The 115,343-nt window shown below is 39.7% G+C and carries 104 protein-coding genes, 11 tRNA genes, 1 other RNA gene and 1 riboswitch (1 of these 117 running past the window's edge); of the genes, 35 read left to right on the top strand and 81 right to left on the bottom strand.

Features of this window, described 5'->3' with window-relative positions; genetic code table 11:
• Positions 1-217 precede the first annotated feature (217 nt).
• From rplI to rpsF, 4 genes are read right to left on the bottom strand one after another with little or no spacing between them, the layout of a single operon-like run.
• Entirely contained in the window at positions 218-670 is a 453-nt protein-coding gene (gene rplI, locus H5090_RS07485; protein WP_002962755.1) for a 50S ribosomal protein L9, read from the bottom strand.
• 35 nt (positions 671-705) lie between these two features.
• A complete protein-coding gene (gene rpsR / locus H5090_RS07490; protein WP_002962753.1) occupies positions 706-933 on the bottom strand; it encodes a 30S ribosomal protein S18 in 228 nt (75 codons plus the stop codon).
• A gap of 12 nt (positions 934-945) precedes the next feature.
• Positions 946-1,263: a primosomal replication protein N gene (priB, locus tag H5090_RS07495; RefSeq protein WP_004588456.1), complete on the bottom strand. Its 318-nt coding sequence runs from the start codon at positions 1,261-1,263 to the stop codon at positions 946-948.
• Between the two features lie 43 nt (positions 1,264-1,306).
• On the bottom strand, positions 1,307-1,648 hold the full coding sequence (gene rpsF, locus H5090_RS07500) for a 30S ribosomal protein S6 (RefSeq protein ID WP_002962750.1): 342 nt from the start codon (positions 1,646-1,648) through the stop codon (positions 1,307-1,309).
• 375 nt (positions 1,649-2,023) lie between these two features.
• On the opposite strand from rpsF, the gene H5090_RS07505 reads away from it, so the two are divergent.
• Positions 2,024-3,223 carry an alpha/beta hydrolase-fold protein gene (locus H5090_RS07505; protein ID WP_182695408.1) on the top strand — a complete coding sequence of 400 codons (1,200 nt, stop codon included), beginning with the start codon at positions 2,024-2,026 and terminating at the stop codon, positions 3,221-3,223.
• A 269-nt stretch (positions 3,224-3,492) separates the two neighbouring features.
• On the opposite strand, the gene H5090_RS07510 is transcribed toward H5090_RS07505, so the two are convergent.
• The 4 genes from H5090_RS07510 to H5090_RS07525 are packed head-to-tail and all read right to left on the bottom strand — an operon-like array spanning position 3,493 to position 7,773.
• Entirely contained in the window at positions 3,493-4,659 is a 1,167-nt protein-coding gene (locus tag H5090_RS07510; RefSeq protein ID WP_182695409.1) for an FAD-dependent monooxygenase, read from the bottom strand.
• Positions 4,656-5,843: a 2-octaprenyl-6-methoxyphenyl hydroxylase gene (gene ubiH / locus H5090_RS07515; protein ID WP_182695410.1), complete on the bottom strand. Its 1,188-nt coding sequence runs from the start codon at positions 5,841-5,843 to the stop codon at positions 4,656-4,658. The genes H5090_RS07510 and ubiH overlap by 4 nt, the downstream gene beginning before the upstream one ends.
• 15 nt (positions 5,844-5,858) lie before the next feature.
• A complete protein-coding gene (pepP, locus tag H5090_RS07520) occupies positions 5,859-7,181 on the bottom strand; it encodes a Xaa-Pro aminopeptidase (RefSeq protein WP_182692801.1) in 1,323 nt (440 codons plus the stop codon).
• A 28-nt stretch (positions 7,182-7,209) separates the two neighbouring features.
• Positions 7,210-7,773 carry a UPF0149 family protein gene (locus H5090_RS07525; protein ID WP_002962745.1) on the bottom strand — a complete coding sequence of 188 codons (564 nt, stop codon included), beginning with the start codon at positions 7,771-7,773 and terminating at the stop codon, positions 7,210-7,212.
• A 193-nt stretch (positions 7,774-7,966) separates the two neighbouring features.
• On the opposite strand from H5090_RS07525, the gene ssrS reads away from it, so the two are divergent.
• Positions 7,967-8,149, top strand: a non-coding RNA gene (ssrS, locus tag H5090_RS07530) — 6S RNA.
• A gap of 137 nt (positions 8,150-8,286) precedes the next feature.
• On the opposite strand, the gene H5090_RS07535 is transcribed toward ssrS, so the two are convergent.
• The 9 genes from H5090_RS07535 to H5090_RS07575 form a co-directional block, all read right to left on the bottom strand.
• Positions 8,287-11,370, bottom strand: a complete 3,084-nt coding sequence (locus H5090_RS07535; RefSeq protein ID WP_182695411.1) for an efflux RND transporter permease subunit — start codon at positions 11,368-11,370, stop codon at positions 8,287-8,289.
• Positions 11,367-12,683 (bottom strand): efflux RND transporter periplasmic adaptor subunit, encoded by a 1,317-nt coding sequence (locus H5090_RS07540; protein ID WP_182695412.1) that lies wholly within the window; start codon positions 12,681-12,683, stop codon positions 11,367-11,369. The genes H5090_RS07535 and H5090_RS07540 overlap by 4 nt, the downstream gene beginning before the upstream one ends.
• Complete coding sequence (locus tag H5090_RS07545; protein ID WP_182695413.1) at positions 12,673-14,088, bottom strand: TolC family protein; 1,416 nt, start codon at positions 14,086-14,088, stop codon at positions 12,673-12,675. Before H5090_RS07545 ends, H5090_RS07540 begins: the two co-directional genes overlap by 11 nt.
• Positions 14,089-14,571: 483 nt before the next feature.
• Positions 14,572-14,647, bottom strand: a tRNA-Thr gene (locus H5090_RS07550).
• Positions 14,648-14,749: 102 nt separating this feature from the next.
• Positions 14,750-14,825: transfer RNA gene (locus tag H5090_RS07555), tRNA-Phe, on the bottom strand.
• A 132-nt stretch (positions 14,826-14,957) separates the two neighbouring features.
• Positions 14,958-15,033, bottom strand: a tRNA-Thr gene (locus H5090_RS07560).
• Between the two features lie 57 nt (positions 15,034-15,090).
• Positions 15,091-15,166, bottom strand: a tRNA-Phe gene (locus H5090_RS07565).
• A 52-nt stretch (positions 15,167-15,218) separates the two neighbouring features.
• A tRNA-Thr gene (locus H5090_RS07570) sits at positions 15,219-15,294 on the bottom strand.
• A 71-nt stretch (positions 15,295-15,365) separates the two neighbouring features.
• Positions 15,366-15,441, bottom strand: a tRNA-Phe gene (locus tag H5090_RS07575).
• A 330-nt stretch (positions 15,442-15,771) separates the two neighbouring features.
• Between H5090_RS07575 and H5090_RS07580 the strand changes: the two genes are divergently transcribed.
• The gene (locus H5090_RS07580; RefSeq protein ID WP_182695414.1) at positions 15,772-18,549 is read left to right on the top strand and encodes a hybrid sensor histidine kinase/response regulator; all 2,778 of its coding nucleotides are present in this window, start codon (positions 15,772-15,774) and stop codon (positions 18,547-18,549) included.
• 47 nt (positions 18,550-18,596) lie between these two features.
• Here H5090_RS07580 and H5090_RS07585 read toward each other — a convergent pair whose 3' ends face one another.
• Together H5090_RS07585 and mutY are read right to left on the bottom strand one after the other, a co-directional pair.
• The gene (locus H5090_RS07585; RefSeq protein ID WP_002962543.1) at positions 18,597-18,869 is read right to left on the bottom strand and encodes an oxidative damage protection protein; all 273 of its coding nucleotides are present in this window, start codon (positions 18,867-18,869) and stop codon (positions 18,597-18,599) included.
• A 35-nt stretch (positions 18,870-18,904) separates the two neighbouring features.
• Positions 18,905-19,966 carry an A/G-specific adenine glycosylase gene (gene mutY / locus H5090_RS07590; RefSeq protein ID WP_182695415.1) on the bottom strand — a complete coding sequence of 354 codons (1,062 nt, stop codon included), beginning with the start codon at positions 19,964-19,966 and terminating at the stop codon, positions 18,905-18,907.
• Between the two features lie 161 nt (positions 19,967-20,127).
• Here mutY and trmB point away from each other — a divergent pair, with 161 nt between their 5' ends.
• From trmB to arcA, 4 genes are all read left to right on the top strand, one after another.
• Complete coding sequence (gene trmB, locus H5090_RS07595; protein WP_007582957.1) at positions 20,128-20,853, top strand: tRNA (guanosine(46)-N7)-methyltransferase TrmB; 726 nt, start codon at positions 20,128-20,130, stop codon at positions 20,851-20,853.
• A 62-nt stretch (positions 20,854-20,915) separates the two neighbouring features.
• Positions 20,916-21,941, top strand: a complete 1,026-nt coding sequence (locus tag H5090_RS07600; protein ID WP_024597691.1) for a methyltransferase — start codon at positions 20,916-20,918, stop codon at positions 21,939-21,941.
• 151 nt (positions 21,942-22,092) lie between these two features.
• Positions 22,093-23,697, top strand: a complete 1,605-nt coding sequence (locus tag H5090_RS07605; RefSeq protein ID WP_182671521.1) for a sensor histidine kinase — start codon at positions 22,093-22,095, stop codon at positions 23,695-23,697.
• Positions 23,698-24,196: 499 nt separating this feature from the next.
• Positions 24,197-24,913 carry a two-component system response regulator ArcA gene (arcA, locus tag H5090_RS07610; RefSeq protein ID WP_002962549.1) on the top strand — a complete coding sequence of 239 codons (717 nt, stop codon included), beginning with the start codon at positions 24,197-24,199 and terminating at the stop codon, positions 24,911-24,913.
• A gap of 16 nt (positions 24,914-24,929) precedes the next feature.
• Here the strand turns inward: arcA and arcB are convergent, their stop codons facing one another.
• Positions 24,930-27,248: an aerobic respiration two-component sensor histidine kinase ArcB gene (arcB, locus tag H5090_RS07615; RefSeq protein WP_165744108.1), complete on the bottom strand. Its 2,319-nt coding sequence runs from the start codon at positions 27,246-27,248 to the stop codon at positions 24,930-24,932.
• A 231-nt stretch (positions 27,249-27,479) separates the two neighbouring features.
• Between arcB and folE2 the strand changes: the two genes are divergently transcribed.
• The 4 genes from folE2 (at position 27,480) to H5090_RS07635 (ending at position 30,887) form a co-directional block, all read left to right on the top strand.
• The gene (folE2, locus tag H5090_RS07620; RefSeq protein WP_024597688.1) at positions 27,480-28,400 is read left to right on the top strand and encodes a GTP cyclohydrolase FolE2; all 921 of its coding nucleotides are present in this window, start codon (positions 27,480-27,482) and stop codon (positions 28,398-28,400) included.
• A 115-nt stretch (positions 28,401-28,515) separates the two neighbouring features.
• Positions 28,516-29,112, top strand: a complete 597-nt coding sequence (locus tag H5090_RS07625) for a DUF2726 domain-containing protein (RefSeq protein ID WP_002962552.1) — start codon at positions 28,516-28,518, stop codon at positions 29,110-29,112.
• A gap of 122 nt (positions 29,113-29,234) precedes the next feature.
• Positions 29,235-29,942, top strand: coding sequence for a 5'-methylthioadenosine/S-adenosylhomocysteine nucleosidase (mtnN, locus tag H5090_RS07630; protein ID WP_024597687.1), 708 nt, complete (start codon positions 29,235-29,237; stop codon positions 29,940-29,942).
• Positions 29,943-30,887, top strand: a complete 945-nt coding sequence (locus tag H5090_RS07635) for a regulatory signaling modulator protein AmpE (RefSeq protein WP_182695416.1) — start codon at positions 29,943-29,945, stop codon at positions 30,885-30,887.
• 63 nt (positions 30,888-30,950) lie between these two features.
• Here H5090_RS07635 and tyrS read toward each other — a convergent pair whose 3' ends face one another.
• Complete coding sequence (gene tyrS / locus H5090_RS07640) at positions 30,951-32,150, bottom strand: tyrosine--tRNA ligase (protein WP_007585427.1); 1,200 nt, start codon at positions 32,148-32,150, stop codon at positions 30,951-30,953.
• A gap of 323 nt (positions 32,151-32,473) precedes the next feature.
• Between tyrS and H5090_RS07645 the strand changes: the two genes are divergently transcribed.
• Positions 32,474-33,787 carry a peptidoglycan DD-metalloendopeptidase family protein gene (locus H5090_RS07645; protein ID WP_024597684.1) on the top strand — a complete coding sequence of 438 codons (1,314 nt, stop codon included), beginning with the start codon at positions 32,474-32,476 and terminating at the stop codon, positions 33,785-33,787.
• A gap of 90 nt (positions 33,788-33,877) precedes the next feature.
• Here the strand turns inward: H5090_RS07645 and H5090_RS07650 are convergent, their stop codons facing one another.
• From H5090_RS07650 to H5090_RS07670, 5 genes are all read right to left on the bottom strand, one after another.
• A complete protein-coding gene (locus tag H5090_RS07650; protein ID WP_182695417.1) occupies positions 33,878-34,054 on the bottom strand; it encodes a hypothetical protein in 177 nt (58 codons plus the stop codon).
• Between the two features lie 13 nt (positions 34,055-34,067).
• Entirely contained in the window at positions 34,068-35,039 is a 972-nt protein-coding gene (locus H5090_RS07655) for an aldo/keto reductase family oxidoreductase (protein WP_024604017.1), read from the bottom strand.
• Between the two features lie 142 nt (positions 35,040-35,181).
• A complete protein-coding gene (locus tag H5090_RS07660) occupies positions 35,182-36,312 on the bottom strand; it encodes a sodium ion-translocating decarboxylase subunit beta (protein ID WP_002961942.1) in 1,131 nt (376 codons plus the stop codon).
• A 13-nt stretch (positions 36,313-36,325) separates the two neighbouring features.
• The gene (gene oadA / locus H5090_RS07665) at positions 36,326-38,107 is read right to left on the bottom strand and encodes a sodium-extruding oxaloacetate decarboxylase subunit alpha (RefSeq protein ID WP_138489620.1); all 1,782 of its coding nucleotides are present in this window, start codon (positions 38,105-38,107) and stop codon (positions 36,326-36,328) included.
• 11 nt (positions 38,108-38,118) lie between these two features.
• Positions 38,119-38,364: an OadG family protein gene (locus tag H5090_RS07670; protein ID WP_002961940.1), complete on the bottom strand. Its 246-nt coding sequence runs from the start codon at positions 38,362-38,364 to the stop codon at positions 38,119-38,121.
• A gap of 519 nt (positions 38,365-38,883) precedes the next feature.
• Here H5090_RS07670 and H5090_RS07675 point away from each other — a divergent pair.
• From H5090_RS07675 to H5090_RS07685, 3 genes are all read left to right on the top strand, one after another.
• Positions 38,884-39,057, top strand: coding sequence for a DUF1328 domain-containing protein (locus H5090_RS07675; RefSeq protein ID WP_002961939.1), 174 nt, complete (start codon positions 38,884-38,886; stop codon positions 39,055-39,057).
• A gap of 58 nt (positions 39,058-39,115) precedes the next feature.
• Complete coding sequence (locus tag H5090_RS07680) at positions 39,116-39,307, top strand: hypothetical protein (protein WP_002961938.1); 192 nt, start codon at positions 39,116-39,118, stop codon at positions 39,305-39,307.
• 133 nt (positions 39,308-39,440) lie between these two features.
• On the top strand, positions 39,441-39,908 hold the full coding sequence (locus tag H5090_RS07685; RefSeq protein WP_182695418.1) for a YcxB family protein: 468 nt from the start codon (positions 39,441-39,443) through the stop codon (positions 39,906-39,908).
• Between the two features lie 50 nt (positions 39,909-39,958).
• On the opposite strand, the gene csrA is transcribed toward H5090_RS07685, so the two are convergent.
• The 6 genes from csrA to ribA form a co-directional block, all read right to left on the bottom strand.
• Complete coding sequence (gene csrA, locus H5090_RS07690; protein WP_004587515.1) at positions 39,959-40,150, bottom strand: carbon storage regulator CsrA; 192 nt, start codon at positions 40,148-40,150, stop codon at positions 39,959-39,961.
• 91 nt (positions 40,151-40,241) lie between these two features.
• Positions 40,242-41,459: an aspartate kinase gene (locus H5090_RS07695; protein ID WP_182695419.1), complete on the bottom strand. Its 1,218-nt coding sequence runs from the start codon at positions 41,457-41,459 to the stop codon at positions 40,242-40,244.
• 6 nt (positions 41,460-41,465) lie between these two features.
• The gene (gene alaS, locus H5090_RS07700; RefSeq protein ID WP_182695420.1) at positions 41,466-44,066 is read right to left on the bottom strand and encodes an alanine--tRNA ligase; all 2,601 of its coding nucleotides are present in this window, start codon (positions 44,064-44,066) and stop codon (positions 41,466-41,468) included.
• A gap of 19 nt (positions 44,067-44,085) precedes the next feature.
• Positions 44,086-44,538 (bottom strand): regulatory protein RecX, encoded by a 453-nt coding sequence (locus H5090_RS07705; protein WP_002961933.1) that lies wholly within the window; start codon positions 44,536-44,538, stop codon positions 44,086-44,088.
• Entirely contained in the window at positions 44,538-45,326 is a 789-nt protein-coding gene (locus H5090_RS07710) for a BPSS1780 family membrane protein (RefSeq protein WP_024595741.1), read from the bottom strand. The genes H5090_RS07705 and H5090_RS07710 overlap by 1 nt, the downstream gene beginning before the upstream one ends.
• A gap of 81 nt (positions 45,327-45,407) precedes the next feature.
• Entirely contained in the window at positions 45,408-46,031 is a 624-nt protein-coding gene (gene ribA / locus H5090_RS07715) for a GTP cyclohydrolase II (protein WP_002961931.1), read from the bottom strand.
• 249 nt (positions 46,032-46,280) lie between these two features.
• On the opposite strand from ribA, the gene H5090_RS07720 reads away from it, so the two are divergent.
• Positions 46,281-47,396, top strand: coding sequence for an energy transducer TonB (locus H5090_RS07720; protein WP_182695421.1), 1,116 nt, complete (start codon positions 46,281-46,283; stop codon positions 47,394-47,396).
• A gap of 67 nt (positions 47,397-47,463) precedes the next feature.
• Here H5090_RS07720 and H5090_RS07725 read toward each other — a convergent pair whose 3' ends face one another.
• The 3 genes from H5090_RS07725 to H5090_RS07735 form a co-directional block, all read right to left on the bottom strand.
• Positions 47,464-47,973 (bottom strand): hypothetical protein, encoded by a 510-nt coding sequence (locus H5090_RS07725; RefSeq protein WP_182695422.1) that lies wholly within the window; start codon positions 47,971-47,973, stop codon positions 47,464-47,466.
• A gap of 99 nt (positions 47,974-48,072) precedes the next feature.
• Positions 48,073-48,522 carry a low molecular weight protein-tyrosine-phosphatase gene (locus H5090_RS07730; protein WP_002961928.1) on the bottom strand — a complete coding sequence of 150 codons (450 nt, stop codon included), beginning with the start codon at positions 48,520-48,522 and terminating at the stop codon, positions 48,073-48,075.
• 34 nt (positions 48,523-48,556) lie between these two features.
• Positions 48,557-49,063: a DUF3087 domain-containing protein gene (locus tag H5090_RS07735; RefSeq protein WP_024606258.1), complete on the bottom strand. Its 507-nt coding sequence runs from the start codon at positions 49,061-49,063 to the stop codon at positions 48,557-48,559.
• Positions 49,064-49,219: 156 nt separating this feature from the next.
• Here H5090_RS07735 and H5090_RS07740 point away from each other — a divergent pair, with 156 nt between their 5' ends.
• From H5090_RS07740 to H5090_RS07750, 3 genes are read left to right on the top strand one after another with little or no spacing between them, the layout of a single operon-like run.
• Positions 49,220-49,855: an energy transducer TonB gene (locus H5090_RS07740; RefSeq protein ID WP_182695423.1), complete on the top strand. Its 636-nt coding sequence runs from the start codon at positions 49,220-49,222 to the stop codon at positions 49,853-49,855.
• A gap of 14 nt (positions 49,856-49,869) precedes the next feature.
• A complete protein-coding gene (locus tag H5090_RS07745; protein ID WP_259395070.1) occupies positions 49,870-50,448 on the top strand; it encodes a sigma-70 family RNA polymerase sigma factor in 579 nt (192 codons plus the stop codon).
• Positions 50,435-51,067, top strand: a complete 633-nt coding sequence (locus H5090_RS07750) for a hypothetical protein (RefSeq protein WP_182695424.1) — start codon at positions 50,435-50,437, stop codon at positions 51,065-51,067. Before H5090_RS07745 ends, H5090_RS07750 begins: the two co-directional genes overlap by 14 nt.
• A 163-nt stretch (positions 51,068-51,230) precedes the next feature.
• Here the strand turns inward: H5090_RS07750 and H5090_RS07755 are convergent, their stop codons facing one another.
• The 16 genes from H5090_RS07755 to xerD all read right to left on the bottom strand — a co-directional run bounded on the left by H5090_RS07755 (position 51,231) and on the right by xerD (position 66,902).
• Positions 51,231-51,998, bottom strand: a complete 768-nt coding sequence (locus H5090_RS07755; RefSeq protein ID WP_182695425.1) for a hypothetical protein — start codon at positions 51,996-51,998, stop codon at positions 51,231-51,233.
• 368 nt (positions 51,999-52,366) lie between these two features.
• On the bottom strand, positions 52,367-54,109 hold the full coding sequence (locus tag H5090_RS07760) for a potassium/proton antiporter (RefSeq protein WP_182695426.1): 1,743 nt from the start codon (positions 54,107-54,109) through the stop codon (positions 52,367-52,369).
• Between the two features lie 237 nt (positions 54,110-54,346).
• The gene (locus tag H5090_RS07765) at positions 54,347-55,723 is read right to left on the bottom strand and encodes a Na+/H+ antiporter NhaC family protein (RefSeq protein ID WP_039488351.1); all 1,377 of its coding nucleotides are present in this window, start codon (positions 55,721-55,723) and stop codon (positions 54,347-54,349) included.
• Between the two features lie 191 nt (positions 55,724-55,914).
• Positions 55,915-57,573, bottom strand: coding sequence for a penicillin binding protein PBP4B (gene pbp4b, locus H5090_RS07770; RefSeq protein ID WP_182695427.1), 1,659 nt, complete (start codon positions 57,571-57,573; stop codon positions 55,915-55,917).
• A 9-nt stretch (positions 57,574-57,582) separates the two neighbouring features.
• The gene (locus H5090_RS07775) at positions 57,583-58,758 is read right to left on the bottom strand and encodes an exo-beta-N-acetylmuramidase NamZ domain-containing protein (protein WP_182695428.1); all 1,176 of its coding nucleotides are present in this window, start codon (positions 58,756-58,758) and stop codon (positions 57,583-57,585) included.
• Positions 58,759-59,274: 516 nt separating this feature from the next.
• Positions 59,275-59,351: transfer RNA gene (locus H5090_RS07780), tRNA-Arg, on the bottom strand.
• 115 nt (positions 59,352-59,466) lie between these two features.
• Positions 59,467-59,543 (bottom strand) — tRNA-Arg (locus H5090_RS07785).
• Positions 59,544-59,616: 73 nt separating this feature from the next.
• Positions 59,617-59,693, bottom strand: a tRNA-Arg gene (locus H5090_RS07790).
• A gap of 45 nt (positions 59,694-59,738) precedes the next feature.
• Positions 59,739-59,815 (bottom strand) — tRNA-Arg (locus tag H5090_RS07795).
• Between the two features lie 38 nt (positions 59,816-59,853).
• Positions 59,854-59,946 (bottom strand) — tRNA-Ser (locus tag H5090_RS07800).
• 128 nt (positions 59,947-60,074) lie between these two features.
• Positions 60,075-60,257: a hypothetical protein gene (locus H5090_RS07805; protein ID WP_010553261.1), complete on the bottom strand. Its 183-nt coding sequence runs from the start codon at positions 60,255-60,257 to the stop codon at positions 60,075-60,077.
• A gap of 321 nt (positions 60,258-60,578) precedes the next feature.
• Positions 60,579-62,114, bottom strand: a complete 1,536-nt coding sequence (lysS, locus tag H5090_RS07810; RefSeq protein ID WP_182695429.1) for a lysine--tRNA ligase — start codon at positions 62,112-62,114, stop codon at positions 60,579-60,581.
• A gap of 26 nt (positions 62,115-62,140) precedes the next feature.
• A protein-coding gene (gene prfB / locus H5090_RS07815) for a peptide chain release factor 2 (protein ID WP_100218355.1) occupies positions 62,141-63,239 on the bottom strand; the annotation gives its coding sequence in 2 pieces (ribosomal slippage) (positions 62,141-63,163 and positions 63,165-63,239; 1,098 coding nt in all).
• Positions 63,240-63,383: 144 nt separating this feature from the next.
• The gene (gene recJ / locus H5090_RS07820; RefSeq protein ID WP_182695430.1) at positions 63,384-65,105 is read right to left on the bottom strand and encodes a single-stranded-DNA-specific exonuclease RecJ; all 1,722 of its coding nucleotides are present in this window, start codon (positions 65,103-65,105) and stop codon (positions 63,384-63,386) included.
• A 78-nt stretch (positions 65,106-65,183) separates the two neighbouring features.
• Positions 65,184-65,912: a bifunctional protein-disulfide isomerase/oxidoreductase DsbC gene (dsbC, locus tag H5090_RS07825; protein ID WP_182695431.1), complete on the bottom strand. Its 729-nt coding sequence runs from the start codon at positions 65,910-65,912 to the stop codon at positions 65,184-65,186.
• Positions 65,913-65,975: 63 nt separating this feature from the next.
• A complete protein-coding gene (gene xerD / locus H5090_RS07830; protein WP_002961416.1) occupies positions 65,976-66,902 on the bottom strand; it encodes a site-specific tyrosine recombinase XerD in 927 nt (308 codons plus the stop codon).
• Between the two features lie 94 nt (positions 66,903-66,996).
• On the opposite strand from xerD, the gene fldB reads away from it, so the two are divergent.
• Complete coding sequence (gene fldB, locus H5090_RS07835) at positions 66,997-67,518, top strand: flavodoxin FldB (RefSeq protein WP_086999384.1); 522 nt, start codon at positions 66,997-66,999, stop codon at positions 67,516-67,518.
• A 384-nt stretch (positions 67,519-67,902) separates the two neighbouring features.
• On the opposite strand, the gene H5090_RS07840 is transcribed toward fldB, so the two are convergent.
• The 4 genes from H5090_RS07840 to H5090_RS07855 all read right to left on the bottom strand — a co-directional run bounded on the left by H5090_RS07840 (position 67,903) and on the right by H5090_RS07855 (position 71,963).
• Complete coding sequence (locus tag H5090_RS07840) at positions 67,903-68,370, bottom strand: YHS domain-containing (seleno)protein (RefSeq protein WP_182695432.1); 468 nt, start codon at positions 68,368-68,370, stop codon at positions 67,903-67,905.
• Between the two features lie 137 nt (positions 68,371-68,507).
• On the bottom strand, positions 68,508-68,954 hold the full coding sequence (locus H5090_RS07845; protein ID WP_182695433.1) for a DUF2147 domain-containing protein: 447 nt from the start codon (positions 68,952-68,954) through the stop codon (positions 68,508-68,510).
• Between the two features lie 144 nt (positions 68,955-69,098).
• Entirely contained in the window at positions 69,099-71,108 is a 2,010-nt protein-coding gene (locus H5090_RS07850; protein WP_182695434.1) for an alpha-amylase family protein, read from the bottom strand.
• Between the two features lie 156 nt (positions 71,109-71,264).
• Positions 71,265-71,963 (bottom strand): tRNA1(Val) (adenine(37)-N6)-methyltransferase, encoded by a 699-nt coding sequence (locus H5090_RS07855; protein ID WP_182695435.1) that lies wholly within the window; start codon positions 71,961-71,963, stop codon positions 71,265-71,267.
• Positions 71,964-72,038: 75 nt separating this feature from the next.
• Here H5090_RS07855 and srmB point away from each other — a divergent pair, with 75 nt between their 5' ends.
• Both srmB and H5090_RS07865 read left to right on the top strand, forming a co-directional pair.
• The gene (gene srmB / locus H5090_RS07860) at positions 72,039-73,265 is read left to right on the top strand and encodes an ATP-dependent RNA helicase SrmB (protein WP_002961405.1); all 1,227 of its coding nucleotides are present in this window, start codon (positions 72,039-72,041) and stop codon (positions 73,263-73,265) included.
• 273 nt (positions 73,266-73,538) lie between these two features.
• Positions 73,539-73,859 carry a BON domain-containing protein gene (locus H5090_RS07865; RefSeq protein WP_002961403.1) on the top strand — a complete coding sequence of 107 codons (321 nt, stop codon included), beginning with the start codon at positions 73,539-73,541 and terminating at the stop codon, positions 73,857-73,859.
• A gap of 575 nt (positions 73,860-74,434) precedes the next feature.
• Here the strand turns inward: H5090_RS07865 and H5090_RS07870 are convergent.
• The gene (locus tag H5090_RS07870; protein WP_024596180.1) at positions 74,435-75,391 is read right to left on the bottom strand and encodes a mechanosensitive ion channel family protein; all 957 of its coding nucleotides are present in this window, start codon (positions 75,389-75,391) and stop codon (positions 74,435-74,437) included.
• A 120-nt stretch (positions 75,392-75,511) separates the two neighbouring features.
• Complete coding sequence (yaaA, locus tag H5090_RS07875) at positions 75,512-76,291, bottom strand: peroxide stress protein YaaA (RefSeq protein ID WP_002961399.1); 780 nt, start codon at positions 76,289-76,291, stop codon at positions 75,512-75,514.
• Positions 76,292-76,516: 225 nt separating this feature from the next.
• Here yaaA and tal point away from each other — a divergent pair, with 225 nt between their 5' ends.
• Both tal and H5090_RS07885 read left to right on the top strand, forming a co-directional pair.
• Positions 76,517-77,467 (top strand): transaldolase, encoded by a 951-nt coding sequence (tal, locus tag H5090_RS07880; RefSeq protein ID WP_002961397.1) that lies wholly within the window; start codon positions 76,517-76,519, stop codon positions 77,465-77,467.
• Between the two features lie 213 nt (positions 77,468-77,680).
• The gene (locus H5090_RS07885) at positions 77,681-77,869 is read left to right on the top strand and encodes a DUF3545 family protein (RefSeq protein WP_002961395.1); all 189 of its coding nucleotides are present in this window, start codon (positions 77,681-77,683) and stop codon (positions 77,867-77,869) included.
• Positions 77,870-77,956: 87 nt separating this feature from the next.
• On the opposite strand, the gene ung is transcribed toward H5090_RS07885, so the two are convergent.
• The 8 genes from ung to H5090_RS07925 form a co-directional block, all read right to left on the bottom strand.
• A complete protein-coding gene (gene ung, locus H5090_RS07890; protein ID WP_182695436.1) occupies positions 77,957-78,619 on the bottom strand; it encodes a uracil-DNA glycosylase in 663 nt (220 codons plus the stop codon).
• Positions 78,616-79,476 (bottom strand): cobalamin-binding protein, encoded by an 861-nt coding sequence (locus H5090_RS07895; RefSeq protein WP_182695437.1) that lies wholly within the window; start codon positions 79,474-79,476, stop codon positions 78,616-78,618. The genes ung and H5090_RS07895 overlap by 4 nt, the downstream gene beginning before the upstream one ends.
• Positions 79,476-80,075: a cob(I)yrinic acid a,c-diamide adenosyltransferase gene (gene cobO, locus H5090_RS07900; protein WP_007376484.1), complete on the bottom strand. Its 600-nt coding sequence runs from the start codon at positions 80,073-80,075 to the stop codon at positions 79,476-79,478. The genes H5090_RS07895 and cobO overlap by 1 nt, the downstream gene beginning before the upstream one ends.
• Complete coding sequence (locus H5090_RS07905) at positions 80,068-81,552, bottom strand: cobyric acid synthase (protein WP_182695438.1); 1,485 nt, start codon at positions 81,550-81,552, stop codon at positions 80,068-80,070. The genes cobO and H5090_RS07905 overlap by 8 nt, the downstream gene beginning before the upstream one ends.
• A gap of 4 nt (positions 81,553-81,556) precedes the next feature.
• Positions 81,557-82,561 carry an iron ABC transporter permease gene (locus H5090_RS07910; RefSeq protein ID WP_182695439.1) on the bottom strand — a complete coding sequence of 335 codons (1,005 nt, stop codon included), beginning with the start codon at positions 82,559-82,561 and terminating at the stop codon, positions 81,557-81,559.
• 1 nt (position 82,562) lies between these two features.
• Positions 82,563-83,375, bottom strand: a complete 813-nt coding sequence (locus H5090_RS07915) for an ABC transporter ATP-binding protein (protein ID WP_182695440.1) — start codon at positions 83,373-83,375, stop codon at positions 82,563-82,565.
• 245 nt (positions 83,376-83,620) lie between these two features.
• A riboswitch (cobalamin riboswitch) is annotated at positions 83,621-83,755 on the bottom strand.
• Between the two features lie 62 nt (positions 83,756-83,817).
• Positions 83,818-84,750: a porin gene (locus H5090_RS07920; RefSeq protein WP_002961381.1), complete on the bottom strand. Its 933-nt coding sequence runs from the start codon at positions 84,748-84,750 to the stop codon at positions 83,818-83,820.
• Positions 84,751-84,916: 166 nt separating this feature from the next.
• A complete protein-coding gene (locus H5090_RS07925; protein WP_024596245.1) occupies positions 84,917-85,789 on the bottom strand; it encodes a LysR family transcriptional regulator in 873 nt (290 codons plus the stop codon).
• A gap of 91 nt (positions 85,790-85,880) precedes the next feature.
• On the opposite strand from H5090_RS07925, the gene H5090_RS07930 reads away from it, so the two are divergent.
• A complete protein-coding gene (locus tag H5090_RS07930; RefSeq protein ID WP_024596244.1) occupies positions 85,881-86,255 on the top strand; it encodes a DUF413 domain-containing protein in 375 nt (124 codons plus the stop codon).
• 86 nt (positions 86,256-86,341) lie between these two features.
• On the top strand, positions 86,342-87,577 hold the full coding sequence (locus tag H5090_RS07935; RefSeq protein WP_024605056.1) for a response regulator: 1,236 nt from the start codon (positions 86,342-86,344) through the stop codon (positions 87,575-87,577).
• Positions 87,578-87,593: 16 nt separating this feature from the next.
• On the opposite strand, the gene rarD is transcribed toward H5090_RS07935, so the two are convergent.
• Entirely contained in the window at positions 87,594-88,511 is a 918-nt protein-coding gene (gene rarD / locus H5090_RS07940) for an EamA family transporter RarD (RefSeq protein WP_039488332.1), read from the bottom strand.
• 51 nt (positions 88,512-88,562) lie between these two features.
• A complete protein-coding gene (locus H5090_RS07945) occupies positions 88,563-89,018 on the bottom strand; it encodes a thioesterase family protein (protein ID WP_002961375.1) in 456 nt (151 codons plus the stop codon).
• 133 nt (positions 89,019-89,151) lie between these two features.
• On the opposite strand from H5090_RS07945, the gene recQ reads away from it, so the two are divergent.
• The 4 genes from recQ to H5090_RS07965 all read left to right on the top strand — a co-directional run bounded on the left by recQ (position 89,152) and on the right by H5090_RS07965 (position 93,783).
• A complete protein-coding gene (recQ, locus tag H5090_RS07950) occupies positions 89,152-90,975 on the top strand; it encodes a DNA helicase RecQ (RefSeq protein WP_024605058.1) in 1,824 nt (607 codons plus the stop codon).
• Positions 90,976-90,982: 7 nt separating this feature from the next.
• Positions 90,983-91,267 carry a DUF3630 family protein gene (locus tag H5090_RS07955; RefSeq protein ID WP_002961372.1) on the top strand — a complete coding sequence of 95 codons (285 nt, stop codon included), beginning with the start codon at positions 90,983-90,985 and terminating at the stop codon, positions 91,265-91,267.
• Positions 91,268-91,436: 169 nt separating this feature from the next.
• Positions 91,437-93,146, top strand: a complete 1,710-nt coding sequence (locus H5090_RS07960; RefSeq protein WP_182695441.1) for a BamA/TamA family outer membrane protein — start codon at positions 91,437-91,439, stop codon at positions 93,144-93,146.
• 64 nt (positions 93,147-93,210) lie between these two features.
• Entirely contained in the window at positions 93,211-93,783 is a 573-nt protein-coding gene (locus H5090_RS07965) for a mechanosensitive ion channel domain-containing protein (protein ID WP_138489650.1), read from the top strand.
• A 104-nt stretch (positions 93,784-93,887) separates the two neighbouring features.
• On the opposite strand, the gene H5090_RS07970 is transcribed toward H5090_RS07965, so the two are convergent.
• The 3 genes from H5090_RS07970 to H5090_RS07980 are packed head-to-tail and all read right to left on the bottom strand — an operon-like array spanning position 93,888 to position 96,275.
• The gene (locus H5090_RS07970; RefSeq protein WP_002961978.1) at positions 93,888-94,946 is read right to left on the bottom strand and encodes a succinylglutamate desuccinylase/aspartoacylase family protein; all 1,059 of its coding nucleotides are present in this window, start codon (positions 94,944-94,946) and stop codon (positions 93,888-93,890) included.
• The gene (gene rimK, locus H5090_RS07975) at positions 94,933-95,838 is read right to left on the bottom strand and encodes a 30S ribosomal protein S6--L-glutamate ligase (RefSeq protein WP_002961977.1); all 906 of its coding nucleotides are present in this window, start codon (positions 95,836-95,838) and stop codon (positions 94,933-94,935) included. Before rimK ends, H5090_RS07970 begins: the two co-directional genes overlap by 14 nt.
• A gap of 2 nt (positions 95,839-95,840) precedes the next feature.
• Complete coding sequence (locus tag H5090_RS07980) at positions 95,841-96,275, bottom strand: ATP-dependent zinc protease (RefSeq protein ID WP_002961974.1); 435 nt, start codon at positions 96,273-96,275, stop codon at positions 95,841-95,843.
• Between the two features lie 288 nt (positions 96,276-96,563).
• Here H5090_RS07980 and H5090_RS07985 point away from each other — a divergent pair, with 288 nt between their 5' ends.
• Positions 96,564-97,535, top strand: coding sequence for a zinc transporter ZntB (locus tag H5090_RS07985; protein WP_024605062.1), 972 nt, complete (start codon positions 96,564-96,566; stop codon positions 97,533-97,535).
• A 57-nt stretch (positions 97,536-97,592) separates the two neighbouring features.
• Here the strand turns inward: H5090_RS07985 and H5090_RS07990 are convergent, their stop codons facing one another.
• The 10 genes from H5090_RS07990 to H5090_RS08035 all read right to left on the bottom strand — a co-directional run bounded on the left by H5090_RS07990 (position 97,593) and on the right by H5090_RS08035 (position 108,441).
• Positions 97,593-98,765 carry a polysaccharide lyase family 7 protein gene (locus H5090_RS07990; RefSeq protein ID WP_182695442.1) on the bottom strand — a complete coding sequence of 391 codons (1,173 nt, stop codon included), beginning with the start codon at positions 98,763-98,765 and terminating at the stop codon, positions 97,593-97,595.
• Between the two features lie 610 nt (positions 98,766-99,375).
• On the bottom strand, positions 99,376-99,711 hold the full coding sequence (gene rraB / locus H5090_RS07995; protein WP_002961968.1) for a ribonuclease E inhibitor RraB: 336 nt from the start codon (positions 99,709-99,711) through the stop codon (positions 99,376-99,378).
• Complete coding sequence (locus H5090_RS08000) at positions 99,711-100,424, bottom strand: 1-acylglycerol-3-phosphate O-acyltransferase (protein WP_182692807.1); 714 nt, start codon at positions 100,422-100,424, stop codon at positions 99,711-99,713. Before H5090_RS08000 ends, rraB begins: the two co-directional genes overlap by 1 nt.
• Positions 100,425-100,586: 162 nt before the next feature.
• Entirely contained in the window at positions 100,587-102,881 is a 2,295-nt protein-coding gene (gene parC, locus H5090_RS08005) for a DNA topoisomerase IV subunit A (RefSeq protein WP_002961963.1), read from the bottom strand.
• A gap of 10 nt (positions 102,882-102,891) precedes the next feature.
• Entirely contained in the window at positions 102,892-103,986 is a 1,095-nt protein-coding gene (locus H5090_RS08010) for a sorbosone dehydrogenase family protein (protein WP_024605067.1), read from the bottom strand.
• A 29-nt stretch (positions 103,987-104,015) separates the two neighbouring features.
• Positions 104,016-105,905: a DNA topoisomerase IV subunit B gene (gene parE, locus H5090_RS08015; protein ID WP_002961961.1), complete on the bottom strand. Its 1,890-nt coding sequence runs from the start codon at positions 105,903-105,905 to the stop codon at positions 104,016-104,018.
• A 107-nt stretch (positions 105,906-106,012) separates the two neighbouring features.
• Positions 106,013-106,573, bottom strand: coding sequence for a YqiA/YcfP family alpha/beta fold hydrolase (locus tag H5090_RS08020; protein WP_002961960.1), 561 nt, complete (start codon positions 106,571-106,573; stop codon positions 106,013-106,015).
• Positions 106,558-107,343 (bottom strand): metallophosphoesterase, encoded by a 786-nt coding sequence (locus H5090_RS08025; RefSeq protein ID WP_002961959.1) that lies wholly within the window; start codon positions 107,341-107,343, stop codon positions 106,558-106,560. The genes H5090_RS08020 and H5090_RS08025 overlap by 16 nt, the downstream gene beginning before the upstream one ends.
• Positions 107,330-107,788: a DUF1249 domain-containing protein gene (locus H5090_RS08030; protein WP_002961958.1), complete on the bottom strand. Its 459-nt coding sequence runs from the start codon at positions 107,786-107,788 to the stop codon at positions 107,330-107,332. The genes H5090_RS08025 and H5090_RS08030 overlap by 14 nt, the downstream gene beginning before the upstream one ends.
• A 26-nt stretch (positions 107,789-107,814) precedes the next feature.
• A complete protein-coding gene (locus H5090_RS08035; protein WP_002961957.1) occupies positions 107,815-108,441 on the bottom strand; it encodes an NUDIX domain-containing protein in 627 nt (208 codons plus the stop codon).
• A 151-nt stretch (positions 108,442-108,592) separates the two neighbouring features.
• On the opposite strand from H5090_RS08035, the gene tolC reads away from it, so the two are divergent.
• The 3 genes from tolC (at position 108,593) to H5090_RS08050 (ending at position 111,603) form a co-directional block, all read left to right on the top strand.
• On the top strand, positions 108,593-109,948 hold the full coding sequence (gene tolC, locus H5090_RS08040) for an outer membrane channel protein TolC (protein ID WP_002961956.1): 1,356 nt from the start codon (positions 108,593-108,595) through the stop codon (positions 109,946-109,948).
• A 111-nt stretch (positions 109,949-110,059) separates the two neighbouring features.
• Positions 110,060-110,989, top strand: a complete 930-nt coding sequence (gene lpxL, locus H5090_RS08045) for an LpxL/LpxP family Kdo(2)-lipid IV(A) lauroyl/palmitoleoyl acyltransferase (RefSeq protein WP_002961955.1) — start codon at positions 110,060-110,062, stop codon at positions 110,987-110,989.
• 41 nt (positions 110,990-111,030) lie between these two features.
• Positions 111,031-111,603, top strand: a complete 573-nt coding sequence (locus H5090_RS08050; protein ID WP_002961954.1) for a toxin co-regulated pilus biosynthesis Q family protein — start codon at positions 111,031-111,033, stop codon at positions 111,601-111,603.
• 58 nt (positions 111,604-111,661) lie between these two features.
• On the opposite strand, the gene glnE is transcribed toward H5090_RS08050, so the two are convergent.
• On the bottom strand, positions 111,662-114,457 hold the full coding sequence (glnE, locus tag H5090_RS08055; protein ID WP_182695443.1) for a bifunctional [glutamate--ammonia ligase]-adenylyl-L-tyrosine phosphorylase/[glutamate--ammonia-ligase] adenylyltransferase: 2,796 nt from the start codon (positions 114,455-114,457) through the stop codon (positions 111,662-111,664).
• A gap of 77 nt (positions 114,458-114,534) precedes the next feature.
• Here glnE and H5090_RS08060 point away from each other — a divergent pair, with 77 nt between their 5' ends.
• A protein-coding gene (locus H5090_RS08060) for a hypothetical protein (RefSeq protein WP_182695444.1) crosses the window boundary here: on the top strand, positions 114,535-115,343 show its 5' portion. Its footprint extends 85 nt past the window's final position; only the first 809 of its 894 coding nucleotides appear in the window; the start codon lies at positions 114,535-114,537; its stop codon lies off the right edge, out of view.

Consider the following 115,343-nt stretch of genomic DNA (forward strand, 5'->3'; position numbering starts at 1 on the left):
TCTCGGCAATTGCTCCTGCATTGCTCTACCTTCTGCATCCATGCAGTCGTAAATGAGAATTTTTTAACACAGGTAGCGACACGTTTAGCCCCGCAAAATGATTAAGTATTATTGCGGATTGGTATTATTTAACTGTGCCCTCAACTAATGAAGTTAGCCAAATTATAGGCACAAAAAAGCCGTGCTAATAGCACGGCTTTTTTAGCTTAATTAAAAATTAAGCTTCAGCGATTACGATTACTTTGATAGTAGCCGTTACGTCTGAGTGAACTGAAATTGATACGTCAAATTCACCAGTCTCACGGATAGTACCTAGAGGCAAACGAACTTCTGACTTAGCAACTTCAACACCAACAGCTGAGATAGCGTCAGCGATGTCACGAGTACCGATTGAACCGAATAACTTACCTTCGTCACCAGCTTTAGATACTAATGTAACTTCTGCTAATGCTTCTAGTTTTTCAGCGCGTGCTTGTGCAGCAACTAACTGTTCAGCGATTTTCGCTTCAAGTTCTGCACGACGAGCGTCAAACGTTTCAATGTTAGCTTTAGTCGCAGGAACTGCCTTACCTTGCGGGAAAAGGAAGTTACGTGCGAAACCAGATTTAACTACAACCTGTTCACCTAGGCTACCTAGGTTAGCGATCTTATCTAGTAGAATAACTTGCATGTTTCTACACCTTTTAAAAACTGTTAATCCGCTGCTTACTTATGTAAGTCAGTGTATGGAAGAAGGGCTAAGTAGCGAGCACGCTTAATAGCAGTTGCTAGCTGGCGCTGGTATTTAGCGCTAGTACCTGTGATACGGCTAGGTACGATTTTGCCACTTTCTGTAACATAGTTTCTAAGAGTAGCTAGATCTTTGTAATCGATTTGTTGTACGCCTTCCGCTTTAAAGCGGCAGAACTTACGACGTCTGAAATAACGTGCCATGAGATTAATTCCTCAAATAATTCTTTCTATATGCTGAGCATGCAAAACCAATTGGCTAAGGCCGTTACGACCTTCGTGGCGATTTAAAAAACCACTCACTTGCAATGCCTGCCCAACGTGCAAATGTTGAGTCTGTTGTTGCATTTGCTTTCCACTGGCAACTACCTGAAGCCTCACATAACTATTACGGTTAAGGTCTGCTTCGGTTTGCATTGATTTATGTTCTACAACAAAAATACAATGCGGGATGCCAGCAGGGCTTTGGCTAAACTTGGGAGTTTTACAAACTACCCCAGATATAACCAGCTGATTCATATATGGGCTAACCATTATAATAACTGCTGACTACATGCCATGCTAGGACTCAAAACAATTAAGCAGCTGGTGCTTCTTTCTTCTCTTCTCTTGCAAGAGGAGACGCTTCAGTTACAGCATTTTTAGTACGCATAACTAAGTTACGAAGCACTGCATCGTTGTAGCGGAAAGTAGTTTCTAGCTCGCTGATTACTTCAGTAGGTGCTTCAACGTTCATAAGAACATAATGAGCTTTATGAAGCTTGTTGATTGGGTAAGCCAGTTGACGGCGGCCCCAGTCTTCAAGACGGTGGATAGTACCACCAGCTTCAGTGATAGAACCAGTATAACGTTCGATCATACCAGTTACTTGCTCACTCTGATCAGGGTGAACCATGAATACGATTTCGTAATGACGCATGGATATTCCTTACGGTTAATAGAGCCTTCTACCGTTTCGGCCGGTCGGTTTAAGGCAAGGAATTAATAGTTTAAAAGCCGAAATGAGCGCGCATTTTACGCTTAGACGGATAATTAAGCAAGCAGGTTTTTTAAGCTTTTATAGATAAGAGTTTAAAGGCAATTATTGCGAGCTTCGCTCATCCCGTTAGCAAGCCGTAGACCTAAAGGAAAAGCTAAACTCGCAGTTTAATATTTATCATATAGGCCAAGCTTGCGCGCGTAAAAAGCGCAGCTTTGAATTACTTAAGTCTAACACCTGCCTTAAAATATAAGTATTTACTCAAACTTAAAGCCGTGCAATTATTAAACAATACATTATTAAATAAGGATATTTATGAAGCTCTTACTATCGCTCGTATTAATACTTACTTTTAGTACACCATTTTTAAGCCACGCAAAAACCAATACAACCGACATAACCGTTGGTAAAAAAGTCATTTTACAATCAAAAATACTTAACGAAGACAGACCCATTAAAATTTTCATACCTGACACTGTAAAAGACGATCAGCCGCTTTATGTTATTTATTTACTTGATGGTGTTGAGCACTTTCATACGGCGTCTGGGGTTATAAAATCCTTAGTTGATTACGAGCAAATACCTAACGCAATGCTCGTTGGTATTGATACAACTAACCGTGTTCGCGATTATTTACCAAAAGTACAAGGTGAACCTAAAACTGAGTTTCAAACCTTTGTAAAAAATAAATGGCCTGAAGCGGGGCAAACCGACAAGTTTTTAAAGTTTGTGTCTGATGAACTCATGCCTTATATAAACAGTAATTACTCAACTAACGGCTACAACACCTTAATTGGCCACTCTAATGCAGGTACTTTAGCGCTTTATACTTTAGTTAATCAGCCTGAGTTATTTAATAACTATATAGCTATAAGCCCAAACAGTTGGTGGAGTGATGAAGAATTAAAAAATAATATTATAAAATACACTAAAAGCCCTAAAGGCGGTCAATCGTTATTTATTAGTGTAGCAAGTGAAGGGTCACGCTTTTATACAGGTGTATTAAATACTTTAGTAAATTTAGAACAACAAATGCCAACACAGCTAAAATGGGAATATAAGCATTACCCTACTTTTAGTCATATGGGCACCATACTACAAGCCCTTAGCGATAGCCTAATTCACTTATTTGGCGACCTAATTTTTAGCGTTACTGACGAGCACGGAAGATTTGCTGATGTATCACTTATTACAGGTTACTACCAAGCACTGAGTGATAAATATGGGTTTGAGCTTAAAATTCCACAAGATGTATATGTAGAATTTGCTCATAGCCAGCAAAAATTTGGTAACACAGCCAAAGCTATTACCACGCTTAAACACTTTACTACCCATTACCCAAATGCAGCCTATTCTCACATGCGTTTATCGCAAGGCTATACTGCAAATAAGCAGTTCAAAGAAGCCGTCACTAGTATGAAACACGCATTAGAACTTGCTAAGCAAAACTCACGCGACCCGCAGTTAATTGATGCTCTCAAGGATATGGTGAATGAAGCACAAAAGAATTTGTAACTGATTTAACGCAAAGCGCTTTTTAGCTAACGATAGTAATTACGAGCTAGGCTCGTCGCGTCAGCAAGCTAAACGCCTACAGGTAAAATTAAGCTCAGTGTTAAACTTTGCATATAGACGCTGAGCTTGCTCGCGTGAAAAGCGCAGCTTTTAATATATTTAAAACCGTCATAAAAAAAACCGATGTTTAAATTAAACATCGGTTTTTTTAATCAAGCTCATCGCTTTACTTTATCCGTTGGGTTTCGCTTCGCTCAACCCAACCTACGTTACTTTCCTATCGCTTCTTTAGCGAACAGGTGTTTTATTGGGCCTAAATTATCAACTAATGATAGCCCTACTCCGCGGATAAGTTTTTTAACCGGGTTTGCACCTTCAAATAACTCTTTTAACCCTTGCATCATGGCTATGTGCTTTTGCGCATCGAGCTTACGGGTACGTTCGTAATCGCGAAGTGTGCGCGTGCTTGCAAATTCTTTATTATTACTTGTTAAAAGCTCAATTAAATAAGCGGCATCTTTTAGGCCTAGATTCATACCAAGCCCTGCAAGTGGATGGATTGTATGTGCAGCATCGCCAATGAGTACCACTTTGCCTGAAACCCATTGCTGGGCGTAGCGCATTTTAAGTGGAAAAGCAGCGCGATTGCTTTGCACTTCACACAGCCCGCATTGGCCATCTATGGCTGCCATTACGGCTTTATTAAAGCTGCTGTCGTCCATTGCAAGCAGCTCATCGCAGTGGTTTGGGCTAGTAGACCATACTATTGAATGGGTATTTGCATCGCTCAGAGGTAAAAATGCCAGCGGCCCGGTTGGTAAAAACACTTGGCGTGCGGTGTTTTCGTGCGGCTCTTTGGTTTTTACGGTTGCGACTAGCGCATGGTGATCGTAATCTTTAAAGCTAAGTGCCATATTAAATTGTTTGCGAATAGCTGAGTTTGCCCCATCAGCGGCCACCAGCAGTTTTGCAATAATTGGCTCGCCGCTTTTAAGCGTTATAAATACATCTGATTCGCTTTGATGTATTTGCTGATACTGCGTATCAAACATTAGCGTGGCACTTGGTTGTTGCTCTAGCTCTTTTATAAGCGCGTAGCGGATAATGTCGTTTTCAACAATATGGCCTAAATGCTCAAGCTCAAGTTGTTTGTTATCAAACGCTATTTTGCCAAAACTGTCGGCATCACGTACATCCATATGCGTATAAGCGCACGCTCGCTGTGCGATAATTTCTGGCCATACATTTAATTGCTCAAGCAAGGTTTGACTTGCAATGCTTAGCGCACTTACGCGCAAACCATATTCGTCAGTTGGCAACGCTTGTGTTGGTGCGCCGTCGAGTACAACGACGCTTATATCGGCTTTTGCCAATCCAAGTGCTAGTGTTAGCCCTACGCAGCCACCACCTACAATACAAACCTGTGCTTGCTTCATAAACGCCTACCTTGTTTAACTTGCCCCATTAACTGTTTGGCTAATGGCGCTTTTAATGCGGGAAATAAATCCATCGAAAACAACCCAATACTGCGCCCCAATGCGAGCACTCGCGATGAGTTTGAAAAAAGCCTAACAAGTGCATCGGTTAAGCTCATTACGGTTTTTATATCATCACTGCGCTTTTTAGAATATTCACGTGTAAACGCATAGCTGCCTAAACCGTGTTGGCTGTTTGCTATTAAATTACTTAGTACTTGCACGTCGCGAAGGCCTAAATTAAAACCTTGCCCTGCAATAGGATGAATAGCATGTGCGGCATTACCAATAACCACTGTACGGTGCGCAGTCAAAGACTCGACTTGCCCGTAAACGAGCGGGTAACTCGTGCGCATGCCTACTTTAGTAAATTGACCACCGCGATAACCAAACGCACTTTGTAGGGCACTTATAAAGTCTTGTTCATTAAGTGCCATGTGCTGTTCAACCTGATCTTGGCTCATACACCACACCAACGAATAACGGTTATTGCTCATGGGTAATAACGCCATAGGCCCGCTTTGTGTAAAACGCTCAAAGGCATGATTATTATGCCCACCAGCTACTTCTACATTGGCAATAATTGCGCCTTGTTCATAAGGCTGGGTATTAAAGCCAAGCTCAAGTAAATTACGTGTGGGTGATTGTGTACCATCAGCAATAACCAATAGCGCTGCGCTTAATTGCTCGCCGCTTTGCAGGGTAAGTGTATTGCTGTGCAGGGTTTGCTCAATGGCAATTACGCTATCGGGGCACAAAAGCGTAATATTTGATTGCGTTAAACGCAGGTGGAGCGCTCGGCCAAAAGGGTTAACTTCTACTACGTAACCAAGTGAAGGTTTAGCAAATTCGTCGCAATTAATGTGCGCTTTGCCAAAGTGGCCTCTATCAGACACGCTCACTTTTTTGATTACGGCGGTGTAAGGGGCATTTTGTTCAAATAAATTGAGGCTTTGTAAATACTCTACCGATTGCTGAGCAAGTGCAATGCTTCTGTCGTCAAAGCTTGGGTGGTAGTCGCCGGTAACTTGATTAGCTTCTACAACGGCAATATTTAACGCGGGATTAGTTTTAGCCACACTTAACGCGCAGCTTGCTCCCGCTAAACCACCGCCAATAACAACTACATCAAACTGCTTAGCCACTTTACTCTCCGAGCTTTATACGTTTTTAGCACTTTGCATAAGTGCTTCTATATCGCTAATTTTTTTAGGCACGCTTAGGGTCAAGTTTTCATGGCCTGTTTCGGTAACTAGCAAGTTATCTTCAATACGAATACCAATGCCTTTGTATTTTTGCGGTGCGCTTGAGTCTTCGCTGATATAAAGCCCAGGCTCTATGGTGAGTACCATACCGGGCTCAAATGCACGCTCAACGTTATTTACTTTGTAATCGCCAACATCATGTACATCTAAACCAAGCCAATGCCCAAGCCCGTGCATGTAATATTCTTTACATGCCCCTTTTGCCATTAGCTCATCAAAGTCGCCGGTTAAAATACCTAAATCAAGTAAACCTTGGGTCATTACTTCCATTGCTAGTTTATTAGCATGCGACATGTAACCACCTGGTTTTACTTCATCAAAAGCAACTTCTTGCGCTTTAAGTACAATATTGTAAAGCGCGGCTTGCTCTTCGCTAAATTGTCCATTTACTGGAAAAGTACGGGTAATATCGGCGGCGTAACCTTGTAGTTCACAACCGGAATCTATAAGTACCAGGTCGCCATTTTTTAATACGTCGCTATTTTGCGTGTAATGTAAAATATTGGCGTTGTCGCCACTACCAACAATTGTGCCGTACGCCGGGTGCGGCGCACCATTCATAGCATAATGATGATGCAGCTCAGCCTCTAGCTGAAATTCAGTAGCTCCGGGGTGTGAAAAACGCATAGCGCGCATATGCCCTCGCGCACTAATTTCACAGCCTTCTCGCATAACATTTACTTCGCTTGGCGATTTAAACAAACGCATTTCATGAATAAGGCCGCGTATTTCTTTTAAAGTACTCGGTGCTTTGAGGCCTTTTCGCGCACCACTTCTAAGTGTGCCTAGTAACGTAAACACTTTGGTATCAAATGAAGGATAAGCACCTTGTGCAAAATAAATCGCATCTTTTTCATTTAGTATATCGAGTAGCTTATCGTTTAATTCACTTAACGGGTAAGCTTCATCAAACAAGTAGTCACTTTTAGCTTTATCAAAGCCAACTCTGCGGCCATGCCAAATTTCTGCAAGCTTGTCTTTATCTAGGCAAAATAAAGTACTGGGTGCATCGCTGTTGTTACATAGTACAAGTACAGCGTCGGGTTCGTTAAAGCCTGTTAAATAGAAAAAGTCGCTATCTTGTCTAAATGCATATTCGGTATCGCGGCTACGCGTCACTTCGCTCGCAGCGGGAATAATAGCAACGCTATTTTTATCCATTTGCGCAAGTAAACGCTCACGGCGTGCTTTAAATTCTGACTTTTGTACTTCAACCATTATTAACCAACCCGTTTAACTTTTTAAACTAATGAAGTGTTTTTTTAGTACTTTGCGTGTTTTGCTCTTTACCAAGCTCTGCAAAACAAAGTAGTGCTGATACGCGCACATATTCAATCACTTCGTGCAGCGCTTGGCTGTCTTCTTCGGTTTCTTCAAAAGTGGTATCTAGGCGAGTGATTTCGCTAAAGTCAGTAATAACCTCTTTAACATCGCTTGATAACTTACCGTAATCTTTTTGCTTTAAGCCAAAACCAAGCATAAACCCTGCTACCCATGATACGAGGCCATTAGCCTGATCGATGAGTGTTTCGTCATCGTTTGGTAAAAATAAATCAAACTGAAATTCGTCATCATTAAAGCTCGCAACTACTTGCTTATAAATAGTGCCAAAAAACTGCTTTAAATCGTTACTAAATGATTCACCATCGTTAAACACATCGCTCAAAAGGCCTAAGTATTCTTTGTCGTCAATGGTTAAACCACACGCAAGTAAACCACTAATTACACCATGCGCTTCGGCAGGTGATACAAATATTTCGTTTTTTTCTAAAAGCAGTTGAGCTTTTTCGTAATCGGGTAAATCGTTCATAATCGAATCTTCGCTTTGCAAGTTAAGGCAATGCTACCACTCGATAAAAAGCAACTCCAATTAATTGTATGATCAAGCTCAAAAACCATGCGATAAAGTAAATGACGAGTTAAAGGTGCGGGAAAACTAAGCGAACGGTTTAATTTTTTACGTTTAGGGTTTAAGGATTGGATTATGTCTTATATACTTAAATTGTTCCCTGGGGTACCGGAGCTTGGTTAAGTCCCTGAGCCGATAAATTTTATACCAGGATTTCTGTTCGTCTACTATTGTGCAAGCTCGGCATGTACCGAGAAGCCTACGGTAAACCGCAGATTTCCGCCCTGAAACCTTCTGGTTTCAGGACTGAAACCGGGTACCGTATCTTGGGGAACACCTTCTTATTTTTATACTCCCTCTTATTACTTATTCATTTTTTTGCTATACCTTCGTACATTATTTTTATAATTTTTGGCAAAAAAAAGCTGCAAGCAATTTCTTACTTACAGCTAAATTTTAAATGCTTACGCTTATTTACTTAAACCAACCTTGAAAGCGCTCCATCATCATGTAGTTTATTGGCACTAACAATAAAGTAATAAAGGTCGCAAAAATAATCCCAAACCCTAGACTTACCGCCATAGGTATTAAAAACTGCGCCTGAGTCGCTTTTTCAAATAATAACGGCATTAAGCCAATAAAGGTCGTTAAACTAGTTAGCATTACAGGGCGAAAACGCGATGCACCTGCAATTTTAACCGCATCTAGTAATTTGCCGCCTTCACTGCGCTTTTTATTGATAAAATCAACTAGTACAAGGGAGTCATTTACTACCACCCCAGTTAAAGCGAGCATACCAAGCAAGCTCATAATGGTTAAATCCATGCCCATAATCCAATGCCCGACTACAGCACCTATCATGCCAAATGGAATTACACTCATTACTATAATTGGCTGTAAGTAAGATTTAAGCGGTATTGCTAATAGCGCATAAATTATGAAAAATACAAACACAAGCGCCCAAGCCAATGACCCAAACGACTCTCGCTGCTCTTTAGCCTCACCTTCTAGTTTGTAATCTACTCCAGGATATTGCTGCATTAATTCATCTAAATACTCCGTTAGGTCAGCCTGAAGTATGGTCATGTTGGTGTTATTTTTTTCGATATCCGCTGTTACATTTAAAGTACGGTAGCGGTCTATTCGGTTAATAGTTGACGGGCTTTGCCCTGCGGTAAGGGTTGCAACATGCGATAACGGCACCGAGCCACCAGTAGGTGTATTGATGAGTATATTTTGTAAATCGGCTACAGAGCGGCGCTCGTCTATGGGCAAGCGTACCATTACTCGTACATCATCACGTCCGCGCTGAATACGTTGGACTTGCGAGCCAAAGAACGAGTTACGCACTTGACCTGCAACATTGACTCTATTTAAGCCCAGCGCTAAGCCTTGCTGCGTAAGCTCTATTTGTAACTCTTCTTTACCATCAGACATGCTATCGGCAATATCAAATACCGTTGGGTAGGTCGATAAACGGGTTTTAATGTGATCAGCCACGTCTTGTAAAATAGTCAACGAAGTCCCGCTCAGCTGCACGTCAATTGGGTCAGAACTTCGGCCAATTTCAGCTCTAAACGTTAAGCTTTCAGCGCCTGGAATGACACCAATTAAATCTCGCCATTCGCTGGCTAGCTCTCTTGATCCTATGTCTGATTCACGCTTTTCAGCCGGTGTTATTTCAAAGCGTACTGAACCTGAATTAGATACACCACCGCGCCCACCTGTTGTGGCTAATATATTTAAAATAACGCTTTCACCTGTATCTGGGTCGCGGTATTTTTCTTGTAATTGCTGCGCCTTTTGCGACATATCAATTACGTATTTATTAGTGACTTCAAACGGCGTACCTGTTGGTAGTGTTAAGTTAACGCGGACTGTTTCGCTTGGTATACGCGGGAAAAATACAAACTTAGTCCAACCACTAGTGATCATGGTTAAAATTATTATAAACACACCAACAAACAAACTTACCGAAGCCAATTTATGGCGCAGTGCTAAATTTAAAGTGGGTTGGTAATATTTTAAAATCGCGTTTTCAAATCCATCTGCAAAACGCTGTTGAATAACATCAAACTTTGAAGGTTCGCCTTTTTCGTGGCGTAGTTTTATATATTTTAAATGTGCGGGTAGTACAAATTTAGATTCAATCAATGAAAACAATAATACCGGAATAACCACTACCGGTATTTGTGCAAACAAAGCACCGCGCGCCCCTTCAATAAAGGCCAAAGGTAAAAAGGCGGCAACGGTAGTTAATACACCAAATGTTACTGGTGTTGCGACTTCTTGAGTACCTAAAATTGCAGCCTGCTCGCCCGACTTAGCTGTTTTTAAATGGGTATAGACATTTTCGCCAGTAACTATGGCGTCATCAACAACAATCCCAAGTACTAATATAAAGCCAAATAAGCTCATAATATTAAGGGTTACGCCAAATATAGGCATCGCTATAAACGCGCCCATAAACGAAACCGGAATACCAATAAATACCCAAAATGCAATTGCAGGTCGTAAAAACAAAGTAAGCAAAGCAAGTACTAAAATACCGCCTTGTAGGGCATTTGTCGTTAGTGTGGCAATTCGACTTTTAACCAGCTCCGAATCATCATCCCAGTAACTTAGTTCAAATCCTTGTGGAAGGGAGCTTTGTTGCTCTTTTATGTAATTTTTAACTTCGTCAGCAACAGTAATCGCACTTTGCGGACCAATTCGATATACGTCGATAAATGCAGCCTGCTTACCATTAAAGCGAGTACGTACTGGGGTTTCTTCAAAATCGTCTTTAATTATTGCAATATCGCCTAAACGAATAATCGTGCCGTCAGCTTGGTTTTTAACAACAATATTGGCAAATTCATCTTTACGATATGCTTGCCCTTTAGAGCTTATAAGTACGTCCCCACCTTCAGTTTTCAAGTTACCAGCAGAAATATCAGAGCTTGAATTAGCAATGGCACTCGATATTTGTGCAAGGCTTAAATCGTACTGACGAAGAACGTCTTGGCTTACTTCAATGGCAATTTCGTAATCACGAACACCACTTAGCTCTACCTGCGTCACATTTGGTAAACGTAGAATTTGATCGCGTACTGTTTCTGCGTATTCGCGGGTTTCTTTTTCGCCGTAATCACTTGATACGGTAACCGCGATAACTTCGCGAATTCGTTCCGCAAGCGCCACTATTGGCTTTTCAGCATCCGCTGGAAAGGTATTAATTGCATCTACACGACTTTTAATATCAGCTAAAAGCTCACGCGGGTCGTAGCCCGTTTCAACTTCAATTGTTACAGAGCCTGAGCCTTCAGAAGAGCGGCTAAATATTTGCTTTATGCCCTCTAAATCTTGTACGGCTTCTTCTATACGAATTGTTACGCCTTGCTCTACATCCTCTGGTGTTGAACCGCGCAAACTTACGTTCACGCTTATCATGTCGGTTTCGAATGAAGGGAATACTTCAAGCGGTATTTTAGTCGATAAACTAAAAAGCCCCGACAGCAGCAGTGTTACTAGCAATAAGTTAGCTGCAACATGGTTTTTGGCAAACCAAGCTATCATGGCTTATCTCCTTGCTTTGCTGGACGGCGTTTTTTTAACTCTTCAACACTAATACCAAGCTCTTTTGCTTTTTGTTCAAGCTGCTCTGGAGTCAGACGCTTTCCTTTACCTTGCCCATTCACTCCACGGCTTTTAGGTTGATCTGCGCTTTGTTCACCTAAAATACTTACTTGAGTTCCTGAACTTACTTGGCCAAGTGGAGTAATAACAAGCTTATCATTTGCGTTTAAACCGGTTTTTATCATCGCCTGAGTCGCATTTTGCCAAGCTAGTGTGATGTCTTTGCGCTTAAGTACGCCACCTTCAACAATGTAAACGTACGTTCCTTGATAAATTGTACTGTTAGGAATTATAAGTGCGTTAGATACTGTTCTGCCGGTAATTTGCGCTTTTATATACTGCCCAATTTTTATTGGGTACTGGTTATTTGCTGTTGCTTTATACGGGTCATTAATTTTAGCAACTACATAAAGCTGCTGTGCGCCTTCATCTATAGCACCTTCTGTGCGTGCTAATTGACCTTGCCACGTTTGCTCACCTACTAAGTCAGAAGTAAATTTAACAATTGAACCCGCTTGGTTTTTAGCACCATCGCGATACTGCTCTGGTAAATTTACAAATGGGAGATCTTTATTTTTAATTGGTAAGCGAATCTCAACGCTATCGATTGCGTAAATGGTTGCTAACTGTGTGTTGTTGGTAACAACTTGCCCTAAATCAACACTGCGGCTAAGTATACGCCCCGCATATGGCGCCGTTACTTTAGTGCGCTCTAAATCAAGCATCGCTTTTTCAAGTGCTGCCTGAGCCGATAAAACCTCAGCTTCAGCGGCTGCTAGTTGTGGCTCACGTAGTACTAAGCTGCTTGCCTGATTTGAGCCGCCAAGGCGCTTCCAATCGGTAATAGCTTGTTGCCCACGCGCCTTCTCTTCTAGCAAACCTTGCTCTGCTGTTAATAAATTGGCTTGAGCAGATTTAACTTCAGCCTGATGATCTCTGTCGTCTAGTTTTAAAAGTACATCGCCTTTTTCAAAAAAACCGCCTTCTCTAAAGTCATCACTTACTTCAATTATTTGCCCAGATGCCTGAGCCACTAACAAACTTTGTGTACGTGGTTTTACCGTACCGTAGCTGTCTATCATAACTTGATAATTTTGTGGTTTTAGCTCAAGCGCAGCCACACTTATTGATGCCTTAGGAGGTGCCCCAAAGCGTTTAGCCTCTGGTGGATTCCCCTTAATAAACATAACAATTAAAATTGTGGCAACAATAACCACCGCTGGAATAATAATTTTTGCTGTTTTAGTTTTCATCGTTATTGCTCTTTAGTTCACTTGAGGGCTTTGCAAAATCACCACCAAGGGCAATGTGTAGGTTAATTCTATTGGCTATTAATTGGTTTTTAATATCGATTAAGGAGCTTTGCGCGTCAAAAGAACGGTCTTGGGCATCAAGCACTGTCGTGTAAGTTACCAAGCCACTTTGATACTGCTCAAACGACAATTGCTCTGCAGCAAGTGCGTTTTCTTGTGCCTCTAACGTGCTTGTATATTGAGCTTTGAGGGACTGCTGCTGCGAAATTGCATTTTCAACATCACCAAATGCGTCATAAAGCGTTTGTAAATAAAGCTGCTCTTGCTTTTGAGTATTAAGACGCGCTATTTCTTCGTTGGCTTTTAAGCGCCCACCTTCAAAAAGTGGCGCTGAAATACTACCTAACAAAGACCATGCAAGGCTTGATGGAGAAAACAAGTCGCTTACTCTGTCTGTACTATCACTTAATGAAGCTGTTAAATCTAAACTTGGAAAGCGTTGTTTGTGCGCATATGCCAATGATGCGTCGGCTGCTAAAAGCTCATACCAACTTGCACGTAGAGTAGGTTTTCGCGTTATAAGCTCAGAAGGTAATCCTAGAGGAATATCGGTATTAATAACAGGTAAGTCACTACTAGCAGTAATAGCGCCTTTTGGGTATTCACCAAGTAAACGCTCAAGTACACGTGCTGATGCCGATAAACTCGCTTTTTGAGTGGCAATGCGAGAGCGTTCATTATTAAGCTCATTACGCGCTAAATACACATCGAGCGCTTCGTTTATGCCTTGGCGATAGCCAGCTTCAATAATATCGAGATTTTGTTGTGAGTTGGCTTCGCGACGTTTAAATAAATCCAGTAATTGCTGCGCCGTAACCACATCAAACCAACCTGTTACCACATCAGCAACAAGTTGCTGTTTAGCTTGCTCAAACCGTGCCTGCTGAGCTAAATAGTTAAGATTAGCTTCGCGCTTGGCGTCAGAGAGCTTACCCCATAAATCAACCTCGTAAGTTAAGTTTAAACTAGCTGAGCTTGCGTTGTCGTAACTTACAGGGCGGTTGTCTTTACTACGGCTTGTACGTGTTGATAAATCGAGGCTTGGCCAAAGTGCAGCACCCGAGACTATAAGTTGCTGCTTTTGAATTTCAACATCATAACTCGTTTGCAAAAGCTGTTGGTTATTTTTAAGTGCTTGTTGTACAAATTTATTAAGCGTAGGATTTTGTAATTGTGTAAGCCATTGCTCTTGTATTTTTAATACTGAGCTTGATGCTTCTTGCTGCCATTGCTGAGGCATATTATTAGGGACTTGCATGCGCTGAGACGAGTTTAAATCACTCGCACAGCCGCTGAGCAGCATCACACTAATTGCCAGTAGGGTTGGCTTGCATTGCCAAATCATAATTAAACCTAAATTACTGCTATTTATGAACGTAATTCAAGCACTTTGGCAAATTTTGCTCAACTTACTTTACATAACATTACATAGCTAGCGATGAATTAACATAATAGCCAGTTATACGGTAAAAATGAGTAAATGATCAGCAATTTTTAATACTAAAATTAACTTTTTGTAGTGTATCTAAAAGATTATACCTATTCGCTTAATTAAGTGATCTATTTTGAGGTAAGAAAATCGTGTCGATAACAAGGCAAAAATTTCGTTATTTTTGTCTTATATCAGAAATTTTTAACGCAGTTAACGGCAGGTTTAATCACTCAAATTAATTAAGTATTATTGCGGATTGGTATTAGACATATAGAAACAAAAAAGCCCCGCTATAAGCGAGGCTTTTAAATAAATGGTGCCGACTAACAAAGTCGAGCGGGTAACTTATACAGACTACTGATTACAAGTCAGTTGCTTCAAGTTACCTAAAATAAATGGTGCCGACTAACCGAGTCGAACGGTTGACCTACTGATTACAAGTCAGTTGCTCTACCAGCTGAGCTAAGTCGGCACACAAAACTGTGTGCTAAGGCACGTTCAATTTTAAAGATTGAGAACTTTTATAAAGCACTTAAAATAAAAAAACCTTGCATAAGCAAGGCTTTTCAATAAATGGTGCCTCGACGCGGAATCGAACCACGGACACGAGGATTTTCAATCCTCTGCTCTACCGACTGAGCTATCGAGGCACATAAACTGTGCTAGTTACAGATTAACGAAATTAACCTTTAACTTAATAAATGGTGCCGACTAACCGAGTCGACGGGTAATTTGAACAGACTACTGATTACAGTTTTTCTTTTCAAACTACTTTAAATAAATGGTGCCGACTAACCGAGTCGAACGGTTGACCTACTGATTACAAGTCAGTTGCTCTACCAGCTGAGCTAAGTCGGCACACAAAACTGTGTGCTAAGGCACGTTCAATTTTAAAGATTGAGAACTTAAAGTAAATGGTGCCTCGACGCGGAATCGAACCACGGACACGAGGATTTTCAATCCTCTGCTCTACCGACTGAGCTATCGAGGCACATAAACTGTGCTAGTTACCGATTAATAAAATTAACCTTTAACTTAATAAATGGTGCCGACTAACCGAGTCGAACGGTTGACCTACTGATTACAAGTCAGTTGCTCTACCAGCTGAGCTAAGTCGGCACACAAAACTGTGTGCTAAGGCACGCGTAATAATGTTTAAACTGTTGATTAAACACCACTAATTTAATAAATGGTGCCTCGACCCGGAATCGAACCAGGGACACGAGGATTTTCAATCCTCTGCTCTACCAACTGAGCTATCGAGGCACTAAACAGTGCTAATTAAAAATCTTAAAGTATTTTTAATGCAATTCCCACTCATCTCTACCGACTGAGCTATCTGGGCGTGCGGCGTATTAAACGAGTTTTGCCCTTACAAGTCAACTTTTTTTTTATTCTTTATAACTGTTTGAACGGTTTTCAGACAACTCAGTGTGTTTTTTATTAATAACGTTCATTTTTACCACAAATCGAACTATAAATATAAATAAATCAGACTAAAACCGTAGTGAATTATTTTTTGTAAATGTTACGATTAGCTTAGATACGTACGATAGGGACTTATCGTAGTAAAATCACATCAATTGGAAACAATCAATGCAGAGTAAATTTTCATCGCCAGTCAAAGGCTTATTACCTCTTTTTTTAATCATAAATATTGCAGTAACAGCGCTTGCTATTATTGCCCACTCATTTTATTCACAAACTGAAGTTAAGACAGCCCAACCTGCATCATCTGTTAATATTGTAACGCTTGCCGATAGATTAGACTTACCTATGGTTGATGCATTAACTATGTATGGTCAAGGTAAAGTAAGGCAGTTACTTGATTTAACGTCGTTATTAGATGATGACTTTGAATATACTCTATATCGCTTCAATCCAACATCAGGTACTCAATTGGTATATAGCAGTAGTAAACCTGCTATCGCTTCAATTAAAACTGAAAAGCATCTAGTAGAAGAAGGCATCCTACATCACTTACTGCTGTTAAACGATCAACCTATTGGCGAGCTTATTATTAAGCAAAACCTACCAACCGCTCCTTTAAGCGCTCAAAACTCTCAAGTTATTGCCTACATTATTGCGATAGCAAGCGTAGCTGCATTATTTATATTTACTTTAATGTTTAATATGTACATTAATAGTCGCTTACGAAAAAGTACTGACACTCTTACACAAGAGCTGCAGGCAATCACCGAAAATGCTAATTACAATAGTAGTGTTGATGAGCAGCTTGATATTGGTTTAGGTGTAGTGGCAAAAAACATTAACTTACTGCTACAAAAAGTACAGACTGCGATGAGTGAGAATGACGCCGCACAAAAAGAGCTTTATAAATTACAAAATGGCCTAGAAGCCGAAGTGCAAAATCGTACTATAGCGCTTGAGCAAGCCACATTAAAAGCAGAGCGAGCAAGCGAAACCAAAACGACCTTTTTAGCCACAATGAGCCACGAAATAAGAACACCGATGAATGGTGTTATAGGCACTATTGATTTACTGCGCCAGACCGAACTTGATGGCGCTCAACATCGTTTAAGTACAATTATTCGTGAATCAGCATTTTCGTTATTGAGCATTTTGGATGATATCTTAGATTTTTCTAAAATTGAGGCTGGAAAGCTAAATATTGACCCGATCCCATTTTCGGTAACCGATACCATTGAAGAAGTTGCTCGAGTGCTCTCATCAGTTGCTAAAAAACGTGAGCTTGATTTAGAACTAGCAATAGCACCAGATATTCCAGTCAACCTTACCGGTGATAGTGTGCGTGTACGTCAGGTGCTTTATAACCTATGTAGCAACGCAATTAAATTCACTAGCACTGATGAAAAAACCCAAGGCCATGTAAAAATATCAGTAGAGGTGGTTCATAATACGACTGATCACTTTACCTTACGCTTTTGCGTAACTGATAACGGTAAAGGCATGTCGCAGACGCAACTTCGCGAAATATTTAATCCATTTATTCAGGCCGAAAACTCAATTACCCGAGAATATGGTGGCACCGGTTTAGGTCTTTCTATTTGTAAAAGCTTAACTGAGCTTATGCTAGGTACTATTCATGTAACTAGTCATACCGGAATTGGCAGTGAGTTTACAGTAGAGCTGCCGTTTAGCACATCGGGTAAAATTAAGTACGCACATAAAGGTGCATTAAATGGTAAGCAAATTGTTGTAGTTAGTAATCACCTAGAACGTGAAAAAACAATGTACCGTTATTTATCGTTCATGGGCGCTAAAATAATTTATGCACACACAGAAGAAGAAATTGAAGAGCACCAGCATTCACAAAATATTATTTGGGTAGCTGATGGCATAGACAATATGGATAAAACTAATGCGCTGCTAAGACGTTTATTTTATTCATTAGAGGATTATAACCAACAAGTTGTTGTACTAAGTAAGCTTGATGAAGCAGCTATAAATCATAAAAACATTTTTTATATTAATGCCTCTCCTCTATGTAAATCTAACTTTATGCTTTCTATATTGGTGGCTGCAGGGTTACATACACCTAAGCAAATTAAAAAAACCAAAACACTTAATAACTATTTAAATGTTGAGCAGGCACGTAATTCAAACAAATTGGTTCTACTTGTTGAAGATAACCTTCTAAACCAACAAGTCCTCACCGATCAACTACATATACTGGGCTTTGGCGTTGAAATAGCTAACAACGGTGAAGAAGGTCTAGATATGTGGAGAAAAGGTGATTACTCACTTATTTTAACCGACTTACACATGCCTAAAATGTCGGGTTACGATATGGTCGAAAAAATCCGTAATGAAGCAGAGCTATTAGAATCGATTGATGCACAGCCTTACATTATTGCAGTAACAGCAAACGCACTTAAAGGCGAAAAAGAGCGCTGTTTAGCGGTAGGTATTAACGACTTCATTACCAAACCTATAGAGCTAAACGCGTTAGAAGAAACTCTAAAACGTTGGAGCGATAAACAAAGCCAAAACCCAAATGTAGTTATTCATCAAACTATGGCACTACCTATTGATATGGAAGCTGTTGCTAAATATGTAAACGGTGATGACGCTAAGCAAATTCGTTTTTTCAAAATGTATTTAGAACAAAGCCAAGGCTTAATTAAGAGTATTAATTCCGGCGTTATGGTTAACGATTTAAATGAGATTATTGAAGGGTGTCATCAATTAAAATCGATCTCCAAGACAATTGGTGCCCAAACGGTGGCAGAACTTTCAAGTGCATTTGAAGATAAATGTAAAGAAGGTGAACTCACAACCGATGAATTAATAGAGTTAAGAGATAAGCTGGAAATTGAATACTCTAAAGCTGCTCAATTTTTAAAGGAACAAATTAAAATATCTGAGCAAGAAGATGAGTTAAATGAATAAATAAACATAAAAAAAGGGCTTAATAGCCCTTTTTTTTATTTAAAACATTACTTTTCAGGCGGTCGATAACCTTCAATTTCTACATCTTTATTTTCAAACAAAAAACCAACCATTTGCTCTTCTAAAAATGTGCGGTGTTCTGGGTCCATCATATTTAAATGCTTTTCGTTAATAAGCATTGTTTGTTTATGTTGCCACTGAGCCCACGCTTCTTTAGAGATGTTATTAAAAATCTTTTCACCAATTTCACCAGGGTATAACTGAAAGCCAAGCCCTTCGGCTTCTTTTTGTAACTTTTGACAAAATACTGTACGTGCCATGATTGATTCTCTCTAACGCTAAATATGGGGCTATTCTATACTATTGCTGTAATTTGTTTAACCAACTTTTTAGTTGGCGCTGCTAGGCCAACCTCTATTGATTGATCAAGCGGATACCAGATTAATTGCTTATCGTTTACCACATCAGGAGTTTTCTTAACATTGAGCACATGCGGGTTAATCCTCAGCTCAAAATGTGAAAACACATGAATAAACGCTTCAAGTTCTACTAAACTAGCCTCTAGGCCTTGCTGAGCTAAAAATATTTGAAGCTCTTCGTACTCATTAAATTCAAAAAAGCCAAACAATCCGCCCCAAATACCGCTGTTAGGACGTTTTTCCATAAGCACTTTATCACTACACTGAATAATTAACTGATGACAACTCTTTTTAGGAACTGCTTTTTTAGGTTTAGAATGTGGAAACTCTTTTACTTTACCTGCATTAAAAGCACCACAGCCTGAGTTTAATGGGCAAGCCTCGCAATCAAACCGGCTGCGTGAGCAAACGCTAGACCCTAAATCCATCATAGCTTGATTAAACTCAGTAACATTATCTTTAGGCGTTAACTGCTCTGATAAATGCCAAAGCTGGTTTTCGACTTTTTTAACGCCGTACCAGCCCTCAATCATAAAATAGCGCGCTAAAACTCGCTTCACGTTCCCATCTAAAATAGGGTGATGCTGTCCAAGCGACAATGATAAAACAGCCCCTGCAGTAGAGCGCCCTATTCCAGGTAAATCCATTACTTCCTCAAGTGTTTTCGGAAACTCACCTTGGTATTTGTCACGCACTATTTTAGCTGTTTTGTGTAAGTTACGCGCACGAGCGTAATACCCTAAGCCGGTCCAGTGATGCAGTACTAAGTCTTCATCCGCATCAGCTAAAGCGATAATATCTGGAAAGCTTTGCATAAACTTTTCAAAGTATGGAATAACAGTAATAACTTGGGTTTGCTGCAGCATCACTTCAGACACCCACACTTTATAAGGTGTTTTACCTAGCTGCCACGGGAGTGTTTTACGCCCATGAAGGTGATACCAATCAACAACTTGATTAGAAAAGCAGTGTGACTGTTCTTTATTTAAATCCAACATTTTTAACTTTTACTGATGCCCAATGGCGGCTCAGTCTATTGCAGTTAACAAAAAGATCAAGCTATACGGGGTGTAAAACCAGCTAATACTTGTGATTGCGGCCTCGGTCAGGGATAATATGCAACCATTTTTAAACACATTGTTTTTGTCAGGCCAATAATATGAGTGAATCAAGCAACACTAACCTTGAGCAAGCTAAGCAAGAAGGTAAATACATCCGCACCATTCGCAGTTTTGTAAAACGCGAAGGTCGATTAACCAAAGGCCAAGCCGCTGCAATCGAAAAATGCTGGCCAACAATGGGCCTAGAGCATAAAAACGGTATGCTTGATTTAAGCGAAGTTTTTGGCAACAACAACGATGTAGTAGTAGAAATTGGTTTTGGTATGGGTAAGTCGCTTGTCGAAATGGCAACAAATGCCCCTCACCTAAACTTTATCGGTATTGAAGTACACCGCCCAGGCGTTGGTGCTTGTTTAATGGATGCCGATGAAGCAGGCATTACCAACTTACGTATTTTTGAACACGATGCAGTTGAAGTACTTGCAGATTGCATACCTAATGAAAGCTTAACAACACTACAACTATTTTTCCCTGACCCTTGGCATAAAAAGCGTCACCACAAGCGCCGTATTGTACAAACTGAGTTTGTTGAAAAGCTAAGAGCCCAACTTAAAATGGGTGGCGTTTTTCATATGGCAACAGACTGGGAAAACTACGCAGAGCACATGCTCGAAGTAATGAATGTAGCTCCTGGTTTTAAAAACCAATCAGAAACAAATGATTATGTTCCTCGTCCAGATTTGCGCCCGCTTACTAAGTTTGAGCAACGCGGACATCGCCTAGGTCATGGCGTGTGGGATTTAATGTTTGAGCGCACAGAATAATTAAATTTAATTACTCACTTTTACTTTTATAAAACTAAATATACTGTAAGGCAAAGCCATTTATGAGCGTACTAACCAACCCAAGTTTACTGTTACTTCGTAATAGCGAGGCACTAACGGGCAAATCTATCTTGGTGGTCAACTTTGTTCAAGATGGCTTTTTAACAGAGCTTAAAAAACTTAATCCGCAAAGCAAAGTAACTGCGTTTAGCTACAACCATGCTAACGGAGAGTTTGCTAAGAACACCAAAGATGTTGATGTTCATGTAAGCCACACAATACCTGGTAACGACTACGATTTAGTTATTCTTTACTACCCTAAATCAAAACCAGAGTTATTAATGGCACTTGATAATATTCGGTCTGCTATTACTGATGATGCCGAACTATTAGTAGTAGGTGAAAACAAAAGTGGTGTTAAGTCAATTGAAAAGCAATTAGCTGGTAAAGCTGAGTTTAGTAACAAGATTGATTCAGCTAAGCACTGCGTTCTTTACTCATTTGCTGAAATTTCTAAGCACCATCACTTTGATATTACGACTTACCATAAAAAGTTTGTTGTTAATGTTGCCGACACTGAATTTACAGCTATTAGTGTTCCTGGAGTGTTTAATCACGGTAGCTTAGATATAGGAACGAAAGTTCTACTGGAAAACGCACCGACAATTAAGCAAGGCAAAGTTCTCGACTTTGGTTGTGGCGCAGGTTTAATAGCAACTTTTTTAGGGCTTCATAATCCAGCACTTGAGTTTGTGTGTAGTGATGTAAGTGCGCTGGCAACTTATGCAACACAGCAAACCCTAAAGCTTAACAACATCAATGGTGAGGCTATATTAAGTGACGGCCTTAAAAGCATTAATGGCAAGTTTGATTTAATTATTAGCAATCCACCTTTTCATACTGGTATTGCAACCGACTACACAGTAGCAGAAACATTTTTAGCTAATGCAAAACAGCATTTAACTAAATTAGGGAAACTAAATATTGTTGCTAACAGCTTTTTAAAGTACCCGCCTATTTTAGAAACTCAGTTTGAAAGCTATCAAACTGTATTTAAGAACAATAAATTTGCTGTATATAGCAGCTAATTTAAATTTGTAAAATGATTGAGCACAAACGTGCTCAAGCTAACTTTCGAATAAATATAAGAATTAATTTAGTTTTTTTCCTTCATTTTTCCACGTCTTTGCTAAACTAAAACTCTAAATAATTAAAATTAACTCAGGCGATAATGAAATAATGCCTAAAAAAGTTCATCAAAGTAGCATTCGAAAAGCACTCATTAATTTGATCATGCTTATTACAGCTATTTGCTTATCGTTATCTATTTCTATCTCTACGTATTTAAGCGTGAAAGAACAAAAGCAATTAATAGTTAATAAGCTTGTTATTCTTTCTGAAATTGTAGCTTTTGATGCTGGGCAATCGGTAATTGAAGATGATCGTAAAACAGAAGAAAAACGCCTCAAGTCATTTGAAAAGATCCCTCTTGTAAAAAACATACATATTTACTCAATAGAAAAAGCATCCCAAAAGCCTGTTTTCTTTATTAGCTTTAATGCTAAAAAAACACCTCCTGTGCCACTGAGAATAGACAGTGTAGAAGAGCTAAAAACACCACGAATTACGAGTGACCATATTGAGCTAACCCGCCCTATTTACGATAACGAACAAGTAGTAGGTTATGTGTATATGCGAGGAAGCCTCGAGAGTTTAGAGGTCTATATTGAGAGAAAAATATTAATAGACGTGTTATTAACATTATTAATTCTGGCGGTTGTTTACTTTATTGCTATTAAAGTTCAACGACGTATAGCTAAGCCAATAGAGCAATTAAGCATGTTATTGCAGGATGTGTCTAAAAATCATAACTACGATGCACGCGCACCAGTAACTGATGTAAAAGAAATAAGTGCTCTTTCAAATAGTTTAAATATCATGCTTACGCGTACAAAAAAACAACTTGAACGCCACGAAAAAGATAAGCAAGAAATCAAACAACTAAACCTAAGCCTTGAAGAAAAAGTAAACCAACGAACAATCGCCCTTAGAGAGGCAAATCAAGAGCTTTTATCAACTCTTGAGCGGATGCATCAATACCAAACACAAATTGTTGAAAACGAAAAAATGGCATCTTTAGGGCAAATGGTTGCAGGTGTTGCCCATGAAGTTAACACACCAATAGGGCTAGGTATTACCGGTTCTACGTTACTTAGAGATAAACTAGCAGACATACAGCAAAGCTTTGATGACAAAAAACTTACCTCAAGCCATCTAAAACGCTTTATAGATGAAGGTATTGAAAACTTAGATTTAATTTACCGCAACTTAAATCGTGCAGCTGACCTTATATCTAACTTTAAAAAAGTAGCGGTTATTCAAGATGACGGTGTAAATACCTATATTAATGTGCACAAATTAATAAGTGATGTTTTAACATCGATTCAATCTGAATTATTGCCCAAAAAGCCTGTTGTAACTATCAACTGTCCGACCGACTTGGCTATTCATAGTAAGTCTGAACCTCTACAACAAGTTTTTCAGCAGTTACTTATGAACTCTGTAATTCATGGATTTATAGGTAAAGAAAACAATGAAATTCGCTTTGACGTAGAACTCGTCGGGAAAAAATTAACAATCGTTTATTCTGACAATGGTCAGGGCGTTGACAAAAACATTAAAAATAGAATTTTTGACCCATTCGTAACTTCAAAGCGCGGGCAAGGCGCAAGTGGCTTAGGCATGCACTTAGTTTATAACCTAGTAACACAAGCACTTGGCGGAAGAGTGATGTTTGATCTTGAAGAAAAACGCGGTGCTCGCTTTATAATTACTATTCCTTAAATAAAGATCATTAAAAAGTGCATATATTTAAAATTTATCCTTGAATTAGCATTTAATGACCTCATTAATGAGGCATGTGATAAGTGCGTAACATTATTTAATTGCTTTAAATAAATATTACCAAGCGATTTATGAACTTTTTTATCTTTGCTGTATCACATACATTGATGAAAGGTTAAAAGGTTAAAAAGTGATATAGTTTTGCTTTGAATTAGTCTGATTATTTTAAGTACCTTGTTTAATTGAATGATATGTCAATTATCAAAGGAAAATGGCTTCGACTTTATGATTCAAATAGCTACATCCATGTATATATCAATTAAACAGTAGTTTTTGCACTGCCCTTTTTTAGTAGACTTTGGACACCCTACTGTTTTATTTTTATCCAATTTGTTTTTTCCTTGTTAACAAATGGGTATAATCCTATAATCTCTAGTAATCGGTTATAAATTAGTCACCGATTTTTTATAAATAATATATTCCAAAAGGTTAATTAATAATGCAAACGCCAGTCATTCTAATCGTAGAAGATGAAGACGTAACTCGACTGAACCTAGTTAGTTTATTTGAAGCTGAAGGGTACAAAGTTATTGAAGCCATTGATGGCGATGATATGCATGACAAGCTTACAAATAACGATGACGTTAATCTTGTAGTTATGGATATCAACCTTCCTGGTAAAAACGGTCTTATTTTAGCCCGTGAATTACGCCAAAAGCGTAAAGTAGGTCTTATATTCCTAACTGGTCGTGATAACGATGTTGACCGTATTTTAGGTCTTGAAATTGGCGCAGATGACTACGTTACTAAACCGTTCAACCCGCGTGAATTAACTATCAGAGCTCGCAACCTTATTACTCGTACTGCCTTAGGTGGTGAAGAGTCAGCACTAGAAACAAATGGTGTTATTACGTTTAATGGTTGGGAACTTGATGAAAACAGCCGTTGTCTTACTTCTCCAAATGGCGACGCTAAGCGTTTACCTAAAGGTGAGTACAGAGCACTTCGTTTAATGCTTGATTCTCCAGGTCGCATTTTCAGCCGTGAGCAATTAATTAAGCATATGACAGGCCGTGAGCTTCGCGCAAATGACCGTACTGTTGACGTTACTATTCGTCGCATTCGTAAGCATTTTGAAAGTGATAACTCAACGTCTGAGTTAATCAGCACCATCCATGGTGAAGGTTACCGTTTCATTGGTAAAATTGACGCTTAATTAGAGCTAATTAGTTTCACTCTAATTGCTGTAAAAATAAATGAAGGGCTTTTTGTCCTTCATTTATTTTATCTGCCAGAATATCTAACCACTGCTTTAACACCTCATCAGATTCATCAATCGCACCATGTTCCATTATTTTGGCATGAAGCTGCACATCATTAAGACCTACTGAGCCAGCCGCCCCTTTGAGTTTATGCGCTACTGATTCATACTCTTCTCTATCACCAGTATTTAATGAAGTAAGTAACTCTTGCTGATATTGTGGACTTAGCTTTTCGAATAGCTGACTACTGCGTCTAAACACAACTAAGCCCATCGAATTGACAAAGTCTTCTATTGTTTCCATATCTAATAAGTGTGCATCAATGCCTTTAAGGGCTTCTTCACTTACTTTTAACAGCGGCTCTGTGCATTCACTTTGCTTAATTCCAAATAAATCAGCCAGCATTTTATCAAGCTTCACTGTGTTAATTGGTTTAGCAAGCGCCCCTTGTATTGATATGCCTTCAAGCTCTTCTTCAGCACTACGAACATTGGCCGTTAGCGCTACAATGGGTAATTTATCAAAGTGACTATCTGAGCGTATTTGCTTGGCAACTACATCACCATTTATATCAGGCAATTGCATATCAAGTAATACTAAATCTAAGTCATCTTCGGTTTCGACAAACGAGAGTGCATCTTCACCGGTTTCAGCCCACAACACCTCATGCCCGCGTTGCTCTAATAAGTTTGTAGCAATTTCGGCGTTAAGAGGTACATCTTCTACTAGTAAAATATACAAACCACGACCAACATAACTTTGCTCTGTTGGTGCTACACATAGACTAAGCGGTATTTGAACTGTAAAGCAACTTCCTTCGCCCTCAGTACTATTTACTGTAATTATCCCTTTCATCGCACTTACAAGTGCCTTAGTTACAGCCAAACCAATACCGGAACCTATTGCGTTAGTCCCTTTTAAATCTGGCGCTTTGTAATACATATCAAATATATGAGCAAGCTGCTCTGGCGGAATACCTTGGCCGGTATCCGATACTTTCATAACTAACCATGGGCCTTCAACTCTGTTTTCTCGGCTACATTCAAGTGTTACCTTTCCTTGCTGTGTAAACTTAACGGCATTATTAATTAAGTTCCAAACAACTTGGCGTAAGCGAGTTGGGTCGAGCTGTGCGTAAATATCCAGCACCCCATTGCGCTTAATATCAAACTCTAGCTCTTTTTGCTCCGCGATTAAGCCCGCAAAGTTAACAACGTCATTTATAAAGTCTGATACATTAATAGAGTTGGTCACTATATCGAGCTGATCTCTATCTATTTTGTCTAAATCAATAATATCGTTAAAAATATTGCCGAGCGTTTCAGCACTCGAAAATATAGTATTACCCCAACTACGCTGCTGTTTGTTTAAGTCAGTATCAAGCAGCATTCGTGTTAAACCAACAATACCATTGAGCGGTGTACGTAGTTCATGGCTTAATGTGGCAATAAACTTACCTTTGTCTTTATAGGCCGTTTCGAGCGCTTGAGCGGCCTCCTTACGACTTGTGATATCACGACCAAAGCCCAGTAGACCAATGTAATCACCTTCATCATTTATAAAAGGTAATTTACGCAGCTCAAACCAACGCGTTTCGCCATTTACCTCATAACCCACATCAATGGTTAGTGCTTTATGGCTTTGCTCTACTTCTTTATCGGTTTTCAAAACTTCAGATAAAAAGTGGCTAGGAAATATCTGCTCAACCGTTTTGCCAATTAGTTCGCTACTTGATTTGCCCATTACTTCTTCAAACATTTTATTACAACCAGCAAACACGCCATTGTTATCGCGGTAATAAAATAAATCAGGAGATGAATCAACTATTGAGCGCTGCAGCATGCTTTGTTGAGCAAGTTCTTGTTGTGTTTTTTTACGCTCAGCAATTTCTCGTCGTAGTTCTTCGATAGCGCGGTGCTTGGCATGAAATGCCATTTTACGCTCATCAATTTCGATGTTTAGACGGTTAATGTTATCTTTTAGGGTTTGATTTAAAAGCTTTTCTTGTTTGGTGGCGCTATCTAAATAAGCATATGAGGCATCTAGTTGTCGAATTGAATTAAGCAACACACTTATAATTAAAGGAGAAACTACAGCCGTAAAAAATACCACGGCTAAAATATCAACCAGGTGTAATTCGCCTATCGCCACATAATAAAACATGCTCGATAAAATAAGAGATACAGTTAAAAATAAAGTGTAACAAATAGCAGCGGTTTTAAATTCACCAAATCGCGTTATTGAGCTGGAAAGTACCCGAGCCCAAGGGCTCAAAGAATAATCGGTCATACGTAATTTTATCTCTTAGCTGTGTACTTAATATAAAGAAGGCAATGCGTATGTATAAACATACCATTTTCCCAGATTTTAGCATTTTTCTCCTACCACTACTCACGTTGTGCGATAAAAACAGAATTTTTCATGTTTGATTTAGCTCATCTATTAAACTCATCATTTCAGCAATAAATTATTTAGTGTAAAATGCCCCGCTTTATTATCCCCAAAATACGAGTAGCGCACATGCAAACCAATATGCCAGATATAGCAGACACTGCACCCGCTTTACAAACAGGTAAATTAGACTGGGTTGGCATGGGCGAAATAGAACTGCCATTTATTTTTGAATCCCGAGACTTATCTCCAGTTACAGTAAACGCCAAAGCTCGTGCATTTGTAAATTTACATAAAGAAGATGCCAAAGGCATTCATATGTCACGTCTATTTTTGGCACTTGATCTGCTTTCAACCGAGCAGCAAGTCAATCCGCAAACAATAGCGCAGGCACTCGATACCTTTATAACTAGCCACGAAGGGCTGAGCAATAAAGCACAAATTGAATTTAAATTTGAATTACCGCTACGCCGTAAGTCACTATTAAGTGGCAAAGCGGGCTGGAAAAGCTACCCAGTTGTACTTACCAGTACAATTGAAAATAACGTTATTAGCTACGAGCTAACCGTAGATGTTACTTATTCTTCAACGTGCCCATGCTCTGCTGCACTTGCGCGCCAGCTTATACAAAACGCGTTTAACGAAAAGTTTAACCAAGAAACGTTGAGCCAAAAAGATGTGCACGAATGGCTAGGCACTACACAAGGTATTGTAGCGACTCCCCACTCGCAGCGCTCTATTGCCAACGTAAAAGTAAAGCTTGATAGCAACATTCAAGAATTTGACGTAGTTACGCTAATTAACACTCTTGAAGCTGAGCTTAAAACACCAGTACAAGCAGCAGTAAAACGTGAAGATGAGCAAGAATTTGCCCGTTTGAATGGTCAAAACCTTATGTTTTGTGAAGATGCAGCGCGTAAAATTAAAGCATTGCTAGAGGCAAACCATTACAGTGATTATTGGCTGCAAATAAACCACTATGAGTCACTGCATGCACACGATGCTGTAGCTATTGCAGTAAAAGGTATTAAAGGAGGCTACAAAGCTTAATCGCTGTGTAGCTATTGCTTGTAAACCAGCCGGTAATTATTTTATAACCCATACTTTTTAGGCACGTAAATTGCTTTGTTTGAGCAGTGTCAATTTGTTGTTATGGAGTTACCGTATGGAATTCGCTTTATTATTAATCCTAGTATTAGTTGTCGGGGCCTCTGTTGTTGCGTCAAAATTTAATGACGATGGCGGAAACCCGTATCCTTTTACTCGCAAGCAAACTGTTTTTACGCAGGTTGAAGGCGCTTTTTTAAATCTTCTAGAGCGTGCTGTAGGCGATCAATATAAAATTGTTAGTCGCGTTAAGTTAATCGACGTTATTGACTGTAAGCAAGGCCTTTCAGTAAAGTCTAAACGTGCTGCTTTAGCTAAAGCTAAAAATAAGCAACTCGACTTTGTTTTAATCGATAAAGAAAAACTAACAATCATTGCTGCTGTTGACCTAGTTAACAATGCCAACAAAGATGGCCACAAAGCTCAACGCGACTGGTTTGTAAACGGTGCACTAGAGTCTGCAGGCATTCCACATATTCGTATGAAAGTTAAATCGGGCTACCGCCCTTCTGAAGTACGCGATGCAATTATGTTTAAACTTGGTAAGCCTGCAGCAACACAAACTCAGCGCCCTGTTCGTAATCGCTCACATAAGCCAGCGGTACTTTCACCTTCTCAAGCTAAAGCGCAAACCACCGCGTTAGCTGAAATTTAAAAAACGAATTAAATACTCTCCTAAAAAGTATTTAAAGCGAGCTCATAAACAAGCTCGCTTTTTTGTTTTTTATTGCTAACTTCACGTATAATCAAGTGATTCAAACTCAGGAATTAAACTTTATGAATGTTGGTATTATTGGCGCAATGGAGCCAGAAGTTAAAATTTTACGTGAAGCTATGCAAAACCCACAAATTTTAACTAAAGCAGGTTTCACTTTTTATACTGGCGAGTTGGCTGGTAACACGGTGACACTTGTTCAATCTGGTATTGGTAAAGTCGCATCAACTATTGCAACTACCTTACTGATCGATAACTTCAAACCTGATTGCATAATTAACACAGGCTCAGCCGGTGGATTCGATCCTTCTCTTAGTGTTGGCGATGTAGTAATTTCGTCAGAAGTACGTCACCACGATGTAGACGTAACTGCTTTTGGCTACGAAATTGGCCAAGTACCACAAATGCCGGCAGGCTTTGCAGCACACCCTAAATTAGTTGAAGCAGCACAGCAAACTATCGAACAAATCAGTGATGTTAAAACACTCGTTGGCTTAATTTGTACTGGTGACACATTTATGTGTGACCCTATACGCATTGATAAAGCACGTAGTGATTTTCCTACAATGCTTGCTGTTGAAATGGAAGGCGCTTCAATTGCACAAACGTGTTTTACGCTAAACACACCATTTGTTGTAATTCGCTCAATGTCTGATATTGCTGGTAAAGAGTCACCACAATCATTTGAAGAATACCTAGAAACAGCATCAATCAACTCATCTAAAATGGTTGTTGCACTTTTAGAAAAGCTTACAGCAGTATCTCTGTAAATGCTTAGCAATATTGTTCAAAATCACTTGGACTTTATTGCCTTTATACTAGCGCTCCTTGCTGAGCGCTTTATTCCCCTTATTAGCTGGTATCATCCTAATACGGCGTTAAATGCTGTTTTTAGTGCTATTGGCAAACGTATATACAAAAGCAAAGAACCTAAAAGCTATCAATATTTGGCAGCTATACTCGCAAGCTCACTTATTTTAAGTGTCATTCTCATTATTGTAGTGTTGCTACTCGAGTTTGCTTTTTATCCTGAATTACTCGCTGGCCTTATTTTATACTTATGCTTAGAAAGTAAGAGCATTGATAAAAAAGCACTTCGCATTGCAAAGCTAACTAAACAAAATCAAAAATCCACAGCGCGCGAATTACTAAAGCCACTGCTTGCCCGTGAAGTTAATAGACTTTCATCAGCTGGTATTATCAAAGCATTAATTGAGAGCTTAATACTGCGCACCGCTCGATACTATTTCGTAGTCATATTTATATTTTTAGCATTTGGCCCTATAGCTGCCCTTGCCTATCGGTTACTTACCTTAATACAACAAGCCTGGCGTAGTGATATCTCCCCAAATAGTTACTTTTTAAAACCGCTTAAAATACTCTTGTTTATTATTGAATATATTCCCATGCGCTTACTCGCTTTAACTATTGCAGCAAGTCGAGCAAGCAAACAAAGCATGCATTATATAAAGCATTATGGCAGGCATTTTTATCAAACAAATACAGGCTGGCTCTTAAGCACATGCACTGCATCACTTGGCGTGCAGTTGGGCGGGCCTGCAGTTTATTTAGGTACTCGCTTTAATAAAATGCGTATTGGTACTGATAGACTACCTACACCCGAGGATGTACCTGTAATAATTAATAGGTTAAATCAGGCCCGTGTATTTTGGTTGTTAGTAATAGCCAGTATTGAAATATTAAAATTGATTTAAAGGGCTCAAAATACGAGCACAAAAAAACCAGCCGAGGCTGGTTTTTTAGTTTTTAAACTGTGCTTAAGCTACAGTGATGTTTGCAAACTTACGTTTACCTACTTGGTAAATAGCCGTTGTGCCTTTTGCTATTTCAAGTTTGGTATCAGTGATTTTATCTTCACCGTTAAGTTTAACTGCACCTTGCTTAATCATACGCATTGCTTCTGATGTACTTACTACTAAATTTGCTTCTTTAAGCAAGTTAGCAATTAAAATAGTATCTTCTGCAATAGTGATTGTTAGCTCTGGGATTTCATCTGGTAACGCTTTTTTCTGAAAACGCTGAATAAAATCATCATGTGCACCTTGTGCATCAGCTTCACTATGAAAACGAGCAATTAGCTCTTTAGCTAGTTCAATTTTAATATCGCGCGGATTCGTACCTTGCTCAACACGTTCTTTTTGAGCTGCAATTTCTTCAATAGAAAGCGCACTTAATAAGTCGTAGTAACGCCACATTAGCACATCACTAATTGACATTATTTTACCAAACATATCGTTAGGCGCATCAGTAATACCAATGTAATTACCAAGCGACTTAGACATTTTTTGAACGCCGTCAGTACCTTCAAGTAATGGCATCATTAATACTGTTTGCGGCTTTTGACCTTCTACTTTTTGTAGCTCACGGCCCATTAACAAATTAAAGCGCTGATCAGTACCACCTAGTTCAACATCTGACTCTAGTGCAACCGAATCCCAACCTTGTACCAGTGGATATAAAAACTCATGAATTGCAATTGGTTGGCCGCTTCCATAACGCTTTTTAAAGTCATCACGTTCAAGCATACGTGCTACGGTTTGGTTTGCAGCAAGTTTAATCATGCCTGCAGCGCCTAACTTTTCCATCCAAGTAGAGTTAAATGCAACAGTGGTTTTAGCAGGATCTAGAATTTTGAATACTTGTTCTTTATATGTTTCGGCATTGGCTAGTACGTCTTCACGAGTAAGTGGTTTACGCGTTACGTTTTTCCCCGTTGGGTCACCAATCATGCCAGTAAAGTCACCAATTAAGAAAATAACCTCATGACCTAAATCCTGAAAGGTTTTCATTTTATTAATTAGTACAGTGTGTCCTAAGTGTAAATCAGGCGCTGTAGGATCAAAGCCTGCTTTTATTTTTAGCTTCTTGCCCGACTTTAGTTTTTCAACTAGTTCGTCTTCAATTAATATTTCTTCTGCACCGCGTTTTATCTCTGCTAGAGCGGTTTGTAAATCCACTGTGTATTACTCCAAAATTCTGCCGACGAAGGGGCGACTAGTTACTTGCGTAGTCACGGTTTAATAAAGGTTTAAACCGAATAAATAGATGTAGCTAACATAACAAATTTCTACCTAATTAAAACAACTTTTTAAGTGATTCATGCAACTAAACTAAATCAATTGAGTCTTAGCTAGGTAGAGCGTTAAAAAAGGCTTTCTAAGCCCGATTTTAGCGTAGTTTAAGGTCAGTTTAAATCTACAAAACACTAGTATTCGTACATTATTAAGTATATCCTGCAATATTATGTATTTATTATCTTGACAGCAGAAAAAGGCACGTTATGGTTCACGTGGTTCACACGCTCCCCAAAAAACACAAATTGCTTATTCTAGGTTTGGTTTCTGCTATTGTTGGCTTAGCCTTTCTTCCTTCTGAAAAAGCCACTGCATCCAAAGACAATAGTGCAAATGCACTAGAAATTGGTAAGCGCTATGAGTTACAAGTTAAAGTTGATAACAACGAAAAATTAACTGAGCTAAATTCAGAGCAAGCAGCAGAAAAGTTACCAGAATACGACTTTGTCGATCATAAAGTTAAAAATGGCGACAATTTAGCAATTATCTTTAAGCGTGCTGGTTTTTCGGCTCAAACGCTTCATAAACTAATTAACACTAATGCAGAGACTCGCAAACTTACTAAAATTCACCCAGGTGAAATACTTAGTTTTGCGACAGCTGAAGATGGCTCCTTAGCTCAACTGCGCTATGTGATTTCAAAAACAGATACTTTATTTGTTACCTTAAACGAAGAAGGTAACTACGATACAGCTATTGATAGCAAAGAAATTGAAACGCTAACCAAAACCGCTGGCGGCGAAATATCTAATAACTTTTGGACTTCAGCAATTGCAGCAGGTTTAAGCGAACGCCAAATAATGAACTTTGCTGACATATTTGGTTGGGATGTTGATTTTGCAAACGACATTCGTAAAGGCGATGTATTTGGCTTAATTTACGAGTCTCACTATGTTGATGGCGAGTTTATTGGTACCGGTAAGATTATTGCAGCTGAATTTGTAAACCAAGGTCAGCGCTTTGCAGCGATTCGCCATACCGACGGCAATTTTTATACGCCTGAAGGGCGTAGCATGAAAAAAGCATTTTTACGTGCACCTGTAAGCTTTAAGTATATTAGTTCGAGCTTTAATCCTCGCCGCTTACACCCTGTTACTGGGCAAGTTAGAGCGCACCGTGGTATCGACTTTGCTGCACGCACTGGCACACCTGTTGTTGCATCTGGTAACGGTAAAGTAATTAAAGCCGGTTACAGCAAGTACAACGGTAACTACGTATTTATTAGCCATGGCACGCAATATGTAACTAAGTACTTACACCTAAATAAGAAGCTAGTTAAAACGGGCCAAAAAGTTAAACAGGGCCAACAAATTGGTACTGTAGGTTCTACAGGTCGTGTTACTGGTGCACATTTACACTATGAATTTTTAGTAAATGGCGTTCACCGTAATCCTAAAACTGTAAAACTTCCTAAGTCAGAGCCATTACCTCGCTCAGAACTTGCCAAGTTTAAACCTATTGCTGATAACTTTATTGCCCAGCTTGAGCGCAATCGCGAGCTACAGTTAGCACTTAAATAAAGTTTATCAATAAACATTAAAAAAGCCTTTGCAGGTTTAACCTGCAAAGGCTTTTTTGTATACGCTATAAACCATTAGTACATCAGTACATCAGTACATCAGTGCATAAATGAGCTGAATAACTAAAGACACCATCACTAATGGCCAAATATATTTACTGTATTTGGTTGCGCCGTTGAGCCCTATTTTACTTTGATACTTTTCAAGCAAGGGTATAAGTATCGCCAGCGCAACAAACAAACCAATTAAAATAACGAATATGTTCATATTAACGCCCTACTTATGGTAATTCGTGGCCTTTAGCGCTTACATAAAGTGCATACCAATGCTCACGAGTTAGCTCTACGTTTACAGCATCACAAGAGGCTTTAATCCGTTTAGCATTAGTTGTTCCAATAATTGGCTGAATAGATGCGGGATGGCGAAGCAACCATGCAAGTACAATTGCCTCAGCAGAGGTTTCATAAAGTGCAGCCAGCTTATTAACTAAAAGACTGGTGTTGATATCTGCCTGAGATGCGTTTGATAAATCACTACCGCTGTACAAGCCTTGGCATAAACTACCCCAGCTTTGAATTTGGATTTCAAAATGGCGACAGTACTCAATACTACCTGGCGTAAAATTAAGATCTTTACCGTCACTGTTACCGGCATATACACCTTCATCAACAAACTGATGTTTTTGTAAACTAGCCTCAATTTGGTTAGCCACAATTGGCATATCAAGCGCATGTTGTAAAAAGTTCATTTGGTGCTGCTGCATATTAGACACTGCAAAATTGCGCACTTTACCGCTTTCTTTTAAGCAACTAAATATACGAGCAATCTCGTTAACTTCCATGAGTGGATCAGGGCGATGCAGCATAAGTACGTCTAAATAATCTGTATTTAATCGTTTTAATGATGCTTCAACTGATTGCTCAATCCACTTTGATGAAAAATCATAACGCTTTGGCCCTAAGTCATCTTCAAAACGAATCCCACACTTAGATTGAATATACATGTGCTCTCTAAGCTCTGGTCGCTCACTTAATGCTTTACCAAAAACCTGTTCTGCTTTACCAAAAGTATAAATATCAGCATGGTCAAAAAAATTAATACCACCTTCAATGGCGTTATCTATACATTCATGAGCTTGCTTAACATGTGCATCAGTGATTGCGTCTTTATTCCAACCGCCTCCCAGACCCATACATCCAAATACAAGTTTACTAACGTGAGGCAAGTGCTTTGCTAAAGGCGTGTGAAGCATGATAACTATCCTTAAAATGTTGAAGAGCTGTTACTGTAAACAAAAAGTGCTGAACAAGAAACCATTTAGCGGTGAAGAAATTAAGAACAAAAAAAAGCGCAGTAAACTGCGCTTAATGGTTAATCTATTTTAAATTACATTTTTAGCCAACAAGTGCTAATAAAATACCCGCAGCAACTGCACTACCAAGTACACCCGCTACGTTGGGTCCCATTGCATGCATAAGTAAAAAGTTATGTGGGTTACTTTCAAGGCCAACTTTATTAACTACTCGTGCCGCCATTGGCACAGCCGATACACCTGCCGCCCCAATTAATGGATTTATAGGCGTTTTAGATATTCGGTTAAGTCCTTTTGCCATAAATACGCCAGATGCCGTACCAATTGCAAAAGCCAGTGCGCCAAGCACTAAAATACCAATCGTCTCAACAGTTAAAAACTTATCTGCAGCAAGCTTTGAACCAACAGCTAAGCCTAAAAATATAGTTGTAACATTAATGATTTCGTTTTGAGCACTGTTACTTAATCTATCAACAACACCCGACTCTCGCATTAAGTTACCTAAACAAAACATACCTACCAGCGGTATAGCAGCCGGTAAAAACATAGCCGTTAAACTAAGCACCATAAGTGGAAAAATAATCTTTTCCTTTTTAGATACTTTGCGAAGCTCTGGCATTTTTATTTTACGCTCTTCTGGGGTTGTTAGTGCACGCATAATTGGCGGCTGAATAATTGGCACAAGTGCCATATATGAATACGCAGCTACTGCTATTGCGCCTAGTAAATCAGGTGCCAGTTTTGATGCTAAAAATATTGCTGTTGGCCCATCGGCACCACCTATAATGGCTATAGCCGATGCGTCCTGTAGAGTAAATTCAAAACCTGGCACATAGTTAAGTAATATAGCGCCAAACAATGTAGCAAAAATACCAAACTGTGCAGCCGCACCTAATAACAACATACGTGGGTTTGCAATAAGTGCGCTAAAGTCGGTCAGCGCCCCTACTCCCATAAATATCAACAGCGGAAAAATCCCCGTATCAATACCCACATAATAAACGTAGTACAAAAGCCCACCTGGGTCTGACAAACCTGCCACTGGTACATTTGTTAAAATTGCACCAAAACCAATAGGTAGTAATAATAGTGGTTCAAAGCCTTTAGCTATTGCTAAAAACAGTAATAAACACCCTACCGCAATCATTATTAACGATGGGATTGTAAAGTTAGCAATGCCTGTCGCATTCCAGAGGTTTAAAATACCTTCCATCCTCTATTTACTCCTAAGCTAATGCAATCATAGCGTCGCCGGTAGTTACAGCATCGCCTTCACTAACTAACACTTCAGCAATTGTTCCGGTATGCGTAGCGCGTATTTCAGTTTCCATTTTCATGGCTTCCATAATAATCACTACATCGCCTTCGTTAACAACTTGCCCAGCTTTTACTTTAATCTTAAAAATATTACCGGCTAGAGGCGCGTTAAGTGTTTCACCTGATGCAACCGAAGCAGATTGAGGAATGTGCTCAGAGTCTTTTAATGTTACTTCTTTAAGTTCACCACCTTGCGCTACGACTACGTCATAAACTTTACCATCTACTTTTACGCTGTATTGCTCAGCCTTCACTTTGTTATTATTTGAAACTGATTTAGAAGGTGCTTTACTGCTTTTATCTTCAACAGAAGGTACTGGCTCAAATGCATCTGGGTTGTTGCGGTTTTTAATAAACTTCAAACCAACTTGTGGGAATAATGCATAAGTTAATACGTCATCAATTTGATCATCAGCAAGTGTTAAACCTTGCTCTTGTGCTTCTTTTAATAACTCAGCTTCAAGCGTTGCAAGCTCAGGTGCAATGTTATCAGCAGGGCGACAAGTAATAACTTCCGCGCCATCAAGCACGCGCTCTTGTAGCTCTTTATTCATTGGTGCTGGTGTTAAGCCATATTCACCTTTTAATACGCCAGCAGTTTCTTTAGTAATGGTTTTATAACGCTCACCCGTTAGCACATTAAGTACCGCTTGAGTGCCAACAATTTGCGACGTTGGTGTTACTAAAGGTAAAAAGCCAAGATCTTCACGTACACGTGGGATCTCAAGTAAAACCTCATTAAGCTTATCGGCTGCGCCTTGCTCTTTAAGTTGGTTTTCCATGTTTGTAAGCATGCCACCAGGTACTTGAGCTAGTAAAATACGCCCATCAACCCCTTTTAAGCTACCTTCAAATGCCGCATATTTTTTACGTACATCTCTAAAGTAAGCAGCAATTTCTTCTAGGTGGTTTAAATCAAGTCCAGTATCACGCTCAGTCCCTTCAACTATCGATACAATAGTTTCAGTTGCGGAATGTCCATAAGTCATACTCATTGATGAAATAGCGGTATCGAGCATATCAATACCAGCATCAATTGCTTTTTGGTAAGTAGCAGTACTTAAACCTGTTGTAGCGTGGCACTGCATAGCAATTGGAATAGATACAGTTTCTTTAAGTGCTTTAATTAGTTTTTCAGCATCGTACGGCTTTAATAAACCCGCCATATCTTTAATACAAATTGAGTGACAACCCATATCTTCAAGCTGCTTTGCAAGAGTTAGCCACATATCAAGTGTATGAACTGGGCTAACTGTGTACGAAATAGTACCTTGAGCGTGAGCGCCTACTTTTACAGCCGCTTTAATAGCTGTTTCTAGATTGCGAACATCGTTCATTGCATCAAATATACGAAATACGTCAACGCCATTTTTATGTGCACGTTCTACAAATTTTTCAACTACGTCATCAGCGTAATGGCGGTAACCTAATAAGTTTTGACCGCGTAATAGCATTTGCTGTTTAGTATTAGGCATCGCTTTTTTAAGTGCACGAATACGCTCCCAAGGATCTTCGCCTAGATAACGAATACACGAGTCAAATGTAGCACCGCCCCACGATTCAATAGACCAATAACCCGCATCGTCTAATTTGCTAGCAATCGGTAGCATATCGTCTAGGCGCATACGCGTTGCTAATAATGATTGGTGAGCATCGCGTAATACCAATTCTGTTAATTTTAATTTAGCCATGTGTGTGCCCCTTATTTATTATTTGATTTGTACTGAGCAATGGCAGCACTAATAGCAGCGATGTGCTCATTAGGCACACCTTGAGATTTAAAAGATGGTGATTTAACTGGTGTCGCCACGTCAGGTTCGCTAAAGCGCGTCACCAAATTAGACATAAGCGTTACTGCACCAATTAATATCGACAGAAATACAAACACCCCAACCATGCCAGTAAGCATTAAGTTACCAGCCGTTGTGAGTAGAGCACCTATATCCATTTTTCTCCCCTTGAAACCCATATCGAAAATAAAAAATCGATTTAATTAAATATTTATTCACTGGATAATAACAAAACTAATCGCTTTGTCTACATCTTGTAAATTGGTAAAACCAATTAAACAATAAATAACATAACACTCAATTAATTTACATGCCATAACTCAGCAATCACGCGCTCTACAATACATACAAGAAATAACGACTATAGCTAATAGTTATATGGAAGTTGTTAATTAACTATCAAGCTAAGTAAAAATAAACACTAATTCTTAATATAAAATGCAAAGCCACACACCAATTGTTAATTGGTCTTACCAAAATAAGTTTATTTAGTGAACATTTAGCAGTTATTTGCAACAGTGTGAATAACTTACATAACAAAGCGTAAAAGTTACTAACCAACTAATAGCTAGAATAACAGCAAAAACACATAACTAATTGATATTTATGCCAAATAAATTTTGGCATATAACTGGCATTAGTTATTATGAGCAAATTTGATAACCAAGGAGAAAACAATGTTACGCTGGACAATTACATTTTTAGTTATTGCTTTAATCGCTGCAGTGTTAGGTTTTGGTGGCATCGCAGGTGCCGCAGCTGGTATAGCAAAAATTATATTTTTTATCTTTTTAGTACTTTTAGTGATTTCATTAGTTTCAGGTGCACTACGTGGTAAATCACCCAGGTAGATAAAGCATTCATCTAACAAACACTAAAATTTAATTAATACTTACAAGGAATTACACTATGAACTCTACAACTTTAAAAGCAGCACTAATCGCAGTATTTGCAGGTTTTTTCATGATGGGTTGTGAAGACAACCATGCAGAAGATGCTGGCGAACGTATCGACGAAGCAGTAACTGATGTGCAAAACTCTGTTGAAGATGCATGTGAAAATGTTAAAGAAGGCGTGAACGCTGAAGAAACTAACTGTTAATTCTTCTTGTACCGCTAAAAAAACGGCTTTCGAGCCGTTTTTTTGTGCCAGTAATAAAATCACTGACTATAAAGCTGCTCATTTAGCAGTTAGCTTGTTAAAATAAAAAAAACGATATTTAAAGCAAGGCAAAATGGCATTCACAACCACCTACACATTAGATAAACCCTACTTTTACGAGTGTTTTGATGAGTCACTCCCTTATAGTAAGCGTGCAAAACCTAAATACTTTTTACTTGTGTTGTTAGTTGCGCTTGGTCTATTTGGCATTTATGTTTTAAACGATCATTACTTAGGATCGTTTATGATCATGTTAGCGGTACTCGAGTGCGTCGCTTTTTACTATCGCAGACCATGGTGGGTAACCAGACAAATGCTCAGCAGAGCATCAGGCTCTGAGGTAACACTTACCTTTGATGAAGAAGGTATTAAATCTGCTAATCATTACAAAAGCTATCAATTAGAATGGCAAAATATAAGCGAAGTAATAGACACCCAACAAGGTATTATTATTAAAAACAAAAGCGGCATGCAGTACATATCAAAACAAATACTTAGTCCTGAAACACTCGCTTTTATAAACAAAAAAGCCACTCAGTGAGTGGCTTTTAGTCTAGTTGAGTTAATTACTCAACTACGTGTACGTGTTGATTAAGCATTGCCCGGATTAGGGTTCGACTTTTCAGCTTGTATGCGCATGTAAATCTCTTCACGATGCACTGATACGTCTTTTGGTGCATTAACACCGATTCGAACTTGATTTCCTTTAACACCTAGAACAGTAACTGTTACTTCGTCACCAATCATTAGGGTTTCACCTACTCTACGAGTTAGTATTAGCATTCTCTTGCTCCCATGTTCCAATAAAAATTATAAGATTCCGCTTAAACATACTAATGAAAATTAGACTGAAAAGTAAGTAAAAACTCGCAATCTATCCATTTTCTGTTAAAAATGCCTTGTGTAATGCACGAACAGCCAACTCTAAGTACTTTTCATCTATTAAAACTGAAATTTTAATCTCTGAAGTCGAGACTAAAACCACATTAATATTTTCCTGCGCTAATGCATCAAAAAATAAACTAGCGACACCAGAATGTGATTTCATACCCATGCCAACAGCAGAAACTTTAGCTACCGCTTGCAATCCGCTTATATTTTGAGCACTGAGCTGAGCTTGATCTTCACTCAATAATTCAAGTGCTTGCAGATAATCATTCGAGTGCACAGTAAAAGCATAGTCTATTTTTTCAAAGTTATGATTAACTTGATTAATCATATCTATTTCGATGCCATTTTCGGCAAAAAGTTTCAATATTTTTGAAAGATATTGCGTGCCCGTTGGCACACCTTGTACCTTAATTAAACATTCGTCACGATTAAACGCTATCCCCGATACAACCTTGCTTGGCATATCGTTCTCCTCAAAACTTATTAATGTACCTTCATCGGGATTAAAGCTCGAAAGCACCCTAAGTGGCACATTATGTTTTCCTGCGGCTTCTACTGAGCGAATATGCAAAACTTTCGCCCCTAAACTTGCCAGTTCTAGCATTTCGGCAAAGGTAACTTGGCTCATTCTGCGCGCGTTAGGTTCAACACGAGGATCTGTAGTATATACGCCGTCAACGTCTGTATAGATCTGGCATTCGTCAGCTTTTATAGCCGCAGCTATTTCCACAGCCGATGTATCGGTGCCGCCGCGCCCAAGCGTTGTAATGTTGCCCTCAACATCACGCCCCTGAAACCCAGCAATAATAGCAATACGATTATGCTCAAGCTCATGCTTTAAACGCGTAGCAGCAACCCCTGCAATACGAGCTTTACCAAACATGTTATCGGTTAAAATATTGACTTGATCGGCTAATAGGCTCACAGCAGAGTGGCCACGTTTTATAATAGCCATAGCAAGTAGTGATACAGAAACCTGCTCTCCGGTGCTAATAAGTACATCTAGTTCACGGCTACTCGGACGAGTATCGATTTTTTTGGCGAGATTAATTAAGCGGTTGGTTTCTCCCGACATAGCCGAGAGCACCACAACCACTTGATGTCCTTGTTGTCTGGTTTTTACAACAAGGTCGGCGACCGCTTCAATTCGCTCTATTGAGCCGACCGAAGTGCCACCGAATTTTTGAACAATAAGCGCCACTTAGGCTTAAGTACGCTCAGTTAACCAAGCTGTAACGCTATCTAGTGCAGCAGCAAGGTTTTGTGGCTCACTACCACCGGCTTGTGCCATATCTGGACGGCCGCCACCTTTACCACCTACTTGGCCTGCCATGTGGTTAACTAACTCACCGGCTTTTACTTTGCCTGTTAAGTCTTTAGTTACACCAGCAATTAGGCTTACTTTGTCGCCACTGGCAACACCCAGTGCAATAACACCTGAGCCAATTTTGTTTTTAAGGTCATCAACCATACCGCGCAGTGCTTTAGATTCAGTACCTTCAACATTTGCTACAAGTAGCTTAATGCCGTTAATTTCAACAATCGAATCAAGTAAAGATGCACCCGCTGCACTTGCTAACTTATCGTTAAGTTGCGCAATTTGCTTTTCAAGACCTTTAGACTTTTCAAGTAACGCGGTTACTTTTTCAAGTACCGATGCGCTATCGCCTTTAACTAAAGCAGCTACATCATGTAATTGTTGCTCTTGCTCGCTAACATAAGCAACTGCATCAGCACCAGTTACCGCTTCAATACGGCGAACGCCTGCTGCAATACCGCTTTCAGATACTATTTTGAATAAACCAATATCGCCTGCGCGCTCAACGTGAGTACCACCACAAAGCTCAATAGAGTAGTCGCCAATAGTAACTACGCGTACTTCGTCATCGTACTTTTCGCCAAACAACGCCATAGCACCTTTCGCTTTAGCATCATCAATAGCCATAAGCTCAGTATTGAGTGCAAAGTTACGACGAATTTCGTCATTAACTACACGCTCAATTTCACGTAGCTCATCTTTAGTAACCGCTTCAAAGTGCGAAAAGTCAAAACGTAAACGATCAGGCTGAACAAGTGAGCCTTTTTGGCCTACATGGTCGCCTAATAATTGACGTAGTGCTTCGTGTAAAATATGTGTAGCTGTGTGGTTTTTCTTAATGCTATCGCGGCGTGCATCATCAATAGTCGCATCCACTTTATCGTTAACACCAATGCGGCCTTGCACAGTACCGTAGTGAGCAAAAGCATTACCAAGTTTAGTGGTATTAGTAACATTAAATTCGCCACCAGCAACTGTAATAGTACCCGTGTCGCCCGTTTGGCCGCCTGATTCAGCGTAAAACGGTGTGCGGTCTAATACTACAATACCCTGTTGACCATCTTCTAATAACTGAACAGCTTCGCCACCGGCAAAAATTTCTACCACTGTCGCGCTATGGTGCGTGCTGTCGTAGCCTTTAAACTCAGTAAGCTTTTCTGATTTTAATTGCTCATTGTAATCAGCACCAAACTTACCCGCTTGTTGCGCTGTTTTACGTTGTACAGCCATGCATTCTTCAAAACCTTGATGATCAATCGTCATCTGGCGCTCACGCGCAACATCGGCCGTTAAATCAGCTGGAAAACCATACGTGTCGTAAAGTTTAAATACTAAGTCGCCCGGTATAATATCGCCTTTAAGGTCACTTAAGCTTTCTTCTAAAATAGCTAAGCCACGTTCAAGTGTTTTACCAAACTGTTCTTCTTCAATGCGTAATACTTTTTCGATAATTTCTTGTTGCTTAGCAAGCTCTGGGTACGCTTGCCCCATTTGCTCAATTAGCGCAGCAACTAACTTATAGAAAAACGAACCTTGCGCACCTAACTTATTACCGTGGCGCACAGCACGACGAATAATACGACGTAGTACATAACCACGACCTTCGTTAGATGGCATAACACCGTCAGAGATTAAAAACGCACACGAACGAATATGATCCGCCACTACGCGTAGTGACTTATCGTCCATATCTTGCGCGTTAGTTACACTTGCAGCTGCTGCAATTAAGCCTTGGAATAAATCGATTTCGTAGTTTGAATGCACACCCTGCAAAATAGCAGAAATACGCTCAAGGCCCATTCCTGTATCAACAGATTGCTTAGGTAGAGGCAACATAGTACCGTCGCTTTGACGGTTGTATTGCATAAATACAAGGTTCCAAATTTCGATGAAACGGTCGCCGTCTTCCTCTGGAGTGCCCGGAGGTCCGCCCCAAATATGCTCGCCGTGGTCATAAAATATTTCAGAACACGGACCACATGGACCAGTATCGCCCATAGACCAAAAGTTGTCAGAGGTCGCAATACGAATAATACGATCTTCACTTAAGCCAATATCTTTTGACCAATACTCAAACGCTTCTTCATCATCGTGATAAATAGTAACAAGCAGTTTTTCTTGAGGTAATTTAACAACCTCAGTTAAAAACTCCCACGCAAACTTAATCGCGTCTTGCTTAAAGTAATCGCCAAAGCTGAAGTTACCTAACATTTCAAAAAATGTATGGTGGCGAGCAGTGTAGCCTACGTTTTCTAAATCGTTATGCTTACCGCCAGCACGTACACAGCGCTGCGAACTTGTCGCACGTGTATAAGGGCGGCTTTCTGCGCCTAAAAATACATCTTTAAATTGCACCATGCCGGCATTATTAAATAACAACGTGGCATCGTTACCCGGTATAAGCGAGCTAGAAGGTACTATTTGATGTTGCTTGCTGGCAAAAAAGTCTAAAAACTGTTGCCTAATTTGTGCGGTAGTCATGTGCTGCATTTGAAAGTCTCACCTGTATTTACTGTGCTTGCATTGCAAAATTAATTTCATCGTAGCTAAAACCCCGATACATTAAGTAGCGCACGCGCTTAGCTTTATCTTTGTAATCGAGATCTGGCGGTGTATTCGAATATTTTTTATTGTACGCATCCTGCGCAAGCTCAAACCAATCTATTTCAAGCTCTTCAACTACCATTTCAAGTAGCGAACGATCAATCCCTTTGCCCATAGCTTCGCTTTGTATTCGCTTAAGCCCGTGGCATTTAAATATGTGTTTTCTTACAAAGCCTTCACAGTATCGCTGCTCGTTAATAAAATTGTGCTTTTCGCACCAATCAAGCAGCGTTTCAATAAACTCTTCTGTCGCTTCTTTTTGCTGTAATTTGAGCGTTAACTCACGACGCGAATATTCTTGGCGCCCTAGTAACCAAAGTACATAGTTTTTTAGTTTTTGCTTTAATTTATCATCCATTAAGCGTCAAAACGTCCGCTTGTTTCACTGCTAAGTGGCTTAACATTAATGTCGTCACTTAATGGTACAACAGGCATAAAAATGGCTTGATAAGATACAAAAAAGCTAATGTAGCAAATCGGCATTAAAATCAACAGTGGTAAGAACGATAAGAACATCGAAAGCGCCATAAATAATGCGCAAATAAGGCCAAAAACGCCAAGTGGCAAAATATTATGATAAAACACCATTAACGACTTTTTAAGCGCCGTTAAAATGCGTGTTTCTTTACTAAAATAAACAAGTGGCACAGCGTACGCAAATGCCGTTAAATAAATTAGCATTGCCATAAAAAATAAAATTACATTCGCGCCCGAAATACTCTCAAGCATTTGCTCAAGTGCTACGTTTGGATCAAGTCCTGGTTGGCTCATAACAGCCACTGCATCGGCAAATAAGCCATTAGCAAGTAACGCCATTAAAATACCCGCACCCATTTGATAAAGTGCTAAACGTAATAACCCTAAACGATTTCCCTTAGCCGTAAATGGCTTGAGAATATCGGCTAGCATAATTTTTCCGCCCTGTTGCTTACTAAGCACCGCTTGGTAAAACCCTGCGGTTAAAAATGGCGTAGCGAGTGCTGCTACTACTTGCAGCAGCGGTAAAAATAAAGACAGCAGCCCTACAATGCCAATAAATAAATGCATAAAAATAAAGGTTGCTGGCTGGGTTTTAAAAATAAGCCATCCGGCTTTTAACCACTTTAGCCCTGCATCGGCTTTAAAAATTCGTAATTGTGTAGACATACTTGCTCTTAATTTAAAACGAAACACGCCAAGTATAACTTGGCGTGAGGGGGGATTAATAGACGAAACGTAATTAAATAATTAAGGTTTTTTAATTTTCTTAATATCTAACATATGCGCGCCATGCTTAATTTTTGTTTCTAGGTACGATTTATTACCCGCAACACCCGCTTTAATGTGCGCATGTGTGCCCACAACCGAGTCAACATTAATACCGGCATCTTTTAATGCATTAAGCTTTTTAGGATTATTAGTCATTAATTTAACGTGACTTAAATTAAGCGCATTGAGCATTAATACCGCATCCGAAAAGTCACGTAAATCATCAGCAAAGCCTAAATGATTATTAGCTTCGTAGGTGTTCATACCTTGCGATTGCAATACGTAAGCGTCTATTTTGTTGTATAAACCAATGCCACGGCCTTCTTGGCGTAAATACAATAAAATACCGCCTTGCTCGTGCATCATTTCAATACATTCATTTAGCTGCTCACCACAATCACAACGCGATGAGTAAAATACATCGCCCGTTAGGCATTCTGAATGCATACGAATTAGCGGTACATCTTGCTCTGTATCGGCGTTATTAAACACCATAGCAATATGTTCTTTACCATCTTTTAAATCAGTAAATGAGATTATTTCTGCAGGGATATCACTATTTCTGCCAACTTTAAGCTGGACTCTTGCTCTTACTTGCGCCACGACAAATCCAAATATTTAAATAACTACGACACGACAATAAAGTGATAGTATCACAAAATAGGATAAATACACCGTAGTACAAGACTGTTTATGGCAAATATATGGCGACGACAGGCGTTATTTTCAATGATTGTTAAGCAATAAATTAATACAAATAACCGCCAATATTATTTACGTTGATTTACCTTAATCAGTGACACCTACAGGCACGTTTGGTATTTTGTATTTTAAACAACGATAGGGATTATTATGAAACGTCAGCAACTCGCTTTATTTATCGGTTTAAGTTTGTCTGCTTTAAGCGCAACAACTTTAAGCACTACAGCATTCGCCAGCCAAGCAAGCGATCCTCAAACGGTATTTAACCAAGCATACCAAAGCTATTTAGCAGCAGTTAAAGCAGACGAAAACGTGCAACAAGCTGCCAAACTTGCTTACACATCAGGTAAAGCCGTTTACGGTAAAAGCGACGACAATACTGCTAACTTAGCTATTAACTACGCTAAAGCTATTAAAGGCTACGGCGATGAGCTATACGAACAACGTTTTGCACTTTATGATGAAGCACATACTATTTTAGCGGCTAATCACGGCAAACAATCAATAGAAACAGTTGATGCACTGCTCGGAAAAGCTAACTACACAACATCAGCTTACAAAGCAGCTAACTTTTTAGAACAAGTAATAGGTATAGCTAAAACACAAAATAACCCTAAGTTTTTAGCCGACATGAAACTTGAAGCTGCAACGCTACTGGCTAAAAAGTTTAGTTCTAAAAAATATCGTGAGGCTAAAAACTACCTAGAAGAGGCCGACGAATACTACCAAGAAAACTTACCTGAAAACTCACTAGAGCGCATAAAAGCCGATTTTTTAATGGCCTCATTCGCAGAGGGTCGTAAAAGATACAATCAAGCGATTGAAAGGCTAAATCGTATAGTTACTGTATTCGATAGTAACTTAAACTTTGATCACAGTGCAGAGCTAACAGCTCATTCAAAGCTTGTAGGTCTGTACGAAAAGCAAGGTAAAAGCGAAGAAGCAACTAAACATTGCCTAGCTATCGCTCAAATGGTGCCATGGAAAGAATCGCAAGAGCAAACACCACTCTATCGTGTTAATCCTAAATACCCAGTTAACAAAGCCAGATTTAGTACCGATGGTAGCGTTGTTATGGAGTTTGAGGTAGACGCAGCTGGCTTTGTAAAAAACCCAAAAGTACTTAGCTCAGAAGGCGGCAGCGCATTTGAAAAATCAGCCAAAGCAGCGCTTGAGCAATGGCGTTACGCGCCAAAGTTTGAAAATGGCAAACCTGTTAGCGCTATTTCTCAAGTACAACTCGACTTTAAAATTAACCGCCACTAAAAGCGGCTCATTAAAAAAGGCGCTTTAAGCGTCTTTTTTAATACCAACTAATACAAATTCTACGTAGTTAAAATTCATAACTTACGCTAATTCCGCCATCGGCTCTTTTTTCATTGCTATCGCTTGCTTTACCGTAGCCCACATCTAGCTTTAATCTAAAACCAGCGCTGTTCAATCCATTAAAGTTGTAGTTGTACGTAAGCCCTATACCATTTGTTGTTTCTTCATCAAAAATACCGCCAATTACACAACCTAGCGTATTAGCAAAGTCAGTTGCTACATCATTAGTTGAACTTTCACACTCTTGGTCTGTATCTCTTGCACCAATAGCGCCCACAAGTACGCCAAAAGCATGTTTTTTATTATCGCTAACTGCTTGTTCAAAACCGGCAGAAAATCCATCATCAAGGCCTAGTTTATAGTTTGCATACCAGCGTTGTGTGTCGTCGTTAGCCGATAAAGATACCTCAGGAATAACTAAGTAAGGATAGCCACCCCCAATCGAAAAACTAACATCATTAGCAAAAGTAGAACAAGAAGCGATAGATAAAGTGAGTAGTAATATTTTTATTTTCATAAAGTTCCCTTTGAGTAAGTATAAAATGTACTTACTTTAGGGACGCCATGCAATACGACTAAAAGCTCGTTAAATTTAGCTTTAGTAATAAAATAGGGATTAAATTTTAGCGAGTATTTTATCGCTAGCCGCTTCTATTAAATTGAGCACATTTTCAAAGCCATCATCGCCGCCGTAATAGGGATCGGGAATAGCGCTTTGGGCTTGCTCGCCATATTCTAAAAACAGCGCTAATTTGTACTGTAGATGCTCAGGGCACTGGGCTTTTAAATCAGCTAAATTTTGCGTATCGGCCGCTAAAATTAAATCAAACTCAGTAAAGTCGCTTGTACGCACTTTACGTGAATAAATACCTTTAAAGCTGTAACCGCGCTTCTCCCCTGCTGCCATTGAGCGACTATCAGGCGTTTTACCTTCGTGGTAACCAATAGTCCCTGCCGAATCAACTTTAACGTTAACACCTAGTTTTTTAGCACGGGCTTTTAATACCGCCTCTGCGGTTGGCGAGCGACAAATATTACCTAAACACACTATGAGTACTTTTTTCATTAAGGCTCCTCTCACTAATTTAAAAATCTAAGCTTTAAAACTGTTTTAAAATGCTTTCATCGTAATCTTCAACGTTAAGCGTTACGTTATGTTGCGCTGCAACAGATTCGAGCTCAGCTTGTTTAATGGCTAAATCGTCCATGGTGATTAGGTTATCGTCTAGTTGCCACAATAACCGAGAGCCCGCGTAGCTATAATGAATCGCTAATAACGCATCGGCATTACCTTCACGGCCAGCGGCTTTTAACTTAGCCATTTTACGGGTTATTTTATTAAGTGCTTTTTTAAGCTCCCACACATAAACAACTTCAGTCATAAAGCTATGTGTACGGTATTTATTAAGTAACCACGCAAGCCCAACGCTTGTAATAGCAACGCCTATTAAGTTCCAATGAAAGTGGCTACCACTTTCATCGGGAAATAAAGCAATCAACGTTTGCGATATAGCCAAGCTGCCTACAGCCAAACCAATACCACATCCTGCAATAACACGGTTTAAATGTTTACGGTAACGCGCTTTATTTATTTCAATGAGTTGCATAACAGCCTAAAAAGTTAATAAGTAAAAGAATGCGAATAGCTATTGTAACTAAACCCCACATTTTTTATAAAATTATTTCACCCCTTTTTGATTTGCCACCCGTTATAGCTTTGAAAACACCCTAATTGTAGTGGTCAATAAAATTTGGAGCGGCTTATGCACACACTTGAAGTACCTAACAACCCAGTATTTATTAAAACATCGACCGCCTTTATTGGCGGCGCCGCGATGACCTTTGCAGCTTTTGCGTTTATGCAATATTTAATAAGTGGCGAGCAACGCGCACCGGTTAAACCTGGGGGCGATATTATAGTAGAGATTTTTCAAGCGCCTGAGGATTCAAAAGTAAGGCATATACAAAAAATACAGCCGCCACCACCTATGCCTAAAGTGCCGCAAAAAGCTCCACCGCTTGATACATCAGCGGATCCTGTGTTGGCAATTAGCGACTTTACGCCAGTTACGATTGACGATTTTGGTGGCGACATTAACAACACCATTAATCGCCCAACAGGGGATGCAACACCCATAGTGCGCATAAACCCTAAATACCCAACCACAGCAGCACGCGATGGTGTTGAAGGTTGGGTGCAACTAAGCTTTAGTATTTCGCCAACGGGGGAAGTAATCGACCCAGTAGTTATTAACGCCGAGCCAAAACGTACCTTTGACCGCGAAGCAATAAGAGCAATTAAACGCTGGAAATATCGCCCCAAAGTAATTGAAGGTGTGGCACAATTACAAACAGGTCAAACCGTACAGCTCGATTTTAAATTAGATAACTCTATTTAACGGACTAAACGCCTATGCTACTAAGTATTAAGTCATGGTTATTTGAAACGCCAAGCAAGGACTGCATGGCAAGTTACGCAAAAAGTGGCGACAATCGTTACTTAGAGCAGCTTATAGCCCTCTACAGTAACGACTTATACCACTACCTTGTTACGCAATCTAATACGCATTTAGCATACGACGTAAGCCAACAAACATGGCTAAAAGTAATCGAAAAACGCCACCTTTACCAAGCACAAACCACACCCAAAGCGTGGTTATTTAAACTTGCCCGCAACACACTCATTGACGAATACCGCAGGCAACAGCACTTTGTAGAGCTTGACGAAAACACGCATTTAGCAGCACAAAATGATAAAAGCGAAAGTGGCTTAACTATAGGCAGCTCAAACATAAGTTACGACGCGTTCGACGCCGCCCTAAAACAACTTAGCTTTGTACAGCGCGAAGCCGTAACCTTGCAACAAGAAGGCTTTTCGCTTGCCGACATAGAACTTATAACGCAAAGCAGCCTTGAGACCATTAAAACAAGGCTGCGCTACGCCAAGCAACACCTTAAACGTTTATTAGGAGCAAACAATGAACAAGCCTGATGAGCCGTTTGATCAAAAGCTCACACAACACTACAAAGAGCGAAAAGAGCGCATAACACTTACAAGCGATCAACAAAAAGCGCTACTTAATACAGCCACGCACACAAAGCCTAAAAAGCCCACAAGGTTTAGTTTTACGCTACAGCTAACCAGCCTTGCCTGCGCACTCGGTGTGTTCGCCTTTATTGTGTTTGATAATAACAACGTAATAAATACTGAGCCTAAAACCGTGCTTAATAGCGTATTTAACACTATAGACATTCACGACTATTCAATTATTAAAACACACGAAATAAATCAAGCAGGTAGCTACGCAAGCACCTTTACAGAGCAAAAACACGCACTCGATAGCCAATTAGCTAACGATTTACGCCGCCACCAACAACGCCACATAGAATACGGCACTCTAGTGAAGGTAGATAACGACTGGTACATAGCCAGCTGTAATGACGAGGTGCTAGTGCAAATTAAGCATTCACTGCTCAGTGATTTAAAGGGTAAACATGCGGTAGAAAGTAATATAAACACAGGTGATATGCTGGCTATGGCGCATAACGGCAAAGGGCAAATTATTGCGCTTAAACATGCAGGAGCTGGGGTTAAGATGTGTAGAGGTTAATGAACTGTTTGCGACTAAGCAAAAATAACCCCCAAAGGTTTAAAAGTCATTCAACTATTAGACAATAACTTTAAAGATTAACAGAGAAAATTTACCAGTCAGAACTTATTTAGGAAGCCAACTTAGCGCAATTAGCGTTTGAATAGTCACTAAAAATATATTTTCATCCTGAGTGGGAGCACTGCTTTAGGAAACTATTTTTCCACTCCTTAAGTGCTTTTTTAGTGTCTTCAGTTTCTATTCTTATATTTCTGGGGGGTTGTGAAGTCCAGCCATGTTTACGCGGCGTTGAGGTTCCATCAGGGTATATCAATTTGTATTCAAATGGAGGTGGAGACAACCTCATCTCACTGTAACTTTCGACTGCACTCTTGTTTAAAGCCACAACTTTATCAGAGCTGTAATCCCATATAACTATATTATCACCTACATTACTAATAATATGACCACACATATTATCTTCACGATTTTTAATTATTATCTTATATTTGGCTAACTCAATCTTAGATGAAATAGACTTTAAGTGATAACCGTAAGCCGCATATGACACTAACATCAAAATCACTATAGTTAGAGCGTTTACAAATAGCATATTAGTTTCTTTTTCATACCCAGTATGCTTATCACTATAAACTATTCCCTTGGTACGATCTTTTTCCTCTAATAGATGAAAAATATCCTTTGTAGCTTTAATTATTGATAGAGTCAGTAGAATAAGTGTTAGTGAAAAAGGGAGACCGCTAGATACTATAGTGAAATTATAAATGTCAGTATTTGATAAATAATCAAAAGCAAAAACGCCCCAATTATTAAAGTAAATCACTGTCCAGAAATAACAAAATATAGTGTAGATAAAGAAGATAATTGTAGAAATAACCCCCAAATTTTTAGTGGTTAAATCTATAAACCTTATATTTTTATTATCTTTCATCTAATCAGTTCGAGTTGATTTTATATATTTAGCCTACCTAAGAGATTCATTTTGGTCAAACGCAGAGTAATACCCAGATTAAAGCAGTGCTTGCTCGGTTGTTATTTATAATACTGCCAAGAATAAATTGAGTCCGAGGGTCTAACCTTATTAGCTAAGAAATGTAATATGACTTTGGCCTTAAGGCTATGCATAGATTTCGGGCTACCGCCCGACGCGCCAGCAAGCTATGCGCCTACAAAAAACACTACCTATAACTAGCTTTGGGTGTGCTCTTTGCATTGGAGAACCGTTTGTTTTCGTGTCACTCAACCCAACCTACTTAGCTATAAACGCGGTGTCACCATCTAACAAATCACTGTTAATGATTACTGCTTTAAAAGTCGCTTTTCTGGATTGTTTAAATACTTTAAGCCAATGGTGACTATGCGTGTATGTACCATTGTTATAACGCGTATTTGCACATTACCAATAACAACAATAGCCCCTTTACTGACTTCTCCTGAAAGCTTTTGGTTAATCACTTCTTCCAAGCTTATGCCCTCTGGGGCGTCTATGTGCATATGGTAAGAGTAAAATATATCACCTACCAACGTTACCCCTTTCACTTTAAGTTCGTTGTGGGCTAAGTGGCTATCTTGATGGTTTGTTTTATCGGTTGCTGTAAAAACTAAATCAACAAAAGGTCTGTTATCTGGTTTTAAAACAACAAATAAATGATCGTTTGGTTTTAACTTAGTTGAGCCTCGTGGCGGTATGATTGACGGGCCCCGTGTGATCATAGCAACAACCACACTCTCAGGAAGTGCAGCATGTGACAAGCTACGCCCAGAAACCCGAGAAACGTCACTTAAAGTGTATTCTACAATTTCTATATCAATATCGTTTAGTGCTGTGATTTCGAGCGTTGCAGCAGCCAAATCAGGTGGCGGCTCTACTAAATTTAGTTTTTTAGCCATCCACGGCATTGTTGAGCCCTGTAACGTGGCTGAAATTAACACCACGAAAAAAACAACATTAAAAATAAGTTCAGCCCCTGAAAGGCCAAATAATAATGGGAATATAGCTAAAATAATGGGTACTGAGCCTCTAAGGCCAACCCAAGATACAAATAAGGTTTCGCGATTATTAAAGCCAAACAGTTTTAAAATAGGCGCTACCGCTAATGGGCGAGCAACAAAAATGAGTGCCAATGCAATAAGCAATCCTTCTAGCCATACATCAACCAACGACGATGGGTTAATAAGAAGTCCTAATACAACAAACATGGTTATTTGCCCAAGCCATGCTAAGCCGTCATGAAACAGAAAAATACCGCGTTTATATACAAATTTACTGTTCCCTAAAATAACACCCGTTATAAATACAGCTAAAAATCCACTGCCGCCGAGCGTTGCAGAAAGGCCAAATGAAAGCAGTCCAAATGCGGTTACCATCACTAAATACAAACCCGATGCATTTAGTTTAATGCGATTAATAAACCAAACCGATATTTTACCAATTAAAAGACCACAAATAGCGCCAACACCCATTTGTTGAGCAAATAACTGTAGTAAACCCAGCCCTACTGGCATGTCATTAACGAGCATTTCGAGCAAACCAACCGTTAGAAAAATAGCCATTGGATCGTTCGAGGCACTTTCTATTTCAAGGGTCGATTTAAGCTTTTTATTCAAGTGAATACCCGCACTTCGTAAAAGTGCAAACACGGCTGCGGCATCTGTAGAACCAACAATGGCGCCCAGTAATACACCTTGTAATATGGGTAGGTCTAAAATATAAGTGGCCACAAGGCCTGTAATTACAGCGGTAAATAACACACCGATGGTTGCTAAAGCAGACGCGGGTTTCCACACTTGTTTAATTGAACTGGTGGGCGTTTGTAAGCCACCATCAAATAGAATAATAGCAAGCGCGAGAGTACCCAGAGCATGTGCGGCCTCTGCGTTGTCGAATGAAATACCTGCAATACCATCTTCACCTGCGAGCATACCTACAAGTAAAAATAGCACCAGCACCGGTAAGCCAACGCGTGCAGATAACTTGCTCGAGATCACTCCAAGTAAAATTAAAATGGCACTAACGAGAATGATATTATCAATTACAAACATAGTGTGGGTTTACAGCCTTATATGAGTTAAAAAGTAAGAATTTATAGCTACCAAAAAGCTTAAAGCTCATGCTATACAATAACCTAAAAAATATAAATACGGGTACTTAAGTCTATATTTAAATTGTTTATTTAATAGCTAGAGCGTCGTTAAGCTTGGTATTACTAGCCTCGGTCTTAATTTAAAAACAAAAAAGCCTGCAATAAGCAGGCTTTTGACTATTTAAGCAATTGTATTTTATAAAACAATAATGCTTGTTACTAAGTACGCTAAAAATGTAAGGCCGCCACCAAATAAGGCATATGGTAGCTGCGTTTTAACGTGGGTGAGTAAGTCACACCCCGATGCAATAGCCGATACAGCGCTGGTGTCGGATATAGGCGAGCAGTGATCGCCAAATATACCACCACCCAAAATAGCACCTACCACAAGCGACGGTGGTAAACCTAGCGCTTGAATAAGTGGCACACCAATTGGGATTAATATAGCAAACGTGCCCCACGATGTACCCGTAGTAAACGACATTACTGCGCCGGTTAAAAACAGCACAGGTACGATTAAGTAAATAGGTAGGTAGTCGCCAACAAGTGACGCTACAAATACACCAGTACCCAACTCTTTTAAGCTTGCGCCAAGTGTAAGCGAAAGCAGTACAATGGCGACTAATGGCATTAATTCGCCCATACCTTTAAAACCGGTATCAACTAATTGATGATGCGTAAATTTACGTGAGCCAATCATTAAAAAGTAAGCGACAACAATGGCTAAAACCGTTGCATATAATACTGATTTAGAGCCGCTGCCCTCTGCTAATACACCATTTCCGGTGTAATACATAAAGCCAACCATGCTGGTAATAAGCGTAATAAGCGGGATTAACATGTAACGCGCTTTAGAGCCTTTTACTTCTTCTTTTAAGTCAGTTGTTTGAAGCTCTAGTTTCTCTTCGGCTTCTTTCATTGGGCCATGCACTTTATCAAACGCGATGGTATAAAAAACAATGGCAAGGGTAATTATGGCGTAAAAGTTATACCCTACGCTGCCCCATAACACCGATACAGCCGACTCACCTAGCTCGTAGTTACCTAACAAACCAAGTACAAACGCACCCCAGCCATTAAGCAGTATTAAAATACACACTGGCGCACTGGTGCTATCAATAATGTACGCTAGACGCGCTCGGCTCATTTTAAATTTGTCGAATAAGCCACGCGATAAAATCCCTGAGGTAAGTACGCTCAAGTTAGATTCTATAAACACCGCAATGCCGGTAAACATGGTTAAAAAGCCCACTTGGCGCTTACTTTTTGCAATACCTTTGTTCATTAACATATTAACCGTTGCTGCAACGCCGCCAGATTCGCGAATGTAGGCAAGCAGTGCACCAATTAAAATACTAAATATTAATATGCGTGTATTACCTGGCGAGCTGGCAACCGAAATAATACGTTCTATGGTATTTAAAAAAGTGTCAAACAAGCTATTACCTTCGCCCTGAAGGGCAAGTAAAAACTCAGAAGAAGCAACAGCAACAAGTAGCGCCATAATCACTTCTTTTCGCCAAAACACGATAGCAATCGCAATTAGCGGCGGTAAAATAGAATACCAATGCATAAAAAGTTAACCTTAATTATTAGCGAGCCACTCTCGCTTTGTACGCGTTTTATCGCTTATTTGTTAAGCCTAGCAGCATAAACTGGCTTAGATTTGTAAACCGCTTAGCTTAATGGATTGGCTTACTCAAGTCACCTGTAAATAAATCACTTAGAGTAATGCTGTTAGTACGTTTTAACCTATACGATAGCTTATTGATTTAGTAGCGCTTCATAAATAAGCGACACTACCGATCCATACTGCGCGGTTTCAAATTGTTTACCTGTAAATTCGTAACGTTTTAGCGAGCCTTTAATTGCAGTATGGCGAGCATTGGTAAGTAAAATAATAGCTAAATCGTAAGCGGGGTCAACTACGGTCACTGTCCCCGTCCAACCTGTGTGCCCATAAGCCTGCGCGCTTGCATAAGGGCCAAAGTGCCAGCGCCTTGCTTGGTTGTTACCAGCTAGCCTAAAGCCAAGCCCGTAGGTCTCATCGCTGCTTTGCGGCGTTAAAAATTGTGCTAAGGCACTGGCACTAAATAATTGTTGGTCGCCGTAGCCGCCATTATTTAGTAATAGCTGGCAAAGCACGGCTAAGTCGTGAGCGTTACTAAACAACCCTGCATGCCCTGCTACGCCATCAAGTGAGTAGTAAGCGCGCTCATCATGCACTTGGCCTTGTAAAACAGTGGTACGAACATTATCAAACTTAATGCGCCCGTCTCGTGTGTTGCCGCTAAGCTCAGTGGCTGCAAATTGCTGCGGCTTAAAGCCTTTTTTAAGTGGATTAAATAACGTGTTAGTTAATTTTAATGGCGCGTACACTTGCTGCTCTAGGTATTCGTCAAGGGGCTGCCCAGTTATGCGCTCAATGAGTACGCCTAAAATCATGTAATCAATATCTGAGTAAACATGCTGCCCAGATGATTTACTACTAAAAGGCACGCTGGTAAGTAATAGCTGTTTGGTGGTTTTACTGTTTTGCGAATAAAACGCGTTGCCGTAGCTGCCATCTTTACGATGAAAGTCAAATACTGGCGGGTATCCGGCGCTGTGTGTGAGTAAGTCTTTTACTGTGCGCTTTGCTCGCCCTTCGCCTTTATATTCGCTTAGGTAGCTTTGCACGGGTTTATTAATATTTAACAGCCCTTCACTTACTAATTTCATAAGTGCAAAGTTGGTGGCAAATATTTTGGTGTTTGAGGCCAAATCAAACAAGGTATTAGTTTGCATTGGCTCTGGGCGAAGTAGCATTAAGTCACTTTGCTGATATTGTTTTGCATCGCCATAGGCGGTTAACTTTATTAGCTCGCCATTTTTAACAACAGCCAATACAGCCCCAGGAAAACCTGCTTTTACATCGCGTTCAATTAATGTGTCTACTTCAGTAAAATCTATATGCTTTTTTGGTTCATCACTTAAAGTAGGAAATGCAAAACGCAGTGTTAAGCTTGCGCCAGCAGGGAGAATATTTTCAACTTTAAAGGTATTAACACCGTTGTGAGTATTTTTTGCCAAACTGTAATTGTATAGAGTGTTGGCGCTAAGTTGGTTAACGTCGAGCTTTTGATTATTAATGTAAATATCGGCGCTTTGTGCGTTATGGTTTTGTATTAATAATTGCCCGCGCCCTTTGTAAGCTTTAAACGTTCCTCGGTTATTTACATAAAACCGGCTACTTGGATTTACCTCAGGAAACGTTACAACCACTTGTGCATTAGGCAGCTCTACAAGTTGGCTCTTTGTAAGTGGTAGCACCGAGCTAATAGGCTCAGGTGGTGTACTACAACCCACAATAATAAAGCTTAACGCCGCTATAAATGCTTTTTTTATATAACTACACCTTTGATTTTTTAAAGCGATAAACATGCTTAGCCCTTATTTATATAACAAGTAAGGCGCTCTTTGCGCTTTAAATTGCACAAGCCCCGCCTGCCAGCTTTGTTTTATTTGCGCTTCTGATTGCCCTGCTTCAATAGCTAAGCGCAATTTATTAGTACCCGCTAGTTTATCCATAAACTCAGCGCGCTCAAAAAACGAGATGTTGTTTTTACTAAGCTCCGTGTACGCATTTATTAAGTAAGTTAAATTTAAACCTGTAATATTTGCTTGTCTTAAATCGAGCCCTTGCACGGTTTGGTTTTTAAATTTAGGGTTTAAAGCAGCGCCTTTAATTGCGCGCGGTGTAAAACTAAAATCGCCCAATGTAATTGGCGAGTAACCAATTACCTGAAACGCAAAGTCGGTGCCTCTACCAATACTGATAGGCGTTGCTTCAAAAAAGCAAAGCGACGGATAAAGTGCAATGGCCTGATCGTTAGGTAAATTAGGGCTAGGTTTTACAGGCAAACTATAAGCACTTTTGCGAGTGTAATGATCGACAGGGATCACAGTTAATTTTAAATCGGGCGCTTTATTGATCCAGCCCTCGCCCTTGATCATTTTGGCAAGTTCGCCAACAGTCATGCCGTGTAATACAGGAATTGGGTGCATGCCTACAAACGATTTAAATTCTGGCTCTAATATTGGTCCATCAACGTAGGCAATATTTGGGTTGGGTCTGTCGAGTACTAAAAATTCTATCCTCTGCTCTGCAGCAGCTTCCATCATGTAGTGCATAGAGCTTATGTAAGTATAAAAGCGCACTCCCACATCTTGAATGTCAAAAATAATGACATCAACATCGGCTAAAGCAGCTTGGCTTGGTTTTTTATTTTTACCGTAAATAGAAATAAGCGGAATACCCGTTTTGCTATCAACGGCATTTTTTACATGTGCGCCTGCATCGTGATCGCCCCTAAAGCCATGCTCTGGTGCAAAAATTTTAGTTATGTTTATGCTTTTAGCCAGCAGAGCATCTACTAAGTGAGTTTGCCCTATAATTGATGTTTGATTGACTACTAGCCCTACACGTTTATTTTTTAACTGCGGTAAATATTTAGCATATTGCTGCGCACCTACTACAAGTGAGTTGTTAGCTTCGTTGGCTTGCACGCTTGGAATAAAAATAGCGCTAAAAATAAAAAATAACGTAATAAATAGGGTTTTAAACATACTGCAATATCCTTTTAAACAAGGCGTTTAAAATAACATAGGTAATATTAAAGAGCAGCTTTAGAAAAGGGTTAAGTGGGCTTGATTAGATAACTGATTAGAAGCTGGCGCTTCTCACGCGAGCAAGCTCTGCGTCTACAACGGATGAATAAGCTCGGAGTTTAGATTTAAAGATTAGGGCTGGTTTTACTTGTAGGCTTACAGCTTGCTGACGCGACGAACGAAGCTCGTAAATAAAGTATCAGTTATATCGGTGGTAAGTAATTAGAAGCTGGCGCTTCTCACGCGAGCAAGCTCTGCGGCTACAGGAGTGGTAGCTTACATTTCACTTTATTTCAGGCACAAAAAAACCGACTTAATGTCGGCTTGTTTATGAAAGTGGTGGGCGCAGGACGTATCTTGTAAGAGTGAACCTCCGACTGCTTGGTTCTCAATCCACCTAAACCTACACTTCACTTCACTTCACTTTATTTTAGGCACAAAAAAACCGACTTAATGTCGGCTTGTTTATGAAAGTGGTGGGCGCAGGAGGATTCGAACCTCCGACCGCTCGGTTCGTAGCCGAGTACTCTATCCAGCTGAGCTATGCACCCACTTTCATAGATTGCTTATTTAAACTCTAAGCAGAGCGTATTAATTCAGGCATAAAAAAACCGATTTCCATCGGTTTATTTTTCTTACACTTAAAAGTGTATGAAAACATGAAAGTGGTGGGCGCAGGAGGATTCGAACCTCCGACCGCTCGGTTCGTAGCCGAGTACTCTATCCAGCTGAGCTATGCACCCACTTTCATTTTTACTTGTTTTTACTCTAAGTGAGAGTTTTACTTATTTTTACTCTAAGTGAGAGTCTATAAAGTGGTGGGCGCAGGAGGATTCGAACCTCCGACCGCTCGGTTCGTAGCCGAGTACTCTATCCAGCTGAGCTATGCACCCACTTTATAGTTTGCTTATTTAGACTCTAAGCGAGTTATTAAAGTATGGTGGGCGCAGGAGGATTCGAACCTCCGACCGCTCGGTTCGTAGCCGAGTACTCTATCCAGCTGAGCTATGCACCCATACTTTAAAATTGTACAAAACACGCCATTAAAAGAAATGGTGGAGAGGGAGGGATTCGAACCCTCGATAGAGCTACAAACTCTATACTCCCTTAGCAGGGGAGCTCCTTCGGCCACTCGGACACCTCTCCGTCTTGTGGGGCGTATAATAAAGATTTCAGAAAATATGTCAAACACTTTTCTACCAAAAACGACTATATGGTTACAGATTGCACATATGCTTGGTTTAAAAGTGTAATTAGTTTGAAATTTAAGCGGGTTACGTATTTTTATTTGAAGGATTAACACCTAGCACGGGAACTAAGTCATCAGTTAACTGAGCCAAATACTGTTCTTGGTAACCTAATTGTTGAAATTCAGCGATACAAGCACGGTAGTAAGCGTTTCGTTCTTGCTCTGATGTGCATTCTTCTGATAAATCATCTACTCGTTTGTCTTTCATACTATTATTCTAAGTCCTTTAAGAATCTATATTTAACTGCTAAATACCAGCAGTGTAAATTTCGTGCGTATTCTAGCTAAAACCTTTGTATAAACACAACATATGTTTAAAAAACAATCATACTAAAAAGTTATAGCACTGTTAGTTTTAATATTAAAAACTTCCAATAACAATAAGTTAGTGAAGCTGAATTGCACATTAATCAGCACTAATAATTACCTTTAATTTTTAGTGTAGTACTTATTAATTAAAACACTAATTATAAGCAAAAAAACGCCGCTATTAAGCGGCGTTTATTAACTTACTTTGTTCTACTAAAGATTAGTCAGCTTGTGGACGCATATGCGGGAACAAAATAACGTCTTTAATTGTTGATGAATCAGTAAACAACATTACTAAACGGTCAATACCAATACCTTCACCAGCCGTTGGCGGTAAGCCGTACTCTAGTGCGCGTATGTAGTCTTCGTCGTAGTGCATTGCTTCATCATCGCCTGCGTCTTTCTCTTCAACTTGACGAGTGAAGCGCTCAGCTTGGTCCTGTGCATCGTTAAGCTCAGAGAAACCATTTGCAAGTTCACGGCCGCCAACAAAAAACTCAAAACGGTCGGTAACAAATGGGTTTTCGTCGTTACGGCGTGCAAGTGGTGATACTTCCCACGGGTAACCAGTAATAAACGTAGGTTGAATAAGCATGTGCTCTGCTGTTTCTTCAAATATTTCACAAAGAAACTTACCTGGGCCCCAAACACAGTTTTCAGGAATTTTAACGTGCACTTGTTTAGCGTACGCTTTTAACTCTTCAAAATGGTTTTCTGGGTCGTTAAATACCGCAGCATCAAACTCAGGGTTATATTTTAAGATAGCATCCGCCATACTTAAACGTGTAAACGGTTGACCAAAGTCGTATTCAACTGAATCGATAACTTCGCCGTTTTCGTCCTTAGTTGTATTAACTACAATTGCACTACCTAGTACGTTTTCTGCAACAGTACGTAGCATATCTTCGGTGATGTTCATCAGGTCGATGTAATCAGCGTATGCTTGGTAAAATTCAATCATTGTAAATTCTGGGTTGTGACGTGTAGATAACCCTTCGTTACGGAAGTTACGGTTAATTTCAAATACACGATCAAAACCACCTACCACTAAGCGCTTTAAGTAAAGCTCTGGCGCTATACGTAGGTACATGTCGATATCAAGCGCGTTATGGTGAGTTACAAACGGACGCGCAGATGCACCACCAGGTATAACCTGTAGCATAGGTGTTTCTACTTCCATAAAGTCACGTTCTGCTAAAAAGCGACGAATGCCTTCAACTACTTGTGAGCGAATGCGGAATGTTTCGCGCGTTGCTTCGTTAGTAATTAAGTCAACATAACGTTGGCGGTACTTTGTTTCTTGATCTGATAAGCCATGGAATTTTTCAGGTAACGGGCGAAGTGACTTAGTTAGTAATTGATACTCAGTCATTTCTACGTATAAATCGCCTTTACCCGATTTATTTAACGCGCCTTTAACACCTATAATATCGCCAGTGTCTAGCTGACCATATTTTTCTTTAAGGTCTTTTTGAACATCTTTAGATGCATACGCTTGTACACGACCTTTCATGTCTTGAATTACAAAAAACGGTCCACGCTTTGCTAAAATACGTCCAGCAATAGACACAACTTCTTGTAGTTCAACTAATTCTTCTTTGCTCTTATCACCAAACTGGGCTTGCAAATCAGCCGTGTAATGCTCACGACGGAATTGGTTTGGATGACCGTTGGCTGGGCAATTTTCGCGTATCGCGTCTAACTTGCCGCGACGCTCAGCGATTAACTTGTTTTCGTCTTGGATTTTATCAGTCATTTTTTAGCTCTTTATTAGCTTGGTGGTTATAGGCCAGATTTAAGGCTGGCTTCAATAAATTTATCTAAGTTACCGTCAAGTACCGATTGGGTATTGCGGTTTTCAACGCCTGTACGTAAATCTTTAATACGTGCGTCATCAAGTACGTATGAACGTATTTGGCTACCCCACCCTATATCAGATTTAGCGTCTTCTTGCGTTTGTTTTTCAGCATTTTGCTGCTGTAGCTCAAGCTCAAATAATTTAGCTTTTAACTGCTTCATCGCTTGGGCTTTATTTTTATGCTGTGAACGCTCGTTTTGACACTGCACTACGGTATTGGTTGGTACGTGAGTAATACGAACCGCCGATTCGGTGGTATTAACGTGCTGACCACCCGCGCCTGATGCACGGTAAACGTCTATACGTAGGTCTGACGGATTAATATCAATTTCAATATTATCGTCAATCTCTGGGTATACAAACGCAGAAGCAAATGAGGTATGACGACGACCACTTGAGTCAAACGGGCTTTTACGCACTAAACGGTGAACGCCTGTTTCTGTACGTAACCAACCGTAAGCGTATTCGCCAACAAAGCGAACTGTTGCGCCTTTAATACCGGCAACATCACCGTCAGTTGCTTCAACTAGCTCAACTTTAAAGCCTTTAGCCTCGCCCCAACGTAAATACATACGAAGTAGAATGTTACACCAGTCTTGTGCTTCAGTGCCGCCAGAACCCGATTGTAAATCAAGGTACGCATCGTTTGAGTCATGAGGACCTGAAAACATACGACGAAACTCTAAACCTTCTAACTGCTCGTTTAGATCGCTAAGTTCGCTTTGTGCTTCATCAAAGGTATCTTGATCTTCGGCTTCTACAGCAAGTTCAAGTAGACCTTCAACGTCGTCAGTACCGGCTACAAGGTTGTCGATTGTTTCAACAACAGCCTCTAATGCTGATTTTTCACGGCCAAGCGCTTGTGCGCGTTCAGGCTCATTCCATACGGCTGAATCTTCAAGTTCGGCGTTAACTTCTTCTAGGCGTTCTTGTTTAAGAGCGTAGTCAAAGGTACCCCCGAAGCAATTCAGTACGTTCGCGAATTTCCTTGATTTGGTTAATCACAGGATTCACTTCAAACATGTACATCACTCCAAAATGGCTAGGTAATTGCGCCCCTTTACATGGGATTTTCGCAACAAATTATCGTCAAATGATAAAAACGCCCGATTTTAACAAAAAACCGCGCGCTTTATTAGCCTTTTATGCATGATTTGTGCATATTTTTTAGTGCACTTTTTCAAGCTCTCTAACTATTAATTGCAGAGTAAATTTACCTCTAAACTCATTTATATCGAGTTGATAGGCTACTTTTACAAACTTCGCTTCTGTGTCGGGCCATTCTTTTACATCAATACCAAAGGCAATGGCGTCAACCAATCGCCCTGATTGATGCTTTAGCACCAGCTTTAAATGCTTTTCGCCGACTATGCGCTGCTGTATTACTTCAAAGGTGTGCTCAAACACCGGCTCAGGAAATTGCTGCCCCCACGGGCCCGATTGCTTTAATAGCTGGGCAAACTCCATCGTAAAACAATCGTTTGGCAGCTCACCGTCGGTAAATACAATGCAGCGTTTACTTTCTTCACTCAGTTGCGCACTCACGGCAGCATCAAACGCTTTTTTAAAGTCATTAAAGTGTTGCTCGTTAATACTTAAACCAGCGGCCATTGCGTGGCCACCAAATTTATTAATTAAGTGTGGCTCAGCAGTATTAAGCCCTTCGAGTAAGTCGCGCATGTGCAACCCTTCTATAGAGCGGCACGAACCTTTTATTTCACCATTTTCGCCACCAGCAAATATAACGGTTGGTCGGTGGTATTTTTCTTTTAAGCGACCAGCCAAAATGCCAATAACACCTTGATGCCAATCGTCTTGAAACAAGCAGATTGCATCAGGGACGTTATCGTCGCTAAATGCGAGTCTATCAAGCACGGCTTGCGCCTCGGCTTGCATGCCTTGTTCTATTTCGCGCCTTGCAAAGTTTAAACTATCGAGCTCGCTGGCAATACTACGTGCTTGATTTATATCGGTGCTAAGTAAGCATGCTATACCCAAACTCATGTCGTCTAATCGCCCTGCTGCATTTAAACGCGGCGCAAGTGAAAAGCCAAAGTCGCTTGCGCTTAAGCGGGCAGCATTGCGGTTAGCCACTTCAATAAGCGCGGTGATGCCTGGGCGTGTTTTACCACTGCGAATACGTGCTAAACCTTGATGTACTAAGGTGCGGTTATTTGCATCAAGTGCGACCACGTCAGCAACCGTACCAAGCGCTACAATGTCGAGCAAGTTAGCTAAATTAGGCGGCGGTTGCTGCTCAAAATAACCAAGGTCTCGCATTACGCTTCTCAGTGCTATTAGTAAGTAAAAAGCAACGCCAACGCCTGCTATAGATTTAGACGGGAAGTTACATTCGTGCCTATTTGGATTTACTATTGCATCGGCATTGGGCAGCTGCTCACCTTGTAAGTGATGATCTGTTACCAGCACTTTAATACCAACCGCTTTTAAAATATCAATACCAGCAATACACGATATGCCGTTATCTACGGTGATCACTAAATCAGGCTTTATTTGTACTATTTGCTCTGCAAGTGCGGGGCTTAAACCATAACCTAAGCTAAACCGGTCAGGAATTAAGTAATCTAAATGCTTAAAGCCAAACATCTCAAGGCCTTGCATTAATGTTGCAGTACTTGTTGCGCCATCAGCATCAAAATCGCCGACTATTAATATTTGGCTTTGCGCTTTTAATGCTTCAATTAATAAATCGCTGGCTTTGTCGATATCTTTAAACAATTTAAAGTCGTGAAGCGTAGCTACGCTGTTATTTAGCTCGTCGGCATTAAATACATTGCGGTTAGCATAAATTTGTTTAATTACAGGGTGTAAATTACTCGGTAGATGCGAGTCGTCAACGTTTTCACGCGCAATGATCAATTTTTTCATGCAGAGTTTTAACTTATTGGGTCGTATTAAAAAGACAAAAAAAGGCCATTAAGGCCTTTTTATTAGCTATAAAACGTATTACGACGCTTTGTTAGCATCTAATGCTGCTTTTAGTGCTGCTGCTGGCTGGTAACCTGGGATCATCGTACCATCTTCTAAAATAATGGCAGGTGTGCCGCTAATACCAAAGCTTTGACCAAGCTGGTAATGCTCTGCAACCGGTGCGCTACAGCCTGCAACTACTTTAGTGCTTGTACCCGACTTAGCTTCTGTTAGTGCTTCTTGCTGATCGCGTGCACACCATACGTTCATTAAATCGGCGTAGCCTGAACCTTGTAAGCCACCACGTGGAAACGCAAGGTACTTAACGGTAATACCCGCATCAAGTAAATCGTCTAACTCGCGATGTAATTTACGACAGTAACCACAGCTAATGTCGGTAAATACGGTAATACTGTGTTTTTCGTTTGGTGCTTTGTACACAATCATCGAATCTTCGTATTCTTTAATGCCCTCTACACGCACGCCGTTTAATGCTTGCTCTGTTAAGTTGTTACGATTATTTAAATCGATTAACGTGCCTTGCATTAAAAATTGACCATCTGGACTTGCGTAAAGCACGCCCTTATTAGTGAGCAACTCTTTTAAACCCGCTACTGGGCTTGGGTTAATTTGCTTTACAGTTACACCAAGCTCGGCAAATTTAGTAATAATAGGATCATTAGCATCTGGTGTTACAGCTACGCCATTTGCAAATGCACTAATACTTGTGCACAACATGGCACCTGCTAACATTAATTTTTTCATAACTTCTCTCTATCCTAAAAATACTTAATATATTGACCGGCTTAATAATATTTACTTTCAAACTTACGCTCGCGGATGATGCTCTGCGTGTACCGACTTTAACCGTTCATTGGCAACATGGGTATAAATTTGCGTCGTTGATAAATCGCTATGGCCCAACATCATTTGTACCACACGTAAATCTGCCCCATGATTTAATAAGTGCGTAGCAAAAGCATGGCGCATGGTATGGGGCGATAATGGAGACTCAACTGATGCCAAAATAGCATAGTGTTTAATTCTATGCCAAAAGGTTTGTCGCGTCATGCCTACTCCGCGCTTAGATGGGAACACAAAATCGGTGGCGTGTTTTATCATTTGTGCACGCCCACCCTTTAAAAATTGCTCCAGCCAATACATGGCTTCTTCACCCAATGGCACTAAGCGCTCTTTATTACCTTTACCTTTTACAAACACCACCGCTTGGCGCAAATTAATTTGCTCCATACGAAGCCCAACAAGCTCACTTACACGCAACCCCGTTGCATAAAGTAGCTCTAGCATGGCTTTGTCGCGCAGTCCCATCGCTTCTTCTGTGTTGGGCGCATTTAACAATGCCTCAACTTCAGCTTCTGAGAGTGTTTTAGGTAACGACTGTCCGGCTTTTGGTTGAGCTATGTTTAGCATGGGCGAATCACTAATTATTTTTTCGCGTACAAAGTACTGATAAAAACGCTTTAGCGCACTAATGCTACGTGCTGTACTGCGTGGTTTTAAACCTAAATCAACTCGATGCGCTAAATAGCTTTCTATGTCGAGCCCCGTTACTGTCATTAAATTTTCGCCCTTTAAAAATAGGCAAAACTTATCTAAATCACTGCGATAAGCGCTTAATGTATTTTCGCTTACGCCTTGTTCTAAGTACAGGCTATCTAAAAAGGTTTCTAGGTAGTCGCTATTACTGCTCATACTGCTGTTATTTTCAAAAGAATCGTCAGATAGCGTTGTCACATTATGCTCTCATGCTTTGCTAAGGTATCAATTAAAAATACCTTACGGTAAACTTGAGCCTATCATATCAGGCAATTACACAGTGATAAATACGATGCAAATTGGTTTATTTTTTGGTTCTACTACGTGCTACACCGAAATGGCAGCAGAAAAGATTCGCGACATTATTGGTGCCGATATAGTTACCCTGCACAATATTAAAGACGAGCCACTAAAAAATGCAGAGCAGTACGACTTTATCATCTTTGGTATTTCAACATGGGATTTTGGTGAAATACAAGAAGACTGGGAGTCAAAGTGGGACGACATAGCCGACGTAAACCTAAATGGTAAAACCATTGCTTTATTTGGCATGGGCGATCAACAAGGTTACGGGCAATGGTTTCAAGATGCCCTAGGCATGCTACACGATGAAATAAATACGCAAACATTTACTCAACTTGGTTTTTGGCCAAATGACAGTAGCTACGAGTTTGAAGCCTCAAAAGCATTAACCCCTGATGGTAAACATTTTGTTGGTCTTGCGCTCGACGAAGACAGCCAATACGAGCTAAGCGATGAGCGTATTGCAACATGGGTTGAACAGGTAATGACTGAATATAGCGAAACGCTTTAATTAATTAGCTAATAAGTAAAAAGCCCGCAACTAGTTCAGTTGCGGGCTTTTTAACTAGGGTCTGTTGATCTTTTAAGGTTAAATTTGCAGCAGTCTGTTTGGTATTTAGGCAAGACAGAGCCTATGCAGTGTGGTTATTCCCCATAAATGGGCGATAACGCAGCATAAATGCCAAACATGCACTGCCCTCTGGGTTCTTTCTAGGGGCGATCAACTCTTTGTTGCCTACATGGATGTAGGTAAGGGGCGTGAGCAGGACGCGGAAGCTTTGCTCGGTTTTTACTTAGCCCACTAGGTTACAAATCTCGCGCCGCGATTAAATAGCCCCTAGTTTGAACAAATTTTAATCCGCAAAGTTCAACAGACCCTAATAATATGAGTAATTTATTGAAACGTCATAACATTGGTCGTTTGCGGGTAATATCCATCAGCCATTACAATGTACGGCAATAAATTACTTAACCATTTTTGTTGTACGCTTTGGCTGTAATTTAAGTAAAGCTTACCTTCGTGAATATAAAATGCTTCTGGGTCAATCCCTACGGCATTCCCCTCATCAGCCATTGCATAAGCGCACCAGCCACCGTATTGCGGAGCATAACGCTTTGGGTTTTCTGCAAATGCCGTTTTGTTTTCTTCACTCGAAAAATGCCAGTCGGCACCTAAATAACTAAACGTATATTTGTCATTGCCTTTAATGGCTTTATTTTGGGTAAAATAAGCAACACTGTCGTACCCTTTAATAGCCGTGTTATTAAACCAACCCGTGTTTACCGCATCATCCTTTGCGTTTGCCCCACCGCTTATTAACAGTGTGCTAAGCATTATTAAAGCAACTATGTACTTAATCATATTTTACCCTTTTATTTACTCAAAATTTTATGCCAATTAAATATGGCAGGCTTAGTGAGTAAGAAAGGCAAAGCGCAAAAATGATTTCAGTTAATGCTTAATTATTTAACGTTTAGTAATTAAGTAAGTAGTTAAACTTACTCAACTCTTAGCCAATATTGGTTTCGGTAAAAAAAGCCAATGTAACCGCGCACTTCGAGCTTTTTACCTTCATCTTGCGGGGTTAATTGTAAGGTGTAGGTTTTACCATTTGTTGGGTCGAGTATTTCTCCGTCTCCCCATACGCCATCATCTTGTGCTTTTACATCGGTGATTATGGTCATTCCTAAAATAGGCTGATCTTTTAGCTCATCATCACACTTACTGCATATATCATTTTGTTTTGCAGGGTTAAGAATGGTTTCAACTTTGCCGCTTAATACACCGTTGGTTTGGGTAATACGTACATACGACTTAGCTTGGTTTGTATCCTCTTCAATCGTTTTCCAAAGCCCAACTGGGGTCATGGCTGCCAGTGCACTTTGGCTTGCCAAAACAACCGCAGAGAATGTACTTAGTAGTATTATTTTATTTAATTTTTTCATTGTGTTGTCTTAATTCAATGTAACTAATGAGTGAATCATAACAGGTGATTTATAAACACACTATTAAAGCGCCGTACCTAAAATAAAAAAACCTAAACTAATAATCATTAGTTTAGGTTTTCATATGAGCTTTTTTGTTTACTTTTAAAAACTACGAATTACTACACTTGAATTATTAAACTCAAATTTATTAACTTTTCCGCATTGCGCCATATGATTAGTGCTTGTATAAGGTGTATTGTTTTGAGCAATAGCAGTCTCCCATCCTTGGCCATTTTTAATGAATGCTTTTAGTTCAAACCATCCATTAACCGCTTTACTACAATCCATATCCACATCAAGCATCCAATAGTGTTCGCCCCATATATTTAATGGTGTTACACCAAAACCATCTGTGTTTAGCGTTTTTTCAGCGCCCCAACCTGCAGACCAAACATTCGTTGTCCAGTCGGTGGCAGAACCTTCTGCTTCGCTACTTTGCCCATTTTCTATACCATACCAATCAAGGTAGTTATCATTTGCTTTCCAAGGGCCTGTTGTGACATTTTTTAAATTATTATGACGAATAGGCATTGCACACTCAAAATTACTTGTTTGGCAATTTCGACCAAGGTTTGCGTTTGCATAAGCGTGGTCAATTCCACCGCGCAAAAACATATCTTGTCCGCTTTGTGTTTGTGCATTAATAAAAATAACCGTTCGCTGCCAGTCACCTTCAGTGCTTGGCGCTGAACTTGTATTTAACTTGGCATTTTTATGAATTGCCATCGCATCCCAAGCGCCAATATTAAGATTAATAGTACCGTCGGAATTAACCGTTATAACCTCACCACTACAACTTTTAGCATCAGCTGACAACTCGCCTTTTAACACATTACAGTATTGCCCTGGCGCCATATCGGTTTGCACAGTTGCACTTAGTGTTGAGTCTTCTTTGTTAATAGCCATATGACCCGAGCTACCTCGGCCAAATGAAATTTGATTATTTGTGTTATCCCACCAGTTTGTTACTGCCCAATTGTCGGCGGTGTTATTTCTAAAATCGACCCCGCCTGCAATATATGACCAGCGATGTTCACACTTCCAATTACTAGCAAAACACTCTAAGTTACCATTATTATGTACAGGTACATTTGGCCCACCAGCATCTGTATCACCATGAAAATCATAACTCGACATTACTTTTGGATAACCGTACGGATAAGCCAACATAAATACATTGGCTAAGTCATATAAGCGGCCATCTTCAAAGGTAATAACATTACCAGCGCCGCCATGCCCGCGCTGATTGTCGTGATTATCTACAAAGACTACCGCAGAAGAGCTTGGCATAAAGCCCCACCCTTCGCCAAAATTACTCAGCCATGCAAGCGAGCCGTTCCTAAAAGTGTTACCAAGCTCAGTGCTATATTTAAATTCAGTTACTAAACCTGTGCTTAAATATTCAGAGGCACCAACAGCCTCCCCACCTTGATCAATCACTTCTTGAAAAACCACTGGCGAGCCATTTACTTTGGCCATTAAACTTTGGATATCGCTTGCTGCAACATGTTTAGAAGCATCAAACCGAAAGCCTTTTACGCCAATAGCTTGTAAGTCGTTAATATATGCTGCAATGGTATTTTGCACATAGTTTGAAGCGGTATCTAAATCGGCAAGTCCAACGAGTTCACAATTTTGTACTCGGTAGCGATCGTTGCCATAGTCAGAACTATTAATGGTACAACTTTCATGAAAATCTTGTGGGCTATAAATAGGAAAGCTTTTATTACCAAAGCTATTTCCCGCTGTGCCAGTGCCACTTCCTGCTGCCATATGATTAATAAGCGTATCAACGTAAATATCAACCCCAGCTGCACTACAGCGATTTACCATATCGATAAACTGCGCACGGTTTCCGCCACGACTTTGCAGTTCATAACTTACTGGCTGATAACGTGTCCACCATTGGCTTCCTGTAATGTGCTCATTAGGCGGCGAGACCTGTACTGCAGCGTAGCCTTTTGGTCCTAGGTATTGCTCACATTCTTGCGCTACATCTTGCCAATTCCATTCAAACAAATGCACAAATGTGGTGGGCGTAGCTGTGGCAATACTCGGTAAGAGCAACCCTAGGCTTAAACCTGCGGTGGTGATTATTTTATTGAGTTTCATAGTGTGTGATCCAACTGTTGAGCGAGCAAAACAACTACCCGATGTTATTTACAAGTGGTTAACACTAGATTGAGAATTGATTAAATAAAAACTGAATACGTATGCATAATAGGTAAATTATCCTTTATTACTAGATAACCTACATAACTTGGCAATTTACATTTTCAAATAAAATGCTTTGCACAGGGCTATATAATCAGCGGTGTAGGTATTATCTAAGTTTCTAATACACAGGGTTGATGATTCTATATCGCTTTTTACGTAGCTAAATGCCATTAAACTGCGGCTAATATCTTTATTAGGCGTGGCTTTTACTTGGCAATGAGTATTTAAATAAAGCCCATTTTGAGTAGCAAGCTCAATAAATAATGCGCCTTCAACGCTTGGGAGTATTAAGCTAAAGCGAGAACCACTATGGCTTAAACGTTTAAACGCATTTATTAACTCTTCAAAACTTAATCCGTCGGTATGGCGCGCGGTATTACGCGCAGCATTATCGCCTTTTAAACTGTGATTAAAATACGGTGGATTAGAGATAACAACATCAAATTTAACTTCACTACTAAAGCTTTGAATAGTTTGGTGCGTAATACTTATAGTTGGCCACGGGCTATTAGCTACATTTTGTAATGCTTGGGTATAGGCGCTTTCGTCAATTTCTACCGCAGTTATACCAAGCTCATTACTGCGCTGCTTACACATTAATGCTAGTAAGCCGGTGCCTGTGCCTATATCAAGTAATGACTTTGCACCGCTTAAATTAGCCCATGCGCCAAGCAAAATGCCATCGGTAGAAACTTTCATTGCACAGTGGTCGTGTTCAACTTTAAATTGTTTAAATACAAAACCAGACATTTTTTCACCTTTTCATTCACCAAGCGCAGCATAGCGCGTATAATCAGGGTAATTGTCCCTTATTTTAGACACTCTATGCAATTTTCTGAATTTGATCTTGATAACAAGCTACTCGATGCCATTAATAAAATGGGCTACGAGACGCCAACCAGCATTCAACAACAAGCTATTCCTGAAGCACTTCAGGGGCGCGATATTTTAGCATCTGCGCCTACTGGTACAGGTAAAACAGCGGCATTTTTAATTCCGGCTATTCAGTACTTACTGGATTTCCCACGTCGTGATCCTGGTTTTGCGCGCGTCCTCGTTATGACCCCGACTCGTGAGTTGGCTTATCAAATTCATGAACAATGTGAACTGCTAGCTAAACGCACACACCTAAAAATTGGTGTAGTAACAGGCGGTATTAACTACGGCACGCATAAAGAAATTTTTGAAAAAAATAACGATATTTTAATCGCCACACCAGGTCGATTAATGGAATACCTAGAAACCGAAAACTTTCATGCTGAACACGTAGAAATGCTTATTATCGATGAAGCAGATCGCATGTTAGATATGGGTTTCAAAAAAGAAATGAGCCGTATTTGTGACGAAGCTAAAAATCGTCGCCAATGTTTTTTATTCTCAGCAACACTCGAAGGTGACAGCGTAGAAAGGTTTGCTGAAAAAACATTAAACGACCCAGCTCTATTAGAAGCTGAATCGTCACGTAAAGAAAAAGCTAAAATTCACCAGTGGGTACATTTAGCCGATGACTATCATCATAAACTAGAGCTTTTAGTAAATACCTTAAATGGTCCAGACGTGACTAAAGCAATTGTGTTTGTTAAAACCCGTGAGCGTTTAGAAACACTGATTGGCGAGCTAACCAATAACGGCGTTAAAGCAGCTTGGTTACGCGGCGAAATGCCACAAGACAAACGTATGAAAGCCATGGAAAACTTCCACAGTGGCAAAACACGTATCTTAATTGCTACCGACGTAGCTGCACGTGGTATTGACGTATCTGACATTAGCCACGTTATTAACTTTGATATGCCGCGCACTGCCGACGTATACGTACACCGTATTGGTCGTACTGGCCGTGCTGGTAAAAAAGGGATTGCAATATCTTTAGTTGAAGCACACGACATTGGTATTTTGTATAAAGTAGAGCGCTACGTTGAACAAAAACTAAAACGCCGTGTAATTAAAGGTGTTGAGCCACAGCATAAAGAAGCTAAGCCGCCGGCTAAAAAGCGTAAAGATCCAGTAAAAATGAAAGCCAAGAAAAAGGCCAAGGTTAAAAAGAAAAAGTAACCTAACATATTTTTATTCTAAGCCGACTTTTGTCGGCTTTTTTAATGCAAGCCTTACAGGCTCTGGTGTTTGTACCTGTTACATATGTAACCCAAGCATGTAACTCATACTCATTTAAATGTAATTTTTGCCCACCTTAATTCCCACTTAATAAAATCACCTTATATTTCATAGCGTTAATATTGGCACCGAAATTGTAACTACAAAGATAACCTAGCCGATGGAATTTCCATTTTGTGGCTGCACTATTCACCGTAATGTAAGGATTAAGTTATGAACCGCTTCAAGTTAACTATCGCTTTAGTATCATTTTGTTGTTTATTTTTATTAGCTTGCGCTACAAAGGTAAGTGCAGCAACCAACATGGCCGTAGTAAGCAGTGTAGCCACTCAACCTAACCTACAACAAACTATCACCAACACCCTACGAACTAACCCTAACCTAGCGTTAAGTGATATTCGTGTGCAGGTAAAAAATGGTGAAGTAGATTTATACGGTGAAGCACAAACTGGTTTTCAGCGCGCACTAGCTCAAAAATTTCTAGAAAATATAGATGGGGTTAAAATCATTCGTAACAAAATTAGCGTTATTTAATACGCACCACAAAACCTATTTGTATAACTAATTCATAAGCGCGGCTTGTTACTCCAACACAAGCTGCGCTTTTTTATATTCTGTTTTAAGGCAAATTTTGCAGCTGTGAAGAAGATAAAATAAAGCCTAAGCAATACGATTATTCCTCCCCCTAAAACGATAGCTCACACTTATACTTAAGAAGATAGATTTAGAATTGACGCTAGCGTGTTTGTCTTTGCTCTTTTAACCCTTAAGTTAACCCAATTGATACTGAAAAAGCTTACACAGATTCTTTAGCCGACCTAACGGGCTTAAAAAGGATGATTTATTTAGTTATTGAAATAGATGAGAGCGTTTTTTCAGAGTGTGCGGCAAGGCAGTAAAAAAATCGCTGGGTAAACACTAATCTTACTTGTTAATACTCCCATGGCCAAACGCAACTAATCTGAATTGATATTCAATAAACACAAAACTAGGTATTTAAACTTTTAGCTAATAATCCATTTATAAAAAAGCGCAATTTTACTCTGTAAAATTGCGCTGTTGGTAAGTAACTATTTCCCAATGCTTTTGCCTAATGAGTTTTAACTAAATTACTCACTTTGGCTAGAGTCAGCACCGTCGCTACTGTCTTTATTGGATGACTGCTGGCTTATTTTATCGCTTATCATGGCATCGAGTTTCTCACCGCCTTTAATACCAAAATCTAAAGTACGAATTGGGAAAGGAATACTAATATCAGCTTCGTCTAATGCTTGCTTAACGGCAACAACACCTTTGTGGCGTACCGTCATAAAGTCAGGCTCGCCTGGGTATTTAATCCAAAACCACACCAGTAAGTTAATGCTGCTGTCGCCAAAACCTTCAGCGTATACAGCGGTTTCGTCTTTACGTATTACAAAGTCAAATTCGTTAATTTTATCGACTATAACGTCTTTTGCTTTTTCTATGTCGTCACCGTACGAAATACCCACAGGTACTTCTATGCGCCTTATACCTAGCGTGGTGTAATTTTTTAGTACATTTCTAAATAAGACTTTGTTTGGTACAAGTATTAGTTGCCCGTAAAAGCTCTCTATTAGCGTGTTACGTAGGTTTATAGAATGCACCGAACCAAACACATCATCGGTTTCTATTACATCACCTGTTTTAAATGGCTTGCGTACACCCATTGCTATACCAGCAATTAGGTTTTCGGTCATGTCTTGAAACGCAAAACCAATGGCTAAACCCACAATACCCGCACCAGCAAGTAGCGAAGTAACAGTGCCTTTTAAGCCAACAAAATCGAGCGCTATAAATAAACCTATGCACAACACAATAACTTTAAATATTGACGCCATTAAGTCGGCAATTTGCGTTGAATCGAGAGAGCGGCGCAACACGTTTTTCATCAGCTTGCCAGCAAAGCGCGCCAATATTGAAAATACTATGGCAATTACAATTGCCACTATAAAATTAGGGATATGGCTGATAACAACATCAAACCACCCTCCGAGCTTTTCCTCTATTAGTTTTTCGGCTTCGCCAACTGACGGAATACTGATCATTTTGTTTGCACCTATTTAATTAATAATCTCATTAATATTAGATATAGTTGCAAATATAACGCCAGTATCAAAAAAGCCATGCAATGCATGGCTTTTCAATTGTTTATTTAAGCTTATGACCTAATTTTGTTCGTCGCGCATAAATACCGGCTCAAGCTCTTTAACTGTTGCCTCAGGGCTAAAGTAATAACCCGCCACAGTAAACTCTTTAAGCTGACTTAATTGCGTTACTTTATTTTCGATAATGTAGCGCGCCATCATGCCGCGTGCTTTTTTAGCGTAAAAGCTAATTACCTTGTATTGACCGTTTTTACAGTCTTTAAAGTGTGGGGTAATAATTTGTGCATTTAATGCTTTTTTATCTACCGCTTTAAAGTATTCGTTTGAAGCAAGGTTAACTAAGTATTGCGCGTCTTGTGCTTTTAATACGTCGTTTAGTTTGTTCGCTATTACGCTGCCCCAAAACTCGTATAAGTTTTTGCCACGCGAGTTTTCAAGCTTGGTGCCCATTTCAAGACGGTAAGCTTGCATTAAATCAAGTGGTTTTAATAAGCCGTATAAGCCAGAAAGGATACGTAAATGGTTTTGTGCGTAATCAAGCTCGCTAGCTTTAAGCGTGCTTGCATCTAAACCGCCGTATACATCGCCATTAAAGGCAAGCACTGCTTGTTTAGCATTACTTTGTGTAAACGGCTGCGCCCACTCGCTAAAGCGTGCTGCGTTAAGCCCAGATAGCTTATCGCTAATTTTCATTAAACTGCCAATTTGCGCTGGTGTTAGTTCACGGCATACTTTCATGAGCTCTTCGCTGTGCTCTAGTAATTCAGGCTGAGTGAACTTGTCTGTTGCGGGTGGCGTTTCGTAATCAAGATTTTTTGCAGGTGAAATAACAGTGATCATAGTTAGCTATTGACTTGTAATTTATTTAGTGTCAATTTCAACATTAAATGAAACGAAAAGCACGTTTTGTTTAAATAAATCCTCTCTTAATAACCCATGCATTGCCGTTTTTCTATTGATAAGGACATAAGACCTATCAAGCATTGTCACACTGTTGCAGTATGGATTGTATATATTAAGAGTGATTAGATTTTTCTTTTAACTTGCTTGGAATGAGGAAAGCAAATGACTTCAGCTCTACAAAGGCTAAAACAACATTCATCTATCGTAGCCGACACTGGTGATATTGAAGCTATTAAAAAGCATCAACCAGAAGATGCAACTACAAACCCGTCGCTTTTATTAAAAGCGAGCGAGATTGAAGCATATAAGCCTTACCTAGATAAAGCTTGGAGCTATGCAAAAGAAACCGAGCAAGAGCCAGCTAAACAGCTTGAACTAGCATGTGATTACTTTGCCGTGTTACTTGGTAAAGAAATTAGTGAGATTGTTCCTGGTTATATTTCTACTGAAGTAGATGCACGCCTTTCGTTTAATACGCAAGCGACTATTGATAAAGCACATACCCTACTTAGCCTTTACGAAAAAGAAGGTGTAAGCAAAGACAAAATTTTAATTAAAGTAGCGTCTACGTGGGAAGGTATTAAAGCCGCTGAGCAACTAGAAAAAGAAGGTACTAAATGTAACCTTACTTTATTATTTAGCGATGCCCAAGCTCGCGCATGTGCCGATGCAAACGTATTTCTAATTTCGCCATTTGTAGGGCGTATTTTAGATTGGCACGTTGCTAACGGTATGGAAAAACCAACCGATCCGCTACAAGATCCAGGTGTTCAGTCTGTACGCAGCATTTTTGAATTTTACAAACGCCATGATTACAAAACAGTTGTGATGGGTGCAAGTTTCCGTAATACAGGCGAAATTATTGCTCTTACTGGTTGCGACAAGCTAACTATTAGCCCTAATCTTTTAGAAGATTTAGGTAACCTTGAAGGCGCACAGGAATACTTGCTAGAAACAGATATTCCTAAAGAGCCAAAACCAGAGCCACTTACAGAAGCGCAGTTCCGTTGGTTACATAACCAAGATGCTATGGCTACTGAAAAACTGGCTGAAGGTATTCGCTCTTTTGCTGATGCACAAGAACAACTAGAAGCGCGTTTTAAAGCAATGTAATTTGCTATAATCGTGTTTTAGAAAACGTCGCAATAGCGGCGTTTTTTTATGCCTAAAATTGGCTACTTCTCTATTTAACCTTCATATAATCTTCGTATAAACCTTCATCAATTAATCACACTTATGTAACATAACTGTCACTTTTTTATTCTATTTTAACTAGGCCTGTGGTATAGGTATTCTTGAGGTCAATAAAATCAATAGGAGAAGTTCATGGATAGCCTAAACGATATATTAGAGATATTAGAAGGACCAGATACAACAAGAAAAACCTCTCAAAAAAATAAAAAAAGAAAATGGCGTGAAATAGAAGCAATAAAAGACAAACAGCGCCTACGTAAAGAACTACAAGAACTAGACTACTTTACAGACAGTATTGCAATTGATGAGCTCGATTTTTAATTCAATACGCCCCAACTAAACAAAAAGGCTTCCAGAATCTGGAAGCCTTTTTTAATGGTTTAAACAATTTGAGTTCTTTAGAATAAATTAGATTTGCCAGTTAATTGGCTTATTTTTTTTGGCTTGCAATAACTCATTCGTTTGTGAGAAATGCTTACAACCAAAAAAGCCTCTATGCGCCGAAAGCGGCGATGGGTGCGGCCCTTTTAAAATATGATGGCGAGCGCTATCTATGTCTTTACCTTTTTTTTGTGCATGTGCCCCCCATAAAATAAATACCACACCTTCGCAGTGCTTATTAATATGGGCAATTACATTATCGGTAAATAGCTCCCATCCTAAATGCTTATGTGAATGCGCTTGCCCTTGCTCAACGGTCAATACTGTATTGAGTAAAAACACGCCCTGATCTGCCCAGCTTTGCAGGTAACCATGCTCAGGAATAATAAACCCGCTGATATCGACAGCTAACTCTTTGTACATATTTTTAAGCGACGGTGGCAGTTTTTTTACATCAGGCAATACCGAAAAACACAAGCCATGCGCTTGCCCTTCCCCGTGGTATGGGTCTTGTCCTAAAATTACGACGCGGATGTCATTAAGTGCGGTGGCATCAAAAGCACTAAATACTTGAGCTTCAGGCGGGTAAACAGCAACACCTTCATTGCGGCGATTAGCCACATACTCTAACGTTTGCTGCATGTAAGGTTGCTGTAATTCACTTTCTAAAAATGTAGCCCAATTGCTCATTGCGTACTCTTAATCTGTTTACGTGATGCGTCTATTTTATCACACATATCCGCGAGTCCATCTAGCATGCGCGGGGTAAAACGATGTAATAAATCGGCATTTACGCTAATAAATTGATCATTTTTAACTGCTGGTACTTCTGGCCACTTTTGCCAATTAACAACCGGCTGTGGTGTTTTTGATTTTTCATCAGGGATAATAATAACTTGTGGCTTAGTAACAATAACATTTTCGATACTAATTTGCGGGTAATCTGTAACGCTCTGTGCAAATACATTGCTTACATGGCATGTTTCAATCAGCTGATTTATCCATGTGTTTTTACTTACTGTCATCATGGGCTCAGCCCATAACTGATAAAATCCGGTAATATCTTTTTTATCTTGCTGGCTTTTAACAATCGCGTTTAGCTTTTGTGTAAATGCATTTGCCGCTTGTTGGCTTTGCTCAATATTCCCTGTAAATTCACCAAAAGTAAGTAACTCGTGGGCTACACCCGCGATTGTGGTGGGATTACTCAAATACACTTTTATACCTAAACGCTCTATTTGGGCTAAATCTTCGCTTTGATTTCCGCTTTTCCACGCAATAACTAAGTCGGGTTTAAGCGCCAATACTTTTTCAAGCGAGATGCCGTAATAACCCCCTATGCGCTCAATACTTTGGGCTTCACTTGGGTAGTCGGCGTAATCAACCGTGCCCACAATATTATCGCCCGCCCCTATGGCAAATAGGTTTTCGACAATGTGTGGTGCAAGCGCGATTATTCGCAGCTTTTTAGAATCCTTGGTCTGCTCTGCAAGTGCACTGCCCGATACACTAAAAAGCAGCACCCCAATAAAAAACGCTTTAAACATTAGTAATCAAACCCTTCGAGCGCTTTTATGCCTGAGTCGAATGCATGTTTTACATTACGCACTTCACTTACTGTGTCGGCAAGGTCGGTTAAAGTACGATGTGCTGCACGCCCTGTAATAATAACTGACTGCATGGGTGGGCGGTTATTAAGGGCTGTTACTACTTCATCTAAATCAACGTAGCCGTAAGTCACCATATACGTAAGCTCATCAAGTAATACTAAATCAATACTGCTATCAGCAAGCATACGTTTTGACTCTTGCCATGTTGCCTGCGCGGCTGCAGTATCGGCTTCTTTATTTTGCGTATCCCAAGTAAAACCGGTGTTCATTACAACAAACTCAACACCTGCACCTTGTAATAAATTACGCTCGCCACATTCCCACGTACCTTTAATATATTGGCAAACGGCTGCTTTTTTACCATGTCCAACGCAGCGTGCTACAACGCCAAAGCCTGAGGTTGATTTACCTTTACCATTACCGGTAATTACCTGAAAAATACCTTTTACATCTTGTGCGGCGGCAACACGTGCATCCACTTGTTCTTTTACTTTTTGTTGGCGCTGCTTATGCTTATCGTTGTTTTGTTCAGTCATTATTGTGCCCTTCATAAATCGAGATAATTTGCTGTATGTTTAAATGCGTTTCGCACATGGTTGCTAATCGTTCTAACTGCTGCTCGCGGTGAGCGGCAATACTAATTGGGTTAATTGAGGCGCTTGGTTTTACCCATTTTAAAATTTGCGATGTAGCATCGGCTTCATCAAATAAGCCATGTAAATAAGTGCCCGCAATGGCGTTATCATCGCTAATAAAGCCATCAAACGTAAAGCCATGTGGGTGGCTTTCATCAAAGGTTAAAAATGGCTTATTAAGCGCTGCACCTTGGCTAATCCCTACATGTATTTCGTAACCACTACAGGGTGTTGATTGGTTATTTAAAAGCAGTGTAGCGGTTATTTTAGTTAATACTTTTTGTGTTGTTAGCGTGGTTTCAAAATCGCACAGAGCAAGCCCATTTACTTGCTTTAATGATGACTCAATACCCTCGGGATCGTTGAGCGTATTGCCCAGCATTTGCATGCCGCCACAAATACCAAGTACTTTACCACCATAGCGTAAGTGGCGCTTAATTTGAGTGTCCCAGCCTTCATTTTTCAAAAAACTTAAATCACCCAGCACATTTTTACTGCCTGGGAGAATTATCAGATCAACGTCTGGGATCGTTTGCGTATGGCGCACATAATTTATATTAATGTTTGGGTGCAAACGCAGTGCATCAAAATCGGTGTGGTTACTAATGTGGGGTACAAGCAGCACTGCAATATTAATTGTGGCGTTAGTTACGTTATTATCAATTGCGACGGCGTCTTCAGCATCAAGCGCAAGGTCGTGTAAATAAGGTAATACGCCAAGTACGGGTTTGTTTGTGTATTCTTCAAGCCAATCAAGCCCGCCTTGCAGCAAACCTATATCGCCTCTAAAGCGGTTTATAACAAAACCCTTTACGCGCGCTTGTTCTGACTCGCTTAACAACGCAAGCGTACCTACCAAGTGTGCAAATACGCCGCCTTTATCAATATCAGCAATTATAATTACTGGGCAATCTACCTCTTCGGCGTAGCCCATATTAGCAATATCGTTTTCACGCAGATTTATTTCAGCAGGGCTCCCAGCCCCTTCAACAAGGAGTAATTCAAAGCGTTTAGCTAAGCGGTTATGTGAAGTAATTACTGCATCCATCGCCACTTTTTTATAGTCGTGATATTTGCCCGCTTCCATATTACTAACGGCTTTTCCGTGAATAATTACTTGTGCGCCCGTGTCGCTATTAGGCTTAAGTAATATAGGGTTAAAGTCTATTTCTGGCTCTACTTTAGCTGCTATTGCTTGCAAAGCTTGCGCACGACCAATTTCGCCGCCATCTTTTGTTACTGCGCTATTAAGTGCCATATTTTGTGGTTTAAAAGGCGCAACCTTTACCCCTCGCTTAGCAAACACCCTGCAAAGGGCAGTAACTAAAGTGCTTTTACCAGCATCTGATGTAGTGCCTTGCACCATTAAGGTTTTCATGGAATTACACCCTTCGCTTTCTAAAAAACAATAGACTCAAAAAGAACACGCTACCAATAGCTGCAGTAATAACACCTACGGGCAGTTCTTGGTTTTTCAGCAATGAGCGCGAAAGTACATCAACCCACACCATAAATGTACCGCCCACCAAGCTGGTTACCAGTAAGCCAGCGATGGTGCCTTGGGATATAAAAAAGCGCACAATATGCGGCACCATTAATCCTACAAACCCAATACCACCACACATAGCCACCAGCACAGCGGTAATTAATGAGCTTAAAACCAGCATAAGTATTCTAAAGCGCTGAACCCTCACACCTAATGTAATTGCGCTTTCATCGCCCAGTAACATAGCATTTAGCTGCCTTCTAAAGCTCAGCATTACAAACGTACACAATGTAATTACCAATAAAGGCAAACTAAGCGTAGCCCACTGCGCACGCGAAAAGCTGCCCAGTGTCCAAAATAAAATAGCGGCTACCGCCTGAGGGTCGCTCCAATAAAGCAGCAAGCTGGTAAATGCACTAAATAAAAACGACAGAGCAACACCAGCTAATAACATTGATTCTACCTGTGCACTTTGCTGCCTACCTGCAATAAGTATTAATAAACTCATGGCGAGTAAGCTACCCAGCAATGCTGCTGCCGATAACATAAAACCTGCGCTAATACCTGCTAATGCCATAAGTAACACCACCCCAAATGAAGCACCCGACGATATACCAAATAAGTAAGGATCGGCTAAAGGGTTGCGCGTTACCGTTTGTAAAATAAGCCCCGCAATTGCTAAGCCAGAGCCGGCTAAAAAGGCGAGTAATGTGCGTGGCATTCTTAGTTCAAAAATAATACGCGAATTAAAAGACGCATCATTTGAGAGTAAAAAGCTATTAAATACATCTTGAAGTGAGGTCTCTGCTGCGCCAAAACTAAGTGCTGCAAATAAGCTAAATAAAGCAGCTGCAGCACTGATAAATAGCGCAAGTGATTGGCGAGTATTAACTGCGCTCATATTATTCGTAACCATAAAAGTAAGTGATATGAGGGATGCTATTTCCCGACTCCGATATTTGCGGGTGGTTATTTACTTGAGCGCAGACACCAAAAACGTCGCCTAGCATGTTTTCGGTTAATACCTCACTTGGCGTGCCTGTATGTGTAATTTCACCATTTTTAATAACCACTAGTTCATCGCACATTGCAGAAGCTAAGTTTAAATCGTGAAACGATGCAAACACCGTTACACCCAACGATTTAGCAAGCTCCATTACCTGTATTTGGTATTTAACATCTAAATGGCTAGTTGGTTCGTCCATTATTAACAACTGAGGTTGCTGAACTATGGCGCGGGCTATCAAGGCACGTTGCTTTTCACCACCCGAAAGTGACTCAAAGCTTTGATCGCTATGATCTGCCAACCCTACAGTGTTGATAGCTTGGGTAATTTTTTGTTTATCAATGTTAGTTACTGAGCTAAATAGCGATTTATGAGGCGTTAGCCCAAGTGCAATAACATCAAATACGCTTAAGTTAAATTGCGACGGGGTTTCTTGTAAAACAACCGCTACTTTTTTTGCGTACTCATCGCTTTTTAGCTGCCAAATATCGGTGCTATTAAACTCTACAACGCCATCGCTGGGTTTATTAAAACGATATAAACAACGCAATAAGCTCGATTTACCTGCGCCATTGGGGCCAATTAAACCAACAAATTTACCTGTGGTTATTTTAAGGTTTATTTTTTTGAGGATCGTTTTATTGCCAATACCCCACGATAAGTTTTTAACGTTTAGTAATGGTATATTTAATGGCGTTTGAGTGTGCAATAGTCAGTCCTAGACGGGATTAAACTCACTAAAATGCGATAAAAATACTAATGCACTACAAGAAAAAATGAGTAAACCCGCTCGTTAAAAGAATTCATACCAATTGCATTAAATTAGTGATTTATTATAGCGACAAATAAATAGCTTAATAACAAGGCGGAAATTATGACATATACTTGTTCTATATGAATAATTTTTAACGAAGTTAGTAAGTTATTTAATTCGCTAGAAAGATCATGTTTTTAATAAAATTGGTATTATACCATTTGTATCTGACTTAAAGCTTTGCGCTAATTACAGTTGCGGGAACAGTCGAGGACTCGCACCTCATTCCAAATGAAGCTCTATTATGGGCGGCTAAGTAAATAATTTAAAGCAAAAAAAAACCGCACTCAAAAGAGCGCGGTTAAAAAGGGAGTGTTTTAACTAATTTAGCGAATAGTTAAAACTTGTATTCCATACCTAAGCCTACGTAGTCTTGGTCAACGTTGTTGTCCATGTCGAAGCTTGAGTAAAAGCCAAATACTTTAATGTTTTTATTTAATTTGTGATCAAGACCAACTGATATTGCTGACTTATCGTCGCTGTCGTCAAAGTCCATGTCTTGGTATTGTACTTTAAATGTGTTGTTACCCATGCTGTAAGCTGCATTTAATAGATAACCATCCGCTTCTGCGCTGCCGTCAACTTTTTCTTGTGTTTGGTACATTGCACCTAACTTAAAGTTTTCAACTTTACCTTGGATTGACGCGCGTACTACATCGTAGCCATTTACTTCACTATCGGCTGCGATAGAGGCATATACTGCGCTCTTTTTAAGTGCCACGTCACCGTAAGTAACCGCCATTGAGTAACCGTTATCAGCGTCTACATCATCTTCAGCTACAAAAGTAGCAAGTACTTTAAAACCTTCGTATGAGTTTGATGAATAACTAACAGTATTCCCTAAACGGTTTTCACCTTTAAATACATTTTTAATATCGCCTTCAAGGTCGTTAAACAAGTCTAACTTACCTTGAGATTGTTTAAGCGCAGTATCGTTACGACCAATAACCACTTGGCCAAACGCACCTTTTAAACCAACGTATTGGTTACGCGCAGAAATATTGTCGTCGTTATCGCCTTTTGAATCAGCATCAGACACATCAACTTGAAACTCAAACTTATATACCGCTTCTAAACTATCATTTATTTTTTCAGAACCTTTAACACCAAGACGAGATGCATTACTTTTTATCTCAGTAAAAGATCCTTCGCCGTCATCAGATGATTGCACTGTTACATTCGCTTTACCGTAAATGTCTACATCGGCAAGTGCATTAAAAGATAAACCACTTAATAGTGCTAAGCATAAGCTCGATTTTACAAATTTCATGTTATTTCCTTGGATAATCACAAAAGACTAATTTTTAAAACTGCTGCATTTTGTCACCGCTAAATGACAGTAATATTACAATGGAAATATTAATGTCTTTTTTTATTAATAAAAATGCATTAAATTTGAAATCAAAATAACATGAAAGCCTAATAAACGGCCGAACTTACTTACTTTTCTTTAATGACAAGCTTGGGGTCATTTGCGATAGTAAATTAACTAAGGTTTCTATTAACTCTTTTTGCTCGTTGTCTCTGTGATACGCTATAAACACGTCTCGCGAGGTATTTTCTACATCTTTAACATGAAACAGTTCACCTTTTTCTAAATGCCCTTCTACCAATACTTGAGGTATAAATGCACTGCCGCCACATTGCAGTATTAAATCAAGTGCAATACGTCCTGTGCTGGTTCTAAAATAAGGCGGTGTTTTACCGGTAAACTGACGCGCATGCCAAAGTGAGAAAGTAGTTCCCCAATCAACATATACATACTGATTATCAAAAAAGTTTTCGTTCGTTGCAGTGTCGTATCCGCTTACGGGAATGATTGGCAACTCACAGATTCGCTCTACCACTAGCTCGTCTACTTTTGGTGGATCAAACAATATTGCCAAATCAAGCGTGCGTTCTAATAACAGCCGAGTGCTTTCTTGTTGTGCTTTAACTTCTGCGACTAATGACACGCCCGGCATCGCTGATACAATATTTGTTATACCAAACTGTAAAAAAGCATCCCAAATATTGGGCGTTCCTGCTAAGCTAATTTGCTTATGCATATTATCGGCAAGCGCAACATCCACTTTGGCGCGTTGCATGCCCGTAATAATCATTTGTGCATGGGGTAATAAACGCTCGCCAGGTGCTGTAAGTTGAATGTTATTACGCTGGCGAATAAACAAATTAACACCAAGTCCTTGCTCTAATTGGCGAATTCTAAAGCTCACTGCAGACTGCGTAATATAAAGGTTTTCGGCCGCTTTACCAAAGTGACGCGTACGCACTACCTCAACAAATGTTTTTAATAAATCGATATCCAATTTTTTATCCTCACGATAAAAATAATTTGTTTAATAAATTGCCAAACTTGCATCATACTCCAGCTAATTACTAAGGTATGAGGATAAAGCTATGAGCAATAACATTTCATTACTACGCCAAGCATTTGTTAGCCAACGTCAATTTTATGATGATCAAAACTTTCCACGAGGCTTTAGCCGCAGCGGAAACTTCACCTTATTAGAAGCCAGCATACTTGAACAACACGGAGTTGTTTTAAAAGGCTTATACAGTAAAACAATTGAGCCGCAAAACGAACACCAAGAACAGTTTGTAGCAGTCGTAACTGGCTCACAAGAACCTACCAACCCAATCGAACGAGCTTGGGTAAAATACTTAAAACTAACGACCTGCAAAACTAAGTTTCATACTTTATTTGGCCGTTCAAAAATGTCGAGCCCGGCGCCGATTAGCCAAGAGTATTATTCAGAAGCGGATAATCTGTAAGTATTTAAGTTATTTGCTTTTTTGCGTTTTAACAGTTACAACTTGTATAAGCAAATATTTTTGCAAAATATATATAGGGTTGTTCCGTGACGCGAAAAATACTAATAGTTGAAGATACACCTGCCATGGCGCGAGTGCAAAAGCACATCGCGCTTAAGGCTGGTTATGAAGTTGATATAGCTGAGTCATTAGCGCAAACAAAAGAGCTTATAAGTAAAAATAGCTATTTTTGCGCTGTAGTTGACTTCATATTACCTGATGCCCCATTAGGTGAGGCAATACCTTGTACTATTAATGCAGACATTCCAACTATTGTAATGACGGGCAATATTGATAAAAAAACTCGCGACACTGTAGAAAAATACCCAATCATCGATTACATCATTAAAGAAAATAAACAAGCTTATCAGTACCTCGAAAAACAGTTACAGCGCCTGCCTCGCAACGAAAATGTAAAAGTACTCGTTGTTGACGACTCTAAATCGACCCGACGATACATTTGTAGTTTATTAGTGCGCCATAAGTATCAAATTATTGAAGCACAAGACGGACAAGAAGCGTTAAACCTGCTTGAAGCTTCACCTGATATTTCAGTTATTATTACTGATAATGAAATGCCCAATATGAATGGCGATGAACTATGTAGCGAGATTCGCCGCTTATACAGCAATGATGAAAAAGCTATTATTGGTATTTCGGGTTCTGACTCTGTAGGGCTTTCTAGTTTATTTTTAAAAAATGGCGCAAACGATTATTTGCACAAACCTTTTAATAGCGAAGAGTTTTACTGCAGGCTTAGTCAAAACGTCGATATGTTAGACCTTATAGCCACCATAAGGCGACAAGCCAACACGGATTATTTAACTAATTTACCAAATCGTCGTTACTTTTTTGAAGAAGCTGAAAAATCATTAAAGCAAATAAAACATACTAAAGGTGACGGTGCTTTAGCAATGCTTGATATTGATCACTTTAAATCAATTAACGATACATACGGACACGATGTTGGCGACGAAGTATTAAAAGGGCTCTCTATTTGCTTCAGTAAATACTTTAAAAAGCACTTAGTAGCGCGCTTAGGTGGTGAAGAGTTTGCAGTTTATTTTATAGATGCAGATAAACAAGAAGCCCTTAAACGCCTTGAAGGCTTTAGGTATTTTATAGAAATGAATAGCCAAGAGTTTAGTAAAGCTAAAATAAAATTCACCATTTCTATTGGCTTTGCAAACGGGCCTGTTTATCAAATTGATGAACTTTTAAAACAGGCCGACTTAAAGCTTTACGACGCTAAAGAATCTGGTCGTAATAAAGTAGTTAGTTAACCATTTTATTAGTTAATTATACTTCTGCGGCTGTAATAGCCGCTTTTTTACGTTTGCGTGATTGATGGTAAGAGTCCCAACTAAAAATAGCCAGTGCACTCCAAATACATGCAAATGTTACTACACGCTCTGCATCAAACACTTCACCATAAAACACCACAGCGAGTATAAACATTAAGCTTGGCCCAATGTATTGAAAAAAGCCAAGTGTAGTATATTGCAAACGCTTAGCTGCACCGGTAAAACACAGCAGTGGTAATGTAGTTACAATACCTGCACTAATCAGTAGTACATTAGTATGCCAATCATTAGCTGGCAGGCTTGATGTTGCTGTAGGCACCATTAACCACCAATAAATAAGTGCGACAGGCAGTAATATAAGTGCTTCGAGTAAAATGCCAGGCAAGGCTTCAACCGGTAACTTTTTACGTAATAAACCATAAAGTGCAAATGATATAGCCAGTGAAAAGGCAACTACCGGAAACGAGCCAAAACTAATTAGCTGCAGCACTACACCGCTAAAGGCAAGGGCTACTGCTACGCCTTGGAACTTACGCAGGCGTTCGCCTAAAAAAAGCATACCCAGTAATACATTTAAAAGAGGATTTATGTAATAGCCCAAGCTTGCATCAAGCATGTGGTTATTATTTATAGCCCATATAAATAAACCCCAATTAAACCCAAGCAGTGCAGAGGTGATAACAAGCATAAGCAAAAGCTTAGGTTGAACGATAATGCGTTTAATTTTACCCCAATACCGTAAAACACTTACTACCAATACTAAAAACACAACCGACCAAATAACCCGATGCATTAAAATTTCAAAAGCAGAAACATGCTGAATCAACTTAAAGTATATTGGCGCAAGGCCCCACATTAAAAAAGCAAGACAAGCAAAAATAGCACCTTTACGCTGCTCAGTATCAATCGACATAATACACACTTAGTGATTTAAAAGGCCGCTAGTTTACTTGCCATACGCGTTTTATCCAACTAAATACGTGCCGGTTCCAAAAGCAATTTGAACAGACTGTTCGTTATGTAATTCCATTCTGCATACACATACTTTATTACCTGAACGAATAAGTGTTGCGCTGGCAGTAAAGCTCTCCCCTTTACCAGGGCGCAAATAATCAGTACGTAAGTCGATAGTCCCAAGCGTGGCTAATTTTGTTTGCACGCTTGTAATATCTAAATCGGTGAGTTTATCAATTACACTTGCTGCAGCGAGCATACCGCCTACATTATCAAGTACGGCTGAAATAACACCACCATGGAGTATTTTTTGCGCAGGATTACCAATGAGTACATCCTGCCAAGGGAACGTAATTTTGGCCTGTTCAGGGCTTAACGACTCAACCGATATTTTTAAAAACTGGTTAAACGGCATGCCATTTACAAATAACGCGCCCACTTGTTCAATTAACATTTCTTTATTCATTATTATTCTCTATGTCAAAACAGGTAAGATGAGTAAAACATACATAGTGTAAAACTACGAGACTCCACTTAAATAATTTATCAAGTAACTCAGCTAAAGACATCTCACTAAAAAACCACTAAAATACCCGCCAATGAATACATCAACTCCACCTTCTAGCACCCTTGTGCGTAAACCCGAAACTGTCCTCAAACAAGTGTTTGGCTACAGTGAATTTCGCGACGGTCAAAAAGCAGTTATTGATGCCGCTATTAACGGTCAAGACTCGCTTGTATTGCTTCCTACTGGCGGCGGAAAATCGGTGTGCTACCAAATCCCTGCTTTAGTACTCGAAGGCGTAACCATTGTTATATCTCCGCTTATATCGCTAATGCAAGATCAGGTAACGCAACTGCAAGCTCTTGGGGTAAAAGCCGCTTACGTTAATAACAGCTTAGCACGAGAAGAACAGCAATTGGTGTATCAACAGCTTCATCAGGGGCAAATTAAGCTCTTATATGTGGCGCCTGAAAAAGTATTACAACACGAATTTTTAGAGCGTTTATCGCATTTAAATGTGAGTTTATTTGCTATTGACGAAGCGCACTGTGTGTCGCATTGGGGTCATGACTTTAGACCTCATTACTTTCGCTTAAACGAATTAAAGCAACGTTTTGCACATGTCCCAATGATGGCATTAACCGCCACCGCCGATAAAGCCACACGGTTTGATATAGTTGAGCAATTAAAACTACAACAGCCTTATATTCATACTGGCAGCTTTGATCGCCCCAATATTCGTTACACCATAGAAGAAAAATTTAAACCTATGGTGCAATTGCTTCGCTACCTAAAGGAGCAAAAAAGCCAAAGCGGTATCATTTATTGCACCAGCCGTAAACGCGTAGACGACATTGCTGAAAAGCTTGCAGATGCAGGACTAAACGCTGCCGCTTATCATGCTGGTATGAGTAACGAGCAACGACAATTTGTACAAACCGGGTTTGCCCGTGACGATATACAGATAGTGGTCGCAACCGTTGCTTTTGGTATGGGCATAAACAAGCCTAATGTGCGTTTTGTACTGCATTACGATATTCCAAAAAGTATAGAGTCGTACTATCAAGAAACTGGTCGAGCTGGGCGAGATGGACTTGCCGCAGAAGCTATAATGTATTTTGACCCAGCTGATATAGGTCGCGTAAGGCGCTTTTTTGAAGACATAGACGACGAACAACGCCGCCGCGTAGAAGAACAACGCTTTAACGCAATGGCAAGCTTTGCCGAAGCGCAAACATGTCGTCGTCAAATATTACTTAACTACTTTAGTGAATATCAACGCGAACCTTGTGGCAACTGCGATATTTGCTTAAATCCGCCAAAAAGCTTTGATGGTACGTTAGTCGCTCAGCAAGCACTTTCGTGTGTGTACAGAGCGGGACAACGTTTTGGACTTGGTTATATTGTTGAGTTACTTCGCGGTGCAAACACGAGCCGCATCCGCGATAATAATCATCATGAATTAAGTACCTACGGCATAGGTAAAGATAAAAGCAGTGAGTTTTGGCTCAGTATTTTACGCCAACTTATTCATCAAGGCTTACTTAGCCAAGATATAACACAAGGTGCGTCACTTAGATTAACAGAAGCCGCGCGTGTAATTTTAAAAGGTGAATACGCACTGCAATTAGCCGAGCCACGCCTGCAAGCCAAACACGTTTATCAAGATAAGTTAGCGCAATTTAATTACGACAAAAAACTCTTTGCTCGCCTGCGCGCACTTCGTAAAGAACTTGCTGATGCCGACGATGTGCCACCTTATGTAGTATTTAATGATAAAACGTTAGCCGAAATGGCGCAGCTTATGCCAACAAACGACAGTGAATTTTTAAAGGTCTCAGGTGTTGGTTTTACTAAGTTAAATAAGTACGGCGGCGAATTTTTAACGGCAATTCGACATTACCTAGCTACTAATTAAGAGCATTATGACCCAAATAGAATATGACCATACACACAAATGTATTTTGATTAATCCCATTGAGCTACCAAACGATGAAGACTTTGAGCTGTGGAGTACATTATTTTTACACTCAGACGAAGTAACACTCAACGAATATTCTGCTGGCGCCGATCGACATCAAGTTCGCTTTACCTATAATCATCAAACCTTTAATTTAAACTATGAGCATTACAGCCAAAGCATCTGGATTAATGCCGAAGGTCATGAAGCTGAACACTTACTCGCCGCTTTAGCATTTTATTTAAGCTAGCTTTTAATGCCTAGCGCATAGGTCGCTGCAAACCAGCTAGCTATTAACAAAAGTGAATATGAGTAACAATTAATTAATTTCAAAATCCATACCTTTTACTTACATTATAATAACAATGATGTAAGCTGATATTACGATAGTCATTTGCTACGTAGCAGTAAGAGGTTTAATGGTGAGCAAGAAATGGATAGCACAATGTTGTATTAGTTTAACGGTTTTAAGCTTTTATGTGCCTAATACGTTCGCACAACAATCTTCAATGAAAACTGATAACTGCCTTGTAGAACAGACAGATTTAAGCACAAATAAAAACCTACGCCGAGAAGTTCAAGACAAAACAACCCTCACGCACAGTAATAGTAACGCTAAAATAGCCTCAATAAAGCTCAAGCAACTTAATGTATTTAATACTGAGCTTGAAGAGGAAAATAATGCTTTATTCCGTTTTGCTAATCGCGCTCACATTCAAACAGAGCCCGATGTCATTAATAACCTTTTATTATTCTCCCCAGGTGACAAGTACGACGCTAAAAAGCTCGCAGAATCTGAGCGTTTACTTCGTAAAGAAAGCTACTTATATGATGCACAAATTAGTGCTACCGAAAACTGCGACGGCGACGTTAATGTAGAAGTGGTTACCCGTGATTTATGGACACTTTTACCTGAAGTGAACTTTAGTCGAAGCGGTGGAGAAAACAAATCGAGTATAGGTTTTAGAGAATCTAACCTGCTTGGGTGGGGTAAGCGCCTTTCTTTTTCGCGTACCACTGACAGCGATCGCAGCGGTTACTTATTTGTTTACGACGATCCGAATATTTTATCTACTCGCTACCGAGGCCGTTTAGAGTACGCCGATAACAACGACGGCAAGCGCCATTTGCTTGAGCTAACCTATCCATTTTACGCAATTAACACCCCCTTTAGTTACGGTATTTTAAGCTATTCTGAGCAGCGCGAAGAGTCACTATATAAACGCGGCGAAGAGTTTAGCGAATTTGATCAAACTACCGATTTAAACCGTGTATTTATAGGACACTCTAAAGCGCTTAATAATAATTGGACCCAGCGTCTAACGTTAGGCTATACCGATGAGCAACATACCTTTGAAGCTATAGACACTACATTTGCACCACTTGCCGATGACAGAAGTTTAAGTTACCCCTTTATAAGCGGCCATTGGTTTGAAGATAACTACATAAAGGTACGCAATTTTGACAGTATATCTCGCACTGAGGATTTAAATTTAGGTTGGAATATTAAAAGCTTAATTGGCTATTCAGATGAGTCCTTAAGTAATGACGACAGCCGCGCGGTGTATTCTTTTAACTTTAAAAAAGCCCACTTTACTAACGATAATACTTTATGGCGTTTTAGTGCTGATATTGATGGCTATTGGAATAAAGAACAGAAAAAACTCGAAAACTTTATGGCCACCAGCCAAGTACAATATTATTTAAATACCAGTGAAGACCAATCTTGGTATGTTAAAGCCCGCGTGCAATACGCCAAAAACCTGACTGCTGATCAACAGCTTACTTTAGGTGGCGAAACAGGCCTGCGTGGTTACCCTATGGATTATCAACATGGCGACCGCAGCTTTTTAGTTAATTTAGAAAAGCGCTATTACTGGGAGTACGATTTACTGCAACTATTTAAAGTGGGTGGCGCAGCTTTTGTAGATGTAGGCAGAGCATGGTTTAACGATGAAGATAACGGTGAAAATGCACATGTATTGAAAAATGTAGGCGTTGGTCTGCGTTTGGCACCGAGTCGCGCAAACTCAGGAACCATGATCCACATTGATATTGCCGCCCCTGTTGATAGCTACGACGATGTAGACTCAGTCCAGTGGCTAGTAAGCGTTAAAAACACTTTTTAAATAATACAAACACGTTAAACTAATACCAATTGCATTAAATTGTTATGAAAGTTCAGGACCTAATGTGGAAATAATAGAAGTTTTAGAATTGTTTGCATCACAATATAAGTTAGTTGTAACTATAATCGCTATTTTGGTTTTCCCTCTTCTATTAAAAATAACCAAAAAACTACTCGAAAAAGCGATTAAAGGCAAAGTAGATTTGCACCGAAAATACCGTGCAGAGCTTTTACTAAAAATTATACTTGCCTTTGTAGTACTGTGTTTGGTTTTAGTATTTTGGGGTATAGAGCTGCGTGGTTTATTGGTTTTAGGCTCTTCTTTATTTGCCATGTTAGGGGTAGCGCTTTTTGCCGCTTGGTCATTATTGAGTAACCTCACCGCATTTTTACTGATGTTTATTCAAAACGATTGCCGCGTTGGTTATTGGGTAAGAATTATTGATGGTGCGAATCATGTTGAAGGGCGCATTGTTGAAATGGGCTTAATGAATGTAGTACTTGAACATATTGATGGGCACCGTGTAATTTACCCTAACAATTTATTTGTGACCCGTCCTGTCATGGTTTTAAATAAAGAACCAAAGCCAACTAAAACCCCTGTTATAAAGCGTATTATTGGTCCTAAAAAAACATAGTTTAAAAAGCATCGTTGATAAAGCAATGTCCACAAAAAAGCCGCAGTAAGTAATTACCTACTGCGGCTTTTTAATGCTTAGCTAAACAGAATTTAGTTTAGCTATTAGTTATTTAGTTCAGCTGTTTTAAGCTCGTCATCTAAATCATTTATCTCATCAATAAAGTTCTCTAGTTGCTGCTCTACTAAACTATTGTCGTTTGCAAAGTAAGCAAGGTGGAATACCGCATCACCTTCATTTACCAATGGCATCGTTTGCTGACCAATAACAATACCGCCTTTAGGCGCTAAAAGCTCAAGCTCAGAATCCCCTAGAGGGCTACTTATATATGCAAGCACTTGCCCTTTAGTTACATGCTCCCCTAGTGATACTTGTGCACGCACAATGCCATCAACCTCTGCACGTATCCAACTAGTCGAACCTGCAATAATAGGATCTGGTAACTTTTTAGGGCGCTTGCCACGGATCATTTTTAAATGGCGCATAACATAATCAACGCCCTGCACACCTGCCGCAATAGCGATAGGGTCAAAGCGTAGCGCTTCGCCTGCTTCATAAGTAATAACAGGTATACCTAAATTTGCGGCTTCACTGCGTAATGAACCATTACGAAGGGATGCATTTATAACCGCCGGCGTACCAAATGCTTTAGCCATTTCAGCGGTTGCTTCATCTTCTAAATTAGCGCGAATTTGCGGCAAATTAGTACGATGAATAGCGCCAGTATGCAAATCAATAATGTGAGTACAATGTACTGCCACTTGATTAAAAAACATATAAGCCATACGCCCAGCTAATGAACCACGTTCAGAACCTGGGAAGCTGCGATTCATATCGCGTCTATCTGGTAAATAACGCGATTTGTGAATAAAGCCAAACACATTCACAATAGGCACAGCGATTATTGTTCCGCGCAATTGGCTTGGATCTATTTTAGCAAGTAACTGACGCACAACTTCTACACCATTTAGCTCATCACCATGAATAGCCGCACACACCATAAGCACAGGGCCTTCCATTACACCATTAACCACTTCAATAGGAATATTAAGTGGTGAATGGGTGTAAAGCTTAGCTGCTTCTAAGGCAAGCGTTTTACGCTCGCCTACGCCTACATTTTCTCCTAATAAGGAAAAAGGACGGTTAATTTTAACCTTTGCCACGTGTTGCTGTTCCTTTACTTGAGGCATTTTTTTCGATGAAATCAATTACCATACCTGCAATATCTTTACCTGTTGCTATTTCAATGCCCTCTAAACCTGGTGATGAGTTAACTTCCATCACAAGTGGCCCACGAGATGAGCGAAGTAAATCAACTCCCGCTACATTTAAGCCCATTGATTTAGCCGCTGCTACTGCCGTTTTACGTTCCTCTGGAGTAATGCGTACTAATGTAGCACTACCACCACGGTGAAGGTTGGAGCGGAACTCACCTTCTTGTGCTTGGCGCTTCATTGCTGCGATTACTTTATCGCCTAGTACAAAACAACGTATGTCTGCACCACCCGCTTCTTTAATATATTCTTGAACCATAATATTGGCTTTTAAGCCCATAAACGCTTCAATAACACTTTCAGCTGCTTTGCGTGTTTCAGCAAGTACAACACCAATGCCTTGTGTGCCTTCAAGTAATTTAATTACAACAGGTGCACCGCCTACCATTTCTAGTAAGTCTTTTACGTCATCGGGTTTGCTGGCAAAACCTGTTACTGGCATACCAACGCCTTTGCGCGAAAGTAACTGAAGTGAACGTAATTTATCGCGCGAACGAGAAATAGCGACTGATTCGTTTACAGGATAAACGCCCATCATTTCAAACTGACGAAGTACCGAACAGCCATAAAATGTAACTGATGCACCAATACGCGGGACAATTGCGTCAAATTCTTTTAAGTTTTCACCGCGATAGTGAATTTCTGGTTGCTCAGAGTTGATATTCATATAACAACGCAATGCATCAATCACTTTAACTTCGTGGCCGCGTGCTTCTGCTGCCTCAATTAAGCGACGTGTTGAATATAGCTTTCTGTTACGAGATAAAATACCGATTTTCATAGTTAAACCTTACGACCTAATAGTTGAGATAAAGCCGGGTCAACGACTATACGATTTTCCATGGCTGTACGCCCTAATAACATTCTAAACTTCATTGTTGCACGGCTTGTTAAAGTAAGCTCTATCGGCCAGCTATGCTCGCCTGCATGTAATGTAGTTTCTATAAAGTAGCGTAGCTCTTTTTGCCCACTTGAGCTGGTTACGTACTTCATTTTTTTAACTTTTGCATTGCAAGTGACTTGCGTTTGTTCATCATCTTGCAGTGGTTGGGCCGTAAATTTAACCCATTTTTCTGAGTCAACTTCGTATTCTTCAATGTTAATTGCATGAATACATGAAGTGCGAGCGCCAGTATCAATTTTTGCTTTTATCTCGTTAATACCAAGCTCAGGTAAACTTAACCACTCACGCCAACCAACTGTGATCTTTGCTGTCATAAATGTGCCCTTAATAAAAAAGTGACTTATACTCTACAGACCAAAAAACACCAACGAAATAAATTTATCTAGTCGATTAGTAAATTAAATTGATCTTTTTAAGCAACTGGTCACACAATGCACGCCTTGCTAAGCCGTACTTTAATGCCACTTTGCTCAACACAGAGGCTCTGCATATATTTTGCTATTTAAGCTTAACTTATTAAAAGTAAAGGTAAGCCTGTAAGCAACTAAGTAGATACTACTATAGTTAACAGTATTAAAAATACACTATTATGAGAACTAATTATGATTAATGGTTTACTACATGCACTTGTACTTGATGGACAAGGCGGCGCTCGTCCTATTGGAAGCACTAATGAGCTAAATAGCTGGCAACCAAGCCAAGGTAAACTTTGGGTGCACATGGATTATAGCCAAAGTGAGGCAGTTGAATGGCTCAAGGCACAGCCTCATTTAAACGATTACGAACTAGAGTCTTTAATTGCTGACGAAACACGCCCACGTATTACGGCTACAACTAACGGGCACATGTTATTTTTACGTGGTGTAAATTTAAATCCAGCACAAAGCCCTGAAGACATGGTTTCAATTCGTTTATTTATTAGCGAAGACATTCTTATTACTACCCGTAAGCGCCGTTTATTATCGGTGCAAGATACGCTCGCCTGTTTAAATGAAAATAAAGGCCCATGCAATATTTCTGAATTAGTGTGCTCTATTACACAAAAATTAACCTCACGTATGCAAAGCGTTATTGACTCACTAGATGAAACACTCGACGAGTTTGAAGAAGAAATAGATGAACCAAGTAAAAAGTTTGACAACCAAGGCTTATCACAGTTGCGACGCCAAACTATTGCCTTGAAACGTTATTTAAAACCGCAAAAAGAAGCCCTTAGTTCAATGGTAAATAACCACTACCTATGGTTACTAGATGACGATAAAGCAAAACTTAATGAAACCACCAACTTATTAATTCGTTATCTTGAAGAGCTAGATAGTTCAATTGAGCGTGCGCAAATTATTCAGCAAACAATCACTAACCAAGTTTCTGAGCAGTTAAACCAGCGAATGTATGTTATGTCTGTAGTGGCAGCACTTTTTTTACCACTGGGCTTTTTAACGGGGCTTTTAGGTGTAAACGTAGGAGGCATTCCTGGTACAGAGAGCCCTTATGCGTTTAGTGCTTTTGTCATATTTTTAATTGTGCTCACTGGCGGTATTGGTGTGTATTTTAAAAATAAAAAATGGCTGTAAATTAAAACGCATATTTAATATGGCCACTCAATTGAGTGGCCATAATTAAGTGGCTACTTAGTTTGTTTGACGGGTATAAGTAACATTAGTCATTGTTACTTTTGATTGGGTAATGCCTAAATCTTCAAAGCAATTTTTGAATGAATTAGAGTTACCTGCTTCACCGCATTTATCTAGAGTATTTGGATCTTGAGACTGTAAGTAGTTACCAAACTTAAAGTAAGATTCAGAATCATCTTCTACAGGAATACCAAACGAATTACCTAGTGCACTTACATCTACATCGCCGTAATTATTTACCACTCGCAAGTTAAATGACTCACCGCTTGTAATAGTACCTAGCGCAAATTTTTCTTCATTGCCACTGGTATTACGCAAACGAACATAGACATCAAAAATGCCATTACCCGCTACGCTGTCGTTAAAACCTGATTCATCAGTATCTGAAACATACACTTTAGAAATAGTCCCAGTATCGCTGGCGTGGTGCTGTGAAATAATTGTTTTACCGCCATCAGACATTTCAACTTTTACAGTTGCTTCAAATACTTCGTAAGACTGTGTCATGGCAACACGCAAGCTTTCTTTTACCTTGTACTCATGACGCCAGCCATTCCCGTTAGGCGTAATATGCTGTGCCTCCAAAGGTACAAACACTAACGTACTATCGTTCACTAACGGGTTAGGGCTATCCCCTTCTAAATCAAAAACACTACCACTTGTAATGCTGCTTGGAATCGTTGTACCGTCTCCAGATCCTGCACCATCATCAGTGCCACCGCCATTATTACTGCCCTCAACTAATGTAAAATTATCAAAGCGTACATCACTTGAGCTATTGTAATGCTTAGCAAATACTTGCAGTGAATTGGTATTCGCTGAAGTAAACGTTTTAGTTACCTTAGTCCAAGACGATACATCAAAGGTTTTGTTTTTAAATAAACCGTTTAAGTCGTTAACCCCAATCTGCCCTTTACCAAGTACATAAGCACTTAACGTATATTCAGTGTTTGGCTGAATATTTACTAATTGATAAACACGTGCAGGACTACCCTGAATTTTTAACGATTTAGATCCGCTATATGCATCAGATGAAATAGCCGCTGGCTCAGTTTCGTTCCAACTACTAAAACCGCTTTCAAAGCCAGGGTTATTAATAGTTGCAGCGTGAGATAACACTGAGGTTGCAGTAATTGCAGTGCAAATAAACAATTTCTTGTGGTTAATCATTATCTTTATTCCTTTAAACCTGAACATAAAAACAACCTAACTACTTAGGTTAGTGAAATTCACTAACACTTAGATCTTACCGCTATACAGGTTTTTAATTGTGTATGAATAGTAATGGTAATTTAAATGGCAAATAAAACTTACCAATTAACATTACCAAAAAGTATACCCGAAGGCGGGATAAAGGTTATATTTATTGTTACCAATATGTCAACACAGTGTGGTACAGCAAACAAGTATTACTTACATCTTTATTACCACTTAAAAACAAATTTAATTTTCAATTTAATCAACACATTAGATTTTATTAAGTAACGAATTAATTTTTAAAAATAAATTTTAATTTCAGACATAAGTACTAAAAAATAAATAACACTGCTTACCAATAATTATGGACAATATTAATTTAGTATGAATAAAAAAATAAAAATAGAGATAAATTAAAGACTAATTTCAAATTGGTAATAACCAGATTTAAATTGGTAATGTACATTTTTGATTTATATAGAGGCTAATGAGTGTATTTAAAGCTTAAACAGGGAGTAAAACTAAAAAAGGCGAGCATTGTTAAATGCTCGCCTTTACTATTTTTCTAATGCTGGGTAATTAATTACTCTTGAAAGTAAGTGCCCCAACCGTCGTATTCAACATCGCACTCAACGGCTAGTTGCGCTAGCTTATCAACGTCTTCCATAATAACGTCTACGTCTAGCTCAGCTTCAACTACAATGTCAAAGCTCCAAATTTTACTGCCATCTTCAAGCTCAAGCTCTGCTGGCTCTTCAACATCGTAGCCTAATTTAAAAGCAGCCAATGCAGCTTGCTCTAGTTTAGGGAAGTCTTCACACACAAAATGGTGTTCTACTTCATAAAGTATTTCAGGATCTGATCCATCTTCAAGTAGTGAACTTACGATGTCTTCACTTATTTCACGCCAGTTTTCCATTATTTTTCTCTCACTTGAGCATCTAATTCAGTTATTTTAGCAGCCATAATGCTATGCACGCTTTTAGCATGCTCACGCGCGCTAATTTCTTTATCAAGCGGTATAGGCGCTAACATTTCGATGTAAATTGTACCATTATCCCAACGATTTAGCTTAATGGTTTTATGTGTTGTATTCATACATACCGGAATTATGGGTACATCTGCGCTCATTGCGGTGTGAAAAGCACCTGTTTTGAACGGTAGCAACCCTCTTCCATAGCTTCGTGTGCCTTCTGGAAACATCCATACAGATAAGCCATTATTTTTAATTTTTTCGGCTGCTTTGGAGATAGTTCCCGCTGCTTTGGAGCGATTCGATCTGTCTATTAATATATTACCCGACAACCAATAAAGCTGACCGAAAAATGGGATCCACTTTAAGCTCTTTTTCCCCAAACTTACGCAGTTTTTAGGCACCATTGCAGGCACTGTAAATAAGTCGTAGCTATTTTGATGATTAGCAACATAAACTGCAGGGCCTGCATCAATTGCATCTTTATGACGTATTAAAACTAATTTAACGCCAATCATTTTAGCCATTGAGCCAAACCAGCCCGCTATAATATGTACATTATTGGGATGAAATGGTCTTATAATCGAAAGTAATAAACCAAAAATACAACTGAATAATATAAACATCAGCATAATAAAAACGCGTATAACAGCTAGCAAATGAGTTTCTCCAAAGATCAATTATGATTATTATAGCGTTATTTTGTGACACAGACGAGTCAATAGCGCACAAGTGTACGCTGAAATATGCAAGCTCTTTATTTTAAAACAAAAACGGCCTGCAAATGCAGACCGTTTTTATTTATACAAAAAAGTAATTGGTTACTCTTCGTTAATGGCTTCTATTGGTTCATCATCTTGTGGGGTTAGCTCAACAACGGCTTCGTCAACACGCTGTAAGCCGCGCGGTAGTTTATTACCCCTACGCCCTCGCTCACCATGATAATGCTCTAAATCACTTGGTTTAAGCGTTAGTTTACGCTTACCAGCATGAAGCGTAACACTGCTTCCTTGTGGCACAACAGCAAGCACTTTTACAAACTCTTCACGGGCTTGTACTTTAGCTCCAGGAATAGAAATAATCTTATTCCCTTTACCTTTGCTAAGTTTTGGTAAGTCACGTAGCGGGAATAAAAGCATGCGGCCTTCGTTAGAAATAGCCATACAGTAATCACTAGCAACATCGTTCACCCTAATAGGAGAAAGTAATATTCCACCCTTAGGGACACTTACCAGCGCTTTACCATTTTTATTTTTACTCACTAAGTCTTTAAAGTCGGTAATAAAGCCGTAACCTGCATCTGACGCCATAAGCAATACTTGCTCGTCTTCACTCATTACCACGTGCTCAAAATTAGCACCTGGTGTTAAGTTAAAACGACCTGTCATTGGCTCCCCTTGGCTACGCGCCGAAGGTAGACTGTGCGCATCGGTTGCAAACGCCCGCCCTGCTGAATCTAAAAATACCGCAGGTTGATTACTCTTACCACGAGCAGAGGCTCTAAAGCCGTCACCTGAGCGATAATTTAAGCCTTGTACATCTAAGTCATGACCTTTACCAACGCGTGCCCAGCCTTTGTCTGATAGCACAACAGTAACTGACTCTGACGGAATTAAATCTTTTTCGTTAAGTGCTTTCGCTTCTGAGCGCTCAATCACTGGCGAGCGACGATCGTCACCGTACATTTCAGCGGCTTCTTGAATTTCTTTTTTAAGCAGTGTCGACATACGACGTTCTGAGCCCAAAATTTGCGCTAATTTATCACGCTCTTTGGCTAGTTCATCTTGCTCACCGCGAATTTTAAACTCTTCAAGTTTTGCTAAATGACGAAGTTTTAATTCTAAAATAGCTTCTGCTTGCGTATCAGTTAAATCAAAGCGCTCCATTAATACAGGCTTTGGTTTGTCTTCGCTGCGGATGATTTCAATCACTTCATCGATATTTAAAAAGGCTGCTAATAAACCTTCTAAAATATGCAAACGTGCTAATACTTTATCTAAACGATACTGCAAACGACGACGCACTGTTTCGCGTCTAAATGTTAGCCACTCACTTAAAATACAGCGCAAGTCTTTAACTTGCGGGCGACCATCTAGGCCTAGCATGTTTAAGTTTACGCGGTAATTTTTTTCAAGATCGGTGGTTGCAAATAAGTGCGCCATTAATGGCTCAGCTTTAATGCGGTTTGAGCGCGGAATAATTACAATACGCGTTGGATTTTCGTGATCTGACTCGTCACGTAAATCAGCAATCATAGGTAATTTTTTAGCGTTCATTTGCGCTGCAATTTGCTCAAGCACTTTACCACCTGAACATTGATGCGGCAGCGCTGTAATAACAATATCGCCATGCTCTTCGGTGTAAACCGCACGCATTTTGATAGACCCACGACCGGTTTTATATATTTTATGAATATCGGCTTTTGGGGTAATTATTTCAGCATCTGTTGGGTAATCTGGTGCATGTACAAGCTCAAGTAATTCTTCAAGCTCTGTTTTTGGTTTATCAAGTAATAAACAACATGCGCTAGCCACTTCACGTACGTTATGTGGCGGAATATCTGTTGCCATACCTACGGCGATACCCGTTATACCATTGAGTAAAATATGCGGTAAACGAGAAGGCAATACTACAGGTTCATCCATGGTGCCATCAAAGTTTGGTGTCCAATCAACAGTGCCTTGGCCAAGCTCTTTAAGCAGAACTTCAGAAAACTTAGATAAACGCGCTTCGGTATAACGCATTGCTGCAAACGATTTAGGGTCATCTGCCGCACCCCAGTTTCCTTGTCCATCTACCAAAGGATAGCGATAAGAAAACGGCTGCGCCATTAATACCATAGCTTCGTAACAGGCACTGTCGCCGTGTGGATGGTACTTACCAAGTACGTCACCCACTGTACGGGCTGATTTTTTGTACTTAGCGTTAGCTGACAAGCCCAGTTCGCTCATCGCATAAATAATACGACGCTGTACTGGTTTTAAACCATCACCTACATGCGGTAAGGCGCGGTCCATGATTACGTACATGGAATAATTTAAATAGGCGTCTTCGGTAAAACGCCCCATTGTTTGTTGCTCAATTCCTTGCATTAGCAAGGTATCTGTATCACTCATTAAAGCTTACCTAGTTTTTCTTATAGCTTACACGGTAGATTACATTGGCGTAATCATCGCTTACTAACAGACTGCCGTCACCTAATTCTGCAAATGCAACAGGGCGTCCAAATGTTGTTTCGTCTTTCATAAAGCCAGTAATAAATGGCGTATATTTAGTTACGCGACCTACTTCGATTGTTGCAAGGCCTACTTTATAGCCTGACTTTTTAGAACGGTTCCATGAGCCATGTTCAGCAACAAATAATTGTTGCTTATAACTTGCTGGAAATTGCTTACCGTTATAAAAATGAATACCTAGTGGCGCTACATGCGCTGGAAGTGCAAGTGCTGGCGATGTGTAATCGGCAATGTTTTTACCTTCACCAAACTCAGGGTCAATAATTGCACCGGCATGAACATACGGAAAGCCAAAATGCTCACCTTCTTGCGTTGCACGGTTTAACTCATCAGGCGGAATATCATCGCCCATCATGTCGCGACCATTATCGCTAAACCATAAGGCTTGTGTAGCAGGATGAAAATCAAAACCCACTGTGTTTCTAACGCCTTTAGCTATTGTTTTTATTTGTTTTGTTTCTACATTAAGGGCAAAAATACGACCAAAACGCTCATCCTCAGCACAAATATTACACGGTACACCCACCGGAATGATTAATTCTCCCGTTGGTGCAAAACGTAAAAATTTCCAACCATGATGACGCTCACTCGGTAGTTTGTTATAGACCACATCAAACTTTGGATCTTTTAATTGGGTATCAATATTTTTAAAGCGAATAATACGATGCACTTCGCCTACATATAAATCGCCATCTTTAATTGCTATGCCAGAGGGCATGTTTAAGCCTTTAGCCACAACAATTTTTTTATCTGCTACGCCGTCGCTATTGTGATCAATAAGCGCATATACGTTGCCTGCTTTACGAGAGCCAACATACACAATACCTTTTTTTGAAACGGCTATTTGACGTGCATTTTCTACATCATTTGCAAATAAACTAATTTCAAACCCAGGTGCTACGGTGAGCTTATCAAGTATATTTTTAGCCATTGCAGGAGCGCTAGTCAGCCCAAGTAACAGCAAACTTCCTAGTAATTTTTTCATTCGTCTCTCCTAGTGTTAGGCACAAGCAATTAAACGAGCGCCTTGTTACCATGATCTTCTAACCATTGACGACGATCAGGCGATCGTTTTTTAGCAAGTAGCATATCCATCATTTCCATGGTTTCTACTTCTTCATCAAGCGTAAGCTGCACTAAGCGTCGTGTATTAGGATCCATAGTGGTTTCACGAAGCTGTAACGGATTCATTTCACCCAGACCTTTGAATCGTTGTACGTTTACTTTTCCGCGTTTTTTCTCGGCTTCTATGCGCGCCAAAATAGCGGTTTTCTCTTCTTCATCTAGGGCGTAATAAACTTCTTTGCCAATATCTATTCTAAATAATGGCGGCATTGCAACATACACATGCCCTGTTTTTACTAATTCTGGAAAATGACGAACAAACAGTGCACATAACAATGTTGCAATGTGTAATCCATCCGAGTCAGCATCGGCCAGTATACAAATCTTATTGTAACGCAGTCCCGACATATCTGTTGATTCTGGGTCAATACCCAGTGCCACTGAAATATCATGTACTTCTTGTGATGCTAGTATTTGCCCCGACTCTACTTCCCAGGTATTTAAAATTTTACCACGTAGCGGCATAATTGCCTGAAATTCACGGTCTCGCGCTTGTTTAGCAGAACCACCAGCAGAATCACCTTCCACTAAAAACAGCTCGGTTCGGTCATTATCGGCAGCACTACAATCGGTCAATTTACCTGGTAATGCAGGCCCTGCAGTAACTCGTTTACGTACGACTTTTTTAGCTGCACGCAAACGGCTTTGCGCGTTTGAAATACATAACTCAGCTAATAATTCTGCGGTATCGGTATGTTCATTTAGCCATAAACTAAACGAATCTTTTACAACACCCGATACAAATGCGGCACATGAACGTGATGAAAGTTTTTCTTTGGTTTGCCCTGCAAATTGTGGATCTTGCATTTTAACCGACAATACGTAACTACAACGCTCCCAAATATCATCCGGTGTTAGCTTTACGCCACGAGGTAGTAAATTTCTAAACTCACAAAACTCTCGCATTGCTTCAAGCAAGCCTTGGCGCAGACCATTTACATGTGTACCACCTTGCGCAGTAGGAATTAAGTTTACGTAGCTTTCCGCTATTGATTCGCCACCTTCAGGTAGCCATACAACAGCCCAATCAGCGCCTTCAATTGAGCTTTTAAATTCACCTACAAATGGGTCTTGCGGTAATGTTTCAAACCCTTTAACGGCTTCAATTAGGTAATCTTTTAAGCCAGTTTCGTAAAACCATTCTTTGGTTTCTTTTGTTTGCTTATTAACAAACTTAATACGCAGTCCTGGGCATAAGACCGCTTTGGCTTTTAATAAATGATTAAGCTTGGTAATTGAGTAGTTTGGTGAATCAAAGTAGCTAACATCAGCCCAAAAACGAACGGTGGTACCTGTATTGCGCTTACCAACAGTACCAATTACGCTCAAATCTTCTACTTTATCGCCATTTTCAAATGCCATTCTGTATTGTTGAGCGTCGCGCCTTACGGTTACTTCTACACGGGTAGATAACGCATTTACTACAGAAATACCTACACCGTGTAAACCACCCGAAAATTGGTAGTTTTTATTAGAAAACTTACCACCGGCGTGTAACTTAGTGAAGATTAGTTCAACCCCAGGGATACCTTCCTCAGGGTGAATATCAATAGGCATACCACGTCCGTCATCGCTCACTTCGAGCGAGTTATCTTCGTGGAGAATTACGTCGATACGAGTAGCGTGGCCCGCCATAGCTTCATCGACACTGTTATCGATAACCTCTTGGCCTAAATGGTTTGGGCGTACGGTATCGGTGTACATCCCTGGGCGTCGTTTTACCGGATCTAATCCATTAAGTACTTCAATGGCTTCGGCGTTATAATTTTGATCACTCATAGTTTTTGTCTTTATATCCGCTAAGGCTCTAATACGTTTACTAGTTTTATTGTTATATGCGCTAAAGCGTTAATATAGTAACTAACCTCAGTTCAGGCTAACTAGTTTTACGTGATTTTAAGAAAATCTACAATACTTGCAAAGGTGCGTTCAAATTCAACGTAGCTATGATCGCCACCGAACTCTATCAATTGCTTGCATTGCGAATAATATTTTACTGCGTGTTGAAAGTTCAACACTTCATCTCCTGTTTGCTGCAATAAATACAGTAACTCAGGATGTGCTAATTTATCTACAGCGAGTAATTTCAGCGCCTCAATATGACTGTTATTTAAATCGTAATGATAATCTTGATACGGATTATAATTAGGCCCAAGTAACGACTGTAATAAATTATAGGGTGCGACCGCGGGATTAATGACCACTGCAGGAATTTGATAACGCTGCGATAAATACGTGGCAAAAAAACCACCTAACGAGCTACCTAATAAAACGGTATCTGGCGTTAGTAATTGTTCAAGCTCAATTATAGCTTGTAGGGGCTCGTGGTTTAAGTTCGGTACACAATAATCAACGTCATAGTTTGCCATAAGCTCACCAAAGCGCACAGCTTTATATGATTTTTGTGAACTATTAAAGCCATGAATATAAATTACGCGCTTAGCCATACCACTTCCGTTTTTACTTCGACTTTATCTTTTTTACTCTTTATATTTAGCATTCTGTAAGCAGGCCCTGCATTTTTTTGCTCCCACTTTGGAGTGTATTTTACAAACTGGACTGAACTGGCAGGACTTGCATATATAGGCAAGCCTCTAAAGTTTTGTTCATAATCGTTGTGTACATGACCATGAAAAAGCGCAGATACATTATTACTATTAACTAAAATATTTAAAAGCTGTGGACCATTTTCTAATAAGTGCTTATCAAGATAGCCATTTATTGGCAGCGGATTATGATGACAAAAGATAACTTTACTATTATTCGAGTTGACTAAAGTATCAGTTATTTCATCTAAATGCGCGCCAGTAACCCATCCTGCGGGCGTGGGCCCTTTAGAATTAATAAGAAGCAGCTCAACCCCGTTAGCAATAATATGTTTAGCCGAATTTATTTTTCCGCCACTTATGCGATTAAGCATTACTAGTTCATCATGATTACCTGGTACCCAAAATACAGGGCAAGTGATGTCACTGGCATTTATAAGTTCACTAAATAATAAGTACGATTCGAAACTATGGTCTTGTGTTAAATCACCACCAAAAATTACGCAATCTACTGGCTGCTCAGCGATGTGTGCCAAAGCTTGTTCAAAATGAGCTGCAGTATTTGCATTAAAATATTCACCATTTTTATCTGCAAATAAATGGCTGTCGGTAATATGCGCAATGCACAAAGATGATTTATCAAATGTATATGTATCATCAAACCAAGCCATTATTTACATCCCAATTTAATGTTGCTTGCCCGTGCTCTACACAGGCCACTAACCAGTCGTATAAAAAAGCATTAAGTTGATACTTTTCATCTTTTTGATGCATTTTAGGGTTGGGGTATCCGTACGATGGTTTTATGCGTTGATGGTAATCGTGATGAATAATTTCAGCTACTTTCGCATCATGATACAAGCGAGCCGTTAAATACAGCGGCGCTATCCCTTTAACCATTCCTGTTAGCTGCTTAATTGAAATATCCATAGTGTATTTTGCGCTGCCATCAATTTTTGTAGCAAATTCACTGTTGCCAAGTTTTACTTCACGAATGCTTCCTATATTGCGCTCGCTCGGTAACAACTTTAATAGTCGCACATAGTTATGCTCACAAAGTGTTAAATACTTTGGGAGGCTTTGAATATATCGATTTGTTGCTAATTGTGCTGTCAAAGTTCCGCCATAATATTAGTAAGAGTTTATGCCCATTTGCTTGCCATTTTTTCGCGATTTAGCGCAAGCCACTGCATACAAATAACCGTTGCCGCATTATCCATTTCACCGTTATTGAGGCGCATTAGCGCATCATCAACCGATAAAATATGAGTTTTTATATCCTCGCCTTCAGTTTCAAGACCATATACACCTGATTTCACTTGGCTTAAATCAGCACGCGCTAAATATAAATGTAAGCGCTCAGTTGTACCACCAGGGCTTGATAGGTATGAAAGCATAAATTCAAGTTCAGTTAATTCAAGCCCAGCTTCTTCATACGCTTCTTTTTTTACAACTGATTCGTAATCCGTACTGCCGTCAGTCATTCCGGCTATACATTCTAGTAGCCACGGCGAGTGCTTACTTTTAATAGCGCCAATACGTATTTGCTCAATTAAAAGAACAGTATCTGATATTGGGTCATAAGGGAGTACTGCAATTGCATCGCCACGTTCTAATATTTCTCGGCTAATTAGCTCTGATTTTCCACCCGCAAAAAGAGCATGTTCAAACTGGTATAAATCAACCTGAAAAAAACCTTTATAAAGGTTTTTTATTGGCTTTAAATTTACATCTTTATGTGTAAATTGAACGAGCTTTTTATCAACCACGTGCCTACCTCCTACTTATCTAAAGCTTTAAAATGCGTTAATATATTCTGTTACACTTGAACATACTGTTTTACTAATTATTTTTTTTGTTATGCAGTAAAACAGGTTAACATGCTTTTAGTACAAAAATTGTCTAAGGACCGAACCCCACATGAAAAAGAACATTCTTGCGGCGCTAGTTAGTTTATCATGCGCATTAGGTGCAACAGCAGTGAAAGCTGAAGATTTACTACAAGTTTTTGAAATAGCGACAGCTAACGATCCTACTGTTTTAAAAGCAAAAGCCCAAGCCGATGCGCAGTCTTACCAAAGCGATTTGGCGATGAGTGCACTATTACCTCAAATTGGTTTAACTATGGGTTATACGAAAAGCGATGCAACGTCGTACCAAAGCGTTGGCGACTTATCTAACCAAGTAAAAGTTGAAAGTGATACAGACCAATTCTCTCGCGGTGTAAGTTTAAGCCAAACATTATTTGATTTAGGTGCTTGGAACACTTTAGATATTGCCGATAAGCAAGCTCTACAAGCAAGCGGCCTATATGATGCAGCTAAACAAAATTTAATTGTACGCGTTGCTGAAGGTTATTTTAACGTATTAAGTGCCAGTGATAACCTTGAATTTGTCGAAGCTGAAAAACGTGCCATTGCACGTCAACTTGAGCAAACAAAACAACGTTATGCAGTAGGTTTAACAGCTATAACAGACGTACACGAAGCACAAGCTCAGTTTGATAACTCAGTAGCCCAAGAAATTATTGCCAGTAATGCTGTAGAAACTGCACGCGAGCAACTTCGTGAGATAACTGGTAAATATCACGAAAAATTAGACTTTTTAAATACAGATACTTTCTCAACAACTAAGCCAACTAAGCGCTCAAGCGACTTTGTTAAAGTAGCTGAAGATAAAAATATCAACTTACAAGTCTCTAAAGTAACGGTTGATATTGCAAAAGATCAAATTGAATTAGCAAAAGCAGGTCATTATCCAAAACTAACTCTAAGTGCAAGTTATGGTGACTCTCTTACAGACACTCAAATAAATGGCGCTAATTTTGATGACCAACCGCGTTCAGACTCAAGCTCTGTTGGGCTTAACTTTAGCGTACCTTTATATTCAGGTGGCGCAACGGTTGCTGCAACTAACCAAGCGCGTGCGTTTTACGTATCAGCGAGCCAAGATTATGAAACAAATTACCGCGCAGTCACTCGCACAGTAATTACATCTTATAATCAAGTTGTTTCAGATATTGCGACTTACAAAGCGCTAGAGCAAGCGGTTGTTTCAGCTCAAAGTGCCCTTAAAGCAACTGAAGCCGGTTTTGAAGTAGGTACTCGTACCATTGTTGACGTACTAGTGAGTACGCAAAATTTATACGATGCAAAACGTAACCTTGCTGATGTGCGTTACCGTTATGTGTTATCTACCCTTCGCTTAAAACAAGCTGCGGGTACACTAACAAGTGAAGATTTGGTTGCTATAAACCAAGGTTTAAAATCAGCTTAACTTTTACAGCTAAACATAATATAGATTTATTCGAAGCCAGCATGTAGCTGGCTTTTTGTATTTTATAGCGCTTAGCGTTAAACTATCGTTTTTATTCTCAGAGAGATTTTTGTGGTCACCTCATCTCCTTTTAAAGCATCTTTTTTAGGCCCTCGATACTGGCTAACGTGGGTTGGCGTTTTATTTTTATACTTAATTTCTTGGCTACCACAAAAGCTACAGCTGGCAATGGGTAAGCAACTTGGCCGCTTAGTCCATAAATTTATGAAGCGCCGTCGCCATATTGCAGAAGTAAATATTAAGCTGTGTTTTCCTGATATGAGCGAAGCAGATCAAAAAGACCTTGTACTCAAAAATATGGAAAACACCGGCATTGCAATGGTTGAAACCGGCATGGCTTGGTGGTGGCCGCAGTGGCGAGTAAAAAGTGTATATGGCTCAATCAAAGGTTTGGAACACTTTGAGCGCGTACAGGCATCTGGTAAAGGTGTTTTATTACTTGTACCTCATATTCTGCATCTTGAAATGGCGAGTCGTGTAATGGGATTAAAATGCCAAGGTTTAGGCTTTTACCGCCCTCACAACAACGCTCTAATGGAATACTTTACAACTAATGGCCGCCTTCGTTCTAACGAATACCTAATTGGCCGAAAAGATGTAAAAGGTTTACTAAAATCATTAAAAAACAAAAAAGTATGCTATTACTTACCTGACCAAGATTACGGCCGTAACCGCTGTGAGTTTGTGCCATTTTACGCCGTCCCTGACACAGCAACGACAACAGGTACTCTTATGTTTGCTGGCAGTAAAAACTGCGAAACTATGAGCTTAATCTCGCGTCGTGACGAAAATGGAAAGTATCATTTAGAGGTAGTACCTGAGCTTGAAAACTTCCCAAGTGGTGATGATAAGGCTGATGTAACACGTGTAAATCAACGCATGGAACAATCTGTTAATGCAGCACCAGAGCAATACATGTGGCTACACCGTCGCTTTAAAACTCGACCGGATAAAAATACCCCTTCTTTTTACAAAAAGTAATGGTATAACAATAATAGGAACAAATAAGGTGGGTAATAATCATGTGGTTTTGGATTAGACATTTATCATTTGCAGCCGTGCTAATAGCACTCGCCGTATACTTCTTAGTGGGTGATGGTTCTGTATTTGATATTAAAAAATCTAAAAATGCAGCCGCCGAAGGATTATCACGCTTTTACTCCTCCATTCGTAACCAAGTAAAAAGTAATAAAGAACGAGATCAATTTGTTTTAAAACTTAAAACACCAGAACAAACCTTGGATAGAGTATTGGCTGAACGTGCGCGAACAGTAGATCCAATGCCTACAAATTGGACTGGAGAAGTTGAACCTAGGCGCTTTGAAAATGGCACAACTCTTAAAGATGTACTTAATCAATATGCTAAAAACGAGGGGATTGAGCTCTACTGGTACTTAAGTAAAGATTACGTAGTTAAAGATCATTTTAGAGTAGACAGTAACTTTACTTCAGCACTGTACCAAATTGGGCGCGCTATAAATGATGACTTTGAGCATGAGGTTTATACTTACTTTTGCCATAAACAAAGAGCAGCGGTTATTACCGAGTTACCATCAGAATTTGTACGTACAAACTGTTTAAAACTAAAGGTTTAAGGGTTTAAGGGTTTACACGTACATAGACCCAAGCAAGCACTTGGGTTTTCAATTCAATTCAATTCAATTCAAAAATACTATTCCAAATATTAGTTACGTTAGTAATATCTTGTAAAAACGTTTCTCGCGGGATCAATTTGCCTTTTTGCTCCAAGCTCAACACGTGATAACACGAGCGATAATCAATATACGCTTTTATCAACTGCTGCTTTTGCTCTTTAGTAATACAACCTATATTTGCCGCATCCGTTAATATCCTTACGTTATCTGAGTAAACTGTAAGCTGTTCAAACTCGTTTGCGTGTTTAAGTACTAAATATTGCGTAATAAACTCAATATCAGCCATGCCACCAACATCTTGTTTTAAATCAAATTTCTCAGCATTTCCCTTCGCTAGATGGTCGCGCATTTTTTCGCGCATTTTTATTACATCAGCTTTTAGCACGGTATCATCGCGTTGCTGGCAAAGTATATTTTTACGAATTTGTGAAAAACGATCTATCAGATCGTTTTGACCTAAAATTAATCGAGCCCGAACAAGTGCTTGATGCTCCCACGTCCATGCTTGAGTTTGCTGATAGTGATTAAAGCTCTCTAAATTGATAGCCAATAAACCAGAGGCTCCTTCAGGACGTAATCGTGTATCAAGCTCGTATAAAATGCCCGATGCAGTACGGGTATTAAATAAATGCATTAGGCGCTGAGCGAGCTTTAAATAAAACTGGCGAGAATCTATCGGTTTTTCACCATTAGTTAAGCTTGAGCCATCATGATTATGCACAAACACCAAATCTAGATCTGAGTCGTACCCGACTTCTAAGCCACCTGTTTTACCATATGCAATAACAGCAAAACCTTTATTTTCATCATCTGTGCCAGGGGGCATACCAAAGCGCTTAACAGTGTTATGCCATGCAATATTAACAGCTTGGTCAACAATCGCCTCTGCCAGTACGGTTAAATGATCGCTTACTTTCATTACGTCAAGAACACCGGTTGCATCGGCGGCAGCAATTCGTAATTGATGCGTTTGCTTAAATTGCCTAAGCGACTCCATTTGCAGTTCTAAATCGTCATGCTCTATTCGTAAAAAATACTGTCTTATTTCATCTTTATACGCTGTGAGCGGGGTTGGCTTATAAAGAACTGCGGGGTCTATTAGTTCATCAAGTAATATGGGGTAGCGAGAAATATGCTCCCCTATCCATTTGCTATGACAACACAGTAAAACAAGTTGCTTTAATGCACCTTGGTTTTCGTAAAGCAATTCTAAATAGGCAGTACGCGAAATTATCTTATTAAAAATTTGGCAAACCATTGTGAAAGCTGCTGCACTGGCATTAAAGTCATTTAATTGATTTAGTAAAACAGGCATTAACTTATCAAGAGTGTCACGCCCTCGGTTACCTATATTTACCTTAGACAGCCTTAATTTAAAATCGTTAAGGGGTGCTTGCCATTCATCTCTGGCCTCTTTTAAAAAGCTCACATCACCATGATCCCAAGCACTAATAAATGCGCCTTCACAGGTATCAAGTGGCACGGTTTCCTCGCCAATCACAAGTGCAAACTCACCGTTAACTTGTTTCATCACCTTTTCTATAGTGTTTAAAGTGGCAGAAAAATCAGCTTGTTCTAATAATAAATTTAAGCGCTGCTGATTCAATTCATCATCGGGGAGTGTTTGCGTTTGCTGATCGTCAAATATTTGAAGGTACTGCTCAACTTTACGTAAATAAAGGTAATTGCGCCTCAGCTCGCTTGCTTCTTGCTCATCTATAACTTGGTTAAGTGCCAACTCATTTAATGCTTTGAGTAAAGATTGGGTTTGTAAATTAGCCTCTCGCCCACCTCTTACCATTTGCAGGGCTTGCACTATAAATTCAACTTCACGAATACCACCAGCGCCTAGTTTTATATTATTAGTTAAGCGTTTACGGCGAACCTCTTGTGCAATCATTAACTTCATTTTACGCAAGGATTCAATCACCGAAAAATCAATATACCGGCGGTAAACAAACGGCTTTAAAAGCTTAATAAATTCATCCCAATACTTATTAGGAGTGCCAATTAAGCGCCCTTTTAACATGGCGTAGCGTTCCCAGTCGCGCCCTTGTTCTTGGTAGTAATCTTCAATAGCATTAAAGCTCATAACCAAAGGGCCGCTTTCGCCAAACGGGCGTAGGCGCATATCAACTCTAAATACTTGCCCATCACCGGTGGCTTGGTTAAGTGCTGCAATCAGTTTTTGTGCAACTTTGGTATAAAATACTTGGGCATCAAGGCTTCTGCGGCCACCTTGGGTTTTTGTGCTGCGTGGATACGCAAAAATAAGATCAATATCAGAGGAATAATTTAGCTCCTGTCCGCCAAGCTTCCCCATCCCCAATACCATTAGCGGCATTACTTGGTTTTGCTCATCAAGCGGTTCACCATTTACTTTTGCCACCTGTGCATGCGCCCATTGGTTGGCGCTATTAATTAACATGTCAGCCAGTTGGCTTATGTAATTAATACTATCGGCAATGGGATTATTACAGCATAAATCTAAAAAGGCGACTTTAAGCCAGTACTTTTCACGATATTGACGAAGTACTTTATGACACTGTGCTTCATCAAGGTCAGCTAAATTCAGGTTTTTAAAAGGAGAGTCTATTACTCTATTTTGTATTTCGTCTTTGCATAATAGCCAGGTATTTAAATCAGGTTGTGACTCTAAACTGCGCCAAGCAAAGTCGCTTAATGCTAATAACCTTACAACTTCACTTTGTTTACTTTGCTGCGGGTATAACTGTTCAAAGCGCATCAAGCCAAGTTTTTGTAATTGAATAGGAAGTTGCTTTACGTTACTCATCAATCCTCTCTTTTATATCATCAATAACCGTACTAGAATGATTAAAACCTAGAAAGGTTAACTTAATTAGGATCACCATGTCATATTTGTCTTTATCTAACACTAGTTTTATTGCGATTGCCATTAGTTTTGCGGTTATTTGCATAACTATTTTTTGTTTACGAGTTGTCACTCAAATCAAAGCAAAACAAGCGCTTAAAGATGAGTTAGCGCAACACGACAACTTTGCCATGGGTATTAGTTTTGCATCTGAAATATCGGTTGTTATAGCCACTATAGCCTTTTTATTTGACGAAATAAGCGTAAGCACTGCACAGTTAAACCCGTTAAAAGTATTAATTATTATTGTTCTCTTATTCACTTTTATAAAAGTGGGCCATTTAATTCACAGAAAATGGATACTCCACAGGTTTAATGAAGAAGCTGCCATACTAAAACAAAATGTATGTGCTGCATTGGTAGACTCAGGAATGTTAATCGCTAACTGTATTATTGCTCTGGGCTTGTACACGTGGACGCACACCCAAGGGTTTAGCAACTTACTTATTGCTTGCGTTAGCTTTTTTACACTTCAGGGGATGTTTGCACTTGATAGCAAAATACGAGAACACCGTTTTGCAAAAGCAAACCAAGGTGCGTCACTACAAAGTAACTTTAACCTAGAAAATACATCTATTGGTATAAGATATGCTGGAAAATCAATTGGCTTAGCGTTGGCTGTATATGCTGGTTTATCTAGCGCAGCATTTCAAAACGGTAAAATGGTTGAAAACATATTTACACTTGTAATGCATTGCGGTGTAATGTGGATACTACTTTACGGCTTAACGTATGTGATAAAAGTTATCTCTTTACCAAATATTGATACGGCTCTTGAAATAGACCA

The sequence above is a fragment of the Pseudoalteromonas sp. SR43-5 genome, assembly GCF_014163835.1.
Lineage (GTDB): Bacteria > Pseudomonadota > Gammaproteobacteria > Enterobacterales > Alteromonadaceae > Pseudoalteromonas > Pseudoalteromonas distincta.

Bases quoted from the DNA above. Each gene is read 5' to 3' on its own strand.
- rplI (WP_002962755.1), bottom strand. From the start codon at position 670: ATGCAAGTTATTCTACTAGATAAGATCGCTAACCTAGGTAGCCTAGGT.
- rpsR (WP_002962753.1), bottom strand. From the start codon at position 933: ATGGCACGTTATTTCAGACGTCGTAAGTTCTGCCGCTTTAAAGCGGAA.
- priB (WP_004588456.1), bottom strand. From the start codon at position 1,263: ATGGTTAGCCCATATATGAATCAGCTGGTTATATCTGGGGTAGTTTGT.
- rpsF (WP_002962750.1), bottom strand. From the start codon at position 1,648: ATGCGTCATTACGAAATCGTATTCATGGTTCACCCTGATCAGAGTGAG.
- H5090_RS07505 (WP_182695408.1), top strand. From the start codon at position 2,024: ATGAAGCTCTTACTATCGCTCGTATTAATACTTACTTTTAGTACACCA.
- H5090_RS07510 (WP_182695409.1), bottom strand. From the start codon at position 4,659: ATGAAGCAAGCACAGGTTTGTATTGTAGGTGGTGGCTGCGTAGGGCTA.
- pepP (WP_182692801.1), bottom strand. From the start codon at position 7,181: ATGGTTGAAGTACAAAAGTCAGAATTTAAAGCACGCCGTGAGCGTTTA.
- H5090_RS07525 (WP_002962745.1), bottom strand. From the start codon at position 7,773: ATGAACGATTTACCCGATTACGAAAAAGCTCAACTGCTTTTAGAAAAA.
- H5090_RS07535 (WP_182695411.1), bottom strand. From the start codon at position 11,370: ATGATAGCTTGGTTTGCCAAAAACCATGTTGCAGCTAACTTATTGCTA.
- H5090_RS07540 (WP_182695412.1), bottom strand. From the start codon at position 12,683: ATGAAAACTAAAACAGCAAAAATTATTATTCCAGCGGTGGTTATTGTT.
- H5090_RS07545 (WP_182695413.1), bottom strand. From the start codon at position 14,088: ATGATTTGGCAATGCAAGCCAACCCTACTGGCAATTAGTGTGATGCTG.
- H5090_RS07580 (WP_182695414.1), top strand. From the start codon at position 15,772: ATGCAGAGTAAATTTTCATCGCCAGTCAAAGGCTTATTACCTCTTTTT.
- H5090_RS07585 (WP_002962543.1), bottom strand. From the start codon at position 18,869: ATGGCACGTACAGTATTTTGTCAAAAGTTACAAAAAGAAGCCGAAGGG.
- mutY (WP_182695415.1), bottom strand. From the start codon at position 19,966: ATGTTGGATTTAAATAAAGAACAGTCACACTGCTTTTCTAATCAAGTT.
- trmB (WP_007582957.1), top strand. From the start codon at position 20,128: ATGAGTGAATCAAGCAACACTAACCTTGAGCAAGCTAAGCAAGAAGGT.
- H5090_RS07600 (WP_024597691.1), top strand. From the start codon at position 20,916: ATGAGCGTACTAACCAACCCAAGTTTACTGTTACTTCGTAATAGCGAG.
- H5090_RS07605 (WP_182671521.1), top strand. From the start codon at position 22,093: ATGCCTAAAAAAGTTCATCAAAGTAGCATTCGAAAAGCACTCATTAAT.
- arcA (WP_002962549.1), top strand. From the start codon at position 24,197: ATGCAAACGCCAGTCATTCTAATCGTAGAAGATGAAGACGTAACTCGA.
- arcB (WP_165744108.1), bottom strand. From the start codon at position 27,248: ATGACCGATTATTCTTTGAGCCCTTGGGCTCGGGTACTTTCCAGCTCA.
- folE2 (WP_024597688.1), top strand. From the start codon at position 27,480: ATGCAAACCAATATGCCAGATATAGCAGACACTGCACCCGCTTTACAA.
- H5090_RS07625 (WP_002962552.1), top strand. From the start codon at position 28,516: ATGGAATTCGCTTTATTATTAATCCTAGTATTAGTTGTCGGGGCCTCT.
- mtnN (WP_024597687.1), top strand. From the start codon at position 29,235: ATGAATGTTGGTATTATTGGCGCAATGGAGCCAGAAGTTAAAATTTTA.
- H5090_RS07635 (WP_182695416.1), top strand. From the start codon at position 29,943: ATGCTTAGCAATATTGTTCAAAATCACTTGGACTTTATTGCCTTTATA.
- H5090_RS07645 (WP_024597684.1), top strand. From the start codon at position 32,474: ATGGTTCACGTGGTTCACACGCTCCCCAAAAAACACAAATTGCTTATT.
- H5090_RS07650 (WP_182695417.1), bottom strand. From the start codon at position 34,054: ATGAACATATTCGTTATTTTAATTGGTTTGTTTGTTGCGCTGGCGATA.
- H5090_RS07655 (WP_024604017.1), bottom strand. From the start codon at position 35,039: ATGCTTCACACGCCTTTAGCAAAGCACTTGCCTCACGTTAGTAAACTT.
- H5090_RS07660 (WP_002961942.1), bottom strand. From the start codon at position 36,312: ATGGAAGGTATTTTAAACCTCTGGAATGCGACAGGCATTGCTAACTTT.
- oadA (WP_138489620.1), bottom strand. From the start codon at position 38,107: ATGGCTAAATTAAAATTAACAGAATTGGTATTACGCGATGCTCACCAA.
- H5090_RS07670 (WP_002961940.1), bottom strand. From the start codon at position 38,364: ATGGATATAGGTGCTCTACTCACAACGGCTGGTAACTTAATGCTTACT.
- H5090_RS07675 (WP_002961939.1), top strand. From the start codon at position 38,884: ATGTTACGCTGGACAATTACATTTTTAGTTATTGCTTTAATCGCTGCA.
- H5090_RS07680 (WP_002961938.1), top strand. From the start codon at position 39,116: ATGAACTCTACAACTTTAAAAGCAGCACTAATCGCAGTATTTGCAGGT.
- H5090_RS07685 (WP_182695418.1), top strand. From the start codon at position 39,441: ATGGCATTCACAACCACCTACACATTAGATAAACCCTACTTTTACGAG.
- csrA (WP_004587515.1), bottom strand. From the start codon at position 40,150: ATGCTAATACTAACTCGTAGAGTAGGTGAAACCCTAATGATTGGTGAC.
- alaS (WP_182695420.1), bottom strand. From the start codon at position 44,066: ATGCAGCACATGACTACCGCACAAATTAGGCAACAGTTTTTAGACTTT.
- H5090_RS07705 (WP_002961933.1), bottom strand. From the start codon at position 44,538: ATGGATGATAAATTAAAGCAAAAACTAAAAAACTATGTACTTTGGTTA.
- H5090_RS07710 (WP_024595741.1), bottom strand. From the start codon at position 45,326: ATGTCTACACAATTACGAATTTTTAAAGCCGATGCAGGGCTAAAGTGG.
- H5090_RS07720 (WP_182695421.1), top strand. From the start codon at position 46,281: ATGAAACGTCAGCAACTCGCTTTATTTATCGGTTTAAGTTTGTCTGCT.
- H5090_RS07725 (WP_182695422.1), bottom strand. From the start codon at position 47,973: ATGAAAATAAAAATATTACTACTCACTTTATCTATCGCTTCTTGTTCT.
- H5090_RS07730 (WP_002961928.1), bottom strand. From the start codon at position 48,522: ATGAAAAAAGTACTCATAGTGTGTTTAGGTAATATTTGTCGCTCGCCA.
- H5090_RS07735 (WP_024606258.1), bottom strand. From the start codon at position 49,063: ATGCAACTCATTGAAATAAATAAAGCGCGTTACCGTAAACATTTAAAC.
- H5090_RS07740 (WP_182695423.1), top strand. From the start codon at position 49,220: ATGCACACACTTGAAGTACCTAACAACCCAGTATTTATTAAAACATCG.
- H5090_RS07745 (WP_259395070.1), top strand. From the start codon at position 49,870: ATGCTACTAAGTATTAAGTCATGGTTATTTGAAACGCCAAGCAAGGAC.
- H5090_RS07750 (WP_182695424.1), top strand. From the start codon at position 50,435: ATGAACAAGCCTGATGAGCCGTTTGATCAAAAGCTCACACAACACTAC.
- H5090_RS07755 (WP_182695425.1), bottom strand. From the start codon at position 51,998: ATGAAAGATAATAAAAATATAAGGTTTATAGATTTAACCACTAAAAAT.
- H5090_RS07760 (WP_182695426.1), bottom strand. From the start codon at position 54,109: ATGTTTGTAATTGATAATATCATTCTCGTTAGTGCCATTTTAATTTTA.
- H5090_RS07765 (WP_039488351.1), bottom strand. From the start codon at position 55,723: ATGCATTGGTATTCTATTTTACCGCCGCTAATTGCGATTGCTATCGTG.
- pbp4b (WP_182695427.1), bottom strand. From the start codon at position 57,573: ATGTTTATCGCTTTAAAAAATCAAAGGTGTAGTTATATAAAAAAAGCA.
- H5090_RS07775 (WP_182695428.1), bottom strand. From the start codon at position 58,758: ATGTTTAAAACCCTATTTATTACGTTATTTTTTATTTTTAGCGCTATT.
- H5090_RS07805 (WP_010553261.1), bottom strand. From the start codon at position 60,257: ATGAAAGACAAACGAGTAGATGATTTATCAGAAGAATGCACATCAGAG.
- lysS (WP_182695429.1), bottom strand. From the start codon at position 62,114: ATGACTGATAAAATCCAAGACGAAAACAAGTTAATCGCTGAGCGTCGC.
- recJ (WP_182695430.1), bottom strand. From the start codon at position 65,105: ATGAAAAAATTGATCATTGCGCGTGAAAACGTTGACGACTCGCATCTA.
- dsbC (WP_182695431.1), bottom strand. From the start codon at position 65,912: ATGAAAAAATTAATGTTAGCAGGTGCCATGTTGTGCACAAGTATTAGT.
- fldB (WP_086999384.1), top strand. From the start codon at position 66,997: ATGCAAATTGGTTTATTTTTTGGTTCTACTACGTGCTACACCGAAATG.
- H5090_RS07840 (WP_182695432.1), bottom strand. From the start codon at position 68,370: ATGATTAAGTACATAGTTGCTTTAATAATGCTTAGCACACTGTTAATA.
- H5090_RS07845 (WP_182695433.1), bottom strand. From the start codon at position 68,954: ATGAAAAAATTAAATAAAATAATACTACTAAGTACATTCTCTGCGGTT.
- H5090_RS07850 (WP_182695434.1), bottom strand. From the start codon at position 71,108: ATGAAACTCAATAAAATAATCACCACCGCAGGTTTAAGCCTAGGGTTG.
- H5090_RS07855 (WP_182695435.1), bottom strand. From the start codon at position 71,963: ATGTCTGGTTTTGTATTTAAACAATTTAAAGTTGAACACGACCACTGT.
- srmB (WP_002961405.1), top strand. From the start codon at position 72,039: ATGCAATTTTCTGAATTTGATCTTGATAACAAGCTACTCGATGCCATT.
- H5090_RS07865 (WP_002961403.1), top strand. From the start codon at position 73,539: ATGAACCGCTTCAAGTTAACTATCGCTTTAGTATCATTTTGTTGTTTA.
- H5090_RS07870 (WP_024596180.1), bottom strand. From the start codon at position 75,391: ATGATCAGTATTCCGTCAGTTGGCGAAGCCGAAAAACTAATAGAGGAA.
- yaaA (WP_002961399.1), bottom strand. From the start codon at position 76,291: ATGATCACTGTTATTTCACCTGCAAAAAATCTTGATTACGAAACGCCA.
- tal (WP_002961397.1), top strand. From the start codon at position 76,517: ATGACTTCAGCTCTACAAAGGCTAAAACAACATTCATCTATCGTAGCC.
- H5090_RS07885 (WP_002961395.1), top strand. From the start codon at position 77,681: ATGGATAGCCTAAACGATATATTAGAGATATTAGAAGGACCAGATACA.
- ung (WP_182695436.1), bottom strand. From the start codon at position 78,619: ATGAGCAATTGGGCTACATTTTTAGAAAGTGAATTACAGCAACCTTAC.
- H5090_RS07895 (WP_182695437.1), bottom strand. From the start codon at position 79,476: ATGTTTAAAGCGTTTTTTATTGGGGTGCTGCTTTTTAGTGTATCGGGC.
- cobO (WP_007376484.1), bottom strand. From the start codon at position 80,075: ATGACTGAACAAAACAACGATAAGCATAAGCAGCGCCAACAAAAAGTA.
- H5090_RS07905 (WP_182695438.1), bottom strand. From the start codon at position 81,552: ATGAAAACCTTAATGGTGCAAGGCACTACATCAGATGCTGGTAAAAGC.
- H5090_RS07910 (WP_182695439.1), bottom strand. From the start codon at position 82,561: ATGAGCGCAGTTAATACTCGCCAATCACTTGCGCTATTTATCAGTGCT.
- H5090_RS07920 (WP_002961381.1), bottom strand. From the start codon at position 84,750: ATGAAATTTGTAAAATCGAGCTTATGCTTAGCACTATTAAGTGGTTTA.
- H5090_RS07930 (WP_024596244.1), top strand. From the start codon at position 85,881: ATGAGCAATAACATTTCATTACTACGCCAAGCATTTGTTAGCCAACGT.
- rarD (WP_039488332.1), bottom strand. From the start codon at position 88,511: ATGTCGATTGATACTGAGCAGCGTAAAGGTGCTATTTTTGCTTGTCTT.
- H5090_RS07945 (WP_002961375.1), bottom strand. From the start codon at position 89,018: ATGAATAAAGAAATGTTAATTGAACAAGTGGGCGCGTTATTTGTAAAT.
- recQ (WP_024605058.1), top strand. From the start codon at position 89,152: ATGAATACATCAACTCCACCTTCTAGCACCCTTGTGCGTAAACCCGAA.
- H5090_RS07955 (WP_002961372.1), top strand. From the start codon at position 90,983: ATGACCCAAATAGAATATGACCATACACACAAATGTATTTTGATTAAT.
- H5090_RS07960 (WP_182695441.1), top strand. From the start codon at position 91,437: ATGGTGAGCAAGAAATGGATAGCACAATGTTGTATTAGTTTAACGGTT.
- rimK (WP_002961977.1), bottom strand. From the start codon at position 95,838: ATGAAAATCGGTATTTTATCTCGTAACAGAAAGCTATATTCAACACGT.
- H5090_RS07980 (WP_002961974.1), bottom strand. From the start codon at position 96,275: ATGACAGCAAAGATCACAGTTGGTTGGCGTGAGTGGTTAAGTTTACCT.
- H5090_RS07985 (WP_024605062.1), top strand. From the start codon at position 96,564: ATGATTAATGGTTTACTACATGCACTTGTACTTGATGGACAAGGCGGC.
- H5090_RS07990 (WP_182695442.1), bottom strand. From the start codon at position 98,765: ATGATTAACCACAAGAAATTGTTTATTTGCACTGCAATTACTGCAACC.
- rraB (WP_002961968.1), bottom strand. From the start codon at position 99,711: ATGGAAAACTGGCGTGAAATAAGTGAAGACATCGTAAGTTCACTACTT.
- parC (WP_002961963.1), bottom strand. From the start codon at position 102,881: ATGAGTGATACAGATACCTTGCTAATGCAAGGAATTGAGCAACAAACA.
- H5090_RS08010 (WP_024605067.1), bottom strand. From the start codon at position 103,986: ATGAAAAAATTACTAGGAAGTTTGCTGTTACTTGGGCTGACTAGCGCT.
- parE (WP_002961961.1), bottom strand. From the start codon at position 105,905: ATGAGTGATCAAAATTATAACGCCGAAGCCATTGAAGTACTTAATGGA.
- H5090_RS08020 (WP_002961960.1), bottom strand. From the start codon at position 106,573: ATGGCTAAGCGCGTAATTTATATTCATGGCTTTAATAGTTCACAAAAA.
- H5090_RS08025 (WP_002961959.1), bottom strand. From the start codon at position 107,343: ATGGCTTGGTTTGATGATACATATACATTTGATAAATCATCTTTGTGC.
- tolC (WP_002961956.1), top strand. From the start codon at position 108,593: ATGAAAAAGAACATTCTTGCGGCGCTAGTTAGTTTATCATGCGCATTA.
- H5090_RS08050 (WP_002961954.1), top strand. From the start codon at position 111,031: ATGTGGTTTTGGATTAGACATTTATCATTTGCAGCCGTGCTAATAGCA.
- glnE (WP_182695443.1), bottom strand. From the start codon at position 114,457: ATGAGTAACGTAAAGCAACTTCCTATTCAATTACAAAAACTTGGCTTG.